The sequence below is a fragment of the Breznakia pachnodae genome (assembly GCF_030814225.1).
Classification (GTDB): domain Bacteria; phylum Bacillota_I; class Bacilli_A; order Erysipelotrichales; family Erysipelotrichaceae; genus Breznakia; species Breznakia pachnodae.
The window spans coordinates 173014-255976 of the sequence record NZ_JAUSUR010000008.1 but is presented as its reverse complement, the minus strand read 5'-3'; the positions used below and the strand labels follow the sequence as shown (position 1 = coordinate 255976).

Annotated in this window: 86 protein-coding genes and 2 other annotated features (1 of these 88 cut by a window edge); of the genes, 79 read left to right on the top strand and 7 right to left on the bottom strand. The window is 33.5% G+C overall.

Annotation, left to right across the window (positions count from 1 at the left end; translation table 11 throughout):
• Positions 1–236: 236 nt before the first annotated feature.
• The 14 genes from mnmA (at position 237) to J2S15_RS18540 (ending at position 13044) form a co-directional block, all read left to right on the top strand.
• Positions 237–1394: a tRNA 2-thiouridine(34) synthase MnmA gene (mnmA, locus tag J2S15_RS18605; RefSeq protein WP_307411391.1), complete on the top strand. Its 1158-nt coding sequence runs from the start codon at positions 237–239 to the stop codon at positions 1392–1394.
• On the top strand, positions 1384–2115 hold the full coding sequence (locus J2S15_RS18600) for a CPBP family intramembrane glutamic endopeptidase (protein ID WP_307411388.1): 732 nt from the start codon (positions 1384–1386) through the stop codon (positions 2113–2115). Before mnmA ends, J2S15_RS18600 begins: the two co-directional genes overlap by 11 nt.
• 18 nt (positions 2116–2133) lie before the next feature.
• A complete protein-coding gene (gene recD2 / locus J2S15_RS18595) occupies positions 2134–4311 on the top strand; it encodes an SF1B family DNA helicase RecD2 (RefSeq protein WP_307411385.1) in 2178 nt (725 codons plus the stop codon).
• 46 nt (positions 4312–4357) lie between these two features.
• The gene (locus J2S15_RS18590) at positions 4358–4657 is read left to right on the top strand and encodes a hypothetical protein (RefSeq protein WP_307411381.1); all 300 of its coding nucleotides are present in this window, start codon (positions 4358–4360) and stop codon (positions 4655–4657) included.
• Positions 4658–4914: 257 nt separating this feature from the next.
• On the top strand, positions 4915–6135 hold the full coding sequence (locus J2S15_RS18585; protein WP_307411377.1) for an MFS transporter: 1221 nt from the start codon (positions 4915–4917) through the stop codon (positions 6133–6135).
• 11 nt (positions 6136–6146) lie between these two features.
• Positions 6147–6343: a binding site (T-box leader), on the top strand.
• 38 nt (positions 6344–6381) lie between these two features.
• A complete protein-coding gene (gene alaS / locus J2S15_RS18580) occupies positions 6382–9012 on the top strand; it encodes an alanine--tRNA ligase (RefSeq protein WP_307411375.1) in 2631 nt (876 codons plus the stop codon).
• Positions 9013–9065: 53 nt separating this feature from the next.
• Positions 9066–9332 (top strand): IreB family regulatory phosphoprotein, encoded by a 267-nt coding sequence (locus tag J2S15_RS18575; protein ID WP_307411372.1) that lies wholly within the window; start codon positions 9066–9068, stop codon positions 9330–9332.
• Positions 9332–9748: a Holliday junction resolvase RuvX gene (gene ruvX, locus J2S15_RS18570; RefSeq protein WP_307411370.1), complete on the top strand. Its 417-nt coding sequence runs from the start codon at positions 9332–9334 to the stop codon at positions 9746–9748. The genes J2S15_RS18575 and ruvX overlap by 1 nt, the downstream gene beginning before the upstream one ends.
• Before the next feature lie 31 nt (positions 9749–9779).
• Complete coding sequence (locus J2S15_RS18565; protein ID WP_307411367.1) at positions 9780–10034, top strand: DUF1292 domain-containing protein; 255 nt, start codon at positions 9780–9782, stop codon at positions 10032–10034.
• Positions 10015–11091 carry an endolytic transglycosylase MltG gene (gene mltG / locus J2S15_RS18560; protein WP_307411364.1) on the top strand — a complete coding sequence of 359 codons (1077 nt, stop codon included), beginning with the start codon at positions 10015–10017 and terminating at the stop codon, positions 11089–11091. Before J2S15_RS18565 ends, mltG begins: the two co-directional genes overlap by 20 nt.
• Positions 11092–11156: 65 nt before the next feature.
• Entirely contained in the window at positions 11157–11636 is a 480-nt protein-coding gene (gene greA / locus J2S15_RS18555; protein ID WP_307411361.1) for a transcription elongation factor GreA, read from the top strand.
• Positions 11637–11714: 78 nt separating this feature from the next.
• A complete protein-coding gene (locus tag J2S15_RS18550; protein WP_307411359.1) occupies positions 11715–12164 on the top strand; it encodes a hypothetical protein in 450 nt (149 codons plus the stop codon).
• 118 nt (positions 12165–12282) lie between these two features.
• A complete protein-coding gene (locus J2S15_RS18545) occupies positions 12283–12606 on the top strand; it encodes a hypothetical protein (RefSeq protein ID WP_307411357.1) in 324 nt (107 codons plus the stop codon).
• Between the two features lie 24 nt (positions 12607–12630).
• Complete coding sequence (locus J2S15_RS18540) at positions 12631–13044, top strand: hypothetical protein (protein ID WP_307411354.1); 414 nt, start codon at positions 12631–12633, stop codon at positions 13042–13044.
• A gap of 45 nt (positions 13045–13089) precedes the next feature.
• Here the strand turns inward: J2S15_RS18540 and J2S15_RS18535 are convergent, their stop codons facing one another.
• Entirely contained in the window at positions 13090–13626 is a 537-nt protein-coding gene (locus J2S15_RS18535; RefSeq protein ID WP_307411351.1) for a GNAT family N-acetyltransferase, read from the bottom strand.
• Between the two features lie 42 nt (positions 13627–13668).
• Positions 13669–15351 carry a Na/Pi cotransporter family protein gene (locus J2S15_RS18530; protein WP_307411347.1) on the bottom strand — a complete coding sequence of 561 codons (1683 nt, stop codon included), beginning with the start codon at positions 15349–15351 and terminating at the stop codon, positions 13669–13671.
• A gap of 158 nt (positions 15352–15509) precedes the next feature.
• Here J2S15_RS18530 and J2S15_RS18525 point away from each other — a divergent pair, with 158 nt between their 5' ends.
• The 14 genes from J2S15_RS18525 to rpsU all read left to right on the top strand — a co-directional run bounded on the left by J2S15_RS18525 (position 15510) and on the right by rpsU (position 26513).
• Positions 15510–16268 (top strand): exodeoxyribonuclease III, encoded by a 759-nt coding sequence (locus J2S15_RS18525; protein WP_307411343.1) that lies wholly within the window; start codon positions 15510–15512, stop codon positions 16266–16268.
• 1 nt (position 16269) lies between these two features.
• Entirely contained in the window at positions 16270–16935 is a 666-nt protein-coding gene (locus tag J2S15_RS18520; RefSeq protein WP_307411340.1) for an HAD family hydrolase, read from the top strand.
• Positions 16936–16947: 12 nt separating this feature from the next.
• Complete coding sequence (gene ruvA / locus J2S15_RS18515; RefSeq protein ID WP_307411338.1) at positions 16948–17523, top strand: Holliday junction branch migration protein RuvA; 576 nt, start codon at positions 16948–16950, stop codon at positions 17521–17523.
• Between the two features lie 3 nt (positions 17524–17526).
• A complete protein-coding gene (gene ruvB, locus J2S15_RS18510) occupies positions 17527–18534 on the top strand; it encodes a Holliday junction branch migration DNA helicase RuvB (protein ID WP_307411335.1) in 1008 nt (335 codons plus the stop codon).
• Positions 18535–18617: 83 nt separating this feature from the next.
• A complete protein-coding gene (locus tag J2S15_RS18505) occupies positions 18618–19346 on the top strand; it encodes a segregation and condensation protein A (protein WP_307411332.1) in 729 nt (242 codons plus the stop codon).
• The gene (gene scpB / locus J2S15_RS18500) at positions 19346–19882 is read left to right on the top strand and encodes an SMC-Scp complex subunit ScpB (protein ID WP_307411329.1); all 537 of its coding nucleotides are present in this window, start codon (positions 19346–19348) and stop codon (positions 19880–19882) included. The genes J2S15_RS18505 and scpB overlap by 1 nt, the downstream gene beginning before the upstream one ends.
• Positions 19883–19889: 7 nt before the next feature.
• Positions 19890–20621 carry a pseudouridine synthase gene (locus tag J2S15_RS18495; RefSeq protein ID WP_307411326.1) on the top strand — a complete coding sequence of 244 codons (732 nt, stop codon included), beginning with the start codon at positions 19890–19892 and terminating at the stop codon, positions 20619–20621.
• Between the two features lie 48 nt (positions 20622–20669).
• The gene (locus J2S15_RS18490) at positions 20670–21119 is read left to right on the top strand and encodes a MarR family winged helix-turn-helix transcriptional regulator (RefSeq protein WP_307411323.1); all 450 of its coding nucleotides are present in this window, start codon (positions 20670–20672) and stop codon (positions 21117–21119) included.
• Between the two features lie 147 nt (positions 21120–21266).
• A complete protein-coding gene (locus tag J2S15_RS18485; protein ID WP_307411320.1) occupies positions 21267–21992 on the top strand; it encodes a class I SAM-dependent methyltransferase in 726 nt (241 codons plus the stop codon).
• Between the two features lie 15 nt (positions 21993–22007).
• Positions 22008–22727, top strand: a complete 720-nt coding sequence (locus tag J2S15_RS18480) for an RsmE family RNA methyltransferase (RefSeq protein WP_307411317.1) — start codon at positions 22008–22010, stop codon at positions 22725–22727.
• A gap of 9 nt (positions 22728–22736) precedes the next feature.
• Complete coding sequence (locus J2S15_RS18475) at positions 22737–23489, top strand: hypothetical protein (RefSeq protein WP_307411314.1); 753 nt, start codon at positions 22737–22739, stop codon at positions 23487–23489.
• The gene (gene mtaB / locus J2S15_RS18470; RefSeq protein ID WP_307411312.1) at positions 23489–24781 is read left to right on the top strand and encodes a tRNA (N(6)-L-threonylcarbamoyladenosine(37)-C(2))-methylthiotransferase MtaB; all 1293 of its coding nucleotides are present in this window, start codon (positions 23489–23491) and stop codon (positions 24779–24781) included. Before J2S15_RS18475 ends, mtaB begins: the two co-directional genes overlap by 1 nt.
• On the top strand, positions 24778–26238 hold the full coding sequence (locus tag J2S15_RS18465; RefSeq protein WP_307411309.1) for a UDP-N-acetylmuramoyl-L-alanyl-D-glutamate--2,6-diaminopimelate ligase: 1461 nt from the start codon (positions 24778–24780) through the stop codon (positions 26236–26238). Before mtaB ends, J2S15_RS18465 begins: the two co-directional genes overlap by 4 nt.
• 95 nt (positions 26239–26333) lie before the next feature.
• Complete coding sequence (gene rpsU / locus J2S15_RS18460; RefSeq protein ID WP_008688385.1) at positions 26334–26513, top strand: 30S ribosomal protein S21; 180 nt, start codon at positions 26334–26336, stop codon at positions 26511–26513.
• Positions 26514–26577: 64 nt separating this feature from the next.
• Here rpsU and ispH read toward each other — a convergent pair whose 3' ends face one another.
• Positions 26578–27474, bottom strand: a complete 897-nt coding sequence (gene ispH / locus J2S15_RS18455) for a 4-hydroxy-3-methylbut-2-enyl diphosphate reductase (protein ID WP_307411295.1) — start codon at positions 27472–27474, stop codon at positions 26578–26580.
• 161 nt (positions 27475–27635) lie between these two features.
• On the opposite strand from ispH, the gene J2S15_RS18450 reads away from it, so the two are divergent.
• On the top strand, positions 27636–28991 hold the full coding sequence (locus tag J2S15_RS18450) for a DEAD/DEAH box helicase (RefSeq protein WP_307411291.1): 1356 nt from the start codon (positions 27636–27638) through the stop codon (positions 28989–28991).
• On the top strand, positions 28988–29848 hold the full coding sequence (locus J2S15_RS18445) for a deoxyribonuclease IV (protein ID WP_307411287.1): 861 nt from the start codon (positions 28988–28990) through the stop codon (positions 29846–29848). Before J2S15_RS18450 ends, J2S15_RS18445 begins: the two co-directional genes overlap by 4 nt.
• A gap of 17 nt (positions 29849–29865) precedes the next feature.
• Here J2S15_RS18445 and J2S15_RS18440 read toward each other — a convergent pair whose 3' ends face one another.
• Both J2S15_RS18440 and ispG read right to left on the bottom strand, forming a co-directional pair.
• A complete protein-coding gene (locus J2S15_RS18440) occupies positions 29866–30528 on the bottom strand; it encodes a hypothetical protein (RefSeq protein WP_307411285.1) in 663 nt (220 codons plus the stop codon).
• Position 30529: 1 nt separating this feature from the next.
• A complete protein-coding gene (gene ispG / locus J2S15_RS18435; RefSeq protein ID WP_307411282.1) occupies positions 30530–31582 on the bottom strand; it encodes a flavodoxin-dependent (E)-4-hydroxy-3-methylbut-2-enyl-diphosphate synthase in 1053 nt (350 codons plus the stop codon).
• A 158-nt stretch (positions 31583–31740) separates the two neighbouring features.
• Between ispG and J2S15_RS18430 the strand changes: the two genes are divergently transcribed.
• From J2S15_RS18430 to J2S15_RS18240, 39 genes are all read left to right on the top strand, one after another.
• On the top strand, positions 31741–33918 hold the full coding sequence (locus J2S15_RS18430; RefSeq protein ID WP_307411279.1) for a peptidoglycan D,D-transpeptidase FtsI family protein: 2178 nt from the start codon (positions 31741–31743) through the stop codon (positions 33916–33918).
• Positions 33919–33969: 51 nt separating this feature from the next.
• A complete protein-coding gene (rpmG, locus tag J2S15_RS18425; protein ID WP_307411276.1) occupies positions 33970–34119 on the top strand; it encodes a 50S ribosomal protein L33 in 150 nt (49 codons plus the stop codon).
• Positions 34120–34176: 57 nt separating this feature from the next.
• Positions 34177–34758 (top strand): MBL fold metallo-hydrolase, encoded by a 582-nt coding sequence (locus tag J2S15_RS18420; protein ID WP_307411273.1) that lies wholly within the window; start codon positions 34177–34179, stop codon positions 34756–34758.
• A 78-nt stretch (positions 34759–34836) separates the two neighbouring features.
• Positions 34837–35826 (top strand): ATPase, T2SS/T4P/T4SS family, encoded by a 990-nt coding sequence (locus J2S15_RS18415; protein ID WP_307411270.1) that lies wholly within the window; start codon positions 34837–34839, stop codon positions 35824–35826.
• Positions 35768–36769 carry a type II secretion system F family protein gene (locus tag J2S15_RS18410; RefSeq protein ID WP_307411267.1) on the top strand — a complete coding sequence of 334 codons (1002 nt, stop codon included), beginning with the start codon at positions 35768–35770 and terminating at the stop codon, positions 36767–36769. Before J2S15_RS18415 ends, J2S15_RS18410 begins: the two co-directional genes overlap by 59 nt.
• Entirely contained in the window at positions 36766–37071 is a 306-nt protein-coding gene (comGC, locus tag J2S15_RS18405) for a competence type IV pilus major pilin ComGC (RefSeq protein WP_307411399.1), read from the top strand. Before J2S15_RS18410 ends, comGC begins: the two co-directional genes overlap by 4 nt.
• Positions 37058–37444, top strand: a complete 387-nt coding sequence (locus J2S15_RS18400; protein WP_307411265.1) for a hypothetical protein — start codon at positions 37058–37060, stop codon at positions 37442–37444. Before comGC ends, J2S15_RS18400 begins: the two co-directional genes overlap by 14 nt.
• Positions 37434–37613, top strand: a complete 180-nt coding sequence (locus tag J2S15_RS18395) for a hypothetical protein (RefSeq protein WP_307411263.1) — start codon at positions 37434–37436, stop codon at positions 37611–37613. Before J2S15_RS18400 ends, J2S15_RS18395 begins: the two co-directional genes overlap by 11 nt.
• On the top strand, positions 37585–37998 hold the full coding sequence (locus J2S15_RS18390) for a prepilin-type N-terminal cleavage/methylation domain-containing protein (protein ID WP_307411260.1): 414 nt from the start codon (positions 37585–37587) through the stop codon (positions 37996–37998). The genes J2S15_RS18395 and J2S15_RS18390 overlap by 29 nt, the downstream gene beginning before the upstream one ends.
• Positions 37991–38395 (top strand): hypothetical protein, encoded by a 405-nt coding sequence (locus tag J2S15_RS18385; RefSeq protein WP_307411257.1) that lies wholly within the window; start codon positions 37991–37993, stop codon positions 38393–38395. The genes J2S15_RS18390 and J2S15_RS18385 overlap by 8 nt, the downstream gene beginning before the upstream one ends.
• A gap of 74 nt (positions 38396–38469) precedes the next feature.
• Positions 38470–38742 carry a 30S ribosomal protein S16 gene (gene rpsP / locus J2S15_RS18380; RefSeq protein WP_307411255.1) on the top strand — a complete coding sequence of 91 codons (273 nt, stop codon included), beginning with the start codon at positions 38470–38472 and terminating at the stop codon, positions 38740–38742.
• Between the two features lie 3 nt (positions 38743–38745).
• Positions 38746–38991 carry a KH domain-containing protein gene (locus J2S15_RS18375; RefSeq protein WP_307411252.1) on the top strand — a complete coding sequence of 82 codons (246 nt, stop codon included), beginning with the start codon at positions 38746–38748 and terminating at the stop codon, positions 38989–38991.
• Between the two features lie 32 nt (positions 38992–39023).
• On the top strand, positions 39024–39515 hold the full coding sequence (gene rimM, locus J2S15_RS18370; RefSeq protein WP_307411250.1) for a ribosome maturation factor RimM: 492 nt from the start codon (positions 39024–39026) through the stop codon (positions 39513–39515).
• Entirely contained in the window at positions 39512–40240 is a 729-nt protein-coding gene (gene trmD, locus J2S15_RS18365; protein WP_307411247.1) for a tRNA (guanosine(37)-N1)-methyltransferase TrmD, read from the top strand. The genes rimM and trmD overlap by 4 nt, the downstream gene beginning before the upstream one ends.
• 119 nt (positions 40241–40359) lie before the next feature.
• Positions 40360–40586 (top strand) — a binding site (T-box leader).
• 54 nt (positions 40587–40640) lie between these two features.
• Positions 40641–41633: an ABC transporter substrate-binding protein gene (locus J2S15_RS18360; RefSeq protein WP_307411245.1), complete on the top strand. Its 993-nt coding sequence runs from the start codon at positions 40641–40643 to the stop codon at positions 41631–41633.
• An 8-nt stretch (positions 41634–41641) separates the two neighbouring features.
• On the top strand, positions 41642–42571 hold the full coding sequence (locus J2S15_RS18355; RefSeq protein ID WP_307411242.1) for an ABC transporter permease: 930 nt from the start codon (positions 41642–41644) through the stop codon (positions 42569–42571).
• Complete coding sequence (locus tag J2S15_RS18350) at positions 42564–43364, top strand: ABC transporter ATP-binding protein (RefSeq protein ID WP_307411240.1); 801 nt, start codon at positions 42564–42566, stop codon at positions 43362–43364. The genes J2S15_RS18355 and J2S15_RS18350 overlap by 8 nt, the downstream gene beginning before the upstream one ends.
• A gap of 204 nt (positions 43365–43568) precedes the next feature.
• Positions 43569–43916 carry a 50S ribosomal protein L19 gene (rplS, locus tag J2S15_RS18345; RefSeq protein ID WP_307411239.1) on the top strand — a complete coding sequence of 116 codons (348 nt, stop codon included), beginning with the start codon at positions 43569–43571 and terminating at the stop codon, positions 43914–43916.
• 77 nt (positions 43917–43993) lie between these two features.
• Positions 43994–44584 (top strand): signal peptidase I, encoded by a 591-nt coding sequence (gene lepB / locus J2S15_RS18340; protein WP_307411237.1) that lies wholly within the window; start codon positions 43994–43996, stop codon positions 44582–44584.
• Positions 44571–45440: a ribosome biogenesis GTPase YlqF gene (ylqF, locus tag J2S15_RS18335; protein ID WP_307411234.1), complete on the top strand. Its 870-nt coding sequence runs from the start codon at positions 44571–44573 to the stop codon at positions 45438–45440. Before lepB (J2S15_RS18340) ends, ylqF begins: the two co-directional genes overlap by 14 nt.
• Positions 45424–46050 (top strand): ribonuclease HII, encoded by a 627-nt coding sequence (gene rnhB / locus J2S15_RS18330; RefSeq protein WP_307411232.1) that lies wholly within the window; start codon positions 45424–45426, stop codon positions 46048–46050. Before ylqF ends, rnhB begins: the two co-directional genes overlap by 17 nt.
• Before the next feature lie 39 nt (positions 46051–46089).
• Positions 46090–46680, top strand: coding sequence for a signal peptidase I (lepB, locus tag J2S15_RS18325; protein ID WP_307411229.1), 591 nt, complete (start codon positions 46090–46092; stop codon positions 46678–46680).
• A gap of 71 nt (positions 46681–46751) precedes the next feature.
• Positions 46752–47483, top strand: coding sequence for a DNA-processing protein DprA (gene dprA, locus J2S15_RS18320; RefSeq protein ID WP_307411226.1), 732 nt, complete (start codon positions 46752–46754; stop codon positions 47481–47483).
• Positions 47484–47536: 53 nt separating this feature from the next.
• The gene (topA, locus tag J2S15_RS18315) at positions 47537–49663 is read left to right on the top strand and encodes a type I DNA topoisomerase (protein ID WP_307411223.1); all 2127 of its coding nucleotides are present in this window, start codon (positions 47537–47539) and stop codon (positions 49661–49663) included.
• Positions 49663–50958 (top strand): methylenetetrahydrofolate--tRNA-(uracil(54)-C(5))-methyltransferase (FADH(2)-oxidizing) TrmFO, encoded by a 1296-nt coding sequence (gene trmFO / locus J2S15_RS18310; RefSeq protein ID WP_307411220.1) that lies wholly within the window; start codon positions 49663–49665, stop codon positions 50956–50958. The genes topA and trmFO overlap by 1 nt, the downstream gene beginning before the upstream one ends.
• Positions 50955–51863 (top strand): tyrosine recombinase XerC, encoded by a 909-nt coding sequence (xerC, locus tag J2S15_RS18305; protein ID WP_307411216.1) that lies wholly within the window; start codon positions 50955–50957, stop codon positions 51861–51863. The genes trmFO and xerC overlap by 4 nt, the downstream gene beginning before the upstream one ends.
• A 191-nt stretch (positions 51864–52054) precedes the next feature.
• Positions 52055–53065 carry a 30S ribosomal protein S2 gene (gene rpsB / locus J2S15_RS18300; RefSeq protein ID WP_307411213.1) on the top strand — a complete coding sequence of 337 codons (1011 nt, stop codon included), beginning with the start codon at positions 52055–52057 and terminating at the stop codon, positions 53063–53065.
• A 31-nt stretch (positions 53066–53096) separates the two neighbouring features.
• A complete protein-coding gene (tsf, locus tag J2S15_RS18295; RefSeq protein ID WP_307411210.1) occupies positions 53097–53987 on the top strand; it encodes a translation elongation factor Ts in 891 nt (296 codons plus the stop codon).
• A 122-nt stretch (positions 53988–54109) separates the two neighbouring features.
• Positions 54110–54823 carry a UMP kinase gene (pyrH, locus tag J2S15_RS18290; RefSeq protein WP_307411208.1) on the top strand — a complete coding sequence of 238 codons (714 nt, stop codon included), beginning with the start codon at positions 54110–54112 and terminating at the stop codon, positions 54821–54823.
• A gap of 2 nt (positions 54824–54825) precedes the next feature.
• Positions 54826–55371, top strand: a complete 546-nt coding sequence (gene frr, locus J2S15_RS18285; RefSeq protein ID WP_307411205.1) for a ribosome recycling factor — start codon at positions 54826–54828, stop codon at positions 55369–55371.
• A 43-nt stretch (positions 55372–55414) separates the two neighbouring features.
• Positions 55415–56104, top strand: a complete 690-nt coding sequence (gene uppS / locus J2S15_RS18280; RefSeq protein WP_307411203.1) for an undecaprenyl pyrophosphate synthase — start codon at positions 55415–55417, stop codon at positions 56102–56104.
• Between the two features lies 1 nt (position 56105).
• Positions 56106–56876 carry a phosphatidate cytidylyltransferase gene (locus J2S15_RS18275; RefSeq protein WP_307411200.1) on the top strand — a complete coding sequence of 257 codons (771 nt, stop codon included), beginning with the start codon at positions 56106–56108 and terminating at the stop codon, positions 56874–56876.
• Positions 56873–58021, top strand: coding sequence for a 1-deoxy-D-xylulose-5-phosphate reductoisomerase (gene dxr / locus J2S15_RS18270; protein ID WP_307411196.1), 1149 nt, complete (start codon positions 56873–56875; stop codon positions 58019–58021). The genes J2S15_RS18275 and dxr overlap by 4 nt, the downstream gene beginning before the upstream one ends.
• 3 nt (positions 58022–58024) lie before the next feature.
• On the top strand, positions 58025–59086 hold the full coding sequence (gene rseP, locus J2S15_RS18265) for an RIP metalloprotease RseP (protein WP_307411193.1): 1062 nt from the start codon (positions 58025–58027) through the stop codon (positions 59084–59086).
• 60 nt (positions 59087–59146) lie between these two features.
• Positions 59147–60928 carry an aminopeptidase P family protein gene (locus J2S15_RS18260; protein ID WP_307411190.1) on the top strand — a complete coding sequence of 594 codons (1782 nt, stop codon included), beginning with the start codon at positions 59147–59149 and terminating at the stop codon, positions 60926–60928.
• A 9-nt stretch (positions 60929–60937) separates the two neighbouring features.
• Positions 60938–62317, top strand: a complete 1380-nt coding sequence (locus tag J2S15_RS18255) for an aminopeptidase (RefSeq protein WP_307411187.1) — start codon at positions 60938–60940, stop codon at positions 62315–62317.
• Between the two features lie 216 nt (positions 62318–62533).
• A complete protein-coding gene (locus tag J2S15_RS18250) occupies positions 62534–63715 on the top strand; it encodes a bacterial Ig-like domain-containing protein (protein ID WP_307411184.1) in 1182 nt (393 codons plus the stop codon).
• A 309-nt stretch (positions 63716–64024) separates the two neighbouring features.
• On the top strand, positions 64025–66190 hold the full coding sequence (locus tag J2S15_RS18245; protein WP_307411181.1) for an InlB B-repeat-containing protein: 2166 nt from the start codon (positions 64025–64027) through the stop codon (positions 66188–66190).
• A 24-nt stretch (positions 66191–66214) separates the two neighbouring features.
• Positions 66215–67534: an RNA polymerase sigma factor gene (locus tag J2S15_RS18240; RefSeq protein ID WP_307411179.1), complete on the top strand. Its 1320-nt coding sequence runs from the start codon at positions 66215–66217 to the stop codon at positions 67532–67534.
• 40 nt (positions 67535–67574) lie between these two features.
• Here the strand turns inward: J2S15_RS18240 and trhA are convergent, their stop codons facing one another.
• Positions 67575–68225 carry a PAQR family membrane homeostasis protein TrhA gene (gene trhA / locus J2S15_RS18235; protein ID WP_307411177.1) on the bottom strand — a complete coding sequence of 217 codons (651 nt, stop codon included), beginning with the start codon at positions 68223–68225 and terminating at the stop codon, positions 67575–67577.
• Positions 68226–68355: 130 nt separating this feature from the next.
• On the opposite strand from trhA, the gene J2S15_RS18230 reads away from it, so the two are divergent.
• Genes J2S15_RS18230 through J2S15_RS18210 form a run of 5 tightly spaced genes read left to right on the top strand, consistent with a single transcriptional unit; the run spans position 68356 to position 74706 of the window.
• Positions 68356–71298: a chromosome segregation protein SMC gene (locus J2S15_RS18230; protein WP_307411174.1), complete on the top strand. Its 2943-nt coding sequence runs from the start codon at positions 68356–68358 to the stop codon at positions 71296–71298.
• Positions 71298–72266 carry a signal recognition particle-docking protein FtsY gene (ftsY, locus tag J2S15_RS18225; protein ID WP_307411171.1) on the top strand — a complete coding sequence of 323 codons (969 nt, stop codon included), beginning with the start codon at positions 71298–71300 and terminating at the stop codon, positions 72264–72266. Before J2S15_RS18230 ends, ftsY begins: the two co-directional genes overlap by 1 nt.
• Positions 72256–72588, top strand: a complete 333-nt coding sequence (gene ylxM, locus J2S15_RS18220) for a YlxM family DNA-binding protein (protein ID WP_307411168.1) — start codon at positions 72256–72258, stop codon at positions 72586–72588. The genes ftsY and ylxM overlap by 11 nt, the downstream gene beginning before the upstream one ends.
• Positions 72581–73771, top strand: a complete 1191-nt coding sequence (locus tag J2S15_RS18215; RefSeq protein ID WP_307411165.1) for an acetate/propionate family kinase — start codon at positions 72581–72583, stop codon at positions 73769–73771. The genes ylxM and J2S15_RS18215 overlap by 8 nt, the downstream gene beginning before the upstream one ends.
• A gap of 2 nt (positions 73772–73773) precedes the next feature.
• The gene (locus J2S15_RS18210; RefSeq protein ID WP_307411161.1) at positions 73774–74706 is read left to right on the top strand and encodes a DHH family phosphoesterase; all 933 of its coding nucleotides are present in this window, start codon (positions 73774–73776) and stop codon (positions 74704–74706) included.
• Between the two features lie 38 nt (positions 74707–74744).
• Here the strand turns inward: J2S15_RS18210 and J2S15_RS18205 are convergent, their stop codons facing one another.
• Positions 74745–75215: a pyridoxamine 5'-phosphate oxidase family protein gene (locus J2S15_RS18205; RefSeq protein ID WP_307411158.1), complete on the bottom strand. Its 471-nt coding sequence runs from the start codon at positions 75213–75215 to the stop codon at positions 74745–74747.
• A 101-nt stretch (positions 75216–75316) separates the two neighbouring features.
• On the opposite strand from J2S15_RS18205, the gene dnaE reads away from it, so the two are divergent.
• The 5 genes from dnaE to J2S15_RS18180 form a co-directional block, all read left to right on the top strand.
• Entirely contained in the window at positions 75317–78382 is a 3066-nt protein-coding gene (gene dnaE, locus J2S15_RS18200; protein ID WP_307411156.1) for a DNA polymerase III subunit alpha, read from the top strand.
• Positions 78383–78468: 86 nt separating this feature from the next.
• Positions 78469–79743: an ABC transporter permease gene (locus tag J2S15_RS18195; RefSeq protein WP_307411153.1), complete on the top strand. Its 1275-nt coding sequence runs from the start codon at positions 78469–78471 to the stop codon at positions 79741–79743.
• Positions 79744–79854: 111 nt separating this feature from the next.
• A complete protein-coding gene (locus J2S15_RS18190; RefSeq protein ID WP_307411150.1) occupies positions 79855–80739 on the top strand; it encodes an ABC transporter ATP-binding protein in 885 nt (294 codons plus the stop codon).
• Entirely contained in the window at positions 80732–81985 is a 1254-nt protein-coding gene (locus J2S15_RS18185; protein ID WP_307411148.1) for an ABC transporter permease, read from the top strand. The genes J2S15_RS18190 and J2S15_RS18185 overlap by 8 nt, the downstream gene beginning before the upstream one ends.
• On the top strand, positions 81982–82963 hold the 5' portion of the coding sequence (locus J2S15_RS18180) for an ABC transporter permease (RefSeq protein ID WP_307411145.1). The gene runs 446 nt beyond the window's last position; the window shows 982 of its 1428 coding nt (coding positions 1–982); its start codon is at positions 81982–81984; the stop codon falls past the right edge of the window. The genes J2S15_RS18185 and J2S15_RS18180 overlap by 4 nt, the downstream gene beginning before the upstream one ends.

Here is an 82963-nt window from a genome sequence, read left to right as displayed (position 1 = left end):
CCCATTTCGAACACAGAAGTTAAGCACTTTTACGGCGACAATAGCTAGGCACGCTCTAGTGAAGATAGCAAATTGCCAGTTAAACATTAGAGAGATTTATTTCTCTCTTTTTTTGTTTGAAAGAGTAAAGTGATATAATCACTAATTGATTTTATAAGTAAAGGAGTAGTTGACATTACAGCAATTTAATGAACTGGTATGTTTTATTTCAGTGTGGTTATGTTATAATATAGGTTATGAAAAATAAGAAAATTTTAGTGGGCTTATCTGGTGGCGTGGATAGTGCTGTAGCAGCTTATTTGTTGAAGGAAGCAGGTTATAATGTAACCTGTGCTTTTATGCGTAATTGGGATTCATTTGCGAATAATGATATCAATGGTAATCCAACAATTGATAATGATGTATGTCCTCAGGAAGAGGATTATATGGACGCAAAGCGAGTAGCAGATAAACTAGGTTTAGAGTTATTACGTGTTGATTTTGTAAGTGAATACTGGGATTATGTATTTACATATTTCTTAGAAGAATATAAAAAGGGAAGAACTCCAAATCCAGACATCTTATGTAATAAGTATATTAAGTTTGATTTCTTCTTAAAATATGCAGAGGAACTAGGGTTTGATTATGTTGCGACTGGACATTATGCACAAGTGCAACATGGTGACGATGAAAGTATTCTATTAAGAGGAACTGATCAAAATAAGGATCAGACATATTTCTTGTGTCAGATTTCTCAGGAGTCACTACAAAAAGCATTATTTCCAATTGGTGATATTGAAAAACCAGAAGTTCGTAGAATTGCAAAGGAATTAGAACTTGATATAGCAGAAAAGAAAGATTCAACTGGTATTTGTTTTATTGGTGAACGTAACTTTAGAGAATTCTTAAAAAACTATTTACCAGCAAAAAATGGAAATATTATTGATATAGATACAAATAAAGTAATTGGCGAACACGTAGGTGTTTTATACTATACAATTGGACAACGTAAAGGACTTGGTATCGGAGGCGATGGTGGTCCATGGTTTGTCATTGGTAAAGATGTAGAAAAGAATGAACTATATGTTTGCAGCAAAGAAGATAATCCTTGGTTGTTTGCTGACTCTTGTTATGTGAGTGGTGTGAACTGGTTCTCAAGCAAAGAAAAACCAAATCGTTTTGATTGTAGTGCTAAATTTCGCTATCGTCAAAAAGATAATGATGTAACAATTGAAATTTTAGATAATAACGATGTAATGGTATATTTTGATAAACTAATATCATCAGTTACACCAGGACAGGAAGCCGTGTTCTATGATGGTGACATTTGTTTAGGTGGAGGTGTGATTGAACACGCTTATCGTAATAAGGAAGATATTGAAAAGCTAATTAAGGAGAAACGTAATGCAAAATAAGTTTGGTACTTACTCATTAGATGTTGTTAGACGTATTGCACTACTTGCATTTTATTTCTTTGGTTTTATTGTGTTTTTACCAATTGTTTTTTCACTAATCTTAATAAAATTAGATTTAGTGAATGACTTATTGTTTATGGTTTTTGTTTATTTAACTTCTGTAGTGGTAGCAGTTTTAATAGCACGACCACTCTTTCAAAGTGAACGTAAATTTTCTTGGGGAGATGTATTTCGATATTTGATTATTGGAATATGTTTATTGTTTTTAGCAAATATTGTAATTGGGCAACTAATTGAAATATTATTTTCGCTAACAACAAGTGAAAACCAACAAGGAATTTACAATATGCTTGATATATCAAATTATGGAGAGAATGTTAGCTTTCTTATTCCATTTGTACCTTACTTGGCATTCATAACACTTGTTATTCTTGCACCAATTTTAGAAGAAATTGTTTTTCGTGGTGTTATTTTCAGATGGTTACGTGAAACACAAGGGTTTGTACTGTCTGCTGTTGTATCTGGAGCATTGTTTGGATTTATACATGTGTTTGATTCTTTGTTGTCAGGGAATTTCGTAGACCTAGTGTATATAGTATTGTACGGAGTAATGGGATTAGTGTTCTCTAAGATGTATGAAGAAACAGGTTCAATCTATGGACCAATTATTCTTCATGCTTGTTATAACGCAATTCCTACATTAACTCTTATTTTGTCTTAATAATAAGGAGTGATGGTTTTGCAGGATAAAATGTGTATAGAAGGTTACTTCAGTACAATTATTTATCGAAATAATAATTATACTGTAGCAAAATTCAAAACTGATGAAAAAGCAGAAAAGTATCTTACTGTAACTGGGTATATTGGAGAAGTGTATGAAGATTTTCCTTATCGTTTATATGGGGATTATACCGAACATGCACGATATGGTATGCAGTTTTCAGTAGAATCATATGAACAAGTGATGCCAAATGATGACAGTTCACTTATTCGTTATTTTTCTAGTGCCTTCTTTGATGGAATTGGGAAAAAAGCAGCAAGCAAAATTGTAGCACAGTTGGGAAAAGATGCAATTAGTATTTTAAAAGAAGATCCGGAGATTGTATATCAGCTTGTTGGATTAAGTGAGAAGCAAAAAGAAAGTTTAAAATCAGGAATTGATAATGATATTGAAGATTCGGTTGTATTCTTAACACAACATGGAATTAGTACTAAGAATATACTAAAGATAGAAGCAACGTATGAAGATGAGGCAGTTTCAGTTATTAAGGAAAACCCATATCAGTTAGTCATAGACATTGATGGAATTGGATTTAAGACAGCAGATAAACTTGCGATGAGTCTTGGATTTGATGAAATGAATCCAAATCGTATAAAAGCTGCAATTGTTTCTGTTGTATTAAATGTATCGATGCAGACAGGAAATACATTTACTTCAAAGGAAGAAGTGTTTCGTCATCTAGTAAAAGAATTTTCATTTTATGATGAAGAACTATATGAAACATATCTGTCTCAATTAGAGATGGAACGATTAGTATATTTGGATGGTGATGCACTTTATCATATTACCCAGTATGATGCAGAAAAGGGGATTGCAGACTTTTTATATGGATTCCCTTATATTGATGTGAATACTAATGAGTTAGGTGATTTGGATCGTATCATTGATGAAGTAGCTAGTGAGTTCAATATTGAATATGATAAGAAACAAGTAGAAGCAATGAAAACATTCTTTGATCAGCCATTTTCTATACTGACAGGTGGACCAGGTACTGGGAAGACAACAATTGTGCGTGCCATCATTCAGTTATACAAAGAACTATATCCTTACTCTACAATCGCTTTGTGTGCGCCAACAGGGCGTGCTGCGAAACGTTTGGGAGAATTAGGAGGAATTAGTGCTACGACGATACATTCGCTTTTAAAATGGGATTTAGAAACAAATACATTTGCAGTTGATGAGAATACACCAATTGAAGCAAATCTGATTATCATTGATGAGTTTTCAATGGTAGATTCTTGGTTGTTTTATAATCTATTAAAAGCAGCTCATAATGTATCCAGAATTTTAATTATTGGTGATGAAAATCAGTTGCCATCCGTAGGACCTGGATTTGTATTGAAAGATTTAATTGAATCAGAACAATATGCGTTAACCAGGTTAGAGAAAATCTATCGTCAGAGTGAAGGTAGTGATGTAATTTCTTTGGCCCATGCAATGAAAGAAGGAAGACTGGATGGTTTGCATCAGGGAAATGATGTGAAGATGTTTCCTTGTCAGAATTTCCAGGTAAAAGATCAAATATTAAAGATTGTATCCAACGCCTTTGAAAAAGGATATAGTGATCTGGATGTACAGGTTTTAGCACCTATGTACAATGGAGTTGCTGGGATTGATGCATTAAATAAAGCAATGCAGGAATTATGCAATCCGCCAAGTAATGAAAAGAATGAATTAAAATTAGGTTATCGATTATTTCGTGAACAAGATAAAATTCTTCAATTAAAAAATCAACCAGATGATGGTGTGTATAATGGAGATATTGGAAAGATTGTGGAAATTGTTGATGCGAAGAATGATTTTAATAATATGGCAAGAGTGGTTGTAGATTATGATGGTGTATTTGTGGAATACACAGGAGATCTATTACAAAATATAACACATGCTTATTGCATATCAATTCATAAGTCTCAAGGTAGTGAATATCCGATTGTTGTAATGCCAATCCTGAAGGATTACATTTATATGCTTCAGCGAAGATTGATCTATACAGGGATTACAAGAGCAAAGAAATCACTTGTTTTATTGGGTAGTGAAGAAATGCTTGAAAAAGGAATTCAAAGAACCGAGTATCATGAACGTAAAACAGGTTTATTGAAACGAATCAAGGAATATAGTGAAGGTATACCATTTTGATAAGGTCAGTTGAACTGACCTTTGTTTGTTTAAGGGAGAAACGATTATGAAAATAGTTACAATTTGTGGAAGCATACGATATTCTGAAGAGATGATGAAGATATCAGAAGACCTAGAATTAAAAAATGGATATGTTGTTCTTCAATGTGCTTATAGTGTTAATGGATATAAGTATAAAGACTTGGATATTCAAATGTTAGCTAAGATTCATAAAAAGAAAATTGATATCAGTGATGCTATTTATGTTGTTAATATTGATGGATATATTGGAGATAGTACAAGAAATGAAATTGAATATGCAACAAAGAATGGAAAAGAAGTAATTTATCATAAATCAATAGATTAATCATTTTCTTTATGCTGAAGATAAAAAATTAGTTATAGTATGCAGGTTATGCTCTATCTTAATTCTAGAAAGAACATTGTAATTAAAAGACAGTTTATCGTTTTAAATCTAACTAATAAATGGAGTTGACAGTTGTTGATTCTTTTTCTTTTACCTTACATTATTTACATCTTACTAGAGATTTATGACCACTTAAATGAAACACCTTTTATTGAAAAAATATCTATGTATAATTTGGACTATAAGAGGAGAACAATATGAAAACAACGAAATGGAAGAGAACATTTTTTACAATCTGGAGTGGTCAGGCAATATCATTATTGACCAGTGCCATCGTACAATATGCATTGATTTGGAGTTTAACTGCTCAAACAGAATCGGCACTTGTACTATCAATTGCAGGACTGGTAGGATTTTTACCAGCAGCTGTCTTAGGACCATTTATTGGAAGTTATGTTGATAAACATAATCGAAAGAGAATTATGATGATTTCCGATTCATGTATCGCATTATCAACACTTGTACTGATTCTGATCAGTTTTAATATGGAAGTACCAATTTGGTTGATTTATGTAGTGTTATTTATTCGTGCATTAGGAAGTGCATTCCATCAACCTTGTTTGCAGGCTGTGACACCATTAATCGTGCCACAGGAAGAGTTGGCAAAATGTGGTGGATATACCAGCACTCTTCAATCTTTATCTTTTGTCTTAAGTCCAGCTCTTGCTGCTGCAATGTTTGCAGTATTACCTTTATGGGTAATACTATCTACTGATATTATTGGAGCAATCGTAGGAGTACTAACAATTGCAATATCATATATTCCTAGATTAAAAAATCAAGAAGAAAAAGAATTACATGTTTGGGAAGATACAAAAGAAGGATTAAAAGTACTACAAAAGGAAAAAGGATTATATTACTTTGTATTAGTAGTGTTTGTATTCTATATTGTTTATATCCCATTAAGTACACTGTATCCGTTAATGAGTGTAACCTATTTTGATCGCTCGATTGCTGATGCAGGGTTTGTAGAAACAATGTTTGCTGTTGGAATGTTGGCAGGAGGAATCATCCTAGGAATCTGGGGCGGTACAAAGAATAAGATGCATAGTATTATGGGTGGAGTAGTCTTACTTGGAGTTGCAACATTACTACAAGGGTTAATACCTCAAAGTCAATTTATGTTATTTGTGGTATTGGCTGCTATTACTGGATTTGCAGTGCCGTTCATTTCATCACTGTTTATGACGATTATTCAAGAAAAGATTCATCCTGAGTATTTAGGTAGAGTTGTTAGTGTGGCATCATCTATTATGTCATTTGCAGCACCAGTTGGACTTATGTTTTCAGGGGCATTTGCCGAGCAAATAGGTGTACATAACTGGTTTGTTATTTGTGGTGTTGCTGCTATCTTATGTGTTGGTTTCTGTCTGATGGTGAAATCAATTCGTAATCTTGATAGACCTGTGAAAGTGTGATATAATTCATTAATAAAATGATGAATAAGATGAGTACTCATGCAGAACCTATTCCAGAGAAAAAGCAGTTGGTGAAAGCTTTATAGTTGAACTTGAGGAAGCTACTTAGGAGTTTTATCGTATAGTCTGCGTTAAAGATGAATTAAGGTGCATAAGATATGTATTATCTTATGAATCAGGATGGTACCGCGTTTAAAACGTTCCTGACATGGAACGTTTTTTATTTTTATATGAGGAGGTATAGTTATGAAACAAAGAACAGGAAATGAAATACGACAGTTATTCTTAGATTACTTTGCTAGTAATGGTCATATGATTGAACCAGGAGCATCGCTAATTCCAAATAATGATCCAACTCTTTTATGGATCAATGCAGGAGTTGCAGCATTAAAGAAATACTTTGATGGTAGTGAACAACCAAAGAGCAATCGTATTGCAAATGCACAAAAATCAATTCGTACTAATGATATTGAAAACGTTGGTAAAACAGCAAGACATCATACATTCTTTGAAATGTTAGGAAACTTTTCAATTGGTGATTACTTCAAGAAAGAAGCAATTCATTTTGCTTGGGAGTTTCTGACAAGCCCAGAATATATTGGAATGGAAAAAGAAAAGATGTACATCTCAGTTTATACAGATGATGATGTTGCTTACAATGTATGGGTAGATGAAATTGGTATTGATCCAAGTCATATTCTAAAGACAGATGGAAACTTCTGGGAAATTGGAGCTGGACCTAGTGGACCAGACAGTGAAATTTTCTATGATCGAGGAGAAAAATATGATCCTGAAGGAATTGGTGAAAGATTATTCTTTGAAGAATTAGAAAATGATCGTTATATTGAAGTATGGAATGTTGTATTCTCTCAATACGATGCACAGCCTGGAAAACCAAGAAGTGAATACAAAGAATTGCCACAGAAAAACATTGATACAGGAATGGGATTAGAACGTTTAGTATCAATCGTGCAAGGTGGAGAAACTAACTATGATACAGATTTATTCCTTCCAGTAATTCGTGAAGTTGAAAAACTTACACCAAATAAATATGAAGGTGAGTATAAAATGGCATATCGCGTTATTGCAGACCATATAAGAACAGTTGTGTTTGCGCTAAGTGATGGAGCTATGTTCTCTAATAATGGCCGTGGATATGTGTTGCGTAGAGTGTTACGTAGAGCAGTGCGTTATGGAATTAAATTAGGATTAAATGAATCCTTTATGTATCAATTGGTACCAATTGTAAGTGAAAATATGAAAGATTTCTATCCATATTTAATGGATAAAGTGGAATATAATCAAAATTTAATTAAAACGGAAGAGGAAACGTTCCATAAAACATTATCAAATGGTGAGAAACTATTAAATGATGAGATATCAAAAATGGATGGCACTGTTTTTTCAGGAAAGGTAGCATTTAAATTATATGATACATATGGATTCCCCTATGAATTAACTGAAGAAATCTTAAATGATGATGGTTATACAATTGACCGTGATGGTTTTGATAAAGAAATGGGAAAACAAAAAGAACGCGCTAGAAATGCTCGTGCTGATTCTGGTTCGATGACTTCACAATCTGTAGATTTAATGGAATTCACAGATATAAGTGAATTTATTGGATATGACAATCTGACATGCAATGCAGTAGTAATTGGTATGTTTAAAGATGGTGTAAAAGTTAATGAACTATCAGAAGATGGTCAGTTGGTCTTTGATCAGACTTGCTTCTATGCAGAAAGTGGAGGACAAGTAGCAGATCAAGGTGAAGTTACCGTTGATGGAGTCTCTTATAACGTAATCGATGTAAAAAAAGCACCACATGGTCAATTCTTGCATAGTGTTGAAATCAGTGATGGAACAATTCATACAGGTGATAAGGCACATTTGGCGCTTAGTGCTAAGAAACGTGCTCTTACAACACGTCATCACTCGGCTACCCATTTACTGCAAAGCGCATTAAAGCGTATTGTAGGTGATCATATTGCCCAAGCAGGATCATATGTAAGCGACGAATACTTACGTTTTGATTTCACTCACTTTGAGAAGGTGAATTCAGAGCAATTGAATGAAGTTGAACAACTTGTCAACCGATTTATCGAACAAGATGAAGTAGTGAAGGTTGAATATATGAACATTGAGGATGCTAAGAAAACAGGAGCTACAGCAATGTTTGATGAAAAGTATGGTGATGTGGTTCGTATTGTTTCGATGGGTGATGTATCCAAAGAATTCTGTGGTGGATGTCATGTCCAAAGAACTGGTAATATTGGTGTCTTCAAAATTGTAAGTGAAGAATCAATCGGTTCAGGAATTCGCCGTATTGTAGCGAAGTGTGGATATTCAGCATTTGAAGAATTTAAGAAAGAAGAAGAAATATTATTAAATGTTGCTTCTATTCTAAAAATGAAAACAATCAATGGAATGGAAGATAAAGTTACCAGTCTTAGTGATGAAATCAAACAACTTCAAAAAGAAGTTCAGTCATTAAAAGAAGAAGCAATGAAAAAAGAAGCAGATAACCTTTTATCGGATGCAAAAGAAGTAGACGGTATAAAGGTGCTGGTTAAGAAGTTTGTAGGAGTAAACGGTGGAGCATTAAAAGATATGGCTTCATCAATCAAAGATAAACTTGGTAGCGCAGTTGTCTTTGTTGCTAGTGAAGATAATGGTAAAGTTGTCTTTGTTGCTAGTGCAAGTAAGGATGCTGTTGCGAAGGGAATCAATTGTGGTAATTTAGTAAAAGAAGCTGCTCAAATTTGTGGTGGTAACGGTGGTGGCCGTCCGGATATGGCACAGGCTGGTGGAAAAGATGCTAGCAAACTAGATGAAGCAATAAAAGAAATTAGTACAAACCTAGGGTTTACTCTTTAAAACATGTTAAAAATATTGTACAATGAAACTAACTCAAAAAAGGGGGTCTTGATATGAAAGATATTACAGAGACTATGCCATTTGCATCTGAAGAATTTAAAAGAGATAATATCAAACATGTTTTACGACTGGTAAATGAGGCTCTGGAAGAAAGAGGATACAATTCTGTTAATCAAATTTCAGGATATTTAATCTCTAATGATCCAGCTTATATTTCTAGTCATAAAAATGCGCGTACTATCATTCAAGGTGCTGATAGATATGAGATTATTGAAGAATTAGTTCGCTTTTACTTAAGCGCAATCAAAGAAGAGCAATAATGGAAAAAATTGTTGGTCTGGATTTAGGAAGCGTAACTTGTGGCGTGAGTGTCAGTGATCTGATGGGTATCATTGCAACTGGTGTAACAACCATTCGCTTTGAACCTGATGATTATGATACCTGTTTACAAGAAGTGGTAAAAGTGTTAAAAGAAAACAATAGTCGTACAGTTGTTTTGGGACTGCCAAAACATATGAACGGTGATGTTGGAATTAGAGGCGACGTATCAATTGAATTTAAAGAAAAACTGGAAGCACAAGGAATCAAGGTAATTCTTTGGGATGAGCGTTTAACAACAGTAAGTGCTCAACGGATGCTGATTGGTGCGGATGTTTCAAGAAAGAAACGTAAAAAAGTAATTGACAAGATGGCAGCAGTTACCATTCTTCAAGATTATTTAGATAGTGTAAGATAGGGCGATTGCCCTATTTTATTGGAGGTATAACATGGAATCTAAAAGTATGTTTGTGAAAGATGAGTTTGGAAATGAGCAAGAAATGGAAATTCTTTTCACATTTGATCATGAAAGTACAAAGTATGTAGTCTTTCGCAGTGTTTCAGATGTAGACGGAGAGGTTTTTGCTTCTGCCTATAATGACGAGGGGGAACTCTTACCTATTGAAACTGAAGAAGAGTGGCAAATGGTAGAGGAGGTTTTACTAGCATTTACGGAGGAAGACAATGAAGAAATCAATATTTAAGGATTTTAAATGGACTGCAAAAAAGGTAATTGCCTTGGTTGCAGTAGTAGTGGTTATCTTTGCTGTGGTTGCTGTAACTTATTACAATAACTCATTATCTGCGATCAGCAGTGAAGATGAACCAATTTATTTTGAAATTAAAGAAGGTGATGGTGTCTCTACAATCGTTGAAAATTTAGCCGAACAGGGGATTATCAAAGATGCTTCAATGGCGAAGTTATCTGCACGTTTTGATGGAATTGATGAATTTAGTGTAGGAACTTATGTAGTGAATAAGAATTGGAGTACACCTAAGATTTTAAAGTATATTTCTAATCCTGATAATATTAAAAATGATGAAGTTCTGATTACCTTCCAGGAAGGAATCTGGGCAAAAGACATTGCAAAGAAAATTGAAGAGAATACAAATGTAACAGCTGATGAACTGATTGCTCTATGGAATGACGAAGAGTTCTTAAGACAATGCATTGATACGTATGATTTCTTAGATGAATCAATTTTAAATAGTGAATATCGTATTAAACTGGAAGGATACTTATATCCTGAAACATATTACTTTATGAAGGATACAACACCTGAAGAAGTAACCTATACATTCTTGAATCATTTTGCTATTGAATATGAAGAAATTCGAGATGATGTAGAAGCAAGTGATATGTCATTACATGAAATTATTACATTAGCGAGTGTTGTTCAATATGAAAGTTCTTCTAAAGAAGATATGGAAATGGTTGCCGGAGTGTTCTATAACCGTCTGGAAAAAGGACAAAAACTTGAATCAAGTGTTACGGTATGTTATTCGCTATATGAGTTTGAGGATTGGTTAGAATGTGAGAAATCATCAGATATTGATTCACCTTACAATACATATATGTATGAAGGTTTACCAATCGGTCCAATATTAAATCCTGGCAAGCAGGCAATTGAAGCAACATTACATCCAGCTGAACATGATTATTACTACTTTATTGCAGATGTACAAGGTGATAATACAGTATATTATGCAAAAACTTATGAAGAACATTTAAAGAATGTTGAGAAGTACTTGGATTATTAAAAAAGATAGTATAATTATTAGAAACATGTTATAATACGAAAGCAATAAAATAAGGAGTGATTTAAGTGGAAAATCAAGAAAAAGTATTAGTAACCCAAGCTGGTTATGAAGAATTAAAAGGCGAACTGAAAAAATTAGTCCACGAAGAACGTAATATTGTAATTCAGGAATTACAAGAAGCTCGCGCTCAGGGAGATTTAAGTGAAAACGCGGATTATGATGCTGCTCGTGACCATCAAGCTCGTGTCGAAGCAAGAATCGCTGAACTAGAAGCAATGCTTACAAACGTTGAAATTATTGATGATAAGAAAACAACTACTAAAAAGACAGTTTCATTAGGGTCTACAGTAACAATTTTGGACTTAGATTCAAATGAAGAAGAAACTTATACAATTGTTGGTTCTGTAGAAGCGGATCCATTTAATGGAAAACTTTCTAATGTTACTCCATTAGCAGTAGCATTATTGGAAAGTAAAGTAGGTGCTACGGTAACAGTAACAAATGTTGAAAAACCTTATAAAGTAAAAATCTTAAGTTTAAAATAAACTCCAGAAATGGAGTTTTATTTTGGTGGTTGATTATTATTTATATATATTATATTATTATGTAGACGGGAGGATTATATGAAACTTTTATTATCAAGTTTAGTACTTAGTGCTGTCTTAGTTGGAGGTTGTTCATCAAATGAATCTAAAGAACCAAAAGTATGTACAGTAGAAACAAATGAACAAACAGGTACTTTTGAAATTATACCTGATGGAAATAAAGTAAAAACCATTATTGCTACATTGGAACAAGATTATGAGGGTGCATCAGAATTATCAGATGATGATAAATCTGCTTTAGATGCTTATATGGCGAGTGCTATGGGTATTGATGGAGAGAGTGGGGTAACACTAAAAATTGAATATGGTGACAATACGATTAAAGTAGTTCTTACATTTGATGTTCAAAACATTAAAGAGATGCCATCAATATTTCAATCAACAACAGGGACTGCAGATGATTTAAAAGAAATCAGTTTTGATGATTTTATTAAAGATTTAGAAACTGCTGGAGCAGAATGTGAATAATCTAAATAAGAAAATTTATAATAACTGAAAGGATAGATATCCAAAGCGATATCTTTTTTTCTGTTAATTATAGAATTAGTAATGGTATAATTAATTAGAAAAGAGTGGAGATAAACAGATGATAAGGTATGTTTCGCAAATATTTGAAGAAGAACCAAAGCAATGGGGACTTAGAGGTGATCCTTTCTTGTGGAGATATTTGAAAGATAAGTATTTGAATACTGTAATACCATATTCACCTGAAAAACTGGAACAAGATATAATAGAGGAAATAAAAGTATTGACCAATGAAAATCCGAAAAGTGATAAGCATTATCATGTTAAACAATTTGCAACAAAGCATGTCGGGATGTCTACGGGTTTTATAAGTGGTAGATTCTGGTTAGAGAGAGGTATTCCATTACTAAAAGAGAGGTTAAAAGAGTTAAATACTAATGTGTAATAAATTAATTATTGGAGGAATTATATGATAAATTCAGAAGAACTTATATTTGATGACAACATGGAATTATATTTTACATTTGAAGTGACAGGCGAAAGCGTTTGTCTTATTATATCTGATGGCTTATATGCTTATGATGAAGTATTATCAACTACATACAAACAAGAAATTGCTAGTTTTATTAATAATAGAAGTGAATGGAAAGATAATGTATCAAAATCAATTCGTGAAAGATTTATAAAGGTTTATAATATGGATTCAAAAGTAACTGACTTTGTTTTAGTGAATATATTTGTATTGTTTGAGCAAAATGAGAAACCAATATTTGGACTTCAATTCAATACTGATTTAGATCGACAACATGGTGTAGGGTTAAAAGTAGATGGAACAAACTATAATGTTATTGAAGTTGGCAGCGCAGATGTAGCATTTTGTTGAATAAACTAACAATATATATGATATGAAAAAAAGTAGATATTTATTCTACTTTTTATTTTGGTTAATAAATTCTCTTTTCAAGATAGCATAGGCATAACTGCTTACATAGATAGGATTTCCATACTCATCCTGTTTGAAACTAACATCTTCAATGAAATGCGCTTCTCGGCGAAAATTAAGCCGTTCTAGCAATTTATATGAATTTTCATTATCATCGTTACATTCGGCAATAATGCGTCTTGCATCAAGCGTATCAAAGGCATATTCCATAACTGCATAAGCTGCTTCAGTAGCATATCCCTTTTTACTGTAGTTTACATTGAAGTCAAAAGCAATTTCATAGGTTTCAGAAGATTGTGGATCAATCTCAATATTACCAATAACTTTATGTTCACTCGTTAATTCAACTGCAAAGAAATATTTGTTCTCTTTTTGCCGCTCAATAATTTTTTTACATTCTTCTAATGTCTTAGGTTCAAAGTTCTCATGTTTTGCTGTAAAGTCAAGTTTCATATATTCATAGAAATCATTTGCATCTTCTTCTTTAAACTGACGCAATATTAATCGTTTTGTTTTTATCATATCATTCTCCAAAAAAAGGATATGGCAAGCATATCCTCTAACTTAATTTTGTTCTAGTCCTGCTACTGGTTCATGTAATGGAGCAGGGTCTTTTAATACTTTTATAATGTTGTCTGCATGATCACCCATACGTTCTAAGTTTGATAGGATATCAACATAAATTGAAGCAGCAACATGTTCTTTACATTCATCATTTGCCATACGTTTGAAATGACGTTTTCTTGCTTTTTCTTCAATTAAGTCAAGATAGTTCTCTTTATCTGCGACAACTTCTGCTAATGATTCATCTTGTTCATAATAGTACGCCATTGCAAAGTCCAACATACTGATTACAACATCACTCATTTCATTTAAATCCGCTAAAGCACTTTCTGAGAATTCAGCCCTTTCATCATATACCATGTCATAGAAGTTAACTAAGTTCATTGATATATCTCCGATTCTTTCAATATTCTTAATAACTTGAAGGTTTGCAATCAATGCATCTGCATCATCTTGTGATAACCCTTCATGAGAAATATGAATTAAGTATTCTGTAATCTTAGAATCCAAAGTATTTACTGCGTCTTCATATTGACCAGCACCTTCTTTGTGTTTTCCTGCTTTTGTATTTAAGAACAGTTTAGTTTCTTCCAGTTGCAGAATTACCAGTTCAGCCATTTTAATTGTTGTGTTCTTCGCTGAGTTAATTGCAGCTGCAGGTAATGTCTCTGCAAGCATTGGATCTAATCCAGCTGTATCAACTTCAATCTGACGTTCATCTTTTCCACGTACAATCTTTTTCACAATCATAACCATCTGTTTAATAAATGGATATGCTAGGATGGTGACAGTCACATTAAATATAATATGTGCAACAGCAATCTCCATCATTGGTGATAGATTCAGTCCACTAGATATCGTCGCAATTAATTCCGAAACTGGGGTAAGGAATATCATAAATAAAATGGTTCCAAACACATTAAACATAACATGAATACCTGCGGTTCTTTTTGCGGCCACACTACCACCAAGAGCAGCTAATACTGCTGTAATGGTTGTCCCAATGTTTGATCCAAAGATCAAGGGTAAGGCGGCTATCAATTGTATTGAATTGGAGTCGTACAATTTCTGGACAATCCCAATAACCGCACTACTGGACTGAACAATTGCGGTAATAAAGGTACCTGCAAGCATTCCCAGAATTGGCTGTTGAGCCATCTCAGTAGCAATTGTATCAAACTGAGGTAATTCTCCTAATAAGCTAAGTTCGTCTCCCATTAAACGTAAACCAAAGAATAAAAGTCCAAATCCAAGAATAATTTGACCTGCGTATCCTTGTTTTTTACGTTTTGAGAAAACGGTAATAATTACTCCTATAAATACAAAAATTAATGACATCTTCTCAACCTTTAACCCAATTAAGAAGGCAGTAATCGTTGTACCAATATTTGCTCCCATGATAATTCCTACAGCTTGTTCTAACTTCATAATTCCAGCACGAACAAATCCAATGGCAATCGCTGTTGTAGCACTACTTGATTGAATAAACGTAGTGATCAAAGCTCCAATAATAATTCCCATCCAAGGTTTTGATGTATACTTATCAATATAATCTCTTAGTTTATCACCAGCAATGCTTTTTAATCCAGCACCCATATATTCGATACCGAATAAAAACAATGCAAATCCACCCAGGATATAATCCCATTGAATCGAGGGAATAGACGTCGCTATATGTAGCATATTGATCCTCCTAAATATAACACTAGTACTATTTTACCATTAAATTGAAAAATTCCTACTATTAATTTTATTTTTATTGAGAATATTGAAAGTGGATATCTTTGCGCTTTTCATATATAATGGAAATATTGAATGATTAGAGAAGAAAGAGGGTTGTTATGAGATTAATATCATGGAATGTAAATGGGATACGAGCATGTATCAACAAAGGGTTTTATGAGTTTTTGGAAAAGGAATCACCTGATGTACTTTGTATTCAAGAATCAAAGATGCAGGAAGGTCAAATAGAGATAATTAGTGATGGATACTATCAATACTTTAATAGTGCAGTAAAAAAAGGATATTCTGGTACGATTACGTTTACCAAGAAGAAACCATTATCTGTAAGTTATGGAATTGGAATTGAAGAACATGATAATGAAGGTAGAGTAATTACGACTGAATTTGAAGATTTCTTTTTAATTAATGTGTATACACCAAATTCACAGGAAGGCTTAAAGCGTTTAGACTACCGTATGGAGTGGGAAAATGTATTTAAGGACTATTTAAAAGGATTGGAAGAACGTAAACCAGTCGTTGTCTGCGGAGACCTGAATGTCGCTCACAAAGAGATTGACTTAAAGAACCCTACGCAAAACAGAAAGAATGCTGGTTTCTCAGATGAAGAACGTGCTGCGTTCACAAGACTGCTAGAGGCTGGGTTTATTGATACATACCGTATGTTCTATCCTGATAAAGCAGAAGCATACTCTTGGTGGAGTTATCGTTTTAACGCTCGCTCAAGAAACGCAGGGTGGCGTATTGACTATTTCTTAGTGAGTGATAGTTTAAAAGATAAATGTAAAAAAGCGGAAATCTTAAGTGATGTATTAGGTAGTGATCACTGCCCAGTAACATTAGAACTTGAGGCAAACTAACATGAACAACTTCAGTTGTTTCGACAATCTTGAAGCATGTATTTTTGATTTGGATGGAACTCTACTAGATTCTATGGACATATGGCAGGAAGTTGATCGCAAATATCTTGCATCATATGGAATCGAGTTTGATGAAACGTTTAGTGAAGAAATTAAACGACTTACCTTTAATGAAAGTGCAAAGTATTTTATTGAAAAATTTAAGATTCCAAGAACTGAAGAAGAAATCATGGAAGATTGGAATCAGCTGGTGGAAGTGGAGTATCGCGATAATGTGCAGTTGAAACCAGGGGTAAAAGAATTCTTAAGTTATCTGGCGAGTCGTGATATCAAAATGTGTATTGCAACTGCTTGCAATAAGACACATGCTTTGATGGCACTGGAGCGTTTGGAAATATTACCTTACTTTACGTTTGTAAGAACATGTAAAGAAGTAGGAAAGAACAAGGAACATCCTGATATCTTTTTGAGATGTAGTGACGAGATGGATGCGAAAGTTGAAAATACAATGATATTTGAAGACTTACTGATGGCATTAGAAATTGCCAAGAAAGAAGGGTTTCGTACTTGTGGAATCCATGATGTTTTATCTTCGCATGAGAGTGAGGATATAGCGAAGATCTGTGATCTCTTCATTTATGATTTTCATGAATTAAAAGTAATATAATAAGGAGGAACTATGATTGCATTTATAAGAGGAACGGTTGTCAGTTATACAAGTGACAACGTAATAGTAGAAACAGGTGGAATCGGTTATCGTATTTTTATGCCAAACCCAACTGTATTAACGTTAAATGAACAGACACTTATTTATACTTACCAGCATATTCGTGAAGATGCGCAAATCTTATTTGGATTTACAAGCATGGATGAACATGATTTGTTTTTACGTTTAATTTCAGTAAAAGGAATAGGACCTAAGATTGCAATCAATGCTTTGAGTGTTGGTGGATGGAAACAGATTGTGGAAGCAATCGAAACCAATAATGCGGCTTATTTAAAGAGTTTACCTGGAATTGGTCCAAAGGCTGCATCACAGATTGTACTGGATTTAAAAGGTAAATTAGTGGATACAAAAGACACAGGAAAAATAGATAGTAACTTAAGTGATGCAATAGAAGCACTAAAAAGTTTAGGATATAAGGCAAATGAAGTGAATCCATTAGTGAAGCACTTACGCAAAGAAGAAGGAAAAAGTGTGGATGAATACATTAAGATGGCTTTGCAGTTACTAGCGAAGCAAAAAGGAGTGTAGTAGATGGAGGAAAGAATTTTATCCAGTGAAAACTTAGAACAGGATGAAGATATTAACTTACGACCTCAACGGTTGGAAGAATATATTGGACAAACTGATCTAAAAGAGAATTTTAAAATCTTTATTACTGCTGCGAAACAGCGTAATGAAGCGTTGGACCATGTGTTGCTTTATGGTCCTCCAGGATTAGGGAAAACAACGTTATCCTATATTCTGGCACATGAGATGGGAACAAACATTAAAACCGCAAGTGGACCAACCATAGAAAAAGGTGGAGATTTAGCTGCGATATTATCACAACTGGAACCTGGTGATATCTTGTTTATTGATGAAATCCATCGTTTATCAAAAGCGGTAGAAGAAATCTTGTATCCAGCAATGGAAGATTACTGCTTGGATATTGTAATTGGTAAGGAATCAGGAGTACGTAGTATTCGTCTTGATTTACCACCGTTTACATTGGTGGGAGCAACAACCAGAGCAGGTGACTTAAGTGCACCACTGCGAGATCGTTTTGGAATCGTATCACAACTGGAATACTATGAACAAAGTGATTTAGAGAAAATCGTATGGCGTACATCAAAGGTAATGGAAACCGAAATTGTTCCTGAAGCTGTACATGAGATTGCGCTTCGTTCCAGAGGAACACCACGTATTGCCAATCGTCTGTTTCGTAGAGTCCGTGATTTTGCTCAGGTAATGAACAATGGTGTAATTTCAGAGGATATCGCAAAGATGGCGTTGGATCGTCTGAAGGTTGACCACTTAGGATTGGATGATGTGGATCATAAGTACTTACGTGGAATCATTGAACGTTTCAATGGTGGACCTGTAGGGCTGGAAGCAATTGCATCAAGTATTGGGGAAGAAGCCCTTACGTTAGAAGATGTATATGAACCATATCTGCTTCAAATTGGATTCATTAATCGTACGCCAAGAGGACGTGTAGTAAGTGCGAAGGCATACCGTCACTTGAAAATTACATTTAATGAAGGATTATTTGATGATTAAAGGCACAATGTGCCTTTTTTAGTTAATATTTTAGTTTCCATGCTTTCGTGGTTTTGGTATAATAGAGAACGTGAGGTGATGAAATGGCTTTTGAAATTTCAATTGATCAGTTTGAAGGACCACTGGACTTAATGCTCCATTTGGTGAAAGAAAATAAATTGGATCTATTTGATTTAGATATGACAATCTTATGTGATCAATATCTGGCATACATCAATTCAGTGGAATCGATGCATTTAGAAGTTGCCAGTGAATTTTTAAGTGAACTTGCAGGATTGATAGAGTATAAAAGTAAACGTTTATTACCACGTGAGAAAATTGAGATTGTGGAAGAGTATGAAGAAGATCAACGCGATAAGTTGGTAAAACGATTGATTGAATATCAGAAATTCAAAGAAGCAAGTGGTCAGTTTTCTAAAAGTTATGAAGAACGTCAAAGAATGATGGAACGTCCAATCAGTAAAAAGACCGAAGAATGGATGCGTCAGGTGACGATTGAAGAATATGAGGGAAATCCTTATGATCTGATTAAAGCAATGAATCGAGTGATTCGCAGATTTGAGTTAAATAAGCCTTTGGAAACACAGATTACGATTCAGGAGATGAGTACAGAAGAAAGAGAAAAACAATTACGTGAACGCTTAAAAAAGGTAAAAGGAAAAATATCTTTTGAACAGCTTTGTGATGACTGTGACAGTTTACATATGGTAATTGTATCGTTTCTGTCAATTTTAGATTTAATCAAAACACAGGAAGTTCGCTTCAGTGTGGATAAGGATGATCAGATTTGGCTGATTACAGGAGTGGCATAATGAAACATATTATAGAAGGATTGTTGTTCCTTAGTGGTGATGAAGGAATCAGTAAAGAACAATTATTAGAGACATTGGAAATAGATGAAAAAGAATTAGAAGAAGAAATCAATAAATTAATGGATGAATACATTGATGATAAACATGGAATAGAATTGGTGCACTTTGGTGGGAAATATAAGTTTGTTACCAAAGAAGTTGTGTATGAATATGCAGAACGTTTATTCTCATCAAACAGAATGGCAACATTATCTAGTGCTGCCCTTGAAACATTGGCAATTGTTGCATACAAACAGCCAGTAACAAGAGCGGAGATTGAAGAAATTCGTGGTGTCGGTGCAGATATGATGATACGTAAGCTGCTTGCTCGTTCCTTAATTAAGGAATGTGGACGTAGTGATGCTCCTGGGAAACCTTTTTTGTATGAAGTAACTGATGAATTCATGGATTCATTTAAATTAGAGAGTCTGAAAGAGTTACCAGAGTTAGAAGATTACAGTGTAACGGTTCAAGACGAGTTGTTTGACAACCGATAGGAGAAGTATGGAACGGATACAAAAGGTAATAGCAGCCAGTGGAGTTGCATCAAGACGAAAAGCCGAAGCAATGATTGATGAAGGTCGAGTGAAGGTGAATGGTAAAGTTCTTAAGGAACAAGGATATAAAGTAAAAAGAGGAGATATCATTGAAGTTGATGGTAGAACGATTGAAAAAGAAAACAAAGTATATTATGTAATGAATAAACCAAAGAAAACAATGTGTACTAGTGATGATGAGTTTGATCGTAAGACTGTTATTTCTTTGGTGAATTCACGAGAACGTTTATTCAGTGTTGGCCGTTTGGATTATGATACAAGTGGAGTATTGATTTTAACGAATGATGGAGAATTTGCAAATATGTTGATTCATCCAAGATATCATTTGCCCAAAACTTATAATCTTACCATCAATGGAATCTTAACACCTCCACAACTAATGGAATTAAAAAGTGGAATTGTATTGGATGATGGTAAGAAAACACTACCTGCAAAGTATAAAGTAACAGAGAAGGATATTAAGAAAAATCAGATGTCTTTGGATCTTACAATTTATGAGGGTAGAAATCGTCAGATTAAACGAATGATGGAATATTTTGGTTATAATGTAACGCGTTTACATCGTAAGCAACTTGGATTTTTAAAAGTAGATGAACTGAAACAAGGTGAATATCGTATACTGAAACCTTACGAAGTAAAACAACTGCGTTTATTGGCTCAAGAAGGTCAAAACAAGTAATTGTAATACAGTTTACAAAGTTGTATACTTTAGGTAGAGGTGGTATTTATGCTGAGAAATAAAGAAATATATCAATTGGAACAACAGCTTGATTGGTTAGAAGAAAAATTGAAATATAAACGTCTGAATAAAATTGAAATGCATAAAGGACAGCCTGAAATATTGGCGTATATTTATATGCATAAAGACTGTAAGCAATATGAAATTGCCAAGTATCTAGGTATTTCCAGAGCTTCCATTGGTGTTTCAGTGAAACGAATGGAAAAACAGGGATTTATTGAAGTAGTTCCAAACAAGGAAGATGCAAGAGCAACAATGCTTCAGATTACCAAAAAAGGTGTGAAGTTACTTGTGCAGTCAGATATGGTAATGGATGAATATATTACAAAGAAGTATGATGGATTTAGTGATGATGAAATTGATCAGTACATTCGTTTACAGACAAAAATAAAGAATAACTTAAGTTCATTATATAAAAAAGATGAAAGTGATAAATAAAATTTAGTTGTTTGAAAAAGTACATCTTCGGGTGTACTTTTCTTTTATCTGCACTTTTGAGTGATGTAAATATATGGTAATATATATAAGGTAAGAATTAAAACATTATTAAAAGGAAAGAGAGTACTATGTATAGAGGTGAGTAAGATGAAAAGTAATGTATATGACAATAAACAATTTTATGATAAATATAAAGATATGGACCGCTCTAAAAAAGGATTAGAAGGTGCTGGTGAGTGGCATGTGTTAAAAGATATTCTACCATCGTTTCATGGTAAAGATGTCTTAGACTTAGGCTGTGGTTTTGGTTGGCACTGTCGTTATGCGAAACAGGAAGGTGCAAATCATGTTGTTGGTATTGATTTATCCAAAAATATGTTAGATAAAGCAGAAGAAATGTCAGTTGGTATGGGGATTACCTATATTCATCAATCAATTGATGAATATGAATATCCAAAAGCACAATATGATATTGTATTGAGTTCTTTGGCATTTCATTATCTGCCTTCATGGAGTGATATTTGTAAGAAGGTACATACTACACTGAGAAGTGGTGGTTCTTTTGTGTTCTCAGTAGAACATCCGGTGTTTACTGCTGAAGGTAGTGAACAGTGGAGCAGTGATGCTATGGAATATTGGCCAGTTGATTCTTATTTTATTGAACGACAAATTGAGACGGTATTCTTAGGTGAGAAAGTAAAGAAGTATCATCGTACCATAACTACTTATGTAATGGAGTTATTAAAACAAGGATTTGAAATTCTTCATCTTGAAGAACCGAAGCCTGCAGATGAAGCAGTAGAAACCATTGAGGGAATGAAGGATGAATTGCGACGACCAATGATGCTAATTATTCATGCAAGAAAGAAATAATATAAGGGTGATGTTATGCAACAATATTTTATTGATCAACAGATAGAAGAAATGAAACCTGTTCTATTTTCTAAAGAGCAACAGCATCATATCAAGAGAGTGTTGCGAATGCGTAATAGCGATGTAGTAAAAGTAATTGATTCAACAAGCACTCCTTATCTGGTAAAACTTACGGTTGATGAGGAAGTAACTGGAGAAGTGGTAGAAAGACTTCAAAAGAATGAAGAACCCATCAAGGTTACTTTACTACAAGGAATGATTAAGGGTGAACGCTGGGATATGCTAATTCAAAAAGCTTGTGAATTTGGTGTTGATAGTATTGTTCCAGTCGTTAGTTCACGAACAGTGGTGAAACTAAATGATAAGATTGATAAGAAACTAGAACGATATAATAAAATAGCGTTAGAAGCATGTGAACAATCCAGACGAGATCATTTAGTTGAAGTAGTTACACCAACTAAATTTCAAAATATTGAAAATTATAAAAGTGAATTAAATGTAATCGCATATGAAGATGCTGATACAAAAGGTGAATCTCTAAAGAGGCTGCTAAGTAACTATCCAGAGGTGAAAAGTGTTACCATATTAATTGGAAGTGAGGGTGGTTTTTCTCAAGAAGAGGTTGCATTTGCGATTGATAAAGGGTATTATTGTGTATCGTTAGGACACCGCATTTTTCGAGCAGAAAGTGCAGCGTGGGCAATGTTACAATCATTAATGTTTTATTACGAATAGGGGAATATTATGGAAAAGATTTATAAGTTATTACATAAGCGTTATGATAGCAATTTTTCAAAATCAACAAGAGTCAAAAATAAACGCGAAGACATGGAAAAGATGTTTAAAATTTATCGAATAGATTACAGTGAAGATAATGAACTTGACTTCTTTAATAATGAAATCATTTATCAGGGTATCTTAAATAAACGCAGATTAGAAGATGCGCACTTTGAAGGTGGAATTCTGATGCATGATTTTTATGAAACTCTTGATTATAATGAAAAACGTCGACTTATGAATTATGAAATAGAAAAAGTTAAACCAGAAGTCCCTAGTATTGTAAGTGAAGAACAAACAATTTATATTCCATTTCTTGATCGTAGAATGAATCAGATTTATGATAATGAAATGGTATTATTTGATATAAAAAAATATAATTATTATAAAGATAATTTCAAACAGATTATGATTGATTTTCATGAATATGGAAATGTGTTTTATAATGATTCATTTTGTAGTGTATCATTAATCTATGAACATGAAAATACAATGACACTATATGATCGAGCAATGAATTGTCTATATTTTGTAGTTGATTTAAAATTAGTCAATCATTTGACATTAATAAATAAAGTAGATGTTTCGGTGTTGAAAAACTTAAGTTTTGCTTTTTATAACGGACCTACTGAGGAGTTTATTGAATTACTGATTGGTTTAGCGTTAATTCGCGAAAAAGACGTAAAGAAAGTACGTAAACTTCTTAAGAAAGGAAAATAATGAATACTTTTGCTATTGCAACTTTAGGATGTAAAGTTAACACATATGAATCGGAAAGCTATGTCCAAGGCTTAACTGCTTTGGATTTTCATGAGGTTGATTTTAAGGGATGTGCAGATGTATATATTATTAATACATGTGCAGTAACTAATACAGCTGCTTCTAAATCAAGACAGAAAATCAATCAGGCGAAACGAAATAACCCAAATGCAGTTATCTGTGTGGTAGGTTGTTTTGTGCAGACAAGTCATAAACCAGAAGAGCTAGGTGCAGATATTTTAATTGGTAGTTCTCAAAAGGCAAAACTACCTGAAATAATTAAAGAGGTACTGGATGGAAAAGAAGTGAATTCTTTAGTAGAAGATATTCAGCACTTTACACATTTTGAAACCCTAACTGTTGATCAGTTTCAACACAAAACCCGTGCATTTCTAAAAATACAAGATGGATGTAATCAATACTGCAGTTACTGTATTATTCCATTTGCACGAGGTAGAGAGCGTTCTATGCCATTAATAGAAGTGGTAGAGAATGCTAAGAAACTAGTTGAACATGGACACCGTGAAATTGTATTAACGGGTATCCATACGGGTCGTTATGGTCATGATTTAGGTATTGAACTAATTGATCTGTTAAAAGAATTAGTCAGAATTGAACAATTACAGCGAATTCGTATTTCATCAATTGAGGTTACTGAATTAAGCGATGAATTAATTGAATTTATTGCTGATAATAAGAAAATTGCAAGACACTTACATATTCCCATTCAGTCAGGGAGTGATGAGATATTGAAGGCAATGAATCGTCCATATTCAATTGCATTGTTTGAAGAGAAAGTAAAAGAAATTCGTTCAAAAATACCGAACATTTCCATTAGTAGTGATATCATTATGGGGTTCCCTCAGGAAAGTGAGGAGCAGTTTAAAGAAACAATGGATACAGTAGAAAAAGTACAATTTTCGTTTCTTCATGTGTTCCCATTTTCTAAACGTGATGGAACTAGAGCAGAGAAATTATCAGGGCATTTATCAAATCAAATTAAAAAGGAACGTTGTTCAGCAGTTTCCTTTTTATCTAAAAAACATTATAATAACTATATTCACACGTTTATTGGGCAAACGGTTGAGGTATTATTTGAATACGAAAAAGATGGATATTACTATGGCCATACAAGTGAATATGTATTGACCAAAGTAAAAAGTGATAAAGATATCACAAATCAAGTATATAGTGTAATAATAGATAAGGTAGAAGAGGGTAGTTTAGTAGGGAGTTTAGGAGGAATTTCATGAGATTATCAAGTATATTCGAAGGGGCACCAAACATTGAAATAAAGGGTCTGTATACAGATTCTAGAAAGGTTAAAAAACATGGAATGTTTTTTTGTCTTGATGGAATTATTACCAATGGGCATAAATATATCAATCAGGCGATTGAGAATGGAGCGACTTGTATTGTTCATACAGAGAAACTAAAGAAATTTGTAGATGATATTGCATACATTAAAGTAGAGGATATGACCGCTACTATGAATCAGGTGATTGCGAAATTCTACAATTATCCAAGTGAAAACATGCTTGTATTTGGTGTTACGGGTACTAATGGTAAAAGTACAGTTACCAATATTATAAAAGATATTTATGATCATTTTGCTCCATGTGGATATATTGGAACAATTTCAATTGAATACAAAGATGTTAGAAGAGCACCTGACCTTACAACACCAGATCCAATTTATCTTAATGAGATACTGAGAGATATGGTGAAAGATGATGTAAAAGCAGTAGCGCTTGAAGTTAGTTCTCATGGTCTTGAACAGGGAAGAGTAGATGCAATTGATTTTGATATCGCGGTATTTACTAACTTTACATACGATCATTTAGATTTTCATGGAACAATCGAAAACTATTTTAATGCAAAAAAGAAACTGTTTCAGAACTTAAAAAGTGAAGGAATTGCTATTCTTAATATTGATGATGAAAAGTCACAAGAATTAAGAACTGCTGTTTCTGGTCGAGTGGTAACCTATGGAATCAATCAGGAATGTGATTATCAGGCAAAGAATCTAAAATTATCAATGAATGGTACAAAATTCAGTTTAGTATATGCAGATAAAGTATATCCAGTAGAAACAAATCTAATTGCAGAGTATAACATCTACAATCTGTTGGCTGCAATTGCTAGCATCGTGGAATCAGGTATTCCAATGGAAGAAGTCCTAAAATATGTGAATAATGTAAGTCAGGTAGAAGGTCGTCTTGAGATTATTGATGAAGGCCAACCATTCAATGTGATTGTTGATTTTGCTCATACACCAGATGGATTAGAAAAAATCTACGAGTTTGCGCAGTCAATTACACCAGAGGATTCAAGTGTAATTAGTGTGTTTGGCAGTGCAGGTAGAAGAGATAGCGCGAAACGAAAAACATTTGGTGAAATTGCCAGTAAATACAGTGATATGATTATTCTGACTGAAGATGATCCACGTGATGAAAGTGCAAAAGAAATTGCAGATGAAATAAAAACTGGGATTACGAATAATGTACGTTGTGTCTTTATTGAAGATCGTTATGCGGCGATTCGTCAGGCCGTTGAGCAGGCAAATGCAGATGATACTGTCCTTATTTTAGGGAAAGGTGATGAACCGTTTATGTATCGGGAAGGTGGACGTGCACCATGGATTGGTGACCACAATGCTGCTGCTGATACAATACGTAAATACTATTTAGGTATCGGAATCGACGATTAATTAAGAAAAAGGCTTATTTTATGCAATTATATTTGCATTTTGAAATAAATTTTTATATAATAACCATAGTAATTCAGAAGGGAGGGTAGAAGCCCATGCCAAAAGTAGTTGTAAAAGAAAATGAAGTTCTTGATGATGCTTTACGCCGTTTCAAACGTCAGGTATCAAGAAATGGAACCCTTGCTGAAGCACGTAAACGCGAATTTTATGTAAAACCAGGAGTTCGCCGCAAATTGAAATCTGAAGCTGCACGTAAAGCACGCAGAGGAAAATAAATATTATAGAGGAAACTTCGGTTTCCTTTTTTAATGTAAAAAAGCCACATTTAAGTGGCTTTTGCTATAGTATCTCTTCAACTTCAATTTGTTGAATTGTGAAGTTATTGTTTTCCAGTGCTTGTATTACTTGATTTGTCAGATAGGTAGGAGTAGAAGCTCCTGAACTAACTGCTATAGTAGCACCATCCTGTAGTTTTATATTAATTAAATCATTTACATCATCGATTAAATGTACATCATTTATTCCATTTTCTTTTCCAATTTGAGCTAAACGATTAGAGTTATTACTTGCTTTATCACCAACTATAACTAAGGTATCAACATTTTTTAAGTTAGCAATTGCTTCTTGACGAACTCTAGTAGCGTTACAAATTTCTTCTGAGAAGACAGCGTCAGGGTAGATACGTTTGATTTCTTTAAATAAAATATCAATATCATAAATCGACATTGTTGTCTGATTGGTTACAAATACTTTATCATAATGGGGAAGTGAATTAATATCATCAACTTTTTCAATTAGGGTTATTTGTTCATTTCCATCACAAATTGCACTTGCCTCTGGATGGTTACGTTTACCAATATACAGAATATGATAACCATCTGCTATATATTGATGAACTAGTATTTGAGTTTTTAATACATCAGGACAGGTAGCATCAACAGTAATTAATCCTTTTTCTTTAGCTATTTTTTTGATTCTTTCACTAATCCCATGTGCTGTAAAGATTACAACACCATCATCTATCTGATCGAGTAATTCTTCACGTGATTTGTTTTTATCATCTAAAGTGATGATTCCATATTGATTCAATGCTTTAATAACATAACTGTTATGGACAAGCATACCAAGTATATATATGTTTTTATCAGGATATTCTTTTGCAGTCTGTTTAGCAATCTGAACCGCTCTGACAACACCTTTACAATATCCTCTAGGGTTTACTTTTATGACATTCATTTGCTTACCTCTTTGTTTTATTATAGTAAGGAATGCTAAGAAATGCAAAAAGAAAGCAACAATAGGAAATAAAGATGTTATGTTATTAAAAAGGAATCGACGATTATTTTTGTAAATGGGCTCAAACTAAGTTATAATACATGAAGAAAGAGGTTAAGTTTATGGATTTTAACAATTATAATTTACATGATAGAACGTGCAAGTTTATAGAATTAAACCATTTTAGTGAACCAACAAAGATTCAGGAAAAAGTTATCCCGTTGGCACTAAAAGGTAAAGATATTATTGGTAAGTCTCAAACGGGAACTGGAAAGACACATGCTTTTCTAATTCCTATTTTTAACGAGATTGATACTGAAAAAGATCAGGTGCAGGCAATTATTACTGCACCTACCAGAGAACTGGCATTACAGATTTACAACAAAGCATTAGATATGCAGAAAGTTGATCGTACCATTCGCATCAAACTGATTACTGGTGGAACGGATAAGACAAAGATGAGTTCACAGTTGAGGAAACAACCACATATTGTTATTGGTACGCCAGGAAGAATGCGTGATTTATTCTTGGATGATCAAAGTTTGATGTTGCAGAATGCAGATGTTTTAGTTATTGATGAAGCAGATATGACATTAGAATATGGGTTTCTTGAAGATATTGATCAGATTTGTTCAAGAATGAAGAAAGTGCAAATGATGTCATTTTCAGCAACCATACCAGAACAGTTAAAATTATTCTTAAAGAAATATATGGTTCGCCCAGAAACAGTTGAAATTTTGGATGATAAAAAATTCAAACCAAGAATTGAACATATTCTGATTCCATGTAGACATTACTCATATGAAGATAAACTGTTGGACTTGCTACCAACGTTTAATCCATATCTGTGCTTGATTTTTGCGAACACAAGAACGGAATGTGCATCAGCAGCAAATCGTTTACGTGAAGCTGGATATGGAGTGATTGAGCTACATGGTGATTTAAGTAGTAGAGAACGTCGCAGCGCGATGAAAGATTTAGTGAATCTAAAAGAAAAATACATTGTTGCTAGTGATATTGCAGCGCGTGGTATTGATATTGATGGTGTTAGTCATGTTATTTCATTAGGATTTCCTAAAGAATTAGATTTTTATGTACACCGTTCTGGACGTACTGGTAGAGCTGGTAAAGAAGGAATCTGTTTTGCACTATATAAAGATAGTGATGAACCAAGTATCAAGCAACTGCAGATAAAAGGGATTCACTTTGAACATATGAAAATAGTTGGTCGCCAATTGGTTGATATGAAACCTATTTTCTATAAACGTAAACGTAATGATGATCTTTTAGAAAAAGAAGTTAGTAAGATTGTAAATAACAAGAAATTAAAAGTAAAGCCTGGATACAAGAAAAAGCGTAAAATTCAGGTAGAAAAATTAAAGAAAAAAGCTAAGCGAAGTATGGTTCAAACCGAAATTAAGAAGCAGGCAAAAGAAAAAGCCAAAGCACGTCAACGTGCTAAACGAGGTGAAGAATGATTATAGGTTCTCATGTTTCAATGAGTGCTCCAAACTTTGTTTATGGAAGTGTACAGGAAGCATTGTCTTATAAGTCTACAGCAATGATGATTTATAGTGGTGCACCACAAAATACAAGACGTCAGGAAATAGCAAAATTAAAAATAGAAGAAGCACAAGCATTGATGGCAGAGAATAACATTCCTATGGATCGTATGATTGTACATGCTCCTTACATTATTAATTTAGCAAATACAGTAAAACCTGAAACCTTTGAGATTGCAGTGGAGTTTCTTGCAAAAGAAATCTCTAGAGTAAATGCAATTGGAGCGAAATACTTGGTATTACATCCAGGAAGTCATGTTAAAGAAGGTGAAGATGTTGGTTTGCAACAAATCGTAAAAGGTTTGAATCTGGCAATGAAAGATATGGGTGATGTTAATATTGCTCTTGAAACAATGGCAGGTAAGGGAAGTGAACTTGGCTATACATTTGAACAGTTAAAATATATTATTGATAATACTGAAAAAAGTGATTATTTAAGAGTGTGTATGGATACTTGTCATATGAATGATGCAGGTTATGATGTAAGTAACTTTGATGCTTTATTGGATGAGTTTGATCAAGTCGTAGGATTGGACCGTCTGGTTTGTATTCATCTAAATGATTCAAAGAATATTCGTGGAGCTAAAAAAGATCGCCATGCTAACTTAGGGCATGGAGAAATAGGGTTTGAAACTTTATGTTCAATTGCTAACAACAAGCGAGTGGAACATATTGTTAAAATATTAGAAACACCATACATTGAAGGGAAACCTCCTTACAAAGAAGAAATTGAAATGCTTAGAAGCAAGAAATTTGTTGATATCGTAAAATAAAAAGAGCGCAAGCTCTTTTATTGTATACATTCATTTAAGTGAAATGCCTGATGCCTTGTTAGAGGCATTAATAGCAGTTGTCCTATAGTTTTATTCTTCCAGTAATCAAGAAGCCATATAGCGCCTTCATCTTCACTAACACTAGTACCTTTCAACCTGTTGATATCTTCATCATCAGGTTTTCTTTTTATTTCATCTAATGTTAGTGTATCAATGATTTGTTTACTTCTGTTTGCAACTAGAAGACGATACTTTAATAATTCATTAATATTAATAGAAGAATTGAATTTTTCCATATCTTCATCATTCCAGGCATTACCAGTATCACTATATGGAATATTAAGTTTTTCTTGAATATTATTTTCAAAGAATACTTGTTCACGCTTTGCGATTAATGTATTCATATTAATATCCTCAATCCTTGTAGTGTGATAAATCATAAATGCAATACTTCTTTTTGGTTCATATTTCTTCGTATATTGTTGATTCCAAATACTTGGGTTGTATTTTTCCATTAATGGAGACATCATGTTCTTATGATTTGGTTTATCGGGGAAATGGTGTGCCATTTCATGAACTTCATGAGCATGTTTTTTAATTAGTTCAATATCTTTATCTTTTAATGCTGATTTCAAATTTCGAAACGATGGATTATAGTCCTGATTTACTTTAAATTCCATATTAGAAGTCCATAATTTCTTTCTTTAAGCGCTCAATCATTTGATCTTGAGGAATACGTTCAATGATTTCACCTTTTCGAATCAATAAACCTTCATTACGACCTCCAGCAATTGCGATATCCGCATGTTTTGCTTCTCCTGGTCCATTTACTGCACATCCCATAATAGCAACAGTAACGTCTTTATTTACCGTTTGCAGGAATACTTCAATTTCATCAACAATTGGTTTGATATCAAATTGCGTTCTACCACATGTAGGACAGGCAATTAGATTTGGTACATTTTTAATTAAATTGAAACATTTTAATATTTGCTTTGCAATAATCATTTCACTTACTGGGTCCCCATTTACGGATACTCGCATTGTATCTCCAATACCTCTTTCTATTAATGTTCCTAAAGCAACACTTGATTTTATGGAAGAAGTATTAAAACTTCCTGCTTCCGTCACACCTAGATGTAGGGGGTAATCAAAGACCTCACTAGCTTTTGTATATACATCAATACATAACTGCACATCACTACTCTTAAATGATAAACAGATATCATAGAAATCCATATCTTCTAAGATTTTCACATGACGCTGAGCACTTTCAATCATTCCTTCAGCAGTTGGTTTTCCATATTTCTCATGAATATCTTTTTCTAAAGAACCACTATTGATTCCAATTCGAATTGGAATCTTTTTTTCTTTACATAGTGTCACTACTTTTTCAACATTTTCTTTAGAACCGATGTTACCAGGATTCAAACGAATCTTATCAATTCCATTTTCAATTGCAGCAATTGCCAGTTTATAGTTGAAGTGAATATCAGCAACTAAAGGAATGTTTGTATTTTCTTTAATTGTTTTAATCGCTACTGCATCATCATTATCCATCACTGATAAACGAACAGTCTCACAACCAGCTTTTTCTAAATCGAGAATCTGTTGGATAATTTTCTTTGTATTGCTTGTTTTATAACTGCACATCGATTGAATAACAATACGATTCTGTCCACCAATTGCTATATCTCTGACTTTTATTTGTCTTGTTGTTTCTCTTTTTTTCATAAAATATCTCCTGTCTCTCATTATAGCACTAAGTATTTTATTCTTCAAAACCATGTGCCATTCTTATCCTATATTCACATACTGTTCACAAAAACTTTATATACTCACTATTGCGAATTATGATATAATGACAAATGAACAATAATAGGAGGAAGGCAATGTTTTTTAACCCACTTCGAAAACGTGATCTTGATAGAAGAAGACGTTCCAGTAATATATTTAGTGCGAAAGAAGATACAGCGAAAGTCATTAATAAACGTTTACAGATTATTACAGTTGTAATCTGTGTTTTATTTGCGGTTATTGGAGTTCGTTTGGTTCAGATACAGTTGCTTAGCCAAGAAGAATATACAGAGAAATTAGAAGCTTTTACAGCGCAAAATCAGTCTTTTACTGCATCAAGAGGTGGTATTTATGATCGTAATGGCACACGACTAGCATGGAGTGAAAAAGCACTGATGATTTATTATTATCCTCCTGAAAATATTTCAAACAAAGAAGAATGGGCATTGGCAGAGAAGTTTGTTGATGTAATTGACATTAGTTTAACTAAAAAAAATAATAATGGTGCAGAGCAGGCTGCGATTACTGATCGTCAGCTGAAAGATATGCACTACTTATATGAAACACAAATGGGCGAAGAAAAAGATAGTTTCAACTCTTTATTAACAGATGAAGAATTAGCTGATTGGAAGAGTGGAAAAATGGATGATGATGAAGCATATGCATTGAAGATTGATCGTATGGATGACATTGTTGATGTTACTAAGCTTGATGATCATACTAAAAAAGTATATTTAACTAAAATGCTGATGGACCAAAGTCCTGAAAGTGAATTTAAAGTAATTATTGAGGATGCAACAGAGGAACAAACTGCAATTCTTACAGAACGACAAACAGAATTTGGTGGGTTCCAATCAATCGTTGGTTGGAAACGCGACTATTATAAAAATAATGATGATGTTATAAAATCATTATTAGGAAGTGTTTCTAGTTCTACACAAGGTTTGCCAGCAGATTTATCATCTCATTATATGGGGTTAGGCTACTCAATTAATCAAAGAGTAGGTATTTCTGGTGTAGAAAAACAATATGAAGATTTATTATCAGGAACTGATAAAGTATATAGTATATCATATGATGAAAATGGAATTGGGCAGTTGACACAAGTGCAAGATGGTAAGAACGGTTATGACTTAACGCTTACTATTGATATGGACTTGCAAAATAGAGTAAATGATAAACTTACTGAAGTTCTAGAAAGAGAAAATGGAAAAGCTGCTCGTACTTATTTTGATAGTATTTATTTTGTGGCAATGGATCCAAATACTGGTGAAGTACTTGCAATGGTAGCAGTTCAAAAAGATGATGAAGGAAAAGCAACAACCGATCCTACGCTTACATATCTTCTTTCTGAGCGTGCAGGTAGTGTTGTGAAGATGGCAACTGTGTACATGGGACTAGACCAAGGTGTTGTTAGTGCTGTAGAAAGAATTCCTGATACACCAATTCAGATTAAGGGTTCAGAAGCTTTTGCATCTTCAAGAAGTAATAATGGTAACATTACTGCTCAACAGGCAATTGCTTATTCAAGTAATGTATATATGGCACACATTGCTATTCGTCTTGCTGGTGGAGCTTATACAACTGCAAATCAGGAATTGCGTGTAGATGATGGAACATTTGAATTAATGAGAACATATTACAATATGTTTGGATTAGGTGTGAAGACTGGTATTGATTTACCTGACGAGCAAACAGGTTATGTTGGTCCAATTGAAGAGGCTGGGAAAATCATTCCTTTTTCAATCGGACAATATGACACTTATACAGCAATGCAGTTAGCGCAATATGTGGCAACAGTTGCAAATGGCGGTAATCGTATTGAACCTCATGTACTAAAATCAGTATCAGAAGTTAATTCAGATAGAAAAACGGTTTTATATGAAGTTCCAACGAAAATTTTATCAACACTCGCTGGAGATAATGTCGCAGAGAATTTAAAGGTTGTACAAGATGGAATGAGAGATTGTGTAGTTGGAGAGAGAGGAATTTGTCCTAGTACACTGGATGATACAAATACGGGAACTAAGTTGGCTGCAAAAACTGGTACTTCTGAAAATACAGTTACTGATGAAGAAACCAAAGCAGTTATAGACACTGCTACATCTTCGGTAGTAGCATATGGACCATACGAGGATGGAAAAGAACCAGAGATTGTATTCGCTTGTGTTGCACCAAATGCAAACGTTGTTACTAACGATCCTGGGGACAACCTTTGTGGGGAAATCGTAGGGGATATATCAAATTACTACTTTACTGAAAAGAATAAGTAGCAATTTAGAATTATGTATGATACAATAAGAAACGCTTAAGGAGGATTCAACATGAGAGATCGTATCACTTTAAAATGTTCAGAATGTGGTTCAGAGAACTATATAAATACAAGAAACAAGAAAACGCAAACAGAACGTATGCAGGTAAAAAAATATTGTCCAAAATGTAATGCACAAACTGAGCATAAGGAGAAAAAATAATAAAAGCCGTAGTTTAGGCTTTTTTATTTTATTATATATATGAAAGTAGAGCGTTATGTGTTAGGTAGCCTACAAGCGAATTGTTACTTAATCTGGGACAATCAACATGTAATGATTGTTGACCCTGGAGGAAGTTCCAAGAAAGTTGTAGAGCATATCAAAGAACAAGAAGGAATCGTAGATGCTATTTTGTTAACTCATGGTCATTATGATCATGTTGCAGGAGTTGAGTTTTTTAGAAAAAATTTTTCATGCCCTGTTTATATTAGTGCAGACGATGAAAAACTATTACGTGATTCCAAATTAAACTGCTCTTCGTTTGTTGAGGAAAAAGTGTTTAATTGGCCAGTTGAAACATATGATATGTCGATGACGATTGGGCCGTTTCACTTTGATGTAGAAGATGCACCAGGTCATACAAATGGCTGTGTACTACTTATTTTTGATGATTTTATCTGCAGTGGAGATGTATTATTTAAACAAAGTATTGGTCGCTGTGATTTGCCAACTGGTTCTAATACAAAGATGAATCAGTCACTTGAAAAAGTAAAGGCACTTAATCCGGACTATATTGTTTATCCCGGACATGGAGATTCGACAACCATCCAGGAAGAATTAATTAATAATCCATTTTTATAAAATGATAACCAGAAAAAAAACTGGTTATTTTTTTTAGGTTTTTTTTGACGAAATATGTAGTAATAAGTGAGGTGAGTTATGCGTAAGAAATTAAACACGTTATTAAAGTATGTAGTGAAACACAATGCCAGTGATGTTCATTTTCTACTGGAAAAAGGAAAACTAAAGATAAAGGTACGGGGGTTGCAGGGTTTTATAGCAATTCAGGATAAGAAATTGAATGATACTTTATTTCATTATTTGAAGTTTACAGCTAATCTTGATTTAGGGAATTCTCTATTACCTCAAAGTGGAAACTTCTCTTATATTTATAAAAATAAAGAATTACATTTTCGATTTTCTTACTTGCGTACATTACAATCACAGTCCGGAGTGCTAAGAGTATTGAATAATCATCCTAAAATAGAAATTGATCAACTGAGTAAAGAGAAGAAACAAAATGATATATTTCACTCATGGACAAATTTTCGCAGTGGTTTAATTCTGGTAAGTGGGCCAACCGGTAGTGGTAAGAGTACAACATTACATGCTGTATTAGAGATGATAGCAGAAAGAGAACAATTGAATGTAATTAGTCTGGAAGATCCAGTAGAAATTAAAAGTGATAACTATCTGCAACTTCAGATTAATGAACGATTAAATTTTGATTATCGTGAAGGTATTAAACAACTGCTAAGACATGATCCTGACGTAATTATGATTGGTGAGATCAGAGATGAAGAAACTGCAAAGATGTTGATAAGAAGTGCATTGAGTGGGCATATGATCTTTACAACCATTCATGCGAAAAGTTGTAAAGAAGCATTATTACGGTTAGAGGAGTTTGGTATTTCAAAACTTGATTTAAAAGAAACGGTAACTGGTGTAACAAATCAGAGAATCTTTAAATCAAAAGATAGTGAAAGTAGAGTCTGCATCTATGAAATATTAGAAAAGGAGGATTTAAAGGAAGTGTTAGAGAGTAATACACTTCCAAAGGGATATGCTGATATTAAAACAAAGATTAAAAATGCAGTTAGCAAAGGCTGGATTGATAAAGAATCCGCACAAAGTGACATTATCACTTAATATAACGCAATGGATGTATTTTGCACAGTTGATTTCAAAAGGGTACTCCTTACACCATGCATTGCAGTTGTTGAATAAGGATGATGAACATATTCTTATTGCAATCGAACAAGGAGAATCAATTGAGAAGATTATTGAAGACAGTTGTAAGGGGCGTTTAAAAGTATTTGTTACATTCTTCTTAAATACTACAAGTATTGCTAACGCACTACAATGTGCAATAGCAATGTATCAGTTTGAACAAGACATTCGAAAGAAACTAATCAAACAAACTGCTTATCCATTGTTTATTCTTGTTGTTTCTTTCTTCTCAGTAATTATGTTTTCCAATGTAATTATTCCTCAGTTGATTCAAAATTTCGAAGTTGATGGAAGTGTTATATTTGAAATAGTTTCATTAATCAATTATTTATCACTAATTTTGCTTGGAGTACTACTACTTTTAATTGTTTTAGTTGTACTGTGTAAATTGTCAAAGAAACTAATGTATTCGGTTGGTTTAATCTTTGTTCGTTATGTTGGGATTATTAGAGAGTGGATGTCTTATTATCTCAGCAATTATTTAATTGAATTAGATAAACATGGAATGAGTACAAAGCATGCATTTCAGTTTCTTCAGAATGTGAATGATCAACCATTATTGTTTATTGTAGTTAAGAAAATCTATTATGATCTGCAGAATGGGGTTGAGATGATGGAATCGATTCAAAATAATCCAATGATTTCAAAGAACTTTAAGTTACACTTTACCCTTGGTTCTTCAACAAATACATTTCGTGATTCCTTAATTACATATAGAGATTTACAAGAAAAGCAATGGATGAATCAGATTAGAAAAGTTAGTGTTTTGGTTCAACTCATCTCGTATAGTTTTGTAGGTATATTAGTTATATGTGTATATCAGATAATGCTGGTTCCATTACAAATGTTAGAAAGGATGTGAGGAACTTGAAGAAGGGATTTACGATTTTAGAAATGATTATTGTATTAACAATTATTGCATTAATATTTTTGCTTACATTACCACAAATACAGCAGAAAAAAGAAGTAATTGATAACAAAGGGTGTGAAGCATTGGTGGAAGTTGTAAACTCGCAGATATTGTTGTATGAAGTAGAAACATTAGAGACACCATCAAGTATTGATCAGCTTATCAACAAGGGATATTTAAAAGATAGTCAGAGACGTTGTCCAGATGGAGAGACAATAACTATCCAAGGTGGAGAAGCAAGTGCGAGTAAATAGGGAAGGATTTACTTTGATTCAGACGCTGTTTGTATTTGTTATTATTGGCAGTATTGCAGTTCTGATTCCATCACAAGTAAACAGCAAAGTATTATTAAGATTTGAATGTGAGAAACTGAAAGATTATTTGCTACAGGCACAGATTGAAGCAATTGAAAATAAGGAACAGGTAGTCGTTAACATTGAAGGAAGCAGTATTATGATTAATGAACGTACAATAAGCTTATCCAACAGTACTATGTGTACTACTCATGAAATCAGTTTTAATGAAAGAGGGAATGTGAATATGGCTCAAACAATTCTATGTAAAAGTGCAGATAGTCAAAAAGAAGTTGTAATTAATCTTGGAAGTGGGAATATTTATGTTAAATAGAAAAGGGTTTATTATGATGGAGTCAATTTTATTGTTTCAGATTACAGTTATTTTAATTATGGTTATCAGTGCTTCTATAAAAGGAATTACACATATAAAAACAACAGAGATTGATTATTCTAATGATGAGGAATGCATACGTGAAGTATTCTACAAAGAAATCGAATAATAAGGGTTTTACCCTAATAGAGACAATATTAGGGTTACTTGTGGTATCTATATCAGTATTGCTAATTAGTGGTTATTTACAGCTTGTTAGTAAAATTGATTATGACTTTCATTATGGTGAAGATGAGGTAAGTATTCGTCAATTGCGTTTAATTTATGTATTATCATCGTCAATAACGATTGATGATCAACGAGTTTGCTTCGACTATATGAATAATGAATTATGTTTGTATCAAAAAGATGATAAGTTAATTCTTACCCCAGGATACCAGGTGTTTATGAAAGATTTAAAATCGGTTATTTTTTCTCGTTATGATAATTGTCTCTATCTACAGTATCATCATAAAAATCAAACAGAAGAAAAGCGAGTGATTGGATGTGAATAAAAAAGGATTTATAAGTATTTATGGAATTATGTTATTATCCATATGTATGGGGTTTACTTCAATGTTGTATGTGAAAGCAAAGTCAATTAGAGTTGAAAATGAAAATCTTGCATATGCAGAGTTGTATGCAATTCATCAGATAAAGTTATCTATGAGATCATATGAAGAAGATACAGAGGAGATATTTGAGGAAGAAGAAAGTTTTGATGAGTTTGAAGATGAAGAGGAAATAGTAGTTGAAGCCAAAGAATTGTATTATGATAGTTTTAAAATCTTAATTACACCTGAAATAGAATCATATACTATTCAAATATATGATGGCGGTCAACTAAAGATTTATTCACAACTTAGATATGATTCAAGTAATCATAAAATTATTAGTTATGATTATTTATAGGTGTACAGCAAAAATGCTTGACACCTATTCTTATTGTGTTATACTAAGTGAGGAATAAAAGGAGAATTAATAAAATGGCTGTTAAATTAAGATTAAAAAGAATGGGTAAAAAAGGATATGCTTACTACAGAATCGTTGCTGCTGATTCAAGAAGTCCTCGTGATGGAAGAATTATTGAAGCGATTGGAACATATAATCCTAACAATAACCCTGCAGAAATTACAATTGATGAAGAATTAGCTTTGAAATGGTTAAGAAATGGTGCACAACCATCAGATACTGTAAGAAGTATGTTGTCAAAAAACGGAATTATGAAGAAAATTCACGACGAAAAATTTTCTAAATAATTTATGAATTACGAAAAAACAATTTTAGATCTCATTACACCAATCGTTGATGATAAAGATAGTCTGTCAGTTAAAGTAATGTCAACATTAAATGAAAATGAGGTTTTGCTACATGTATATGCGAATTCAGATGATGTTGCTCGTTTAATTGGTCGTCGTGGAATGATGGCGAGTAGTATTCGTCAGATGATGTCGATAGCATCACGTAAAGAAAACAAAATGATTACAATTAAATTTGAATCATACTAGGATGCTTAGCATCCTTTTTTTAGGAGTATAATATGGATAAAATTAAAGTTGGAATTATAGTGAATACACATGGACTTAAAGGGGAATTGAAAATTAAATCTTTAAGTGATTTTAATGATGAACGATTTAAAAAAGGAAATGAGTTAATTTTGTTGTTTCAAAATAAAGAAATAATTTTAAAAGTTAAGACATATCGTGAACATAAAGATATGGTATTGGTTACTTTTGATGGTTTTGAAGATATTAATAAAGTAGAGATTTGGAAGGGAAGCGAGTTGTATATTGATCGTAATAATATTGAGGAATTAGATGAAGGTTATTATTTCTTTGAATTAAAGGGGTGTTCGGTTTATGATCAGGATGATAATCTGCTAGGTGAAGTAGAAGATGTTATTGATACAGCTGCAAATCCAATATTACGGATCAACAAGACGATTCTGGTTCCATATGTTGATCAATTTATTAAGAATGTGGATATAGAAAATAAACGAATTGATATTGAAGTGATTGAGGGACTGTTATGAAAATAACGGTACTGACATTATTTCCGGAGTTCTTTGATTCTTTTACAAATACATCTATTATTAAAAGAGCAATTGATAATAAGCATGTTGATTTCAGTAGTGTTAACTTTCGTGACTATACCTTAGATAAACACAATAATGTAGATGATACTGTTTGTGGTGGTGGAGCAGGGATGTTATTAACTTGTCAGCCAATTGTTGATGCAATTAAAGCAAACCGTCAAAAAGACACAAAAGTTATTATGATGACGCCACAGGGAGCGCCATTAAACCAACAGAAAGTACATGAATTAGCGCAAAGTGATGATGTTATAGTCTTGTGTGGTCATTATGAAGGTTTTGATGAACGTATTCGCAGTTATGTGGATGAAGAGATATCAATTGGAGATTATGTGTTAACTGGTGGTGAAACAGCTGCTGTGGTACTTTGTGATGCGATGATTCGTTTGCACGATGGTGTTATTACTACAACAAGTCATGAGGATGATTCATATGAAAATGGATTATTGGAATACCCTCAATACACACGTCCAATTGAGTTTGAAGGACAGAAAGTTCCTGATATCTTATTGAGTGGCCATCATGAAAATATTCGTAAATGGCGTTTGAAAGAATCTATTCGTAAAACCTATTTGCGTCGACCAGATTTATTAGACAAGAAAGAGTTAAATAAAGAAGAAAGTAAGCTCTTATCAGAAGTAATTGAAGAAGAGAAGATGAAGTAATTATAAATGTAATTCATCACTTGTTATTGAAAAATAATGAAAGTGATGAATTTTTCTTTCATTATTTTCATTATTCATTGACAAAGTTTTCAGAATATCATAGTATAAACATAAATAAAACAAAAACGAAGAAGTGAAATAGTAAGTTTTTATTGGCATGCAGAGATGCTATGGTTGGTGAAAATAGCACAAGATAAAAACTGAATACATCATGGAGTTAGATACCGAATACAATTGTTAGTAGGCTATCTTGGTTAACAACCATTACCCTGTAAGTTTGTACTTGTGAGATGATATAGCTAACTATATCAAACAGAGGTGGTACCGCGGCTTAGTCGTCCTCTATTGGAGGACTTTTTTTGTTTTACGGAAGAAAAAAATATTATGAGAGGAGAAGTGTATGAAGAAAGTATATAAGCTATTATTAGCATTAAGTATGTGTACAGTAATTGTTGGATGTAGCGATGGTGATGACACAGCAGATGGAGAGAAAACACTAAAGGTTGGAGTTATTCAATATGCTGAGCATCCTGCGTTAGACCAGGCATATGAAGGTTTTATTGATGGTTTGAAGGATGAAGGATATGTTGATGGTGAGAACATCAGTATTGATTTTAAGAATGCTCAAGGAGATGCATCTACTCCGGAAACAATTGCTAATAAATTAGTAAACGATGGAAATGATTTAATTTACGCAATCGCAACACCTGCAGCACAGGCAGTTGCTCAAAAGACTTCAGATATTCCAATTGTTATTTCGGCAGTTACAGATCCTGAAAACTCTGGATTGGTTACTTCTAATGATAAACCTGGAGGAAATGTAACGGGGACAAGCGATTTAACACCTGTAGAAGAACAAATTGATTTGTTGACACAATTGCTTCCAGATGCAAAAACAGTAGCAGTTATGTATACAAATGCTGAGGATAACTCTAGATTCCAAGCCGATTTAGCAAAGAAAGCAATTGAGGCTGCTGGATTAGAATATACAGAAGCAAAAGTATCTGATTTAAGTCAGATTCAACAAGTTACTCAATCTTTAGTTGGTAAAGTGGATGCAATCTATATTCCAACAGATAATATGATGGCAGAAGGTATGAGTACAATTTCAATGGTAGCAAGCGAAAATGACTTGCCATGTATTGTTGGTGAAAGTGGTATGGTTACCAATGGTGGTTTAGCTACTTATGGTATTGATTACTACAACCTGGGATATTTATCAGGAGTTCAAGCTGCTAAAATATTAAATGGTGATGCAAAACCTGCTGATATGCCAATTGAGTATCTGGCTGCAGAAGATTGTGAACTTACAATCAACAAAAAGGTTGCTGATGAATTAGGAATTACAATTCCAAAGGAATTATTAGATAAAGCAACTATTATTGAAGAATAGGAGTATATATGACAGGTTTATTTTTATCGATTCAAGATGCAATCAGCCAAGGAATTCTTTGGGGAATTATGGCACTTGGTGTATATGTTACATTTCGAATCTTAGATATTGCAGATTTGACTGTAGATGGTAGTTTTGCTACTGGAGGTGCAACCTGTGCTATTTTAATTACGAATGGTGTATCACCAGTACTAGCAATTATTGGTGCAATACTTACTGGGTTTGCTGCAGGATTAATTACTGGAGTATTAATTACCAAATTTGAGATACCTGCAATTCTGGCAGGAATACTGACCCAGATTGGATTGTATTCCATTAATATGCGGATTATGGGAGAACGTTCAAATCTTCCACTGCTTCAAAGTGATACAATTATTAAATCATTGAGTAGTATGACAGGACTAAGTACGGCACATACAACACTCGCAATAGGAATTATTATTGTAATTTTTATTGTTGGTGTTTTGTACTGGTTCTTTGGAACTGAAATTGGTTCTGCTATTCGTGCAACTGGTAATAATGAAAAAATGGTATCTGCACTAGGAGTGAATATTAATACTACAAAGATTATTGGTTTGATGATCAGTAATGGACTTATTGCGTTATCTGGAGCTTTGGTTACCCAATCTCAAGGATACGCAGATGTGAAGATGGGAACCGGTGCAATTGTTATTGGTTTAGCTTCGATTGTAATTGGTGAGGTTTTATTTGGGCGCAAACAGAGTTTTGCTGTACGTCTAATTTCAATTGCTGTAGGTTCAGCAATCTATCGAATTATTATCGCAATCGTATTAGAACTTGGCTTGAACACTGATGATTTGAAATTATTAACAGCAATTCTAGTAGGAGTTGCCCTCACAATACCAGTATTACTAAATAAACAGAAACAAGTACGTATGTATAAAAAGTTGACAGGAAAGGAGTCTGAACATGCTTAAGATAAAAGGAGTAAGTAAGACTTTCAATATGGGGACAGTCAACGAAAAGAAAGCACTAAATAAAATTGATTTACAGTTAGAAGAAGGAGACTTTGTAACCGTAATTGGTGGAAATGGTGCAGGTAAAAGTACCATTCTAAATATGATTGCTGGAGTATATCCAATTGATTGTGGATATATTTATATTGAAGATGAAAATATTTCATTGTATCCGGAATACAAACGCAGTAAATTAATTGGACGAGTATTTCAAGATCCAATGATGGGAACTGCAGCCGATATGGAAATTCAGGAGAACCTTGCAATGGCAAATCGTCGTGGATTTGGGCGAGGTTTAAAATGGGGAATCAAAGGCAACGAAAAAGAGATGTTCAAAGAAAAGTTAAGGAAATTAGAACTTGGACTGGAAGATCGGATGTCTTCAAAAGTAGGACTTCTGTCTGGTGGTCAACGTCAGGCATTAACCCTTCTTATGGCAACATTGCAGAAACCAAAACTATTATTGCTTGATGAACATACAGCTGCTCTAGATCCAAAGACTGCAAAAAAGGTGCTTCAGATTACAAAAGAGATTGTTGAAGCGGATCAGCTTACTACATTAATGGTTACACATAATATGAAAGACGCCATTACATATGGTAATCGCTTGATTATGTTTCATGAAGGAGAAATTATTTTTGATATTCGTGGAGAAGAGAAAAGTAAGCTAAAAGTTTCTGATCTACTACAGATGTTTGAAAATGCTGTAGGAGAAGAAATGGATAACGATACATTGCTGTTATCAAAAGATTAAAAGAAATAAGATTGATTGCTATTGATATAGTATCAATCTTATTTTTTTGTTATTTAATACAAAACAGGCTAAAATAAAGGATATTTTCAAATTTACCATTTACAACAGGTTTGAATTTTGTTATTATATATAAGCCTGTTGGCTACACGGTTCCGCTAACATTGATTATGAGCCAGGTGTATAACGAAGAAAAGGAGAACGAAAATGAATTTAAATTTAGTTAATGAAGTTACAAAGTCTCAGTTGAAAAGTGATATTCCTGAGTTCAGAAGTGGATGTACAGTAAAAGTCCACGTTAGAATTAAAGAGGGTGACAAATCAAGAATCCAGATTTTTGAAGGTGTTGTTGTCGCTAAAAAAGGTGGAGGAATTGCAGAAACTTTCACAGTTCGTAAAATCTCTAACCAAATCGGAGTAGAAAGAACTTTCCCAGTTCATTCACCAATCATCGATAAGATTGAAGTAACTCGTCGTGGTAAAGTTAGAAGAAATAAATTACGTTACTTAAAAGGACGTAGTGGTAAAGCTGCACGTATTAAAGAAATTCGTTAAAAAAGCAACAATCTTGTTGTTTTTTTTTCTAGCAAATGAAGTAGTATGAGAGTATAATGTTGATATAGGTGATAATAGTGGAAGAAAAGTTGAAAAAAGAAACGAAAAAAGAATCGTTAAAAATAGAAATACTAGATTTTGTAAGAATGATACTAATATGTTTTGTATTTGTTTTTTTATGCGTTAAATTTGTTTTTCGTCCAGTAACAGTGGATGGTAGTAGTATGTATCCTACTTTGGTTGATAAAGAGTTTGGGTTCTCAAATGTGTTTTCAACATTTGTTAGTGATCCCGAACGTTTTGAGGTTGTAGTTGCATATTATGAACCAACAGATAAACTGTGGGTAAAACGAGTAATTGGATTACCTGGTGAAAAAGTAGAATACAAAGATGATAAGCTTTATATCAACGATGAATATGTAGAAGAAACATTCTTTGATGAAGAATATGTAAATAGTGTGACAAACAATGGCGAAAGTATTTTCACAGGTGATTTTGGGCCTTATTATTTAGGTGAGGACGAATACTTCCTGATGGGTGATAATCGTCAGGTATCAAAAGATTCCAGAGTTGTTGGTCCTTTCACCAAAGAAGATATTGTAAGTAAGTATGTATTAGTGCTTTATCCATTTGATAAGATAGGAATTATATCCGATGGCACAAAGTAAATTAAACATTCAGTGGTTCCCAGGACATATGACAAAAGCAAAGCGAGAGATGCAAAGCAAGCTCTCGCTTGTTGATATGGTCATAGAGTTAAGAGATGCTCGTATTCCTAACGCAAGCAAGAATCCTCTAATTGATGAAATCATCCAACAGAAGCCCAGGTTGATTGTTTTAACCAAGATTGATAAAGCACAAAGTGATATGACAAAACAATGGATGAAGGCACTGGAAAATGAGACAACCAAAGTTATTGGACTTAATGTACTAAAGGATAACTGTTCTAAAATCATTACTCAGGCAGTAATGGAGTTAATGAAGGAAAAACGTGATCGTCAGATTCGTAAAGGAATGAATCCAAGAGCAGTACGTTGTATGGTATGTGGGATTCCTAATGTAGGGAAAAGTACATTGATTAACCGTATTGCTTCCAAGAAAGTATTGGAGACTGGAAATCGTCCAGGAGTCACAAAGAATACTCGTTGGGTAAAGGTAAATAAAGAAATTGAGCTATTGGATACTCCTGGAGTACTATGGCCTAAATTTGATGATGAAGAAATTGGTGTTTTATTAGCTGTGACAGGTGCAATTCGTGATCAGGTGTTACCACTTGAAGAAATTGCTTACTTTGCCTTAAAGTTTATGAAAGAGCATTTCCCTCGACAACTTATAGAAGTATATGGTATTGAATTAGTTGATAATAATTATAAGCAGTTTTTAGAGATTGGAAGAAAAAAAGGTTTTCTGATTAAAGGAAACGAAGTTGATTATAATCGTACAATTGAAACCTTTTTAAAGGATATTCGTGACAATCGATTCGGACCTATTACATGGGAGATATATCATGAAATGTGCGAATGAGTTTGAAAAAAAATACTTTGACATGGGCTACAATGTCATTTTAGGTATTGATGAAGCAGGTAGAGGGCCTTTGGCTGGACCATTAGTAGTTGCGGGTGTATGCTTTCCTAAAGGGTATACGCATGAAGAGATATATGACTCAAAGAAGATATCCGAAAAGAAACGTGAGTTACTTTATGATGTTATCCTTGAAGAATCTATTTATCATAAAATTCTTATTATTGATGAAGAAGTTATTGATAAACTGAATATTTATCAGGCAACAAAAAAAGCAATGATGGATATCGCAAATGATTGTGAAATGGCAGATGTTGTACTAAGCGATGCAATGCCTTTTGAGATTGAAGGTAAAATAGTTGAGCCTTTAGTAAAAGGTGATCAGAAAAGTGTAAATATTGCTGCTGCAAGTATTTTAGCGAAAGTTACAAGAGATCGTATCATGTGTGAATTTGATAAACAATATCCAGAGTATGGATTTGCGAAACACAAAGGATATCCAACCAAACAACATCTAGAAGCATTGAAACAATATGGTGTATTGGAAATCCATCGTAAAAGTTTTGGACCAGTTGCACAGATGAGACAATTAAGTTTTGACTTTGATGAATAGTCAAGATATTATAATAAATATAAAGGGGTATTACATGATATGGAAGCAAAGATGAAGAAAGAGACAAAAAAAGAGAATATTAAAATTGAGATACTGGATTTTATCCGTCTAATTTTAATATGTTTTGTATTTTCTTTTCTATGCATTAAGTTTGTATTTCGTCCAGTAACAGTAGAAGGAAATAGTATGTATCCAACCTTGATTGATCAGGAACGTGGATTCTCAAATGTATTCTCTACTTATGTAAGTGATATAAAACGATTTGAAGTTGTAGTTGTAAATTATGAACCAAATGATGATCGTTGGGTAAAACGTGTAGTTGGTTTACCTGGTGAAAAGGTAGAATATAAAAATAATAAACTTTATATTAATGATGAATTTGTTGAAGAAGATTTCTTTGATGAAGCCTATGTGAATGAAAAAACAAATAATGGACAAATTATATTTTCCAGAGATTATGGACCTTATCAACTTGGAGATGACGAATATTTTCTAGTTGGTGATAATCGAATTGTATCTTATGATTCTCGTGAAGTAGGTCCATTTAAGAAAGAAGATATTGTAAGTAAATATGTTCTTGTACTATATCCATTTGATAAAATTGGAGTTGTATCAAGTGATAATCAATAAAGATTTGTGGAAACACGAATCTTTTTTAGGTAAATTATAATTTATTAACTATATATTATTGAGGTGATATAGTGAGAGAGCGATTACTTTATTATGCAATAAGATATAGTGGTGACTATAATAAGATACGAAAAGCAATTGATTGTAACGAAAAGTACACAAAGACAGTTTATGATGGGAATTATATTTGTATTTGTGACAAAGATTATCCAAATATTCTAAAAGAGTTGAAAAATCCTCCATATGTGTTATTTTATGAAGGAGATTTATCTTTACTATATAAGGATGCAGTTAGCGTAGTAGGAAGTAGAGATATTACTCGATTAGGAAAATCCTATATTGAATTATTAATGAAGTATATAAATAAAGAATATGTAATTATTAGTGGAATGGCAAAAGGAGTCGATGGTTTTACTCATAACCTAGCACTTACAAGTCATAGAACAATTGGTGTAATTGGTTGTGGACTTGATATTGCTTATCCATCAGAAAACAATGAGTTATATAAAAGAATGAAAAAGGATCAATTATTAATTAGTGAGTACCCCAAAGGTGTAAAACCTTATGCATGGCATTTTCCAATGCGTAATCGTATAATTGCAGCACTTGGCAAGTGTTTAGTAGTTATTGAAGCAAAGAAGCGAAGTGGTACGTTATTAACTGTAAACGAAGCCTTAGAACTTGATAGAGAAGTCTTTTGTTTTCCATATCCATTTATTGAAAATGAGGTAAGTGGATGCAATTTGCTGATTGAATCGGGAGCAAGCGTAATAGTTGACATCTCAACCATGAAAGAGTTATAAAGGTTGACAAATAAGAAATGTGAAGATAATATGTTCTAGAACCGGAGGATTTTATGAAAAAACTAGTTATTGTGGAATCACCTTCAAAATCAAAAACGATTGAAAAATATTTGGGAAAAGATTTTAACGTGGTATCAAGTAAAGGTCATATCAGGGATTTAGCCACATCTGGGAAAGATGGATTGGGGATTGATGTTGAGAATGACTTTACACCTACATATAAAATAAGTAAAGATAAAAAAGATGTAGTTAAACAATTAAAAGAATTAGCTAAGAAGAGCGATGAAGTATATCTTGCAAGTGACCCTGACCGTGAGGGAGAAGCAATTTCTTGGCATTTAGCAAGTGAATTAGGATTAGATATGGACGATAAGAATCGTATTGTATTTAATGAAATAACAAAACCTGCAATCTTGGAAGCATTTGAACATCCAAGAGTAATTGATCAGGGATTGGTACATTCACAAGAAGCAAGAAGAATGGTTGACCGTATCATTGGGTTTAAACTATCGAAACTTCTTCAAAATAAGATTAAGTCAAAATCTGCAGGGCGTGTGCAATCTGTTGCTTTACGTCTGATTGTTGAAAGAGAAAAAGAAATTCGTGCTTTTAAAAGTGAAGAGTATTGGACAATTGAAGCATTGGTTAAAAAGAAACAAAATGAATTTATTGCTGAACTAAAGAAATATAAAGGTAAAAAAGCAAAAATTTCAAATAAAGATGAAAGTGATGCAATTATTGCAGCATGTGATGGTGAATACAAAGTCACTGATATTGAAAAGAAAGTAAAGAAAAAGCAATCAAAGATGCCTTTTATTACTTCTACACTTCAACAGGAAGCATCTACAAAGTTAAACTTCAGTGCGAAGAAAACAATGCAAGTTGCACAAAAGTTGTATGAAGGGGTAGAAATTGAGACTGGAGTTGAAGGGTTAATCTCATATATGAGAACTGACTCAACTCGTTTAAGTGATATGTTTATTGATGCTACTTTTAACTATATTAAAAATGAATATGGGAAAGAGTATGTTGGAACTGCACGTCAGAAAAAAGTGGAAGGATCACAAGACGCCCATGAAGCATGTCGTCCTACTGATATCACTCGTACACCAGAAGCAATTAAACAATACCTTACAAATGATCAATATCGTTTATATAAATTGATTTATGCACGTACACTTGCATCATTAATGGCACCTGCTAAGAGTGATAGTGTAAATGTAACAATTATTAATAATGAATGTGAATTCAGTGCAAACGGTAATGTATTAACATTTGATGGATACTTAAAAGTGTATGGACCTTATGAATCTACAAAAGATGAATTACTACCTACAATGGAAGTAGGAGAAATTCTGGACAATGTAACATTAGAAGGTAAACAACACTTTACAGAGCCTCCAAAGCGTTATAGTGAAGCTAGATTAATCAAAGAGATGGAAGAACAAGGAATTGGTCGTCCTTCAACTTATGCAATGATTATTGATACACTTCAAGCAAGAGGGTATGCAGAACTTAAAAAGCAAACAGAAACAGGAAAGACTAGAGTATTCTTTCCAACGGAACAAGGAGAACTTACGGATACTAAACTTCAAGAGTTCTTTGAAAGTTTAATTAATGTTAAATATACTGCAGCAATGGAAGAAGACTTAGATGCAATTGCTGTTGGTGAAAAAGATATGGTGAAAGAGTTAAGAGACTTTTATAACCGTTTCCAACCTTTATTGGAAAAAGCATATGATGAAATGGAAAAAATCGAACCAGAAAAAACAGGAGAGAAGTGTCCTGAATGTGGTAGTGATATGGTAATCCGTAATGGACGCTATGGTAAGTTTGAAGCTTGTAGCAATTATCCTGAGTGTAAACACATCAAACAGGATGAAAGTGAAAAGATTGATGAAACATGTCCAAACTGTGGTGGACCATTAGTAAAAAAACGTGGACGTTTTGGAGAATTCTATGCTTGTGCAAATTATCCAGAATGTAAGTATATTAAATCAGATAAGACTCCACCAGAAAAAACAGGTGAAATGTGTCCAGAGTGTGGCAAAGAACTTGTAAAGAGAAAATCACGTTATGGAAAATTCTTTATTGGATGTAGTGGATACCCAAAATGTCGTTACATTAAGAAGGAAGAAAAGCCTGAAGGTGAAGAGACTGAGAAAAAAGAGGAAAAATAATGGAAGAAGTAATTGTAATTGGAGCGGGACTCGCAGGAAGCGAAGCTTGCTGGCAGTTAGTGAACCGTGGGATTAAAGTAAAACTTTATGAAATGCGACCAAAGAAAATGACACCTGCACATCAAAGTGATGGTTTTGCAGAATTAGTGTGTTCAAATTCACTACGTTCTAATTCATTAAACAATGCCGTTGGAATCATGAAAGAAGAGTTGAGAATTCTCAACTCTTTAGTTATGAAATCGGCTGATAAACATCAGGTTCCTGCAGGAAGTGCTTTAGCAGTAGATCGTCAGGGATTTTCAAAGTACATTACAGATGAACTTCGCAATCATCCACTTGTGGAAGTGATTGAAGATGAATTAACATCAATTCCTGATGGGAATGTAATTGTGGCAACCGGACCACTTACCAGTGATGAACTGAGTAAAGATATTCAGAAGTTGTTTGATGAAGAACAATTGTACTTTTATGATGCAGCAGCACCAATTGTTGAGAAAGACAGCATTAACTTTAGTAAAGCGTATTTTAAATCGCGTTATGATAAAGGTGATGCTGATTATATCAACTGTCCAATGAGTAAAGAAGAGTTTGAAAAATTCTATGATGCATTAATTCATGCGGAGGTTGTAAAACCAAAAGAATTTGAAGAACAATACTTTGAAGGATGTATGCCATTTGAAGAAATGGCAAGAAGAGGTGAGAAGACTCTTTTGTTTGGACCAATGAAACCAGTTGGATTAGAAAAGGATGAAGATCATCGTCCATATGCAGTTGTACAACTGCGTCAGGATGATGCAGCGGCTACTCTCTATAATATTGTAGGATTTCAAACCCATTTAAAATGGGGAGAACAAAAACGTATCTTATCAATGATTCCAGGTTTGGAAAATGTAAACATTGTACGTTATGGGGTTATGCACCGTAATACGTATTTATGTGCACCAAGATGTTTAAAGCCAACGTATCAATCTAATAAACGAGATAATCTGTTCTTTGCAGGACAGATGTGTGGGGTTGAAGGATATGTTGAATCATGTGCAAGTGGATGCTTGGCTGGTATCAACATGGCTAGACTACTAAAGAATGAAGAACTAATTGAACTGCCACCAACAACTGCAATTGGTGCGCAGGCTTATTATATTACACATACCAATCCAAAATATTTCCAGCCAATGAATGCTAATTTTGGAATTATGCAGCTGGAAGGTAAGGTTAAGAAAAAAGAACGTAAAGAAGCATTTGCGAAACAAGCAATTGAAACAATGAATAAGATTAAGGAAGAGTATTCGCTATGAATGAGCTGCTTGAACGATTTTTAAACTATGTAAATCAACGAAACTCAGGTTCAGCTCATACTAATGATGCGTATCGTCGTGACATTGAAGAGTTTATCGAGTTTTTGAATAGTGAAGGTATTAGTGACTTTAATGAGGTTGACCGTATTGTTGTCAGCAACTATATCGTTGCATTACGTAATCGTTCAACCAGACAGGGCGCACTAAAGAACAGCAGTATTTCAAGAAAACTATCATCACTACGTTCCTTTTTTGCTTATCTTAATGAATATGTTGGAATAACTAATAATCCATTTCATTACATAAAAGCACCTAAAGCTACTAAAAAGATTCCAGAGTTTCTATTTTATGATGAAGTTGACCAGTTATTATCTGGGATTGACTGCAGTAGTGATGAAGGAATTCGTAATCGTGCATTATTTGAATTAATGTATGCATGTGGCTTGCGTGTGAGTGAAGCAGTGGATTTGCAGTTAGAGAATATCGATTTCGATGAGATGCTAGTATTTGTAACAGGGAAAGGTGATAAACAGCGAGTTGTACCTTTCTATGAAGAAGTTGGAGAATTACTACAGGACTACTTAAAAAAAGTTCGATTGAAATGGGTAGGGGATCCAAAGATGAAAAATGTCTTTGTGAATCAGCGAGGTAAACAACTTACTTCACGAGGTATACAATATCTATTAGATAAAGAAGCAAAGAAAAGTCTATTGACGATGAATATTCATCCTCATATGTTACGACACAGCTTTGCAACTCATCTGCTGGATAATGGGGCAGACCTTCGTATTGTACAGGAATTATTAGGTCACAGTTCATTGTCAACAACCCAAATTTACGTTCATGTAACACAAGAAAAACTAAAGAAAACATACAATGAAGCACATCCACGCTCAAAAATGTAAGGGATATGCAGGTTTTTTCAATGTTTTCTTGTATTTTGATAGTGTTTATGATAGTATATACAAGCGCGTAATCGCGCAAATACACACATCATGGATTTGCTGATCCGTGCTCTAGCGGGAAAGAACCTAGCGAAAATGAGTTATCAGCTTTTGAAGTGATGGCGGACTAACGGAGAGTGAGGAATTATTTTATGTCAATCGTTTCAATGAGACAATTATTAGAAGCAGGTGTACATTTCGGACACCACACAAGAAAATGGAACCCAAAAATGAAACCATATATTTATGGATCAAGAAATGGTGTTTACATTATTAACTTAGAAGACACAATGAAACAAATCGATGTTGCTTATGCTGCATTAAAAGAAATCGCTGAAAAAGGTGGTAAAGTTTTATTTGTTGGAACTAAGAAACAAGCACAAGGAACTATCGTAGAGGAAGCTTTACGTTCAGGAAGTTTCTATGTTAACCAAAGATGGTTAGGTGGATTATTAACTAACTACCGTACAATTCAAAAAAGAGTTAAACGTTTGGTAGAAATCGAAGAGATGGAATCAAGCGGATTAATCGAAGTATACACTAAGAAAGAACAAGCACAATACCGTAAACAAAAAGCTCGTTTAGAAAACTTCTTAGGTGGAATTAAGGAAATGAAAAAACTTCCAGATGCATTATTTGTAATTGACCCAAGAGAAGAACACAATGCAGTTGCTGAAGCTAAGAAATTAGGTATCCCTGTATTTGCAATGATCGATACAAACTGTGATCCAGAAGAAGTAGATTTCCCAATCGCATCAAATGATGATGCTATGCGTTCAATCAAATTAATGGTTACATTAATGGCGGATGCAATTGTTGAAGCAAAAGGTGGATTATTATCAGTTGCTCACAGTTGTGCTAATGATACTGAACCAGATGTTACAATGGCTGATGTTATTGTTAATGTTGAAGAACAAATTGCTGAAAACGAAAGAAGAAGACGTCAAAAATACGAAGAAAGACGTGCTCGTTTCAACAAACGTAACAACAACGACAACAGAAGAGGTAACAACAGACCTTACGTAAAAAGAGATGACAACAGATCAACAGATAACAGATCAGAAACAAGAACTGATTCTAAACCAGCAGAGGTGAAAACTGAAGCGAAACCAGCTGAAGTAAAAGAAGAAGCACCAAAGACTGAAACAACTGTTGAAGAATAAGAATTAAAAAAAGAGAAAGGAGCTGACAGATATGAATATTACTGCTAGCATGGTAAAAGAATTAAGAGAAAAAACTGGTGCAGGAATGATGGACTGTAAAAAAGCCCTTCAAGAATGTGACGGAGATATGGAAAAAGCAATCGATTGGTTGCGTGAAAAAGGAATTGCAAAAGCTGCAAAGAAATCAGGTAGAATTGCTGCTGAAGGATTAACTAGAGTTGCTGTTGAAGGTAACACAGGTGTTGTATTCGAAGTAAACTCAGAAACTGACTTTGTTGCTAAGAATGATCAATTCATTGAATTGTTAGATACAATTCAAACTGTATTACTTGCTGCTAAGCCAGCTGACGAAGCTGCTGCATTAGCATTGGATGTAAATGGTGATACATTAGAAACAGTAATAGCTAACGCTACTGCTACAATCGGAGAAAGAATTTCTTTCAGAAGAGTAGCGGTTATTGAAAAATCAGATGATGAAACATTTGGTTCATACATGCACATGGGTGGAAAAATTTCTGCACTTGTTGTATTAAAAGGTGGAAATGCTGAAGTAGCGAAAGATATTGCTATGCAGGTAGCTTCAATGGCTCCTCAATATATTTCTCGTGACCACATGCCACAAGACTTTATTGATCATGAAAAATCAATTCAGTTAGAAATTCTTAAAAACGACGAATCTTTGAACTCGAAACCAGAAAACGTACTAAAAGGTATTGTTGAAGGTAGACTTTCAAAATCATTACAAGATGTAAGTTTAATTGATCAAGTATTCTTTAAGAATCCAGATCAAAAAGTTGCTCAATTCTTGAAAGAAGCAAATGCTGAAGTTGTAACATTTGTTCGCTACGTAGTTGGTGAAGGAATTGAAAAACGTGAAGAAAACTTTGCTGAAGAAGTAATGAGTCAAATTTCAGGAAAATAGTCGCTTAATAAAGCGACTTTTTTTTAGGAATAGACAATAATCATGTTTTTAGCGTAGAAATAGATACGTAAATCATGTATAATTTAATATGGATTAGATAATCAAGTAAGGAAGGTTTAAAAATGTATAATCGTGTTCTATTAAAATTGAGTGGTGAAGCTCTATCTTCATCTGAAAATGCATTCGATCCTAAGGTATTGTCAAAACTTGCTGAAGAACTAAAAGAAGTTCATGATTCAGGTGTTGATCTTGCAATTGTGGTTGGTGGAGGAAACTTCATTCGTGGTAAAATTGTTGAACAGATGGGAATTGATCGTGTTCAGGCAGACTACATGGGAATGCTAGGAACTGTAATTAATGCAATTGCAGTACAAAATTCACTTGAACAAATCGGAGTACCTACTCGTGTTCAGACAGCGATTGAAATGCAAAAAGTTGCTGAACCTTTTATTGTCAGAAGAGCAGTACGTCACCTTGAAAAAGGAAGAGTAGTAATCTTTGGAGCTGGTACTGGTTCACCATACTTCTCAACGGATACTACAGCAGCTCTTAGAGCTTCTGAAATCAAAGCTGATGTAATCTTAATGGCAAAGAATGGTGTTGATGGTGTATATGATTCAGATCCGAAAAAGAATCCGGATGCGAAGAAATACGAAAAGTTAACATACATGGATTTATTGAATCAAGGTCTGCAAGTTATGGACTCTACTGCAACTAGTATGTGTATGGACAATGACATTGATTTAATTGTATTCAATATGAATGAAAGAAGAAACATTTTAAAAGCTGTTCAAGGAAAAGGAAATGGAACAGTTATATCTAAGAAAGGAGAATAGTTATGCAAGAAATTTTAAATAACACAAAAGAAAGAATGGAAAAAGCAATTGAAACACTTCGTCACAATTTAGTTGATATTCGTACAGGACGTGCGAACCCAGCAATTTTGGATCGAGTGGAAGTGAACTACTATGGTTCACCAACTCCAGTTAACCAAATGGCTTCAATCCAAGTGGTTGAGGGACGTCAATTGGCAATTAAACCTTATGATAAAAGTTTAGTAAAAGATATGGAATCTGCAATTAATGCAGCAGACCTTGGGTATCCAGTTACCAATGATGGGGATACACTTAGAATCAATATCCCTCCTTTAACTGAGGAAACTAGAAAATCACTTAGTAAGGATGCGTCAAAAATCGGAGAAGAAAGCAAGATTGCAATTCGTAACATTCGTCGTGATGCGAATGATGCTGCGAAAAAGAGCGATGAACTTAACGAAGATTTAAAAAAGGATGCACAGGAACGTATTCAAAAACTTACTGATGAATATGTAAAGAAAATTGACGATACAGTAAAAGATAAAGTTGAAGAAATAATGTCAATTTAATCCTAACCCACAATTTGTGGGTTTTCATTTAGGAGGAAGATTTATGGTTAAACACATAGCAATTATAATGGATGGTAACGGACGATGGGCAAAGGCTCATGGTTGGGAACGTACAAAAGGACATAAGCAGGGAGCTGAAACAATTCGTACGATTGCACTAGAGGCAAATCGGATGGGAATTGAAGCATTAACTCTGTATGCTTTTAGTACTGAAAACTGGAAACGTCCACCAAAGGAAATTGAATATTTGTGTAAATTACCTAAAATGTTTTTTAATCGATATATTAAAGAATTGAATGAAAATAATATAAAGGTTATGTATATAGGAGAATTGGAACGTTTTCCTAGTGAAACAGTTTCCGTAATTAAAGAAGCTGCTAGACAAACCGAAAGTAATACTGGTTTAAAACTGGTAATTGCTATTAACTATGGGTCTAGAAGAGAAATTACCTTAGCTGCAAGACACTATGCACAAGATGTAGTAAATGGTACAGCAAATGTTGAAATTGATGAAGAAGGGTTTTCTAAGTACTTGATGACGGATGGTTTACCAGAGATTGATTTATTAATTCGTACAAGTGGTGAGAAACGTTTATCGAACTATTTACTGTGGCAACTGGCTTATAGTGAATTTGTGTTTGTAGATTATGCATGGCCTGAATTGAATGAAGCAAGATTTCGTGAGATAATAAATGAGTTTGAAAACCGTGACCGCAGATTTGGAGGAGTGTAAGATGATAAAACGAATTATAACAGCACTTGTCATCATTGCTTGTGTTATTCCACCTCTGTGGTTAGGTGGTTACTTTTTAGATGCATTAATCTCGATTGTTATTATTGTTGGTGGATTTGAGTTGGTAAATCTATTACCATCTCGTAAGTTTCTGTCAACACCAATGCTATTTGTAAGTTTCTTAATAACAGCAGCACTAATCATTGTTCCTGATAAATATAGTTTTGCAGGATTTGCATTATTAGTTTTAACAAGCTTAGCATTTCCAATATTTACAAAACAATTTACAAGCGAAGATGCATTCTTTGTGATTGCGATTATATGTATATTGTATATGATTGGTATGTCATTTACATATATTTATGATTACAATCATCTGTATATCTGGTATATCCTGCTTGCGACCTATGGTTGTGATACAGGTGCATACTTTGTCGGTTCACTATTTGGGAAAACCAAATTGTTGCCAACGATATCACCTAAGAAAACTGTAGAAGGTGCAGTTGGTGGATGGGCAGTTGGTGCAGGATTATCATTCTTATTTGCAATGTTTGTAATTAAAGATATGAATATGCTACTAATGATTCTTGGATGCTTATGGCTTCCAATTATTTCACAGATTGGTGACTTATCATTTTCAGCAATCAAACGTCATTTCAATATTAAAGATTTTTCAAACATCTTCCCAGGACATGGGGGATTTATGGATCGAATTGATTCACTTGTGTTTAACTTGATTGCATTCTATGCAGTAATGGTAATAATTTTATGAAACGCCTGATTTTGTTAGGTGCTACTGGTTCGATTGGAACTCAGTGTATTGATGTAGTGAATGAACATTCTACTGAATTTGAAATTATTGCAATGGCATGTGGAAGTAATATAAATAAATTAGAAGAAATTATGACTATGTATCCTTCATGTAATTACTTTAGTGTAAAAAGTGAAGATGATGCTACTCTATTATCTAAAAAGTACTCTGATAAAACATTCTTCTATGGAATGGATGGAGTATCTAAATTATTAGATTTAGATGGTGATGTCGTTGTAAATGCTTTAGTCGGTTTTATTGGTTTAGAGCCATCGCTAAAGACAATTAAGCGTCATATGGTGTTAGCCTTAGCAAACAAAGAAAGTTTAGTAACTGGTGGTGAACTGGTGAAGAAAGCGTTGAAAGAACACGGTGGTACGATGTATCCAATTGATTCAGAACACTCTGCAATTTTTCAATGTCTGCAGGGAAATGAAAAGAGTCAGGTACATAAATTAATTATTAGTGCCAGTGGTGGAAGTTTCCGTGATAAAAGCAGAGAGGAACTTGTTTCAGTAAGTGTAGAGGATGCTTTAAATCATCCAAACTGGTCAATGGGGAAGCGTATTACGATTGATAGTGCTACAATGATGAACAAGGGATTTGAAGTGATTGAAGCTTTTTATTTGTTTGATATTGATTTTGATCATATAGATGTTATTATCAATAAAGAGAGTATTATTCATTCAATGGTTGAATATAAAGATAAAAGTGTAATTGCACAATTAGGAACAGCAGATATGCGAATTCCAATTCAATATGCGCTAACATATCCTAAACGTCTCTCACTAGAACAGACACCATCTCTTGATTTATGTAAGATTGGTTCACTCAACTTTATGGAAATGAACTATGAACGCTATCCTTTATTAAAACTGGCATTTGAAGCTGGTAAGCGTGGAGGAAACAGTGGTGCAATTTTGAATGCTGCGGATGAAGTAGCTGTCGATTTTTTTATTAATAAGAAAATCAGCTTTTTAGAGATTGAAGATTTGATCTTTAAAGCATATAAAGAAATAGAATTCATATCATCACCAACGTTTGATGATATAAAAAGAACGGACCAGATGACAAGAGAGTATTTGATACGTTCGTTGGAGGATTAATTAATGAATTTTTTATTACAAATTATATATTTTATATTCCTGCTTGGAATTATCGTATTAATACATGAATTGGGACATTTCTTAACTGCAAAACGTTTTGGTGTTTATTGTGGTGAGTTTTCAATTGGAATGGGTCCTGTTTTATTCAAAAAACAAGTAGGAGAAACGCAATACTCTCTTCGTTTATTACCAATCGGTGGATTTGTATCGATGGCTGGTGAAGAAGATGATACAAAAAAGGACGAGAATATTCCATTTGAACGTACAATCAATGGAATCAAAACATATAAAAAAGTTATTGTAATGTCTGCAGGGATTATTATGAATATTCTTTTGGCTTGGGTTGTTTTCATTGGATTAAACATCGCAAGTGGTGAAAGAGCACTTCCTGTAGGTCCTGAGTTTGCACAGGTGCAAGAAGGATCAATTGCTGAAGAAGCTGGTTTTCAAGATGGCGATATAATAGAAAAGATTACATTTGAAACGGGAGAAGTTTCAAAACCTGAAACATTCAATGATATTGTAACTGCTATTAACTATAACCCAGGAGAAGCAACATTTACAGTGAATCGTGATGGAGAATCAGTTGATTTAACCTTAACTCCATTATATGATGAACAAGCTGAAGTGTATCGAATTGGAGTATATGCTCCTGCTACAGAATATGAAGATATTTCAATATTAGAAGCGGTACAATATGGTACAGATGATTTAGTAACGAATTCTACAGCATTATTTGATTCTCTGGGAAGAATTTTCCAAGGGAAAAATTTAGATCAATTAAGTGGTCCTGTAGGAATATTTAAAATTAGTTCGCAAGCTGCAGAAAGTGGATTCACAACTTATCTTCGTTTATTGGCTATTCTTTCAATTAATATTGGTGTTATGAATGCACTTCCACTACCAATCTTAGATGGTGGTAGAGTGTTGATTACAATTATTGAAAAGATAATGGGTCGAAAATTAAATGAAAAGGTAATGGGTATTCTAATGTGGGGTGGAGTATTAGCACTGGTATTTTTAATGGTATTCGCCACCTTTAACGATGTTTTAAAACTATTTTAAGGATACTTTCATGTATTCTTTTTTTAGTGAATAATATATAAAAAGAAAGGTGATGTAGAAATGATTAATGATAGAATTCTTAAATTAAGAGAATTGATGAAGCAACATCAAGTGGATATTTACTATATCCCAACAAGTGATTATCACAACAGTGAATATGTTGGTGATTATTTTCAGACAAGAAAATTCATGAGTGGATTTACTGGGTCTGCTGGAGTTATGATTGTAACAACTGATCATGCATACTTATGGAGTGATGGTCGTTACTATATTCAAGCCCAGGATCAGATTAAAGGTAGTGAAATTATCTTTATGAAACAAGGAGAAGAAGGAGTAGAAACGCCATTTGAGTTAATGCGTAATCAGCTTCCCGATAAAGGTGTAATTGCTTTTGATGGTAGAACCGTCACAACCAATATGGGAAAATTGTTAAAGCAATTAACAGACCTCAGGGGTGGTAAGCTTTTGGCTGATGTTGATTTTGTAGGTGACATTTGGAATGATCGTCCTGCTTTAGAAGTAAAACCAGCATTTTTACTAGATGTTAAATATGTTGGTGAATCAGTAGAAAGTAAATTAGCAAAAGTAAGATTTAAAATGCAGGAAGCAAATGCTAACTATCATATTCTTACAAGTTTAGATGATATTGCATACTTGCTTAATATCAGAGGTAGAGATATTTTATCAACACCAGTTATTTTATCTTATTTAGTAATTGGTAAAGATAGTTGTGTATTCTATTGTGATGAGCGTAAATTATCAGATGATATAATGACTTATCTTAAAGAAAATGGTATTAGTATCAAAGGATATGATGATGTATATACAGATGTTGATGATCTAAGTGGAACTATTTGGTTGGATCCTGAAATCGTGAATTATACATTATATGAAAAAGTAAGCAAAGAAATGAATGTGTATGAAAAAGAAAATCCAACGATCATGATGAAAGCAATCAAGAATAGTGTTGAGATTGAAAACTTGAGAATTGCTCATATCAAAGATGGTGTAGCAGTGACGAAGTTTATGTACTGGCTAAAGAATAACATCGGGAAGATGGAAATCGATGAAGTATTAGCTGATCGTACATTAACAGCATTTCGTGAAGATCAAAGTGAATTTATTGAACCAAGCTTTGATACAATCAGCGCATATAATGCAAATGCAGCGATGATGCACTATCATGCAACCGAAGATAATAAGGATGTATTAAAGCCAGAGGGTCTGCTTCTAGTGGACTCTGGTGGACAGTATATGAATGGGACAACAGATATTACCAGAACCTTTGCCCTTGGTGAAGTAAATCCAGTTTGGAAACGTGACTTTACATTGGTATTAAGAGGGATGTCTGCATTATCAAGAGCGAAATTCTTATTTGGATGTACAGGAATCAACTTAGATATTCTTGCTCGTCAACCACTATGGAATATGGGTATTGACTATCGCAGTGGTACCGGACATGGTGTAGGGTTTACATTAGGGGTACATGAGGGACCTCATGGAATCCGTTGGCGTAAGATGTTTCGTAAGGAAGATACACCATTGTATGAAGGAATGGTGGTAACAGACGAACCTGGAGTATATGAAGAAGGAAGTCATGGTATTCGTATCGAGAATGAATTGATTGTAAAAAAGGATGTTCAAAATGAATATGGACAATTTATGAGTTTTGAAACAATTACATTTGCACCAATTGATTTGGATATGATTAACAAAGAGTATTTAGATGAAGAAACGAAAGTGTGGTTAAACACTTACCATGAAGAAGTATATAAAAAGATTAGCCCTTATCTAACAGATGAAGAAAATGCTTGGCTAAAAAAATATACTAGAGCGATATAGGAGGTAATTATGTACGCAAAAAATGCATGGAGTAAATACGAAGTAAACAGTTATAAGGATGTATTTGAATTTAATGAAGAATATCGTAAATTCATTTCTGAAAATAAAACAGAACGTTTATGTGTAAGTGAAGGTGTTCGTTTAGCGAAAGAACATGGATTTACTGATTTAGAAGATTACATTAAAGAAAAAAGAGAACTAAAACCAAATGATAAGGTTTTTGTAGTTAATCGCGGTAAAAACATTGTTTTATTTGTAATGGGAAAGAAACCATTAGATGAAGGAATGAGAATTCTTGGTGCTCATATTGATTCACCACGTTTGGATGTAAAACAAAATCCAGTATATGAAAGTAACGACTTTGGATTATTGGATACGCACTATTATGGTGGTATAAAAAAATATCAATGGGTTACATTACCAATGGCAATTCATGGAGTTGTATATCGTAAAGATGGAAGTGAACAAGTGATTGCGATTGGTGATAATGATGGTGATCCAGTAGTTGGTATTTCTGATTTGTTAGTTCACTTATCTGCTGATCAACTGCAAAAGACTGCAAGTGTTGTAGTAGAAGGTGAGAAACTGGATGTTACAGTTGCAAGTATTCCTTTAAAGGATACAGAAAAGGATGCGGTAAAAGCAAATTTATTAAAATTGTTAAAAGATAAATATAATATTGAAGAGGAAGACTTCTTAAGTGCAGAACTTGAAATTGTTCCTGCAGGAGATGCTCGTGACTATGGACTAGATCGTTCAATGGTAATGGGTTATGGACATGATGACAGAGTATGTGCATATACTTCACTTCGTGCAATTTTAGATGTTGAAGAATGTGAATACACAAACTGTTGTGTATTAGTAGATAAAGAAGAAGTAGGTAGTATTGGTGCTACAGGAATGGAATCACGTTTCTTTGAAAATATGATTGCTGAAATGTGCGCTCTTAATGATCTTGATACAAACCTTGCTACACGCCGTGCACTTACAAATTCAAAAATGTTATCAAGTGATGTTAGTGCCGGTTTTGATCCACTATATGCAGAAGTAAATGAACCTAAGAACAGTGCATATCTTGGAAAAGGGGTTGTATTTAATAAATACACAGGATCTCGTGGAAAAGGTGGATGTAATGATGCTAATCCTGAATTTATTGCTGAGCTACGTAATGTAATGGATGAAGGTAATATTCATTTCCAAACTGCAGAACTTGGAAAGGTAGACCAAGGTGGTGGAGGAACCATCGCTTATATTTTAGGAAATCTTAATATGGATGTTATTGATTGTGGTATTCCTGTATTAAATATGCATGCTCCTTGGGAGATTGTTTCTAAGGTCGATGTATACGAAGCTTATCAGGCATATAAGGTGTTTTTAAGCAAAATTTAACAGAAAATTAATACTGTGTTAAAATAGTTTTAACAATTGTTATAATTTATATCGAATTTACAAATATGTTGAGCATCTCGCTGGGGTGTTCAACATATTTTTGTTATATTATAGGTGGAAAGGGAAAGGTAAAATTTTCCCTTTCATATGTGGTAATTATTTGGGAGATAATTACCAAGATATTTACTAAATTCTTTGGGAAAGGGGTTTTAAATCATGAAAAAGAAGGTAGGACTAAGAAGATTTTTAATTGTATTATTAGTGGTAGGAGTATTTTATGGGATTGTATTCAGTTATGATTACTTTGGGTTAAGCAATAGTGTAAGAGCCGGTAGCGACACTGAAAATCGTATTACGCTGGAAATGGAATATGCAACAGAAGATACGATAGAAACAAACATTAATGAATATTTTAAAAAGGATTCACAAAATGTTATTTCTTTAGCACAACTTGATGCAAATAATGATTCACAAAACAATCTTAATCGTCAATTCAGAGTTGAAACAGTAAACAGAGACAGTGAAATGACAAATCAACAAGTGCAAATTGCCGAAAACATTTATGTAGTTGATGTAAAACTTAATGACACAACTCCTCCAGTAATCGAAGGTAAAGATGTTACAATCGCAACTGGTGGTGAATTTAATGTTGATGCATTAGAAATTCATGCATACGATAGTGTAGATGGTGATTTGGATTATGAAGTTAGCGAAAACAATGTTGATACAGCTACTGCTGGAGAATATAAAGTAGTAGTTAACGCAACAGACTGGAATGATTTGAAAACACAAAAATCATTCACAGTAACAGTGCAAGATTCAGCTACACAAGATCAAGTTGTACAAGGTGGTGGAAGTGGAACTTCAGGTTATACTTCAGACTACACTTACAGTGGAGATCAATCAGCAGCTGCAACTACACAAGCACTAGACAGAAACAATTTATACGTACGTGGATGGAAAATTATTGCTACAGACAGCAGAGTAAGTGACGCAACAATTCAAGCTTATATGAATGAATTAGCTAACTTACCAGCAATGTACAATACATCTCACTTCAGTACTGTAACAATTGACTTGTCATTGCCTTATCCATATCTTGGAATGGCATATTCTGATGGTAGACTTTGGTTACAAGGTCAAGGTTACTATTCAACAACTGTTTTACATGAAGCAACTCATGCATATGACTACACAATGGGATTTGCAAATGATCCAGAATTAGTATCAATCTTTAATGCAGAAAAGAATAATATACCAGCTAAATTTAGTGGTAACATGAGAGATGATACTTATGAATGGGTAGCAAATATTGTAGTTTACTACTACTATGATCCTGCAACTTTAAAAGCAAATGCACCAAGATCTTATGATTATGTTGTAAATAAAATATTATAGAAGCAGGAAAGATGCTGCAAAGATTTACAGTTAAACAATTTGAGAACATCACTTTATTAGTGATGTTCTTTTTTTTGATTTTTAAAAAAAGAAATAAGTAATGAACGATATATTAAGTTACTACGACTAATAAATGAATGACGTTATGGAAGTGAACGTATTGAGGAGGGATAAGAAAATAAAAAGTTGAGAACCTTTTTTAGAACTGTGTGTCTTTATAACGATATGGCACAAGTTCAATTTATGTAAAAGTGATTATATCAAGAAAGAAAGAGGAAAATTCATAAGAATTTTCGAAGGGTGAAAACAATGTTTAAAATGAAAAGAGTAGTATTAGCTGCCCTGTTTTTTGCGTTGTTGCTTACATATTGTATTGGGGGCAGCATATACGCAGATATGCCAGTACAAGATAATACAGCAATTGGGCAACCGTATGATGGGGTGAATTTCGATGAATTAATCGGAAATCGCGTATATTTTGGAGCGATGAATCAGATGAATGGTACAAAGTACCATTTCTATGGTAAAGAGGCCTCAAGTTATGAAAGCAATCCAACACCAATCCTTTGGCGGGTAATGGGTGAGGATGGAAGTTTAGATGGAACTACAACTGATGGGAACTTAGCTCTGTTTAGTGAGTATGTTATTGATGCATCTAAATTTAGTGGTATGGGTAAAATGAGTTGGTCTCATATGGGACTCATGTCAGGAGAAGCTGACTATCACGTATCATTTGTAAATGGATGGCTGAATAATGAATATACTTATAAATATCAGCCATTTCAATTTGTACTAAACAATCCAGGTCGATATGGTTATGAAGATTTACCTGCAAGAATTGGATTTGGTAATAGTTTTAAGATAACAGAAAGCGATACATCTATCAGTTATGATGCAGAGTTAAATTCGATTGGACGTAGTACGGTTGATACTTATGCAATTATGCAGGGTGATGGAGTGAACCATAGTGAAGTTGTAATTGATTCAGATAGTCCTGGAGATATGTACCAATATGTAAAAAATCATCTTACGACTGGGGAATGGACAAGTTATTTTGCATCAGGAGTAATTGAGTTTCGTAAGTGGCCAGTTACTGAATACGATGCAATTGCCTATATTCCATTTGGTTTATCAACATATACAGGACTTCCGTCACATCGAAAAGTATTTTGGAATTCTAATGGATTGCCAAAAACTTCTACATCGCTAGATTACAGTATTGGTGAAGTTGGTGAAGATATTTATAAAGGTCAGACTAAGTATAAGGAACCTATTGCTTATTGGCTTCGTAATCCAGATGGAAGTTATGCACAATCAGATTCTGGTTACACTTATATTGTTTACGAAAACGGACAGGTTACGTTATATTCATATTCTAGGGATTATAACGGAATACGACCAATTACTAAATTGGTGCCAGAAAACGTAATTATGACGCATTTAGTTACACCAGATGAGCCAGTGCTGTCAAATCAAATTCAGGAAGATAAAACAAATGATAGTTTCTGGAATTATGCTGATGGAGATGATGGAATTAATAACTATAAATTAACATTGGTAAGTGATAAGGTTCAGTTGAATTCACTTACCAATGTCAGTGATGAACCTATCGATTTTTCTACTGTATTAGAAGTAGAAGAAGGAAAATCAATTACAGTAAAAAGTGATGATTATATTGGCGATTATCTTGCATATAAAATTGTTCGTTCCACTCCAGATGGAAGTCGTGAAATTGTTGCTTATGGAACCAGTAAAGGTGATACACCTGATGTATTAAAGATACAAACAATAAAGTCGACAATAGATAATACAAATCTGGAAACAGGAGAATATACCTTATATGTATGGGCACAAGGAGAAGACGAAGAAGGTCTTAACGCAGCAACTGTTCATAGTTATGAAGGGAGCAATCCTCAGCCTTTTACATTTAATATAGTTGAGGAGAAGAAAATTACGTATAAAGTTATCTATGACGGGAACGGTGAAACAAGCGGAACTGCTCCTGTAGATGTACATAATCCTTATACCCCAGGTTATACAGTTACGATATTGAATGAATCAGATTTAACTAGAGAAGAATATGAATTTATCGGATGGAATACAAAAAGAGATGGAAGTGGAATAAGTTATCATGCAAATGATGTATTTGATATTTACGAGGACGTCTATTTATATGCACAGTGGAAAAAGAAAACAGTAGTTAATCCAGAAAAGCCAGATCCGGACCCAGATCCAGATCCTGTTGATCCTGAGAAACCGAAACCAGTAGATCCAGTTGAGCCAAAACCTACTGATCCTGTAAGTCCTAAACCATCAATAAAACCAGATTTAGAGGAACAGGTTAATTTAACAGGATATCCAAGTAGTAATCCTGTATTATCTGATCACAGTAATGTAACTATATATTCGTTATTGTTAATGTTAAGTTCATTAGTATTGGTTTTATTTTTTAATAGAAAGAAAAGGTATAGTTAACTTAATATGGAGAAAGGAAAAAAGATGAATAGAAATAAACAATATCTAATTTCTTCATCGGTTATTATACGAGCCAAAGAAGGAGATGAACAGGCATTTGAGGAAATCTATAATACTTATTCACAACGAGTGAATTTTATGGTAAATCAATTCATTTTAGATGAAGAAGAAGCAAAGGATATAACACATGATATCTTTATTAATATTTATAAGAATATTGGTACATTAAAGGAGCCAAAAGCATTTCATGCATGGTTATATCGTACGACTTATAATACATGTTCAAATTTCAATAGAACAAAGTTTAGGGAAGTGGTTTTTCATAACAATAATGACGCAGAAGAAGTTATTGATTCCGCATCAAAAGAAACACTAGATATTATTGAAAATCAGCGAATTGTAAAAATAGTAGAAACAACGCTGCAAAAAATGGATGAAACTTTAAAAAGTGTTGGAATGCTAAAGTATTTTAGTGGACTTAAAATATCAGAGATTGAAAAAGTTCTAGATATTCCAAAAGGAACCGTAAAATCAAGATTGAATCGTGTTCGTTCAATTTTAAAAGATGAACTGCGAAAACAAGGAGTTTCACCAAAAACTTATGGCTTTACATTTTTTCTGCCGCAAGTAATTAGTCAGGTGTATGAGTCAATGTTTGCTCAAGCTACAGAAGGAATAGTAATTAGTGATGTAATCATTAAAAAGTCATTAGTAGAAACTGCGACAGCTATGATTACAATGAATGCAAAAGTGATAGGTGGTATAGCACTTGTTGTAACTGGTGCTTATGTAGGTATATCGATGTTGCCTGAAGAAGAACCAGTTGTAAAACCAGTGGTGCAAGAAGTAATAGAGCAACCTGAAGTACCTGTAGTGGAAGAGCCTTCCATAAGTTCAGCGCAGATTAATTCAATTAACTATTCACAGGAATGGACCAATGAATCAATTGTTATTGAAGTAGTAACATCAAATGAAGAATTCGACGCAATATTGATTGATGGAGTAGTTACAAATCAAATCGACAACAATGGAACCTATCAGGTTCAACTCCAGAGAAATGGAGAAATCATTGATAGTAGGGAATTAATAATTACTAATATTGATCGAAACAGTCCACAGATGACAAGTGAACATGATGGAAATAACTTTACGATTTATTTGAGTGATGATATATCAGGGATTAATCCAGATACAATTACCTTCTTAAGAGAAGGAGTACAAAGCAATGAATATGAGTATGATGCAGCAAATCAGATTATTAAAGTACAAACAAAAAAAGAATATAGCAATATATTCTATGTATATGATTATGCAGGGAATGAACTAAGACTCGTGTTTGATTAAAGAAATATGGTATCCAGAGAAAATCTGGATACCATTTGTTTTACATAAAGAATACAATTGCAAAGAAATGCATTGTTGCTGCTAAACTTATAAATATATGCCATATCGAATGTGCGTATTTCCATTTTCTTGAATAGAAGTATGCCCCAATCGAATATAAAACTCCACCACCAACTATAAATCCTAAAAATAATGAATTAGCATTATTTAATAAAGATGGAATAAAGAAGATTGCTGTCCATCCCATAACCAGATAAATAGTTAATGATAATTTAGGTAAGCTCTTCTTGGCTAATGATTTATATAATATTCCTACAAGAACCATTGTCCACTGGATTATCAGAATAACGATTCCTTCTATTCCTTTGATAACACACAGTGCAACAGGAGTATAACTTCCTGCAATTGCCACATAAATGAATATATGATCCAGGATTCGAAATACAAACTTATGCGGACTGTCAAAGTCCATTGAATGGTATAACGTTGATACCAAAAACATCAGGAAGATACTGATTGTGAACACGCTCACTGCAAATGCTCTCAGGGTACCTCCAACTTCATAAGAATAAACTGCACAAGCTGGTATAAGGATTAGCATAATTGCTGCCATTACACCATGGGTTACACAGTTAAATACTTCTTCTCCAAACGATAATTTAAGTAAGTCCTTCATTGAACTTCGCTTCATTTGTCCCACCACCTAACTCTAAAAAAACAGATTTATTCTATTGTATTCCTTCTTGCCGTAAAGGTCAAATTTTTATAATGTAAATAGGGTAATCTATGTTATAATGTTTTAGTGAAGTTCGGAGGTTTTTATGTTTCTTAAAAGAATTGAGTTGCAAGGGTTTAAATCATTTGCTGATAAGACAGTAATTGAGTTTGAAAACGAAGTAACTGGAATAGTTGGACCAAATGGATGTGGGAAAAGTAATGTCAATGACGCCATCCGTTGGGTATTAGGAGAACAAAGTGCAAAATCACTTCGTGGTGGAAGTATGAGCGATGTTATATTTTCTGGATCTGAAGGTAGAAAAGCAGTTAACATGGCTGAAGTAACTTTGGTTTTTGATAATACAAAAAAACACTTCGATGTTGAATTTGAAGAGGTATCAGTAACCAGAAAACTGTTCCGTAACAGTGGGGAAGCTGAATATATGATTAATAACACACCATGCCGTTTAAAAGATATTGTAAACATGGTAATGGACAGTGGGTTAGGTAGAGATTCACTTTCGGTAATTTCGCAAGGGAATATCCAAAGTTTTGTTGAATCAAAACCTGAAGATCGTCGTGCCTTATTTGAAGAAGCAGCTGGAGTAGCAAAATATAAAAAACGTAAAAATGAGTCTCTTAGTAAGTTAAATCGTACCCAAGAGAATCTTTTACGTGTGGAAGATATTGTTGAGGAATTAGAAGTTCGTGTGAATCCTTTGAAGCGTCAGGCAAAGAAGGCGGAAACATATTTAGAGAAGAAACAACAGTTGGAAACAATTGAAATTAGTGTAATTGTTGATGAAGTACAAACCTTTAATGCTCGTCTTGAAGAATTAAAGAATACTTCATTTGAAAATGAATCGCAAAAAGCTATTGCAGAAACGACGATTCAGGTAGAAGATCAAAAGAATCAGGAAGACCGTGAAGAAATGTCAGTGCTTGATAATGATGTACACCGTCTGCAAAATGAATTTATGACGGTAGTAAATGAAATCTCTACATTGGATGCAAGAAAGACTGAAATTGATGAAAAGCGTAAATATACATTAGAGTTTGCCAGTGCAGCAGAAAAGGTTGAAGAACTTAAAAAGATGCTGGATGAGGCAAAGTATGAATATGAAGATCGTGAGAAACGTTTGGAAGATTTAAATGTTGATTATGATTTAGCTACTCAAAACTATGATACTCTTGATGGTAAATTTCATAGTTTAGCTGAGAAGAATGCAAATTCTACTTCTTACATTAATAAGTTATCAAATCGTAAGGAAGTATTATCGAATCTTATGCGTTCACCTTTTAACCACCAACAAGGGGTTAAAACGATTATGGAAGCGAAAGATAGCCTTTATGGAATTAGTGGTGTAGTATCACAACTGTTACGTCCTGTAGAAGGTTATGAAGAAGCAATATCAAGTGCACTTGGTGGTGCTCTTTACCATATTGTTAGTGAAGATGAAGATTGTGCAAGAAATGCGATTACCTTCTTAAAGAAGAATAAGAGTGGTCGTGCAACGTTCTTGCCAAAGACTGTATTAAAAGATCGTCAGCCATCAGGAAATGATATGATTGTTGCTGAAAATACATCTGGGTTCTTAGGTGTTGCCAGTCAGTTTGTAGAATATGATGATGAATTTAGTATCTTAGCATCTTCATTGTTAGGTAACGTACTAGTATGTGAGCAACTAATTCATGCAAATGAACTAGCTAGATTATTAAGATACCAGTATAAAATTATTACCGTTGATGGTGAAGTTGTTCATAAAGGTGGTAGTATTACTGGTGGTAAAGTTCGTGATTCTTATTCACCTATTACAATCAAAAAAGAATTGGCTCAGGTAGAAGAACGATTAGAAAAAGAGTTAGCAGTTAGCGAAGAACTGAATGCTGATTTAAATAAAATAAGAATTCAGTTAAAAGAATTAGATGAATCAAAAGTTCAACTACAATTAGCAATTGCTAAGTTACAGCCTTTGGTTGATGTGAAAAAGAGCAAGTATGAAAAACTAAATGATGAGTATAAAGAAATCAATCCTGAAGCTGTAGAAGATGCAGAGGCGATGGATGATGAACTGATTGTTAAGTTATCACAGGCTCATTCAAGAAAAGACCAAATTGAATTAGAGTTAAAAAATAAACGTGATCGTCGATTTAAATTAGGAAAAGAAGTAGAGAAACGAGAAGCAAAAATTCGTGATATTCGTCGTGACTTAAATATCTTAAATAACATCGAACGCGAACAGGATGTAGAAAAGGTAAAAATTGAAACAAATCTTGAAAATGTCTTACAGCGTCTGTCAAGTGTTTATGAAATGACATTTGAACATGCTACAACATTGAAGCTTGAACAAAGTGATGTTGATAAGGCAAGAGAAGATGTTCTTCGTTTACGTCAGGAAATCGCTAAACTGGGGAACGTTAACTTGGATGCTCCAGAAGAATATAAAGAAGTGTCAGAACGTTATGAGTTACTTATTAGCCAAAGAGATGAGTTAAATGCTGCAAAAGATAAAATTTTAGAAGCAATTGATGAAATGGATGAAGTAATGTCAACTCAGTTTATGGATATGTTTAAAAAGATTAATGATGAATTACAAGAAACTTTCCGTGCCTTGTTTGGTGGTGGAAAGGCGAATATATACTTAACTGACCCTGAAGATATATTAAACAGTGGGGTTGAGATTGCAGTTTTCCCTCCAGGGAAGAACATCGATAATATGATGAAATTATCTGGTGGAGAAAAAGCGATGCTTGCAATGAGTGTATTGTTTGCAATTTTACGCGCTAGAACAATTCCTTTATGTATCTTTGATGAGGTTGAGGCAGCACTGGATCAATCTAACGTAGAACGATTTGCTCGTTATGTTTCGAACTTCAGAGGTGAATCACAGTTTATTATTGTTACACACCGTCCTGGAACAATGGCACAGTGTGATGCGTTATATGGAGTTACAATGCAGAAAGACGGAGTTTCAAAATTCTTGAAGGTTCGCTTAAAAGATGCAATGGATTATGTACAACCAGAGGCAGAAGGAGAGGTATCATAATGGGATTTTTAAAGAAACTAAAAGATACATTTTCAAGTAAACAGGATAATGATTATTATTTAAGTGGGTTATCTAAATCGAGAACATCATTTGCTTCGAAGTTAAAGCGACTGGGAAGTGGATTTAAAGGTGTTGATGAAGATTTTCTTGAAGAACTAATGATAATTTTGCTAGAAGCGGATTTGGGGATTGAAACAGCTGAGAAGATTATTCGTGGAGTAGAAAGCAAAGCAATTGAAACCAAGGCAAAATCAATGGATGAAGTAAATGATATCTTGTTTGAAGAAATGCAGACATTATATAATTCATTTGAAGATGAAGAATTTAAATTCAATGAAGATGGACCAACCGTTATATTGATGGTTGGAGTTAATGGTAGTGGTAAAACAACAACTACTGCGAAACTTGCTAATAAATTTAAAAATGAAGGTAAAAGTGTATTGTTAATTGCTGCTGATACATTTCGTGCAGGTGCTGTTGACCAACTGAAGCGTTGGGCAGATCGTATTGGCGTGGATTGTGTAATGGGTAAAAACAATGCAGATCCAGCGAGTGTAATCGTTGATGGATGTCGTCAGGCAAAAGAAAACGGTAATGACCTGATTATTGCCGATACAGCAGGTAGACTTCAAAATAAAGTTAACCTGATGAAGGAATTAGAAAAGATGCATCGTGTAATTGATCGTGAAATACCTGAACAACCTGCTGCGGTATGGCTTGTTATTGATGCTACAACTGGTCAAAATGGTATCTCTCAAGCAAGAGAATTCACAACAGCTACTGATGTAAATGGAATTATACTGACAAAACTGGATGGTAGTGCTAAGGGAGGAATTGTAATTTCAATTCGTAATCTGCTTGGACTTCCAGTAAAATATGTTGGACTTGGAGAGAGTGTTGATGATTTAAAAGAATTTGATATTGATTCTTTTATTTACAGCATTTGCGGAGAATCTGATGAAGAGTAAACCATATGAAAAGATGAATGAATATTTAGATTTTTATGAGGTGCTATTAACAGATAAGCAACGAGAAGTAATGGATTATTATTTTCGTGAGGATTATTCACTTAGTGAAATCGCAGAAAATATGAATATATCCAGAAGTGCAGTACAAGACAGTGTGAAGCGTACTTCCTTAATTTTAGAAAGCTATGAAGAAAAACTAAAATTGGTAAGTAAGTATCATCGGCGCTTTGCATATTATGAAGAATTAGCAAAATCTGATGATGAGAAAATAAAAAAATTAAGTGAAAAACTGAAAGAAAGTGAGATGGAAAATTATGAGTAAGATTATTGCAGTAAATGCAGGGAGTTCATCATTGAAGTTTCAATTGTATGAAATGCCAAAAGAGACAGTTCTAACAAGTGGAATTGTAGAGAGAATCGGGTTTGAGGACGCTGTTTTCACAATCAAGGTAGATGGTGAAAAAGTAAGTAAGACATTGCCAGTAAAGGATCATACAGTGGCAGTTAACTTATTGTTGGAGGCGCTTGTTGAACACAATATTGTAGCTGATTTAAATGAAATCGTGGCTGCAGGACACCGTGTAGTACATGGTGGAGAGTATTTCTCTAAGAGTGTATTAGTAGATGATGATGTAGTGAAGAAGGTTGATGAACTATGTGAGTTAGCTCCACTACACAACCCAGGAGCATTGGTTGGATATCGTGCATTTAAGGCATCTTTACCAAACAGTAAACATGTATTTACGTTTGATACTGCATTCCACCAGACAATGGAAGCAGACACATACATTTATCCATTACCATATGAATGGTATACAGAACACAAAGTACGTCGTTATGGAATGCATGGAACATCACACCAATATGTATCTCAACGTTGTGCTGAATTATTAAATAAAGATTTAAAAGATACAAAAATTATTACTTTACACTTAGGTGGTGGTGCTTCTATTACTGCTGTTGATGGTGGTAAGAGTATTAACACTTCTATGGGATTCACACCACTTGGTGGAATTATGATGGGAACTCGTTGTGGTGATATTGATCCTGCAATCGTTCCATTTATGGAAGAGCAATTAGGAGTTAGTCCTAAAGAAATGGATACAATTTTAAATAAACAATCAGGGTTGCTTGGAGTATCAGGCGTTTCTAGTGATGGGCGTGACATTGAAAAAGCAAGTGATGAAGGAAATGAAAGAGCAAAACTGGCAATGAGTATTTTTGTGAATCGTGTAGTTCAAACTGTTGGATCATATTATGTTCAAATGGGTGGATTAGATGCAATTGTATTTACTGCTGGAATTGGAGAAAATGATTTTAAAACACGTGAACGTGTTATGAGAAAATTGGAAGCAACTTTAGGAACAGAAGTTGATACAGATGCAAATAAGGTAAGGGGAGAAGAACAACTTCTTACTACAGCAGATTCTAAAGTTAGTGTTTACCTGATCCCTACAAATGAAGAGGTAATGATTGCACGTGATACATTTGCAATTGTTGGATAATGATGATTGATTTATTAAATGAAATAAAAGATTATCAGGCCATTACCTTGTTTCGTCATCAAAGCGCAGATGCAGATGCATTAGGCTCTCAGTTTGGGATGAAACTGTTTTTGGAAGCAAACTGTCCTAATGTGAAAGTTTACGCCTTAGGAGACGATGTAGGAAGTAGTGCAGAGTTATTTCCACCAATTGATCATGTTGATGATGAACTTATCAAACAATCTTGTGCCATTATATTAGATACAGCAAATGCTGAACGAATTGATGATGCTCGTGCGTTATCAGCAAAAAAAATTATTAAGATTGATCATCATATTGTTGTTGATGAATATGCGGATGTTGCTTATGTAGATACAACGGCAGCAGCGACATGTGAGATTCTTTCAGATTTATTTAAAGAAACAGGAAAAGTAGTAAATGAAGAATGTGCAAAATACCTATACTTAGGATTGCTAGCTGATTCAATTTCATTTACAACTTCATCAACTACTGCAAACACTTTAAAGAGTGCTGCGTTCTTAGTAAGTTGTGGATTGAATGTCAATAAAATCAATCAGGAGAGAAGTGGATTCTCATTAAATGATTTTATTTATGTAACAAAGGTAAGAAATCGTTATCAGTTGGATGGTAATGTCGCTTATTCAATTATGCAGGTAGAGGATTATGCACCATTAGGGTTTGATTATAATCTAGCAAAAGAAAAAGTATTTGCTTTGGCAAATGTAAAAGAATTTGAAATCTATTGTTTATTTACTGAGGATACATCCTACGAATCAAAGGGATTATACAATGGTTCTTTACGTTCTAAGAATGTAGCAATTGATAAAGTGGCAAACAAGTATAATGGTGGTGGTCATGCACAGGCATGTGGTGTGAAGAAACTGACATTAGAAGATATTCAAAATTTGATTAGTGATTTAAAAGAATTACTATAATAACGAAAAAGAAGGTCAATGACCTTCTTTGTTGTATTTTATGACTGTTTTCCCTGGAATGAATCAATAACTATTTTGATTACACCAATCATTTCTACCTGTTTTGGTGAATACGCAAATGCCTCATCACTATTTGTCTGATGTTTCATCAGATGATTTAACGCATTTATTTTTTCTTCGCTATCTTCCACAAACTCTACTTTTCCAAAACCAATAATACTTTGATATTTATAAGTATATTTGCAGGCGATATCTCCACTTACTAATTCATGGTTTGTATCTAGTTCAATACATACATGAGGATTCAATTTAAGTAGTTCTATCTTTTTTCCAACTTTTGCTGTATGAAAATAAAAGATAAGTTGATTATTGTTGTAGGAATAACCAAAATTTAAGGGAACAATATAGGGATAGGGTTCATCATGAATTGCAACACGACATACCTTGCATTCACTGATAATTGTCAATAACTCATCTGGTTGTGTAACTTCACGTTCTTTTCTTCTCATTTGTAATAATCTCCTTGTAGTTTGATTATACAACACAAAAGAAGTACTGTTGGCAATAATCGTATATTTTTATGGTATAATTTTAAAAGAGGTGAGAATCATTGACTACACATTTACATGTTAGAAGTTCTTATACATTATTAAATAGCACATTAAGAATTTCCGATATTATTAATCTAGCAAAAAATCATAATATGAAAGCTGTCGCACTCTGTGATAAGGATGTAATGCATGGTGCAATGGCTTTTTATCATGCCTGTAAGAAAGCGGGTATCAAACCAATTTTTGGTTTGGAATTTGTCTGCTCAATTGAGGAACAGGATGTTTATTTACATGCATACGCAAAAGATGATATTGGATATCGAATGTTATTGAAGTTATCTTCTTATATTAACACGCATGATTCAAAGATTACGTTAGAAGAGCTTAGACATTTTGATGAACAGATGATTTTCACTACTGCTGGTGCTCATGATTATTTAAGATCTTTAAATACACCAGAAAAAAGAAATGAATTATCAGAGATTTTATTATCGCTTAAAAATAACTTTCAGGAGTTTTATTTAGCAATCGCAATGAATGATTCTAATTTTTTAAAGCAACAGAATGCTTCGTTAAAGATTACAGCTGCTACTTTAAAAATTAAAACATTTGCAATGTCACGGATTTACTTTGGCAGAAAAGAAGATGAGGAAGCTTACAAGGTGTTATGTGCAATTGATCAGCAAAGAACAATTAATGATATGTCATTGAATGCAGAATCGGATCGCTATTTTCGCTCACCTGAAGAAATGAAACAATTATATGATGAAGAAGATTTGGCAATGAGTGAAAAAATTGCTGATTCATGTAATGTAAAGATGAATATTAATAAAGTGAATCTACCTGTATTTAAGAATCGCTATGATGTGGATTCACAGACATATCTGACTAGTTTGTGTAAACAGGGTCTTAAGAAACGACTAGATGGAAAAGTAACGAATGAATATGCAGAGCGATTAAATTATGAGTTAAGTGTAATTGCGAAAATGGGATATGCTGATTATTTTCTTATTGTTTATGATTTTATTCGTTTCGCAAAAAGCAAAGATATTTATGTAGGTCCTGGTAGGGGAAGTGCAGCTGGTTCACTAATTTCATATTGCTTGGGAATTACCCATGTGGATCCAATTCAATATGATTTGCTGTTTGAACGCTTTTTAAACCCAGAACGTATCAGTATGCCAGATATTGATGTGGATTTCCCTGATAACCGACGTGATGAAGTAATTGAATATGTCGCACAGTTATATGGAAGAGACCATGTTGCTCATATTGTTACTTTTGGTACGCTTGCTGCCAAACAGGTTTTACGCGATGTTGGAAGAGTTTTAGGAGTAAGCCTAAGTGAGGTTGATATGCTTTCTAAAATGGTCCCACACGTTCTTAAAATTAACTTAGATAGTGTTTATAAAACAAATAAGAAGTTTTCAGAGGCAATTGAAGCAAAAAAAGAGTTTCGTCGTCTATTTAAAATTGCCAGACAGATTGAAGGATTACCAAGGCATATTTCTACTCATGCAGCAGGAATTGTATTGAGTGATCGAGATATTGATGATGTATGTCCGTTAATTGAAATTGAAGAAGATTTATATTCAACGCAATATACAATGGACTATTTAGAAGAACTTGGATTAATTAAAATTGATTTCCTTGGTCTTCGTAATCTTACAATTATTGATGAAGTTTGTACCCATATTAAACGTCATGGACAACCAATTGATATTATGAAAATACCTTTGGATGATTCAAAGACCTTTAAAATGTTACAGGATGTTGATACAGTAGGGGTATTCCAATTAGAGAGCGAAGGAATGAAAAACTTACTTCGCCAAATGCAGGTTACTGATTTTGAAGGTATTGTAGCAGCGATTGCTTTGTTTCGTCCAGGTCCAATGGAAAATATTCCATTGTATTTAAAAAACAAAAACAATCCATCAAACATTGATTATTTACATCCTAGTTTAAAACCATTATTAGAAACAACTTATGGGGTAATGATTTATCAGGAACAGATTATGCAGGTAACTCAAATAATGGCTAACTTTTCTTTAGGGAAAGCCGATATTCTAAGAAAAGCTATTTCAAAGAAAATACCTGGAGAACTGGAAAAGTTACAAAAAGACTTTATTGAAGGTTCCATAAAGAATGGATACACAAAAGAGTTGGCTGAAAAAGTATATGATTTGATTTTAAAATTTGCTGGATATGGATTTAACCGAAGTCACTCTGTGGCATATGGATTGGTTGCATATCAACTAGCTTACTTAAAGGCGAATTATCCATTGTCTTTCTTTGCCTCAGTGCTGAATAGTGTAATTGGTTCAGAAACCAAAAGTAGTGAATATATTTTTGAGGCTAAAAAGCGAGATATTAAAGTACTTCCACCAGATGTTAATCTATCGGAGAATGAATATGTAATTGATGGTAATAGTCTTCGTTTTCCATTAGTTGGAATTAAGAATATTGGTACTGCTATGAGTCTTTCTTTACTAAAAGAGAGAGAAGAACATGGTTTATATAGTGACTTCTTTGATTTTGTTGCAAGAGCAAATCTTATGAAGATTACAAGTAAAGGCATTGAAAGTCTGATTGATGCTGGTGCAATGGATTCATTTAAAATTAATCGTGCAAGTTTACGTGCAAGTTTGGAAGACGCAATGCGTTATGCATCACTAGTTCGTGTAAATGACAATGGAGAGAGTCAGCTAAACTTGGATATTGTTTCAAAGCCTCCATATGTGATGGCAAAAGAAATGTCACATGAGCGAAGTTTCAGAGAAAAGCAGGTACTTGGATTTTATCTGAGTGCACATCCAATAACCAAATTAAGGGAATCCATCAATAAAGATGTATTGGGACTTATTCAGTTACATAATCATAAAGGGTTTGCACGACTTGTAGGATTCATTGAAAAATGCAAACAACATCGTACCAAGAATGGTGAAATCATGATGTTTGTAGTCGTTAGTGATGAAACAAGTAAGTTTGATTTGGTGTGTATGCCAAATGTATATCGCATGTATCAGGATATTTTAGTAAGAGGTAACTACATATATGCAGAAGGAAACATTAAAGATCGTCCTTCCTGCCTGGTGAATAAAATTGAAAAATTAGAATTAGAGTAAAAGCTGACAGAAATGTTGGCTTTTTTTCTTAACAATCATGTAACATTACTTTGTTTATAATAGATGTATGAATGAAGAGGGACATTATGAGAACTATTATGAAGAAAAAAAGTTATGGTAATCAATTCAAAATTTTCCACTATGAAACAATAAAACTTTTTGTATCAAAAAAAATTTGGATTACATTGTTTGCAATTCTAGGGTTATTTTCTTATAACATTTATAATAACTATCAAAATGATCTAGCATATAAAAGCATGTTATTACAGGATGTTTTGGCACAAAGAAAATTGGAAGCGTTTATTAGTGATAATTTAGTATGGGAAATGAATCAGATTAGTGAACTATCATATTTAAATGGAGAAGATGAAAATGCCTATCTGAAGAATGAAGAATATATACGGCTTTATCAGGAATGGGAATACTATGATAAAGCTTATTTTGCAACAGAGGAAGTAGTTGAGTTTTTGTGGACCCCACAAACGATGGAGTGTGAAACGAATAATGATTACTATAAAAGTGATACATGGAATAAAAAGATGATGACTCGTTATGAGTATATGTTAACTCATATTGAAAAAGGAGGTGTGTCATACAGCAAAGAAATTGTTGATGAGTATAAAAAGAAATATGTTATTTACCAATATTTATATGAACACAATATTCAGGATTATAGTAGTCCATATGCAGTGAATGGATTGAATTTCATTATCAACCTATTTAAGGGATATGATATTCTGATTGTCTTTGGAATACTTGCTTTACAAATGGTTTATTCTTATACAAGCGAAAACGATAATGGTACCTATAAGCTATTAATGAGTACACCACTTTCAAAAAAAAGTATAGTAGTTCAAAGAATTGTATTTAATATATTTTCTTCAGTATTGATACTTGTATTTAGTCTTTCAATTGGCTTTATTATTTCTACTGTTATTGGAGGAATAGGAAACCCGAATTATCCACAGTGGATGATGGGAGATCAGATTGTATCCACTATTTCATATATAGGATATATTCTTATCTCGCTAGTTGTTGTGTTATGTCTGTTTGCATGTCTATATTCATTACTTTCAACGATATTTTCATATTTTGACCACTCTATCGTTTTTATAGGTTTTATTCTGATTGCTTTGGCCTTTATGTTTTTATTGGAGATGACCTATACGAATATTTATTATATTTTTCCATATATGATGGTGTTTCCGTTTACTTTCGCATTGCATCTATCCAAAATAAATGTATTGTATCTAATGCTTTCGTGTTGTATTCATCTATTTATATTGATGGTATTGAATCTATATTTTATGGAATATAAAGATTTCGGTAACTTTAAAATTATAATAGTTAAGAAAAAGTGATTATAATAGATAAGATTTTATTTAATCTATGAGCAAAACGAGTAATAGTGTATAATTATACTTAATAAATATTTTTTGTATTTAGCATTGTGAATATATGGGAGAGAACATATGAAAATACTAGAAGTAAAAGGTTTGATGAAAAACTATGGAAAAAGCGAAATTTTAAAAGATGTTAATTTTGAGGTGAACACTCATGAAGTAATTGGTTTTATCGGCCCCAATGGTGCTGGTAAAACAACTACTATGAAGTGTATTTCTGGATTGACAGGTTTTCATCAGGGAAGTATTCAAGTTGATGGACATGATATTAAGAAGGATCGTATTGAAGCACTTAAATATCAGACTTCAATGATTGAAGGACCAGCATTATATCCAGAGTTGAGTGGAAAAGAGAATATTAAATTATTTGCATCGTTAAGAGGCGTATCTAAAGAGCGAGTAGATGAAATGATTGAAATGACAAAATTGGGAAAGAATATCAATCGTAAAGTATCACAGTATTCAATGGGAATGAAACAAAGAGTTGGTTTAGCGATTTCTTTAATGAGCAATCCAAAATTAATTATGCTGGATGAACCTACCAATGGTTTGGATCCAAGTGGTGTGATTGATCTTTTGACTTTGGTTAAGGAATTAGCAACTAAGGAAGAAATTGGAATTCTTTTTTCATCACATACACTAGCTGATGTTGAAAAGATTGCAGATCGCATCATTTTTATTAAAGATGGACAATTAATTGATGAGAGTCAGTTTGTAAAAGATCAAAGCATTGTTTATGAAGTAAAAACGGAAGAAGATATTAATGATATATTGAAAGATCAGTTTGTGTTTGAATACAATGAGGTTGTGAAAACTTATACAATCAGATTAGAGAAAAAAGAAGATTTGAATGAACTTCTGCAATTGTTTAGTAAGAATCAGGTAACGGTATTGGATATTAGTAAAGTGGAACAATCAATAGAAGATGTGTATAAGGATATTTATTATGACTAAAAAACCAGCAATTTTTCGTTATGAATTTTTGAAACTAATTGCTTCCAAACGTATTTTAGTTACGATTGTAGCAATCCTTATGTTGTTAACTTACAATATCTATACCAATTATGAAAAAGATTCTGAATTTGATAATATTCTTCTTGGTGATTTGCTTTATCAGGGAGAAATTGAGGCAAGTCAAAGTGATGGTTATATTGGAGAAACATATCAATTGATTAAAGATGGTGAAGCACAGGGGATAAGCAGAGCGGATGTTGTTGCTTCTGATGCTTACCAACAAGCTTATGCACAATGGGAATATTATGATGATGCTTACTTTGCGACTTATGATGTAGTTAATATGGTTTGGGTGTCATCTTATTTCAGAGAAACAGAACCACCAGTGAAAGATCCTGATAAATGGGTAGAAGCAATGATGATACGAACAGAGTATATGTTGGATCACATTGATAAGGGGATTATATCCTATAGTCCTGAAAAAGTTCAGGACTATGAAAGACAATATGATCTTTACAAGTATATGTATGAGCATGAAATTTTAGATTACAACAGTCCTAATGAAGTAAACGGATTAAATTTTCTTGTGAATTTATTTAAAGATTATAATATTTTAATTGTATTTGCGATTCTTGCATTTCAAATGATGTTTTCTTATACAAGTGAAAATGATAATGGAACGTATAAATTATTAATGAGCTCACCAGTTTCAAAAGTGCGACTGGTTATTGAGAAGATAGTGTTTAATGCACTGACATCAGTTGTAATTTTTGCCTTTACACTACTGGCAGGATTTATTATTGCATCAGTTTTAGGAGGAACAGGTTCACTTGAGTATCCGCAGTGGATAAGTGGAGGATCAGTTGTATCAACTGGTGTGTATATTGGTTATATCTTTATAACGCTGATTCTGGTTTCGTTCTTGTTTTCAGCTTTATTCTCATTATTCTCAGTGTTCTTTTCTAATTTTGAAAATGCAATGATCTTTGTTGGTTTCATTTTAATTGCTCTGGCATTTATGTATTTATTAGGTATTACCTATACTGATATTTATTATATTTTCCCATATATGTATGTGTTCCCATATAGTTTTGCATTACATTTAGGGAAACTGAATATTCCATTATTAGGTGTAATCACTGTGATACATTTAGTTGCATTAGTGGGGTTAAATGTTTATGTAATGAATCACAAAGATTTTGGTGATTTTTCAATCTTTAATATCAAAAGGAGGAGGAAAGTATGATTGCTTATTTTAAAAGTGAATTAAAGCGTTATCTTCGCTCCAAAAAGTTTTGGATTGCCTTTGTTTTGGTATTTACAGTTTTTACCTTTAATGCAATAGAATTAACTAATAAAGGAAAAGATGCAGTCTATACAAATATGGGTTCTTCTTATCCAGCGCAATACAGTTCATTGAATCATATAACAACAACATTATTACCTGTGAATTATATGCAGGATGAAAACAATCCGGATAACTGGATTGAAATTTACGATGAGCGTTTTCCAAAACTTCAGGCAGCATTAGAAACTTATAATGCTGATTATGATGTGATGATGGAAGCATTGGCTAAGGGAGATATGGATACATATGTAGAGAAGGCACTTGACTCATGGGTATTTCTTTCTGCACTGACGATAGAAATTCGTAATCCTATTTCAGGTTATAATTATCATAAATATGATGATGAAGTGCAAAAAATTATTAATGAAAGAGGGTTTGGTGATTTAAAGGAAGAAATACTTCAAGTCATTGATGAAAACTGGCAAATTGCTGATTGGTTTTATGATTCATTCCCAACCGCGCAGTTTATGACCCGATATTTTTATACTTTGCATGAGCAGGGAATTGCGCCAATTAATCAATACTCTGTTAATAGTTCAACATTATGGTATCAGATGTGTATACATGTACTACCATTCTTAATACCTGTATTAATCCTTGTGATGTTCTTTAATGTATTAGATAAGGATCAAAAAAACGGAACATTAAAGCAGTTGCTATCGCTTCCAAGAAATACTGCATATGTGATAAGAGGTAAGATTCTTTCCAGTTTTGTAGCTACTGTTATTCTGGTTGTGACACCAGCGATTCTGCTTAGTGGAGTTCTGGCGATATCTGATCACTTTGAACAGGCATCTGCACCAGTGTTAATTCGTGAGAGTGAGGTTATGCAATTAACTCCTCGTGAAGATTCGGAAGGAATGATACAAAGTTATT

Bases quoted from the DNA above. Each gene is read 5' to 3' on its own strand.
- mnmA (WP_307411391.1), top strand. From the start codon at position 237: ATGAAAAATAAGAAAATTTTAGTGGGCTTATCTGGTGGCGTGGATAGT.
- J2S15_RS18600 (WP_307411388.1), top strand. From the start codon at position 1,384: ATGCAAAATAAGTTTGGTACTTACTCATTAGATGTTGTTAGACGTATT.
- J2S15_RS18590 (WP_307411381.1), top strand. From the start codon at position 4,358: ATGAAAATAGTTACAATTTGTGGAAGCATACGATATTCTGAAGAGATG.
- J2S15_RS18585 (WP_307411377.1), top strand. From the start codon at position 4,915: ATGAAAACAACGAAATGGAAGAGAACATTTTTTACAATCTGGAGTGGT.
- alaS (WP_307411375.1), top strand. From the start codon at position 6,382: ATGAAACAAAGAACAGGAAATGAAATACGACAGTTATTCTTAGATTAC.
- J2S15_RS18575 (WP_307411372.1), top strand. From the start codon at position 9,066: ATGAAAGATATTACAGAGACTATGCCATTTGCATCTGAAGAATTTAAA.
- ruvX (WP_307411370.1), top strand. From the start codon at position 9,332: ATGGAAAAAATTGTTGGTCTGGATTTAGGAAGCGTAACTTGTGGCGTG.
- J2S15_RS18565 (WP_307411367.1), top strand. From the start codon at position 9,780: ATGGAATCTAAAAGTATGTTTGTGAAAGATGAGTTTGGAAATGAGCAA.
- mltG (WP_307411364.1), top strand. From the start codon at position 10,015: ATGAAGAAATCAATATTTAAGGATTTTAAATGGACTGCAAAAAAGGTA.
- J2S15_RS18550 (WP_307411359.1), top strand. From the start codon at position 11,715: ATGAAACTTTTATTATCAAGTTTAGTACTTAGTGCTGTCTTAGTTGGA.
- J2S15_RS18545 (WP_307411357.1), top strand. From the start codon at position 12,283: ATGATAAGGTATGTTTCGCAAATATTTGAAGAAGAACCAAAGCAATGG.
- J2S15_RS18540 (WP_307411354.1), top strand. From the start codon at position 12,631: ATGATAAATTCAGAAGAACTTATATTTGATGACAACATGGAATTATAT.
- J2S15_RS18535 (WP_307411351.1), bottom strand. From the start codon at position 13,626: ATGATAAAAACAAAACGATTAATATTGCGTCAGTTTAAAGAAGAAGAT.
- J2S15_RS18530 (WP_307411347.1), bottom strand. From the start codon at position 15,351: ATGCTACATATAGCGACGTCTATTCCCTCGATTCAATGGGATTATATC.
- J2S15_RS18525 (WP_307411343.1), top strand. From the start codon at position 15,510: ATGAGATTAATATCATGGAATGTAAATGGGATACGAGCATGTATCAAC.
- J2S15_RS18520 (WP_307411340.1), top strand. From the start codon at position 16,270: ATGAACAACTTCAGTTGTTTCGACAATCTTGAAGCATGTATTTTTGAT.
- ruvA (WP_307411338.1), top strand. From the start codon at position 16,948: ATGATTGCATTTATAAGAGGAACGGTTGTCAGTTATACAAGTGACAAC.
- ruvB (WP_307411335.1), top strand. From the start codon at position 17,527: ATGGAGGAAAGAATTTTATCCAGTGAAAACTTAGAACAGGATGAAGAT.
- J2S15_RS18505 (WP_307411332.1), top strand. From the start codon at position 18,618: ATGGCTTTTGAAATTTCAATTGATCAGTTTGAAGGACCACTGGACTTA.
- scpB (WP_307411329.1), top strand. From the start codon at position 19,346: ATGAAACATATTATAGAAGGATTGTTGTTCCTTAGTGGTGATGAAGGA.
- J2S15_RS18495 (WP_307411326.1), top strand. From the start codon at position 19,890: ATGGAACGGATACAAAAGGTAATAGCAGCCAGTGGAGTTGCATCAAGA.
- J2S15_RS18490 (WP_307411323.1), top strand. From the start codon at position 20,670: ATGCTGAGAAATAAAGAAATATATCAATTGGAACAACAGCTTGATTGG.
- J2S15_RS18485 (WP_307411320.1), top strand. From the start codon at position 21,267: ATGAAAAGTAATGTATATGACAATAAACAATTTTATGATAAATATAAA.
- J2S15_RS18480 (WP_307411317.1), top strand. From the start codon at position 22,008: ATGCAACAATATTTTATTGATCAACAGATAGAAGAAATGAAACCTGTT.
- J2S15_RS18475 (WP_307411314.1), top strand. From the start codon at position 22,737: ATGGAAAAGATTTATAAGTTATTACATAAGCGTTATGATAGCAATTTT.
- mtaB (WP_307411312.1), top strand. From the start codon at position 23,489: ATGAATACTTTTGCTATTGCAACTTTAGGATGTAAAGTTAACACATAT.
- J2S15_RS18465 (WP_307411309.1), top strand. From the start codon at position 24,778: ATGAGATTATCAAGTATATTCGAAGGGGCACCAAACATTGAAATAAAG.
- rpsU (WP_008688385.1), top strand. From the start codon at position 26,334: ATGCCAAAAGTAGTTGTAAAAGAAAATGAAGTTCTTGATGATGCTTTA.
- ispH (WP_307411295.1), bottom strand. From the start codon at position 27,474: ATGAATGTCATAAAAGTAAACCCTAGAGGATATTGTAAAGGTGTTGTC.
- J2S15_RS18450 (WP_307411291.1), top strand. From the start codon at position 27,636: ATGGATTTTAACAATTATAATTTACATGATAGAACGTGCAAGTTTATA.
- J2S15_RS18445 (WP_307411287.1), top strand. From the start codon at position 28,988: ATGATTATAGGTTCTCATGTTTCAATGAGTGCTCCAAACTTTGTTTAT.
- J2S15_RS18440 (WP_307411285.1), bottom strand. From the start codon at position 30,528: ATGGAATTTAAAGTAAATCAGGACTATAATCCATCGTTTCGAAATTTG.
- ispG (WP_307411282.1), bottom strand. From the start codon at position 31,582: ATGAAAAAAAGAGAAACAACAAGACAAATAAAAGTCAGAGATATAGCA.
- J2S15_RS18430 (WP_307411279.1), top strand. From the start codon at position 31,741: ATGTTTTTTAACCCACTTCGAAAACGTGATCTTGATAGAAGAAGACGT.
- rpmG (WP_307411276.1), top strand. From the start codon at position 33,970: ATGAGAGATCGTATCACTTTAAAATGTTCAGAATGTGGTTCAGAGAAC.
- J2S15_RS18415 (WP_307411270.1), top strand. From the start codon at position 34,837: ATGCGTAAGAAATTAAACACGTTATTAAAGTATGTAGTGAAACACAAT.
- J2S15_RS18410 (WP_307411267.1), top strand. From the start codon at position 35,768: ATGCAGTTAGCAAAGGCTGGATTGATAAAGAATCCGCACAAAGTGACA.
- J2S15_RS18395 (WP_307411263.1), top strand. From the start codon at position 37,434: ATGTTAAATAGAAAAGGGTTTATTATGATGGAGTCAATTTTATTGTTT.
- rpsP (WP_307411255.1), top strand. From the start codon at position 38,470: ATGGCTGTTAAATTAAGATTAAAAAGAATGGGTAAAAAAGGATATGCT.
- J2S15_RS18375 (WP_307411252.1), top strand. From the start codon at position 38,746: ATGAATTACGAAAAAACAATTTTAGATCTCATTACACCAATCGTTGAT.
- rimM (WP_307411250.1), top strand. From the start codon at position 39,024: ATGGATAAAATTAAAGTTGGAATTATAGTGAATACACATGGACTTAAA.
- trmD (WP_307411247.1), top strand. From the start codon at position 39,512: ATGAAAATAACGGTACTGACATTATTTCCGGAGTTCTTTGATTCTTTT.
- J2S15_RS18360 (WP_307411245.1), top strand. From the start codon at position 40,641: ATGAAGAAAGTATATAAGCTATTATTAGCATTAAGTATGTGTACAGTA.
- J2S15_RS18355 (WP_307411242.1), top strand. From the start codon at position 41,642: ATGACAGGTTTATTTTTATCGATTCAAGATGCAATCAGCCAAGGAATT.
- J2S15_RS18350 (WP_307411240.1), top strand. From the start codon at position 42,564: ATGCTTAAGATAAAAGGAGTAAGTAAGACTTTCAATATGGGGACAGTC.
- rplS (WP_307411239.1), top strand. From the start codon at position 43,569: ATGAATTTAAATTTAGTTAATGAAGTTACAAAGTCTCAGTTGAAAAGT.
- ylqF (WP_307411234.1), top strand. From the start codon at position 44,571: ATGGCACAAAGTAAATTAAACATTCAGTGGTTCCCAGGACATATGACA.
- rnhB (WP_307411232.1), top strand. From the start codon at position 45,424: ATGAAATGTGCGAATGAGTTTGAAAAAAAATACTTTGACATGGGCTAC.
- lepB (WP_307411229.1), top strand. From the start codon at position 46,090: ATGGAAGCAAAGATGAAGAAAGAGACAAAAAAAGAGAATATTAAAATT.
- topA (WP_307411223.1), top strand. From the start codon at position 47,537: ATGAAAAAACTAGTTATTGTGGAATCACCTTCAAAATCAAAAACGATT.
- trmFO (WP_307411220.1), top strand. From the start codon at position 49,663: ATGGAAGAAGTAATTGTAATTGGAGCGGGACTCGCAGGAAGCGAAGCT.
- xerC (WP_307411216.1), top strand. From the start codon at position 50,955: ATGAATGAGCTGCTTGAACGATTTTTAAACTATGTAAATCAACGAAAC.
- rpsB (WP_307411213.1), top strand. From the start codon at position 52,055: ATGTCAATCGTTTCAATGAGACAATTATTAGAAGCAGGTGTACATTTC.
- tsf (WP_307411210.1), top strand. From the start codon at position 53,097: ATGAATATTACTGCTAGCATGGTAAAAGAATTAAGAGAAAAAACTGGT.
- pyrH (WP_307411208.1), top strand. From the start codon at position 54,110: ATGTATAATCGTGTTCTATTAAAATTGAGTGGTGAAGCTCTATCTTCA.
- frr (WP_307411205.1), top strand. From the start codon at position 54,826: ATGCAAGAAATTTTAAATAACACAAAAGAAAGAATGGAAAAAGCAATT.
- uppS (WP_307411203.1), top strand. From the start codon at position 55,415: ATGGTTAAACACATAGCAATTATAATGGATGGTAACGGACGATGGGCA.
- J2S15_RS18275 (WP_307411200.1), top strand. From the start codon at position 56,106: ATGATAAAACGAATTATAACAGCACTTGTCATCATTGCTTGTGTTATT.
- dxr (WP_307411196.1), top strand. From the start codon at position 56,873: ATGAAACGCCTGATTTTGTTAGGTGCTACTGGTTCGATTGGAACTCAG.
- rseP (WP_307411193.1), top strand. From the start codon at position 58,025: ATGAATTTTTTATTACAAATTATATATTTTATATTCCTGCTTGGAATT.
- J2S15_RS18260 (WP_307411190.1), top strand. From the start codon at position 59,147: ATGATTAATGATAGAATTCTTAAATTAAGAGAATTGATGAAGCAACAT.
- J2S15_RS18255 (WP_307411187.1), top strand. From the start codon at position 60,938: ATGTACGCAAAAAATGCATGGAGTAAATACGAAGTAAACAGTTATAAG.
- J2S15_RS18250 (WP_307411184.1), top strand. From the start codon at position 62,534: ATGAAAAAGAAGGTAGGACTAAGAAGATTTTTAATTGTATTATTAGTG.
- J2S15_RS18245 (WP_307411181.1), top strand. From the start codon at position 64,025: ATGTTTAAAATGAAAAGAGTAGTATTAGCTGCCCTGTTTTTTGCGTTG.
- J2S15_RS18240 (WP_307411179.1), top strand. From the start codon at position 66,215: ATGAATAGAAATAAACAATATCTAATTTCTTCATCGGTTATTATACGA.
- trhA (WP_307411177.1), bottom strand. From the start codon at position 68,225: ATGAAGCGAAGTTCAATGAAGGACTTACTTAAATTATCGTTTGGAGAA.
- J2S15_RS18230 (WP_307411174.1), top strand. From the start codon at position 68,356: ATGTTTCTTAAAAGAATTGAGTTGCAAGGGTTTAAATCATTTGCTGAT.
- ftsY (WP_307411171.1), top strand. From the start codon at position 71,298: ATGGGATTTTTAAAGAAACTAAAAGATACATTTTCAAGTAAACAGGAT.
- ylxM (WP_307411168.1), top strand. From the start codon at position 72,256: ATGAAGAGTAAACCATATGAAAAGATGAATGAATATTTAGATTTTTAT.
- J2S15_RS18215 (WP_307411165.1), top strand. From the start codon at position 72,581: ATGAGTAAGATTATTGCAGTAAATGCAGGGAGTTCATCATTGAAGTTT.
- J2S15_RS18210 (WP_307411161.1), top strand. From the start codon at position 73,774: ATGATTGATTTATTAAATGAAATAAAAGATTATCAGGCCATTACCTTG.
- J2S15_RS18205 (WP_307411158.1), bottom strand. From the start codon at position 75,215: ATGAGAAGAAAAGAACGTGAAGTTACACAACCAGATGAGTTATTGACA.
- J2S15_RS18195 (WP_307411153.1), top strand. From the start codon at position 78,469: ATGAGAACTATTATGAAGAAAAAAAGTTATGGTAATCAATTCAAAATT.
- J2S15_RS18190 (WP_307411150.1), top strand. From the start codon at position 79,855: ATGAAAATACTAGAAGTAAAAGGTTTGATGAAAAACTATGGAAAAAGC.
- J2S15_RS18185 (WP_307411148.1), top strand. From the start codon at position 80,732: ATGACTAAAAAACCAGCAATTTTTCGTTATGAATTTTTGAAACTAATT.